An 87996-nucleotide genomic window follows, 5' to 3' on the forward strand; every position below is an offset into this window, starting at 1 on the left:
TGGATCTTGCCCCACCGCAACAAAATGGCTTTTAGAGCCTACATCAATTCCAGCGGCAAAAGGATTGACAACAGCCATACTTTCAAACTTTTTCTGCTTCATCTTATTTTTGGTTTTGATTAAAAGCAGCAAGAGAAATGTATATTTGATTTGATTATTCCATACGGGATCCATAACAAAACATGGTCACCAATTAACGTTTCAAAAACCCTGACCTTAAAGATTGGGGTTGAACATTTCTACCAGAATTCGGGAAGGGATAAAATCACCATTCGATGCATAGGCTTTCATGCTGCAACCAAAAGTTAGCGCATTAACGTTACTTTTCCAATGTCTTAGAATTCGGGTTTAATCGATACATCCTTATATTTGCCTTGGAATAAAAAATCAATATGATATACGACATCATCATCGTTGGGGGTGGAATAGTAGGACTGGCCACTGGTTTAAAAATCAAACAGCAAAAACCTGAATTGACGGTTGCTCTTTTGGAAAAGGAATCCGATGTAGCGATGCATCAGACCGGAAACAATAGTGGCGTGATCCATTCAGGATTGTATTACAAACCAGGTTCTCTCAAAGCGACCAATTGTATTGATGGATACCATGAACTGATCCGGTTTTGCCAGGAAGAGAACATTCCGTTTGAATTGACGGGGAAAGTTGTTGTGGCCACCAACCAAGAACAAGTACCCTTGTTAAATGGGCTTTTGGAAAGGGGATTGCAAAATGGACTGACAGGCATCCGCTCGATTTCCCTGGATGAGCTCAAGCACCTTGAGCCCTATTGCAGCGGTGTAGCGGCCATTCATGTTCCCCAAACTGGAATCGTGGATTATAAAAAAGTAGCGATTGGGTACAGTGAGAAATTCAAATCCCTTGGAGGAGAGGTATTTTTATCCCACCGCGTGTTGAAAATCAAAACATTGAATGCCATTTCCTATGTTGAAACGTCAAAAGAGGAGTTTGCCGGAAAACTGGTTATTAATTGCGCGGGGCTTTATTCCGACAAGGTGGCACAAATGAACCAAACGGAAGAATCGGATGTCAAAATCATCCCTTTCAGAGGTGAATATTTTAAGCTAAAAAAAGAAAGGGAATACCTGGTAAAAAACCTGATTTACCCTGTTCCAGATCCAAATTTTCCATTTTTGGGGGTACATTTTACCCGTATGATGAAAGGGGGCGTTGAGGCAGGTCCCAATGCGGTTTTGGCCTTTAAAAGAGAAGGATATAAACGCTCCGATGTCAATTTGAAGGAACTTGCCGAAACCTTGGCTTGGCCTGGATTCCAAAAAGTGGCCGCAAAATACTGGAAAACGGGAATGGGTGAAATTTACAGGTCCTTTTCAAAAGCAGCCTTCACCAAAGCACTACAAGAACTCATCCCGGATATTCAAGAATCGGATCTGGTAGAAGGAGGTGCGGGAGTCCGTGCGCAGGCCTGTGACCGAACCGGCGGACTTTTGGATGATTTCAGCATCAAAGAATCCGAGTTTGCCATCAATGTGCTGAATGCCCCCTCCCCTGCCGCAACGAGTTCTTTGGCTATCGGTGGCACAGTGAGTGCCTTGGCTTTGAAGCGGTTTTAAAAGAAAAGGAAGAATTGACCAACACCTTATAATAAAAAAAGAGAAAATAAACCTTAAAAATCACTAAATGCGCACTAGGAGTTCATTTGAAAATTAAATCCATTTTATTGTATCCTTCACACCATTTGTAAGTCTCCATATTGAATTAAAACTTATTTTGATATGGAAAAATGTATCTGCACAAACTGCGAATGCCAGCAATGCGAATGTAAAAATTGCAAAGAAAATGACTGCCCTTGTGAAAAATGTACGTGTACGAAATGTGAGTGTTGTTAAACCAGAAATATGAATTGGGTTTCCAAATGGAATCGAAACTGCAAGAAAATCAGATGATTGGGAGACTAATTCCTGAATCCAATAGGGTGAAGTCAAAAACAATCAACACCTAATTGATTACCCGTGAATTACAATCTTGAATTGAGTTCGTAATGCATAAAACTTGTTAACCACGCGGGTTGGCAACAATGCCAACCCGCGTATTTTCTGAAGAATTATGAAAACTGAGAGATTTTGGAAGGAATACCATCAATCCTTGTATTTTTTGGCCTGAAACGTGTTGGGGATTTAGAGGCCACAAGTGATATACTTCAAAATTCATTTCTCAAAGTGCACCTGCATCGCCATTCCCTCAAAAATACAAAACATGCTAAAGCTTGGGTTTATCAAATCGTGAGAAATGAAATTTCCGATTATTACAATAATATACAACAACAAAAACAAATTTCCGGATTGGAATTTCATCCAGCCAACCAAAACCTATTTCAGGACTATTGCTGTTTCGATAGATTTATGAATGATCTTCCTTTAATTTACAAAAGTCCAATCGAGATTGTCTATTTAATAGGTAAAAAGAAAAAAGAGGCCGCAGATATTTTGGGTATAGGTCTGTCAAATTTGAAAGCCAGAATAAGAAGAGGTAAAGCTCTTCTAAAAATGAATTTTTTAAATTGTTGTAAGTTTAAAATAGATAAGAATGGATATCTGACCGGCGAAGCAAATTGCGGTGTCTGTGGAAAATTATAAATAAAGTTGGAGAATAGTGATAAATTTCAGCAATGAACAAAAACTCAAAAACAACTTCCTGTCAACCCTTGCTCGACTATTTTGTAAATCTGATTCCATTGAACCAGAAAGAAAAAGACATGTTCATGACAAAATTCCATCCGCATTTGTTTTTAAAAAAACAATTCGTTTTGCAACATGGTGGGGTTTGTGAATATTTTGATTTTGTAGTGCAGGGATGCCTCAGGCTTTATAAACTGGATGATAAAGGAGTTTATCATATCCTTCAATTTGCCACTGAGAATTCCTGGATCCTGGATTTGACCAGTTTTCACAAAATAATTCCGGCGGTTTTGAATATTGATGCCTTGGAGGATACTGTAGTATTGCGGATCACCCACCATGATCTTTTGGACCTATATGACAAAGCCCCAAAATTTGACAAGATATTCAGGGTGCTCTTGGAAAACCATTTCATGCAACAACAAGAGCGGATCGGACAATTGTTCAGTTCTACTGCCGAAGAGCGGTATGAATTATTTCTAAAAACCTATCCCCATCTTCTCAACAGAATTCCCCAAGTGCAGATCGCTTCTTATCTTGGGATTACTCCCGAATTTTTGAGCAGGATTAGAAGCCGTATGGCAAAGGGTGAGCGTTAATCTTAATACAGATCAATATTTTTTCTTAAACTAGGTCATTGGACTGCAGCGGTTACTTGATGTAGCTTTGCATAAATTAAAAGTCCAACACCATGAATACCAAAAAAACACTCCTAAGCATTGCCCTTTTTATTGGGGCTGTGCTGTTTTCTTTTGCCCAAAAGTCAGTGGATGAATCAATCCAAGATTGGGAAAGAGCCAAAAACTATACCAAAGAATACTTGGACGCCATGCCTGAATCAGGCTATTCTCTAAAACCCACACCTGAAATCAGGTCATTCGCAGAAGTAATGCTGCATTTGACAGATGCGAATTATGGGTTTACAGCCGGAGCCTTGAGTATAGAAAGCCCGGTGGCATTTGGGAAATCAGATAAAACTGAGGACATCTCAAAAGAAAATGTCACCAAATTGGTTCTGGCAGGATATGACTTTGTTATCGCAAATCTAAAGAAAGTGACTGTTGACCAATTAAATGAAAAGACCACATTGTTTGGGAGCTTTGAAATGCCAAAAAGAACGGCTTTCGACAAACTATTTGAACACCAAACCCACCATAGGGGTCAGACCACTCTCTATTTGAGATTGGCTGGAGTTGTTCCTCCAAATGAAAAATTATTCTAAAAACCGCGATAAAACAATCCCTAAATTGGGGAATACTCAAAATTGACCTAACATGAAAAAGTTACTTGCAATACTTAGTTTGATTTTCTTTTCCCAATTCCCATCAATGGGACAAATTGAAAAAGGAAGCCTCTATATCAATCCTCAATCCGGGAGAGACGACAATTCCGGTGAAAAAGGAAGTCCACTTCAGTCTTTATATGAAGCTGGCCGTCGTATCAATGTTGCCAAAGGGAATGGAGCAATGACAATTTTCCTTTCTGAGGGAATTTATGCACTTGACACCACTGTTCGGTTTCAACCTGAAAACTGGAAATTCACCAAGGATGCCCGGTTGACCATTCGGGCTGAGATCCTACCGGATGATCCTAATTGGGATCATGGAAAAATGCCCGTTTTTATTTCAACCATGGCTTTTAACAATATTCCAGACGACAAATTGGGAGGCGCCTCCAATGGGATACAAATAGAGACCAGCCATGTAACGATACAGGGTTTGAGGATGTTGGGTTCACCGGTCCATGAGCGGCCCGAAGAAGGCATGGTGATCAGAAACTATCCCATTATCCGGGAAGGGAGAGATTTGGATGACCTTCGGGTGACGCAATGCTTGTTTTTGGGAGATATTCATGCGGCACCAAATCACCTTCCTGTTTTGGCGAGTGGACAAGGAGTGGTTGTTGATCATTGTGTCTTTTATGGAGTAAAGGATGCTGTGGTTTTTTGGCATTCCGATCGACCTTCTGAACGCTCCGAAATGCACCACAATCTGATCGTCAATATTTATGGCGCAGCAGTTTGGTCTTGGTCATTGGCGGAGGATTTCAAATATTATAACAATGTAGTGACCCAAGCAGAGGCGTTCTGGATATTGAATAAAGATGAGAAAAGCAGCTTCAACTTAGAAAACTCCCTTGTAGTGGGATATAATCATTTGGTCAACAATGGAGGAGGTCCCGCTAATTTGGGGGAAACTTCAGATCCTACCAAACTGAAATCAGGCAAGAACGTAATTTTTCAGAGAGAAGGGAGTCTGGAGATTGTCAAGGATCCAACAAGTAAATACTACCTTCATTTAAAGCCGGGATCGTTGGGCAGCGAACTTGGAGCGGGATTGTTTTATAAAAAATGATGAATTGCCCTCGGAAAATTATTGTTAGGTTCAAATCCCATGTATTCATTCAGGTCCAATTATTCATCTCCACTATTGGAAAACAGTATCTAAGGACGATTTTGGCTTTAGAATGAACCCTTATTATGCATTACGAACCCAATGCAATAGTATAATTCACTGATAATCATTAGGTGTTGACTGTTTTTAACTTCACCCTATTGGTGCCGGGAATTATTCTCCCAAGAGCCTGATTTTCATGCAGTTTCGACCCCATTTGGAAACCTTTTGCATATTTCGGCTTGAAATAGGGTTGGAATTGAAATTCAAGAAATTAATTATTTAGAATGAAACATCTTCTGTTTTCCCTTGGGCTCCTGATCAGCTTCAGCAGTTTTGGCCAAACGCCAATAGCAAAACCAATGCGGCATTTTATGCAGCAGAATCCATCTTCAGCAGGAGCCATATCATATGGTAACAACCCCTCAGCAGGAAGGTATGTCAATGTTGGGGATGCCCAGATTTACTATGAGGTTTATGGAACAGGAGATCCAATCCTGATCCTGCATGGGGGACTATTGGGTTCTACTTTCGAAATGCATCAGTTCATCGACAGCCTTTCCCAAAGTTTCCAGGTGATCGCTATTTCAACCCGAGGTCATGGAAAATCTGAGCTTGGAACCCAACCATTGAGCGTGGAACAAAAAGCAGGAGATATTATGGCTGTTGTAAATGCTGTGACCGATGAGTGCGTAAGCATCATTGGTTTCAGTGATGGCGGTTTTGGTGGATATATGTTTGCGAGCCTATATCCTGAGCGGGTGAAGAAACTGATTGTCATCGGAGCAGGTGAGCAAACCCCCAAATTAAGAAAAATGGAATTTAATGCTGTTGAATTGTTTCAAAATGATCCCGCCTACATGGAGCAACAATTGGCTTTGATGCCTGAACCAAACCGATTGATGGAATTGGGGAATCAAATTGCGGATTTTTACAATTCTACTTCGATAAGTAAAGACATGTTGGAGAAAATTCAGTGTCCGGTCTTGGTTATGGCAGGTGAAAAAGATCGGAATGCATCCATGGAAACTGTCATCAATGCCTATCGAATGATCCCAAACAGTCAGCTTAGTATCATTCCTAATGGATCGCATGGCGTGTTTTTAGAAAATTTCCCTGCGGTATGGTACAGTTTGGTTCCTTTTCTCAAAACAAAAGGTGAATGAAACACATGATTTAACCCGTTTTATGCATCACGAACTCAATTCAACAGTAAAATTAACTGATGTTCAATTAGCTGTTGATTGTTTTGACTTCACCCTTTTGGTGTCAGGAATTAGTCTCACATATAGTCTGATTTTCTTGCAGTTTGGATCCCATTTGGAAAATCATATGCAAATTTCCATATAACTTTCTTTAAGTCAACCCCTTTACATTACTTTTTCGGTCTCTTAGAATTCAGGTTAAATTCAATTTTGAAAAAAAAACTTGTTTGATTTTCGTAATTCATTATTTGCTTGCCGTTATTGGTTCTAATCGCATAACCTTAAATTTGGGATGCTAAAATAACTTACATCATGACAAAACTAAAAAACAACGAACCGGAATCGGGCAGACGCAGCTTTTTAAAAGTCGGTGCAACGTTAAGTGCTTCTTTGCTTGGCGCTCCTTCGATTGCACATGCATTTGATGGAGGTACAAAACAGAAAAACCCTGAAAATGCCAACATCACAAAATTCCGTACACTCGGTACAGGAAAACACAGTCTTGAAGTGACTGCCCTTGGTCTGGGTTGTATGGGTATGAGTTACCATAGAGGCCATATCCCCAATAAAAATGCAAGCATAGCCTTGATGCGCAAAGCGGTAGAAATGGGTGTAACCTTGTTTGATACAGCAGAAGTGTATGGAGCCTATACCAATGAAATATTGGTTGGTGAGGCGATTTCCCAATTTAAAAATGAAATCTCCATTACCACCAAGTTTGGGTTCAATATCGAAAATGGAACGATGGCTGGACTCAACAGCCGACCAGAGCAAATCCGAAAAGTAGCCGATGAGTCCCTGAAAAGGTTGAAAATCGATGTGATTGACCTTTTCTATCAACATAGACAAGATCCTGACGTTCCTGTCGAAGAGGTTGCCGGTACTGTCAAAGACTTGATACAGGAAGGCAAAGTAAAAAACTTTGGCTTGAGTGAGGTCAACGTGGAGACTATCCGAAAAGCACATTTGGTACAACCCCTTACAGCCATTCAAAGTGAATACCACTTGATGTGGAAAAAGCCTGAAGAGGGTGTTTTGGCTGCTTGCGAGGAGTTGGGAATCGGCTTTGTGCCCTACAGTCCAATGAATAGAGGCTACCTGACAGGAATGCTCAACGGGCAAACCAATTTCTATGCCGCCAACGACAACCGAGCAGGATTGCCTAGATTTCAAAAAGAGGCCATGATAGCCAACTGGCCCATTTTGGAATTTATATCCAATTTTGGTCATGAAAGAGGCCTCACGCCTACTCAGGTAGCCTTGGCATGGCTGATGCATCAAAAACCTTGGATAGTACCGATCCCGGGAACAACCAAAATCGCGCATTTGCAGGAAAATATGGCTGTTGCCGATATTCAGTTTTCTGCCGAAGAAGTGCGTGAAATTAATGATGGAGTATCCAAAATCATAATTTATGGAGATCGGTATACACCTGTTGAGCAAAAACGTGTTGAGAATTGATTTTTCGGCAAGGTATTCTTATGTGAAAATTTCTGTTGGCTTGTCAAATGTTTGATCATTTTGGGCCAAGAAGATTTTCTGAGGATATAGGCAAACCAAGGTATGAGCACTTGGTCATTTAACCCGTGTTTTGCATTACGAACCCAATTCAAGATTGTAATTGATTGATAATCAATTAGATGTTGATCATTTTAACTTCACATTATTGGTGTCAGAAATTAATCTCCTAATAGTCTGATTTTCTTGTAGTTGAACCCTTTTTTTTTTAAACTAAATGCATACTACGGGTTTAAAGGTTCGATCCATTCAGGATGGATTTTTCTGCAAAGTGTAGCTAGAGAAATGCGGCGGAAAATTGGATCAGGTCATGATTCGCAAACTGAAAATCTGGAATCAAGGAACTTGGTTTTCGATCAATAATTGCATATTAAAGCGCTCATTTATATTGATTGTATTGCTTATATTTATATAAGCAATACAATCAACTCCCAAAATGGCCTCATACGAAATCGAAATCATTCTCAATCGGCAATTGGCAGATTGCCTTTCCATCCCGGTTTTTATCACGGATATTTCCGGGAACCTTATTTTCTACAATGAGCCCGCTGAGGAAATCCTGGGTACACGGTTCGGCGAGACCGGCGAAATGAAAGTTGAAACCTGGTCAACAATTTTCAAACCCCTTGATGAAAAAAGAAAACCTTTGCCTCCGGAAGGTCTCCCTCTGGTGAAGACTTTGCAGGACCAACATCCGCACCACAAAGTATTCTGGATTGAGAATTTGAAAGGAAAACTTGAAAAAATTTCGGTAACCTCCTATCCTATTATCGGCCGCATGGGAAAATTTCTTGGTGGAGTGGCTATTTTCTGGGAAACAAAAGACACATGAAGGTTTCCATCAAAGGCGTTCGGGGATCTATTCCCACATCCAGTCCAGAAACCTCCTATTTTGGAGGGAATACTTCATGCGTAACCGTCGTGGAAGATAATTGCTTGCTTATTTTGGATGGTGGTTCTGGAATGCAGAAAATTATCCTTCCGGATGAGTCAACAAACCGTGTTGATATTTTATTGACTCATCTGCATTTTGATCACATTCAAGGGCTTGGATTTTTTAACCCATTGTTTGAGGCATCGAAAGAGGTGCATATTTGGGCGCCGGTCAGTACCACACAATCTTTACTGTCAAGACTTAGCAAGTTCCTCTCTCCACCTTTGTTTCCGGTATTGATGCGCGATCTCCCATGCCAACTCACTTTGCATGAAATTTCAAACAGTAGTTTTGAAATCGGTCCATTTCAAATTGACTCCCTGTATGTCATCCATCCAGGACCGACTGTTGGATTACGGATCAAGAGCAAAAATTCTGTGTTGGCTTACATTCCTGACCATGAACCTGCCTTGGGTCCCGCTGGGATGATCATGGACAAAAAATGGATTTCAGGATTTGACTTGGTGGACCAAGCGGATTTATTGATCCACGATGCCCAGTTCACCGCAGAGGAATATAAGGGCAAGATTGGATGGGGCCATTCCGGCATGGAAGACGTGATCAAACTTGCAACGTTTGCAGGCGTAAAAAAACTTCTATTTACCCACCATGACCCCTCACGTACCGATGCCCAACTTAAGGAAATCATGATCGGCTTGAAGGAAACCCATTCCGGAGATTTGAACTTTGAATTTGCGCGGGAAGGAATGGAAATAGAATTGGGTTGATTTTTACGGTTTTTTAGGGCCGATCTATCCCCTATGAAAATGCGTTCGATAACGTTCAGGGTCGAAGGGTATGTCGTTTGGTAGTGGTCATTGGCAGAGGTTTCAAATACTACAACAATGGGGTCACTAATGGTCTGGCATTTTAGATTTTGAACAAAGGGGAAAAGACCAGTTTCAACTTGTCAAATTCACTGGTAAAAACCATTTTTGTTTCAGACTATCACAAGTGGGAACTTATGAGAATACTTATCTTTCGTAAAGCGCAAATCTCTGTCTATTCTTGCTATATATTTTTTAAGATCTAAATTTGCCGATGAACTCAATAGATCCAATATTGCAAATTGATGTAAAAAATTTTCTCTGTTGAATGCGCCAATTTTGATTTTTTTACAATTGAAGACTACAACATAGGAGCACAAGTCCTATGAAAAATTATAACCTGAAAAGGCCTTCATTATTCCTCTGAAAGTACTGTACCTATTATTTTTTTATTATCTGAATTTAGAAGGATCTTATCCTTCATGTAAATGGCTACCGCTTTTTCTGAGCATTTGTTGTTCCACCAATCAACTGTTTTCAAATGGTAGTCCATCAACATCTCTGAATCATCTATTAATTTTTTTGCCCATAACAATCCCTCTTTCCAGTTTTCTACTTGAATAATCGGGGATCCATCATAAAATTCTGTTTTGGGCAATTTATCAGAAATTATAACGCATCCAGCCCTCATCCCCTCGAAATCCCTAAAGCATTCTGCATTACCAAAACCCATTGGGGACAGGATTATCTTACTGTCAGCTAATACTTTACCGAACTCTTGTGCGCTAAAACCTGTATTGAATCCTTTATTGAAAATTATTAAAGAATCCGGAAAATAATTACTGAAATCATTTTTGAATCCGATCGCCATATCTCGGAATATGGTCGTGGGCAGACCCCTTCTGGGAAAAAATTTTTTCTGACTAAAAAAACTTCTATACAAATCAAATCTATTTCTATTAAGATCCCCTCTAAAGAAAACATTGTAATTCCGATCATGGATTGGTTTTACAGGTAATTCCGGTACATCATTTACATATCCCAAAGAAATCGGCAAGACATTATCTGAAATAAAAGCCTCCTCCAGATGGGTCTTGAAAATCAATTCAAAATTAGAGGAAATGGGCCGAGGATCAATGGAACCACCAGCATCAGCCAGATAGTATAAAATTATTTTCTTTTGGGACAGATGGTTTAAACAATCTGGAAGAATTTTTTCGTCATCATTGGCAAAAATATAAAATTCATAGTTTTCCAATATTCCATCCGAAATTTTTTCAAAATTCTGGAACAGCTTGAGAAGGTATTGGGATTCATTCAGTTCACTAAATTGAAAAACTGAGTTTTTATCATAATACACATTCTTAAGATTCATTATATCCATACGTTTTCCACACATCAACAGAAATTAAAACACAAACAATTCTCTCCAAAAATCAGGAGAACATCCCCTCCTTCAGGTTAAACTCACATTTATTACGCCAAGAATTTTGTCGCGTAACAAAAGGTTGGCCCTAATCAAAAATTACCGGGTATTATTTGGGTGATTCAACTCTTTAATTTCTACAAAAGGTATCAAAATAATATTAGATCCCAAGATCATAATCCATGCAATTGCCGCCGCCCATGAAAAGCTTTCTGAAGCAATACGATTTGACTGGGAAAACCGTCATTCCTTTCAATACGCACGGTGGATATGGGATAGGAAGCAGTTTTGAATTGATTAAAAAAAGTTGTCCGAAGAGCATTGTCTTTGAAGGGTATTCCACCAAAGGCGGTGTAGAAAGAGACGGGGTAATTTTTGTAATGGATGGAGAAAAGAAAAACCAGACCATCGCGGAAGTAAGGCAATGGCTAAAAAAAATCGGCTTTTAAATCACTTTAAATCTTTGAAGGATTAGTTTGATGGGAAAGGAAATGGTCAGTGGGGAAACAAACCATGGAAAGAGAAAAAATATAAGTTTACCTGGACAAAAGTTTTAAATTAAAAAAACTGACACCTTCAAAAGTGGAATATTGGCAATAAAATTCAGGATTTTGAAATAATATCAAGTTGTAACAGATTGTAAATCTGTAAAGTATTAAATTGAAAAATCAACTACGGATTGATGACCTATCCTAATTCAAAACCGAAAGATTGAATTTCGTAAGAAATTTCATTTCAGAATACTACAACCCGAAGTATTTCTTGATTTCAAAATCGAAAATTGATTTCTTCATGGAAAAGAAAGATCGATGCGATTAAAAAAACAACGAGAAGGGATTACCTCTAAGACAATGTGTTTGATTTTCGTAACACATTGTTTGAAAGCAGTAATGAAATTACTTTAAAAAAACCGTCTTTTACCCATTCTTAAAAATAGACAATACCATGGCAAAATTCAATCTGAATATCAACGGTAAATCCAAAGAGGTAGAGGTAGATGCCGCTACTCCCCTTTTATGGGTGTTGCGGGACCATTTAAATTTAACTGGAACCAAATATGGCTGCGGGATAGCAGCTTGCGGTGCATGCACCGTTCATTTAGATGGGGTGGCCGTGCGCTCCTGCCAAATGCCGGTATCAAACATAGAAAATCAAAAAATCACAACGATCGAAGGACTCTCTGAAAATGGAGACCATCCGGTTCAGAAAGCCTGGTTGGAACATGACGTACCGCAATGCGGATATTGTCAATCTGGGCAGATCATGACTGCTGTCGCTTTTTTGAAAGAAAACCCAAATCCGAGTGATCCAGAAATCGAGAATGCGATGAACGGAAATATTTGCCGCTGCGGCACTTATCTCCGTATCAAAGCTGCTGTCAAAACAGCTGCAAATTCTTAAGCACATTTAACCCACAAAGACATGTCAATCGAAAAAACATCCATAAACAGACGCTCTTTCCTGAAGGTTTCTGCCCTTGCAGGTGGAGGAATGGTCCTTAGCTTTAGTTGGCTGGCGGGTTGTAAACCCACACCAAAAGAAGTGTTGAGCATGCCCAAGGAATGGTTTGAACTCAATAGCTATATCAAAATCGGAGAAAACGGAGCCGTCACACTTTTCTCTCCCAATCCGGAATTTGGCTCCAATGTCAAAACCTCCATGCCGATGATCTTGGCAGATGAATTGGACATTGACTGGAAAAATGTATTTGTCGAGCAGGCAGATTTCTATCCTGAGCGATACGATCGCCAGTTTACAGGAGGAAGCCAGGGCATTCGTCAAGGCTGGACGCCCTTGCGAACTGCCGGAGCAACAGCCCGAATGATGCTTGTCAACGCAGCAGCCCAAACCTGGAAAGTGTCCGCAAGTGAAATCACCACGGGAGCCGGAACAATCCACCATAAATCCAGCAACAAAAAAGCTGGCTATGGGGAAATGGCATCTTTGGCAGCCACCCTGCCAGTACCGGAAGAAGTGAAATTGAAAGAGATCAAGGATTTCAAAATCATCGGAACTTCCAAAAAGAACGTGGACGGGCTAAAGATTGTCACCGGTCAACCCCTTTTCTCGATTGACCATAAAGTGGATGGGATGCTGTACAGTTCGATCGTCCACCCACCGGCTTTTGGGATTAAGCTGAAATCCTTTGACGCTTCTTCGGTGAAGTCCATGCAGGGAATCAAGGATATTTTTTCTGTTAAAGTATTCAGTGAAGACTACGAACGCAACTTTTTCGATACTGCCACTTTCCCCGAGATGGTGGCGATCGTCGGCAATTCCACCTGGGAAGTGCTTCAGGCCAAAAAAGCATTGAAAGTCGAATGGGAAAATGCGCCACAGTCCAGCTTCGCCATGACCGATTTCGGAGGAAATAAATCCACAGGTACAATTCCGGCAGGCCTGGAAAACTCTGCCGACCACAAAGCCAAAATGGCTGAATATACGACCAAGCCCGGAAATATTCTCAGACGTGACGGAGATCCGGAAGCACAGTTTAAAAAAGCTGCAAAAGTGCTCGAGCGCACCTATTCGGCTCCTTTTTTGGCACACAATACCATGGAACCCATGAACTGCTTTGCTGATGTCAGCGGTGGCAAAGCTGTGGTTTATGGACCTACCCAAGCACCTGAATCGATCATGGGTACTTTGGTTCAGGCTTTGGGGATTCCCAAAGAAAACATTCAGATCAATTTGGCGAGAATGGGTGGAGGTTTTGGTAGACGGGCCTATAGCCACCACATGGTAGAAGCTGCCTTGATTTCCCAGAAAGTAAATGCTCCGGTAAAGATGGTTTACACGCGGGAAGATGACATGACTTCAGGGGTTTACCGTCCTACCTACTCTGCCACTTACCGTGCAGCCTTGGATGAAAACAACAAACTGATTGCTTTCCATGTAAAGGCAGGTGGAATTCCTGAAACGCCTATTGCCCCAAACAGATTTCCTGCCGGCGCGATCGACCATTATCTAGCAGAAGGATGGCAGATTGAGTCCAACATCACCATTGGAGCCTTTAGGGCACCGAGGTCCAATTTTATCGCAAGTGCAGAGCAATCCTTTCTGGATGAACTTGCAGAAGTAATGGAAAAAGATCCCATTGCATTCCGGCTTGAACTCTTGGATAGGGCTAAAACCAATCCGGTAGGAGAAAAAAATGATTATAATGCTGCTCGCTATGCAGGCGTATTGGAACTCGTGCGCGAAAAATCCAAATGGAACAGTCCTCTGGACAATGTACACCGCGGTGTATCGGCTTATTTTTGCCACAACTCCTACGTCGCCGAAGTATTGGATATCGTCATGAAAGACAACAAACCCATGGTGGAAAAAGTCTATGCAGCCGTGGACTGTGGCATCGTGGTCAACCCAGATGCTGCAACCAATATGGGTGAAGGAGCGATTGTGGATGGAATCGGCAATGCTTTCTTTGGCGAATTGGCTTTTGAAAACGGCGTGCCAAACAAGACTAATTTTGATAAATACCGGATGATTCGGCAGGCCGAAGCACCGAAAGCAATTGAAGTTCACTTTGTGGACAGCAAGGAAGATCCGACAGGACTGGGCGAACCTTTCTTCCCTCCCGTCTTTGCGGCTTTGGCCAATTCCCTCTACAAGGCAACGGGCAGGCGGTATTACGATCAGCCTTTTGCTCCACAGTTGGAGATGCAGAATCTGAAAATGTGATTTGAAAAGTAATGCTAGGCGTAGTGTCAGGCGCTAGGCGTAGTATTCCACTACGCCTTTTTATTCCTCGAATTTGAAATTCGATAAGAAGGAGCATTCGGATGAAGCTGGATTGATTTTTCCTTTTGCCATTAGAAATGGCTTATTGCGTGAGGCATTCCATTGGGGATTCAACAATATTTGGGTGTAGTAGAAACTACACCCAGCCATGTAGCAGACAACAAAAATTCATTGTTTGATTTTTGTAAGAATCGGTTTGAATTCTGTTCAAACGGTTAAGGGTCTAGCGGTAATTTTACATCGTTAAAATACTGCAAGATCCTTCATTATGAATATGCTACCCCCTCCATTCCTGGGCAATCCCAATAAGACAAAAGTTGATGGATTGTCCGTAGTTCTTTCAATGCTTTCAAAGAGGAATCAAAGAAAATCCATTCTGAAGTTGGGGTTGATCTTAACCATGATTTTCGGTTTGGCTTCTGTCGGTTTTTCCCAAACAGATGAAACCGAAAAACCAAGCTATACCTTCAGAGGCAATATCAGTGCAACCAACAATGGCATTTCATTGGTCCCCACCTTTTCTCTCGGAAGACCCGCTGTTGTTTTCGAATTGTCATTGGGAGGAGAAAGGTTGAGTTTTGACCCGGAAATCCGCTTTGCAATGGATGGAAAACCTTGGTCTTTTATCCTGTGGTGGAGGTACAAAGTGATCAAATCTGAAAAATTCAACCTCAATATGGGTGTACATCCGGCTTTTGTATTTAGGGAAGCCTTGTCAACAAACGGGTTTAAAAATGATTTGATGGTTGCCCAAAGATTTTTTGCCAGCGAGGTATCACCCAGTTACAATATTTCAAAAAAAGTGAAGATTGGACTGTATTACCTTCATTCATTGGGTTTGGACCAAGGCTTGACCAAGAACACCCAGTTTTTGGCTTTCAATATGAACTTCTCCGACATCCACTTGTCTGATCAGATTTATCTCAACATCAGACCCCAGGTATTTTATCTCAAAATGGATGAAAGAGACGGCTATTATGCAAACACTTCTGTACTCATTGCGAAAAGGAATTTCCCACTTGCAATTGGTTCAATCGTAAACAGAAGCCTAAGATCCGATATCATCGGAAACAAGGATTGGGTATGGAATGTGAGTTTAAATTATTCCTTCCATAAAACCTTCGCCAGAAATAATTAATATTGTCAGGAAAGGAATTCAAAATCTATCTTATCATTCGATTCCAATCAAAATGGAAAAAACCGAAAGTTTAGCCGAGTTTTACAAAAGGAAGTTCAACTGGATGCCTGAAAATTTCCGGAACGAAATCGGACACTTCAATATTTTCAGGATTGAGCCGCTTATAGGGGAAAATGGCAAACCAGTCATTCCTTACAAAAGACGGGATTTCTATAAAATTATGCTCGTGAAGGGAAACAGCAAAGTCCATTATGCAGACAAGATCTTCGAAGTAAAAAAACAAGCCCTCTCCTTTTCCAATCCCTATATCCCCTATAAATGGGAACACATCGATGATATCAGAAGCGGAGTATTTTGTATATTCAACCAACAATTTTTCCATCAATTTGGCAATTTAAACCAATATGAGGTTTTCCAGCCGAATGGAAACCATGTATTTGAATTGACCGATGAACAGGCAATTGAGGTTGAGTCGATTTTTGTAAAAATGGAACAAGAGATCCGTTCGGAATACAAATACAAATATGATATTCTGCGAAACCTGGTTTTTGAATTGTTGCATTATGGACTGAAAATGCAACCTTCCACCAACTTCGAAAAGCAACAGATCAATGCTTCTCAGAGGATTTCCGCACTGTTTATGGAGCTTCTTGAACGTCAATTTCCAATAGAAGAGCACCATCCAAAAATCAATTTGCGAACCGCTTCCGATTTTGCCAATCAACTCAACGTCCATGTCAATCATCTGAACAGGGCCCTCAAAGAAACAATGCAGAAAACCACTTCACAGCTGATCTCAGACCGTGTTTTACAAGAAGCCAAGATATTGTTGAAACACAGTACTTTGAACGTTGGGGAGGTCGCTTATGCATTGGGTTTTACCGAAGTTACCCATTTCAACAATTTCTTCAAAAAGCACTTGGGAACAAGCCCTCTGAAATTCAGGAATATAACTTAAAAATAGTTGAAGTCGGACTTCGTTTTTGCCTTGGCCATTAGAAATGGCTTATGGCGTGAGGCATTCCATTGGGAATTAATCAATATTTGGGTGGAGTAGAAACTACACCCAGTGCGGTTGATATCGGACTTCGTTTTGACTTATCCATTAGAAAAGGCTTATGGCGTGATGTTTTCCAGGATGAAAGCAACAATATTTGGGTGGAGTAGCAACTACAGCCATTGCGGATTTTTAAAAATCCCCTAATAATCTTTCCCTTCCAAAAATTCCAAAAACCGGATTTCAGCCCAGGTAAACTCTTGTCCTTTGACCAAAAATCCGGTGTGCCCTCCCCTTTTAGGCATTTCCAGAAAAATCTTCTCATGCTTTTCTGCCAATGAAACGGGATAACATGCATCTCCCAAAAGTGGATCATTGATGGCATTGATGATCAAGGTGGGGATTTGGATGCCCGCCATCCAATTGTCTGCACTTACGCTTTGGTAGAAATCCTTGGCGTCTTTGAACCCATGGACTTTTGCCGTGAAATGGGTGTCAAAGGTGTCGAAATCCTTCACCCTTTTCAGCAATTCCAAATCCACCATATTCGGATATTGCATCCCTTTCAGGAGCATTTTCTTCTTTAATTTCCCTAAAAACCGGTTCTTATAAAATGCATTCCCTTCCAATTTCAACATCGCCGCACTCGAAGGAAGGTTACATGGCGTGGAATAAACGGCTGCTTTCTTAATCTTTGAATTGAGGTCAACACCTCTTTCCCCGATGTATTTCAAAGTTTGGGCTCCTCCCATGCTGATGCCAACCAGATAGTATTCCTGATAGCTTCCTTTTTTCTCCACATGTTGCATCACCGTCTCAAGATCATAGGAAGCCCCATGATGGTATAGAATGGGCGCTTTGTTCATCTCACCCCCGCAGGAGCGGTTGTTCCAAGCCAAGACATCGTAGCCATTTTGATTGAAAAGTTTTGCCAATCCCTTGGCATAGTGGCGGTCAGAACTTCCCTCCAATCCATGGGAAATCACCAGGAGTTTTTTGCTTCCTACTTTTGACCAATCCAAATCCAAAAAGTCATCGTCAGGCGTCAAAATCCTTTCTCTAAGGTATTGAAGTCCTTCTATTTTCCTGAAAATACTGGGGACAATGGTTTCCAGGTGTCCATTGAACAAATGCTTCGGGGGGCCCGAATAGGTGGATTGGGAAATTATAGGCATAAAAAAAGACAATGTTTGAAGAACGAAAGTAATCACATATCCCTTAAGATTGAATATTTTGATTTAAATTGATGGATTGGAAGTGGGATGTCCGAAGTTGGAAGTCCGAAGACAGAAGACCGAAGTTGGAAGACCGAAGACGGAAGATTGAAGTCGGATGACCGAAGAATCGGATATTTCAGTCTCTTGCCAAGACTTTATTGAGTTACCAAAACACCATTGCATACACACATAAACTAAATATATTTAAATGAAATTATTCTGTTTTAAGATTGCCTTGCCTACCCTTTTTGGATTGTTCTTTTCTGTTTCCACGTGCTTACAAGCTCAATCCATAGATGAATCGATTGACAAAATTTACCCTCAACTCGATCAATTGTACAAGCATCTCCACCAAAATCCAGAATTGTCTCTTCAGGAAAAAGAAACATCCGCTTTGATGGCCAAGGAACTGCGGGATCTTGGCTATGAGGTGACTGAAAATATTGGGGGCTATGGAGTGGTCGGGATGTTCAAAAACGGCCCAGGACCAGTCTTGCTGATCAGATCGGACATGGATGCCTTGCCGATGGAGGAAAAGACGGGACTCCCCTATTCCAGCACCAAAAAAGGAATCACCAACGATGGAAAAGAAACCTTCATCACGCATTCCTGCGGACATGATATCCACATGAGTGTTTTCGTAGGCACTGCCAAAATGATGATGCAATTCAAGAACGATTGGAAAGGAACGCTCTTGATGGTAGGCCAACCTTCCGAGGAAAACGGAATGGGTGCCTGGAACATGATGAATGATGGACTGTACGAACGCTTTCCCCATCCTGATTATGCCATTGCACTTCACGATGATCCTTTCTTGCCGGCAGGAATGCTTGGTTATAAATCAGGTGCTTTGATGGCTGGCGTGGACATGATGAACGTAACGGTTTATGGGCAAGGCGGACACGGAGCGGCGCCCCACACGACAATTGACCCGATTGTCTTAAGTGCCCAAATGATTGAGGCCTATCAGACAATCGTGAGCAGGAGAATCGCCCCAACCGAACCCGCAGTGGTCACGGTGGGATCAATCCATGGAGGATCTGTCCATAACATCATCCCGGATGAAGTGACAATGCAGTTGACCCTTAGGTCTTATTCTCCTGAAGTGCGGGAAGAAATGATCTCGAGCATCAAGAGAATCAGCGAAAACCTAGCCAAGGCAGCCGGTTTGTCGGAGGATAAATTGCCGACGTATTGGATCCGAAATCCCTATACACCAGCCTTGCTCAATGATCCCGAATTGACACAAAAGATGGTTTCGGTATTCAAAAACAATATCGGAGAAGATAAGGTCCAGGAAGTACAGGCACAAATGATCGGAGAGGATTTTAGCCGTTTTGGACTCCAGGAAAGAAACATTCCCATTTCCATGTTTTATCTAGGTGCCACAGATCCCGAGACTTTCAAAAACGCGAAGGAAAAAGGACTGGATTTGCCTGGATTACACTCCCCATATTTCGCTCCCCTTCCGGAGCCCACCATCAAAACCGGGGTAAAAGCCATGAGTCTCTTTGCAATGGAAATCCTGAAAAGAGATGAGGTGATGATGGACAATAAAAAATAAAACCTTCCTGTTATATAACGGAAGTTCAAAGAAACATTTATTCAGTGGTTATCCGCTTTCTTGGCAGAAACCCAATATTCTAGCACATATAGGACGGAAGACCGAAGACGGAAGTCGGAAGTCGGAAGACCGAAGTCGGAAGACCGAAGAATCGGATATTTCAGTCTTCTGCCAAGACTTTATTGAATTACCATTTTACCGGCATCATTGCGTACACACATAATTTATTGTGTTAAAAAGGAAAGCGGAACGCATTGCACGTTCCGCTTTTTAGTTTTTCTTTCGGTTGAGGGAAAGCATTTTCAACATCCATTTTGGAAGCGGTTTTTCAGGCTTCCGGTTTTTCATATTCAAATACAATCCCAATTTTTCGATGATGGGGATTTTATGGGTTTCCACAAATTCGATCAGCGTTCCATCCGGATCTTCCACATAAGAAAAATGGCCCGCGGCTTTTCCCATATCAAAACTGTTGCTGCTATCGACGGTAAACGGAAAGCCCATTTTTGTACATTTTTCGGAAAGTGCCTTCATACCCCAAATATCAAAGCAAAGATGGATGAAACCCAAATCCCCCCAATTCCTATCCCTGAAGATTTTAATGGGTTCACGGGTTTTGACTTCCACCAATTCGATTTCTGTCTGGCAAAGCAATTTGCTGAATGCCCCTTTTCTTTCATTTTCACCCTGAAGCAAAATTCTTCTGAACTGGTCATTGCCTCCTGAGACTTGATTGAAATCCTCGAAAACAGCTGTTTTATCATAGCTGACAAATTTGTAGCGCAGTACATTTTGGTACAATGGCAACGCTTTTTCTATATCGGATACTCCTATCACACAACCGGCCACTCCTCCTGTGAGATCACCATTTTGGTTGAACCAAGAGCTGTTTTCCACCATTTCGAACATATTCCCATAAGGATCACGGAGGTAAAAATGCTGTCTTCCATCTGGGCACATGGTAGGCGTACCGATGACATCCAATCCTTCACTTTTAAAAAACCTATACGTCTCCGATATATCCCTGGTCCGGATTTTTACCGCAAAAACACCAAGATCTCCCAAAGTAATATGGAAATCTGCAGCTCGTGGTGTGATCGAAGTGTATTGCCAAATCTCAAAACCTCCTCCTCCCTGCAGGTTCAAGGCAAGGATGGCATACCGATCTTCCGCCTTTCCGGAAGTATATTTGGTCATCAAACTGGCAGTTGCGGCATCTTCAAAAATCGGAACATCCATTTTGAAGTATTTCCGATACCAATCCCAAGCTTCGTGGGCATCTTTTACGCCAATTCCAATTTGTTGTATGCCACTGATGAAAGGCAAAAGTTCTGGATGCTTCGTCATTTTCCGCTTTATTTTTTTGATTTTCGCTCTTGGTGATTTTGGGCAAAATCAAAGCTTTTTTTATGCCATGGAGGACGGAAAGCTTCTTGGACTATTGATCTTCAAACTATTTTTCGGCTAAAACCGCACTCCTCCGGCATCACAAAGGATAAACATAACGATTTATCTATAATCCAACATTCTCTGATAGGTCGATTTTATCTTTTGCGGATGGATTTTAAGAAAAAACATGAGAAAAGCCACCAAATTTGCCCACTGAACCCGAAGCCAGGAATTGGTTTCGTACTTGCGCGCGGAAACCAGGATGCTCTTGGGAAGCAACCGGAACGGATATTTTCTTTTTATTTTCCGTACCAGATCAAAATCCTCCATGATGGTATAATATTCATCAAAACCTTCAAGAGCATTGAAAGTTGATTTCCCGATAAAAAGTGTCTGATCACCACCACCCACCAAAAGTCCATTGAACCTCGTAAACCATGAATTGATACGCAACATCAGTTTGGGTGAATCAAATCGGTACCGAAAGCAACCTGCGGCATACCCATCCGAAATGGCATTCTGGATCTCTTTTACAAAACCCGGAACGAGCCTAACATCTGCATGGACGAAATAAAGGATTTCGCCTTGGGCATATTTTGCTCCAAGATTCATCTGCGCCGCCCTGCTCCTTACTTCGGAGTTGAGCACTTTGGCTCCGAGTGTGCGGGCAATTTCTTTGCTTTCGTCCCTACTACCGCCATCCACCACGATGATTTCGAGTAGATCCGATCCTCCAATTTTAAAAAGCGTCGGAATCGTGCTCTTCAGGTTTTCCGATTCATCCAATACGGGAATGATGATACTAAGCCGCATGTTTAAAAAAATCAGTTGCTTTTCCTTTTGATGACATAGTTTTTGATGGGGCTTTGCATGATTGCCTTTTCCAATTTGCCATTGAGATAGTAGAATTTGTTTTTGTTGCCGTTGACATCTACTTCATAGTAATCTCCTTTTTTCTTGATAGGGGAAGAAAGCCCATAGTTTTCGGCCATGAATACGGCATGCAGGATGGGTTCTTCAAAATACAGTTTGGAAGAACTGAAATAAAATGGGTTGGCCAGTGCGGTGTCCAATTCATACTTGTAGCTGGTCGCGGAGATTTCATACTGCTCATTGATCCAATCAATTTTGGAAAAAAAGTCTCCCCTGTTGGATTTTGTTGTTGTTCTCGACTTCACCAAGAGATTGTCTTTATAATGGCTGATAATTTCAAAATTGACGGATATATTTCCAAAAAACCAAAAGCTCACCAAACTGGTGAGCTCATAGACTGTATTTTTATCTTTTGTGTTTTTCTTGGCATTCAATTCTCCAATGGAAATTCCAGCCACGGAAATATCATATTTGATATTTTCTTGACCATAGGTCTTGTTTGATCACAGAAAAGTCAAAAGAGAAAGGAAAAGCAATTTTTTCATGTTTCGACACCCTTCGGTTTCTTTAAGGGTTTTCTAAGATGGGAAAAATTTACCTTAACAGCAACCCCCTCCATCATAGAAGAAGGTAGCCGGTGAAATATGAATATCCTGCCTGCCTAAATCCATGAGTGCATTGGCAGTTTTGTCACAGATGGACAAGGGCTGGTTTTGCAGCAGGACATGTCCTTTATCGTCATCAAAATATTCGGCAGTTCCATAATAGATCGCGGATTTTCCGGTGAAGATACAAGGCCCATCGGATGGCATTGGGTCTTTGATGGCACAAACTTCCACACTGTCCAAAAAGATCATTTCTTTGGTGTCATATTGTCCTGGCGCAAGGATGCGGTAAGGCCTCTTTGCGCGAACTTCCACCGTTCCGAATCCGGCATCGGTGATCATTTTGAGGTATTCCTCAAGGGAAAGTGAACCGCTTAGGCAAAGCGCCCTCAGGCGATCATCATTTCTTAGCGTCTCAGGCATTTCCTGGTCTGTAACTGGGTCACTCAAAACCAGTCTTCCATAGGGTTTCAAAACCCTGTACATTTCCTTCAATGCTTTTTGAAGATCCTGCTTGGTGAAGATATTGAACAAACAGTTTTGGGCTGCCACATCGATGGAATTGTCTTCAATTGGGAGTGCAAGTGCGGATCCTTTTCTCAGGGAGACAAAATCCCGCTTGAACCAATCGTTCTCCGATTCAGACTCGATAAGGTTTACATCACAGGCCGTCAGCATTTCATCCACAATATCGACCCCAATCACGCCATTTGTTTTCCGGGAAAAATAAGCAAATTGGAGGACTTCCATTCCTCCTCCGACACCGACATACAGGATATTGGGATCGTTGACAAGATCTCGCGGATGTACGGTGCTTCCACAACCATAATTCATCTCCTGCATTATTTTGGGTATGGTCAATCCCGGTAGTTGCCATACCGGTGTGGTGGTACAACAAAGACCTACATTTGGTTTTAATGCGGCATCTCTGTACACATTGATGGTCTCATCTAAATAATCACTCATTTTGTCTCTAGGGTTAAGCGAATGTAAGCATTCCAATCTTTCTCATTGTCGATGTCCGACAACATGGGAAGCAATTGGAATGGAATGTTTTTATCTTTTAATCTTGCTGCTGAAATTTTCAAAACCTCGGAAGTACTCCAAGGAATTTCCTCAAACAAGCTGTTCTCAAGCCGATTCATACCCAATAAATAATACCCTCCGTCTTTTGCGGGTCCAAATACTACCGGAAAAGAGGCCAGGTTGAGGAATGCATCCCGTATGATTTCAGCACTTATCTCAGGACAATCCGTACCGATGATGGCGATGTTTTCGAATCCGGCCTCAGACACTTCCCAAAAGGCATTTCTCATCCTATCGCCCAAATCCGATCCCTGTTGGACCCTGTGGTGGTTGCTATCCAAAGAAACCCTTGCCGGTGGTTCCTCCAAATAATCGGAATAATAAATGAAGACTGCGATTTCCTGGATTTGGGTGATTTGGGAATAGGTCAGTTTCAGCAGATGGTGATATATTTCCAAGGCTTTTTCATTTCCAACTGTGGCCGCCAGTCTGGTTTTGACTTTTCCCAAAACCGGATTTTTCTGGAAAACGATCAGCGCTTGTCCATTTGTTTTTTTCATGGCATTAAGACGTTGTGCCGCCACAGCTGGATCCTGCGCCAGCCGTACAGCCAAAACAATGTTGGTTTACGACAATGTTTCGGTTCAACAATTGGATTTGGTTCCATTCGGAAATGTGCTGACTTCCCGTGGTTTCCACTTTGAGTTCCAGCATCTGATTGAAATCACAATCATACAAAAACCCATCCCAGCCAACCGAAATGGTATTTCTACACATCACATTGGCCGCCGCGACGGGATTGTAGGCATCCAGCAATTTTTCCATGTAGGACTCATAGTTTTCGGAACGGATCAAATATTCCAAAAATCTACTGATCGGCAGATTGGTAATGGTGAATAGAGAATTGAACTCAATTCCGTATTGGCTGCTGAGTTTTTTCTTAAACTCCAATTCCAAGTCGCTTTGCGAAGCGGGAAGAAAAGCTCCCGAAGGGTTGTAGACCAAGTCCAAAACCAATCCGGATCCCGCGATTCCATACCCTACAGCATTCAACATGTTCAGCGCTTTGATCGATTTTTCGAAAACACCCTCTCCTCTCTGGGAATCCGTTTTGACGGCAGTAAAATAAGGCAAAGAGGATGCGATGTCAATTCGATTCGTCTTGAAAAATTCCGGAAGGTCATTGTATTTTGGATTCGCCACAATGATGGTCAGATTGCACCTGACGATGATGTTGATCTTGTCACTGATTTTCCTGATTTCTTCCACAAACCATCTGAAATCAGGATTCATCTCGGGTGCACCTCCTGTCAAATCCACATTTTTGATGTTTTCATTCCTGATGACATCCAGACAAAACCCCATTGTATCCCTGGTCATAATTTCCTTTCTGTCTGGACCTGCATCCACATGGCAATGTTTGCAAACTTGGTTGCACATTTTGCCCATGTTGATTTGGAGGACTTCGATCTGGGTAGGTTTCAGCGGAAACAATCCGGATTCCTTCAGTTTTTTGTAAAATGGAGTGATTTCCGATTGGGCTTCCAACACCTCCAATTCATGGGTGCTGCTGGATAAAGGATGGTTTTGTGCTTTGAGTGACTTCATTACATGGATATTTCTTTGACTTTATTCATCATTTGGGTGCTGTGAACCAAACTGGCTCCTCCCCTAATGGCAGCTGCAACGTGTACGGCTTCCATCATTTGTTCTTCATCACATCCCTTTTCCATCGTGTCCACAGTATAGGCTTCAATGCAATAGGGACATTGGATCGCATGGGAAACGGCCAAAGCGATCAATGATTTTTCTCTTGCCGTAAGGGCTCCCGCTTTGAATACTTCGCCATAATAATCAAAAAACTTGTCCGCCATTGGCTTTTGAAAATCAGCGATTTTACCAAATTTCTTTAAATCTTCAGAATTATAATATGTTTTCATGGTCTCTATTTACGAATGTTGGATGATAGTCAGATGAGGTAATCTTTTATTTTAATCAAAGGTTTCACAATTTGTTGTTTATTTTCTGATCTGCTATTTTTTCAAATCACAAACTATGGTTTCTTGGATGATTGTAAAAGAAGAATCAAAAAAACTTTCCATCCCTCTGAAAGTTTCATTTTTCATTGACTCCTACAAAAGGATTTTTTTTGTATATTTAATTCTAAATTTTGAAAACAATAAAATTAAATATTTTCAACTATGACACTAAGATTAGGTGATTTGGCTCCGAATTTTGTCGCGGAAACAACAGAAGGGACAATTGATTTTTATGAATACCTGGGTGATAGTTGGGGAATACTTTTTTCCCATCCTGCAGATTATACTCCGGTATGTACCACTGAATTGGGTGCGGTGGCAAAGCTGAAGAAAGAGTTTGAAAAAAGAAACGTGAAGGTAATGGCATTGAGCGTTGATGGAATTCCCGACCATATGAATTGGATCAAAGACATCAATGAAACGCAAAACACAACGGTCAATTTCCCCATCATTGCGGACCAAGATCGGAAAATATCCACTTTGTATGACATGATCCATCCCAATGCCAGCGAGAATTTTACCGTGAGATCGGTTTTCATCATTGGAAGAGATAAAAAAGTCAAACTCATCATCGTGTATCCAGCAAGTACCGGCAGGAATTTCGACGAATTGCTTAGGGTCATTGATTCTTTACAACTCACCGCAGATTATTCCGTGGCAACACCTGCCAACTGGAAAAACGGAGAAGACGTAGTGATTGCTCCCGCAATCAAAAACGAGGATATACCGGCAAAATTCCCGAAAGGACACAAAGAAATAAAACCTTACCTGAGAATGACTCCTCAGCCAAATCTTTAAACCTGTTGAACAAATATTTTTGAAGCCTTCAGTATTCACTGAAGGCTTTTTTTGAACATAAAATTTGGGGTCAATGCCCTTTTTAGGAATAAAAATCCTTAATTTCCATTTTTTCAAACCAAATAATCAAAAGACTAAAGTCACCTATGTCAGTTTACTCAATTATTATCGGTTCAGGCAAGTATATCCCCAATCTTGTCGTTAAAAATGAAGTTTTTTTATCAAATTCATTCTTCAATGATAAAGGAGAAAAAATCCTCAAAAAAAATGAAGACATCATCAACAAACTTCAAGAAATCACTGAAATAGAAGAAAGAAGATATCTAGACCCTGATTTGAATACGTCGGATATGGCGTTTTATGCCTCCGAAAAAGCCATTTCCGATGCAGGCATAGATTCAGAAACACTCGATTATATCATTGTCGCCCACAACTTTGGCGATATTCGACATGACAACCAGAAATCCGATTTGGTCCCAACACTCGCCTCAAGGGTAAAACACCTTCTAAAAATCGAGAATCCAGATTGCGTAGCCTACGATCTTCCCTTTGGTTGTCCGGGCTGGCTTCAAGGAGTGATTCAAGCGGATTATTACATTAAATCCGGTGACGCAAAAAGAATTCTTGTGATTGGAGCTGAAACCTTGTCCCGAATTTCCGATCCACATGATATCGATAGCATGATTTATTCTGATGGAGCAGGTGCTGTTATTTTGGAAGGGAAATCTTCGGATACACCAATCGGTATTCTCGCTCATAAAACGCGAACAGATACCCTTACACAAGCCCATTATCTAAAAATGGATATTTCCTATGACCCGGATTTTAAAGACAACACGCTCTTCCTGAAAATGAACGGCAGGAAATTGTATGAATATGCCCTTACCAATGTTCCACTAGTAGTCAAACAAACCATCGAAAAAGCAGGCTTGACCATCCAAGAAATCAAAAAGGTACTCATTCATCAGGCCAACGCAAAGATGGATGCCGCCATTCTCGCAAGGACTTTTAAATTGTTTGAAGTAGAGGTCATTCCCGAAAAAATCATGCCCATGAGCATTTCAAAACTAGGGAACAACTCCGTGGCGACAATCCCAATTCTTTATGATATGATAGTCAAAGAAGAGCTGGAAGACCAAGCAATCCATTCGGGAGATTATTTGGTCTTGGCCTCTGTGGGTGCTGGAATGAATGTAAATGCGCTGATCTATTTGGTGCCCTGAAGCCTCAAATAAATATTTCGCCTATCAAATAGGTCACCGCTTTCCCGGAAATCAAAACCCTCTTGCCGGCCAATTCACAAGTCAATTCCCCTTTTCTAGGAGACATTTGAATAGCAGTCAAGGCATTTTTACCGAGTTTTTCGGACCAGAAAGGAGTCAAGGTGGTATGTGCGGAACCGGTGACCGGGTCCTCGTCCACTCCTACCTGTGGACCAAAAAAACGGGAAACAAAATCAACTTCATTTCCAGGAGCAGTGACGATGATTCCTCTTGCTTTGACTTTGGCGATACTGGGGATATCGAATTTGAGATTTTGTATTTGACTTTCATTTTCAAAAAGCAGCAGGTAATCTGTTTTGCCTTTGAAAGCAGCAATCGGCTTGGGTTGGAATCCCATGTGTAAACTTTCTACCAATACCACTTCACTGAAATCATCGGCCGGAAAATCCAATTGCAAGACATCATTCTTCTTTCTGACATGAAGCGGTCCCGATCTTGGTGACATAAATTCGATTTCATCGCCTTGAAAGCCTTCATGCTGGAAAAGTACATGGGCAGCTGCCAAGGTCGCATGGCCACACAAATCCACTTCTACGGTTGGCGTAAACCACCTCAGCGTAAAATGTTTTCCTTCCCTGACATAAAATGCCGTCTCGGACAGATTATTCTCCATCGCAATTTGCTGAAGGCACTTATCCTCCAACCAGGATGACAATGGAACAACAGCTGCGGGATTACCGCCAAAAACCTTGCTTGCAAAAGCATCCACTTGGTAGATTTTCAAATTCATTATTTGGATTAGTTTATAGATACAAAAATCATTTCCTCATTTCCCTCACCAAATTCCAGCGTGAGGATATTATTCGAAATACCATAACTGTTCATCAGCACAATGGCCTGAAAATACTTGTTTTCGTAAGCCGTATTTATTGCTGACCCGCCCACTTTTGTAGTTGACAGATTTCCCACAGTCCCTATCGTTTGATTTTGGCCCAAACGGTAGCGTCCAACAATTGAGTTGGAAATGCCATTCCCGGTCAATTCAAAATCCCCATCACCGGTTTGGTTTTCTGTCAGGTTAAGCCGTATCAGCAAATTGTCCACATCATTTCCATAGGATGCATAGGCTTCGCAAGGTGGGAAATCAATGAACCCAGATCCCTTGGTTCGAAACCCAATCAATCTCCAGGAGGTTTGGATCCCGACATTTGTTTTTTTGACTTCATAGACCACAGGACAACCTGGCTGACCTTCAGGCGCACAAGCCAGTACCGTAAATGCAAAGCAGAAAGCAATCAGCAGTTTTTTCATGGCGTTCTTTTTATACTTTTGACCTGTGTTATACATTACCAATTCTATTCCGTCCTGGAATTGCTTCATATGCTTCAGTTGATTACAATTTTTGCCTTCATCCTATCGGCAATATCCGTTTATCCCCGAATAGACTGATTTTACAAACTCAACTCCAGAAAGAAATCCAGTTTAAAACGTTTTGAAAGAAATGATCGTATCCCGTGTTCCAATTTTCCATTGGGCAGGATTGTCAAATTTTACCAGCGCCTTGCTTTTTTCTCTCGCCCATACGTTGGGCAATTGCACTCCCCACGATCAATTGCAAGGCATGATACATCATCAATGGCAGTAAAATCACCCCAAAAACAACGGGGTCCGGAAACATCACCCTTCCCATAACCGCTCCTTGGACGAGGGATTTTTTACTTCCACAAAACAAAACCGTGATCCTGTCCGGATCCGAGAACCCAAAAGCTTTGGAAATAACATGCATCAAGCCCAGCATAAACAGAAAAAAGGACAACATCAAAAATCCCAATAGCAGCAATTCCGAAGCAGTCTGGCCTTCAAACATCTTTTCGGCAAAAGATTCAGCAAAAGCGGTAAACACAATCAGAAGGATAATCAATTGATCAAAATTCTTCAAGACAGTGGCATATTTACTTACAACACCGATCAAATACGAATGGAGCAACAATCCCAAAACCACTGGCAAAATCACCTGAAGGCTCAATTTGATAAAGGTATCCATCAACTCAAAAGCCACGGCAGTTTCAGGCAAAAGTAAATCCATCCACAAAGGGGTGATGAAAATGCCGACAATACTCGATATGCTTGCATTGAAGATTGCTGCGGGAAGGTTTCCTCCCGCGATGGATACCATGACCACCGAAGAGGACACGGTGGAAGGCAATGCAGCCAAATAAAACACCCCTAACCAGATGTAAGAGCCTTCATTGCCCCAAATCCAATAAAGAAGAAGGATAACCAAAGGAAAGATTAGAAATGTGGTCGATTGTACCACTGCATGTAGCTTCCAGTTGGAAAGTCCGGCTTTGAGCATTTGTGGACTCAATTTCACACCATAAAAAAAGAAAATGATGGAAATGCCTGCCCCTGTGATTGTTTTCCAAGGCAAAGCCCCATCGGATGTTCCCCATTCTGGAAAAAAACTGGCCAGAAAGATCACCCCTATCAATAAGAAGAAAAAAGTGTTGAGGCCAACACGCTTAAGCGTTTCTCGAATACTAGGCATTTACAAAATATTTAGCCGGTGATTTTTGGTGAATAAAAGGAGCATGCAACAATTTTTCCCTATTTCCTTCTGAAATTGTCACAGATCACTGCCGTTGCGATGGCCACATTGAGGGATTCTGCATTCCCAAATTTTGGAATGGTAAGTTTTTTGGTCACCAAGGGCGCCAATGCGTCCGAAATCCCATTGGATTCATTTCCCATCAGGATGATTCCAGATGGCGTAAGTTCCGCTTCGTGAATGGATTCCCCTTCCATAAATGCGCCATAAACAGGTAGTTTTGATTTCGGAAGAAAGATATTTAAGTCGGTATAATAAACATTCACCCTGGTAAAACTGCCCATGCTGGAATGCAAAACTTTTGGATTGTAAAAATCCGCGGACTCCGTGGACAAGGCAATGTTTTGAATTCCATACCAATCGGCGATCCGGATGATCGTTCCCAGATTTCCGGGGTCACGTACATCATCCAATGCCAACATCAAATCATTGGGTCTTATTTCTAAAGGAGCATTGGCTTTGGTCGTGGCAACGGCAAGTGCTACATCGTTGGTTTGAAAAAATCCAACAGACTCCAGCACCTTTTGTGTGACTTCAAACGCCTCCCCATCAAAATCAGAAAGCAAGGAAGAATGTTCATTTCCGAACTTTGAGGTGAATAAAAGATGGGTAACATCAAAATCAGATGCCAACAATTCCATCACATTTTTCTCACCTTCCACAAAAAAAGAGTTTTCTTGTTTCCTGAATTTTTTCTGGTGCAAGGATTTAATAAACTTAAGCGTATTTTTGCTTAACATCCGGTATATAACTTCTCGTGAATAAGGCCAAATATATAAACTTTATACTTCTTCTTTTTTTGATTTCTGCATGTTCTTTGACCAAGGGACTGAGAAATGATCAATTTTTAGTAAACAAAGTTGAAATCAAGGGGATTAAAAAAAGTGATAAAAACGCCCTTGCGAACCTGATCCAACAAAATCCAAATACTAGAATCCCATTGCTCAATACATCCGTGGGTGTTTCTATTTACCGATTTGGCGAGTGGACCTTTGACAGCACCAAGCATGAGAACAAAATGATCAAATTGGAAGCGGAAAAGAAAGTACTCAGTGACTTGGCTCTAAATGAGTCCCTGAGTAACCAGCAGATAAAACGCTTCAACAAGATCAATAGCCAGATTTCATCCATCGAAAAGAAATTGGAATACGGGAATTTTTTCATGCGGACCGGAAATCCAAGAGTCCTTTATGACAGTGTCATTACACGAGAGACAGCCAGGCAGATGGATTTTTACCTGTCCAACAATGGTTTTTTTGACAGCGAGGTGGATTTTGAGGTAAAAAAAGCAAAAAAATTAGCCAAAGTCACTTACCTCATTACCGAAAATGAGCCTTATATAATCGACTCCTTTTACACGCGTTCAGATGATCCGGAGATATATCGTCTGTTGGAATTGAATGCGTCAAAAGTCCTAATCAAATCAAAATCCAGATATGAACAAACCCAGCTTACACGAGAAAGACAAAGGGTCGAAGATCTCCTCAAAGAAAATGGTTATTATACTTTTTCAAAATCCTACATTGAATTCAATGTATACAAAGACACTGTCGAAAAATCAGTATCCATAGAACAGCTTATCCGAAAACCCAGTTATGAGGGCAATCACAGAGTATATTACTTTGATTCGATCCAGTTTTTCATTGAGTCGCCTACTGATGAATTTTTCGAAAAGGAAAGCAAATTTACCTTTCGGGACATCAAATTCAATATTTACAATGACAAGTACTCGGAAAAAATCATCTCCTCAAGGATTTTTATCAACAAGGGAGACCTTTATAGCAGGTCGGAGGTATTGGAAACCCAGAGACAACTTGCAAATCTAGACCTTTTTCGTTTTGTCAATATCGCCTTCGATACCGTTGGGAACATCCTGCAACCAAAAATATACACCCAACCCAACCAAAAATACCAAATCACCAATCAGCTTGGGGCAAGCATTACAGAACAGATACCAGGCCCTTTTTTCAGTCATTCTTTGAGGAATAGGAATCTTTTCCGGGGAGCTGAAATCTTTGAATTCAATTTCCGGGCAGGACTGGAAGGCGTGGTTTCTGCGACCGGAGAAGGCGGAGTTTTTAGAAGTCGGGAGTTGAACACCTCAGCATCCGTTATTTTCCCGAAATTCTTATTTCCCCTGAAAATTACTTCCTTGGAAAAATTTGGCCGATATAACCCCAGAACCAGAGCCTTGGTGGGGTACAATTACGTCAACCGGCAAGAATATACCCGAGAAAGTTTGAATGGAATTCTTGCCTATAATTGGAATACCCGGAATCTTAAAAATCAATTTACTTTCAATTTATTGGATGCGAATTTTATCCGATCCAGTCTCAACAATGATTTTCGAGTTTTACTGGAAAACCTTCAAAATCAAGGAAATAACCTCATCAACTCCTTTTTACCTTCTTATGTCAGCAGCATTTCAGGTCAGGCCATAATCAATTTCAATCAATACGGAATATTCAACAGGACGAATGCTTCTCTTTTGCGTCTGTTTTTTGAAAGCGGAGGGTCAACCTTGAATTTCGTGAAAAGAGATTTTGTGGACAGAAGGAGCCTGGCTTATTTCCAATTTCTTAAATTTCAGGCGGATTTCAGACGATACATTCCCCTGACCCCAAAACAAACTTTTGCTTACAGACTCAATCTCGGGCTTGCCAAACCTTATGGTGTAAGCGATGGCGTATTGCCTTATGAAAAATATTTCTTTGCGGGAGGAAGCACGGGAATCAGGGCTTGGCAGCCCAGACGCTTGGGCCCTGGTTCTTATACACCAGACCGAAATGAAGACGGCTCTTTCGATTATCGATTTGAGCAGCCGGGAGAAATCCTATTTGAGGGAATGTTCGAATTGAGAAGCAAAATTTATGGCTATTTTGATGGGGTTTTCTTCATTGATGTGGGAAATTCATGGACTTTTGCTCCCGATCCTACCCGACCTGGAGCAAATTTTGAAATAGACAAATTTTACAAAGATTTAGCCGTGGGCACTGGAATCGGATTGAGAATGGATTTCGATTTCTTGATTCTTCGATTGGACATGGGGGTCAAGGCGGTAGATCCAGCCAGGGTTACCGGAGAACGTTTCATTTTGGGTAATTTTTTCAATCGGTTTTTGGGAGAAAAAGGACAAACTGTCTTCAATGTCGGAATCGGCTATCCTTTTTAATCCTCATTTTTTGGGAATGAAAATTAAAAACAAGAAATTAGCCTTACCAGAGATCAAAACATTCCGAAAAATAAGGTTCTCAATGTTAAAGTAATGACAGTTTCAGTATTCAAACAATCCTTGGCTTCAGACTTCCCTCCTTCAGGAATCTCAAGCCAACTTACATCCTTGTGGTATGATGCCAAGAATGATTGGCAAAAGGCCCATGACTTGGCGGATGGACCTACGGATTTATTGTCTGCAAGGGTACATGCGTATCTCCATCGAAAAGAAGGGGATATTTGGAATGCGGATTATTGGTATCGGCGGGCGGGTGAAAAAAGACCAGATACTAGCCTTGAAGAGGAGTGGGAAATGTTGGTTTCCAGAATCTTAAACAAGGCCTAAAAAAATTTCACTCTAAAAGCCGATATTGGGGATCAATTGTCTGCCAAACTTTCATCGCTTTCTTCCACCTCTCTCAATTCCACTTTGACCGCCTGAGAAAGTGGAATAATGTCGCCACCTGTTTTTACAGCGATATAATATGTAATCTGGGCACCGAAAAGGAAAATCACCACTGAATAATATACCCAAACCAAAAGGACCACAAGAGATCCAGCAGTACCGTATGCACTTGCAAAATCAGTATTGCCCATGTAGAAGCCTATCAGATATTTGCCGGCGGCAAATAGGATCATCGTAACAAAAGCACCCATCCAGGTATCTCGCCACCTTACCTTGGCATCTGGCAAGATCTTATACATCAAAGCGAATATCACCACCAGCAATGCCTGTGCTAGGACCAAATGGATAATAGAAACCAAATACACGGTCACCGATTCCAGAAAATAATCGAAATAGGTAAACAACACAATAATCAGCGCATCCAAAACCAAGGAAACCAGTAAAATAAAACCAATAGAGGCGACCATGGAAAAGCTCAACAACCGATTGATGATAAATTTTAGAATCCCTTTTTCGGGTTTTGCTTTGATGTGCCAAATGTGATTGATGGCATTCTGTAAACTTACAAAGACAGTGGTGGCACTGAAACCCAAAACAAAGATGGCGATGATATTGGAAATCATTCCCCCAGAACTTTGGGTGATATTTTCCATGATGTTTTCCAAGGTGGCAACACTCTCCTCCCCTGCCAATTCGCCGACTTGGGACAATATTTCCTCTTTAATCCTGGATTCTTTGTAAAATGTGCTCCCAATATTAAGGATGATGATCAGGAAAGCCGGCAAGCTGAAAATGGTGTAAAAAGCGGTTCCAGCAGAAAAAATCATGGAATCACTTTTGCCGAAATTTTTTATGCTATCAAACAGTATTTGAAAAAAAGTCAGCTCTTTAAATCGTTTAATCATGGAATTCTTTCTAAAATAAAGTCAAAAGAATTATATTATTCTTTCTCTAAATTGGAATCTCACAAATTTAACCACATTTCACAAAAAATATAGACAATTTGAATAATTAACCTTTTGACTTTTGATTCAATCTTTTTTGGAATTATTATTTTTTCATTCCAATTCCCACAAATCCTCCATCTTGTATGGGCTTTGCCCCTTCGTGAAAAATGAGCCATCAATGAATCTATGCCTCGTTGAAATTGAATTCAATTTCTCAAGATCTCCTTCATCCAATTGGATTTTAGTGGCTTCCAAGTTCTGTTTGATCCGCTCCTGATTGACGGATTTGGGGATCACGACGATGTCCCGATGTATCGAATATGCGATCAGGATTTGAGCAGCGCTGCAGTGATGTTTCTCTGCCAATACCCGTATCATTTTATCTTCCAATAGTATCGGCTCATCAGGTTTTTTTGCCTGAGATGATCTATCCCCAGAACCCAATGGAGAATATGCAGTTAGGTGGATTCCATTTGATTTGCAAAAATTCACCAGTTTTTCCTGTGGAAGGTAAGGATGCATTTCCACTTGGTTCATCTCTGGTTTTTCGGTACAGTTTTTCAGGATTTCTCCCAATTTTGTAATATTAAAATTGGAGACTCCGATATTTCTGGCATAGCCGAATTTTTTGACCTCTTCCATGGCCGCCCACGTTTGAGAAAGCGGAACATCACTGTAAGTATAAAAATCCTTTCGAATTTCGGCAAACCCCACTCCCGCTTTGAAACTTATTGGCCAATGAATTAGATACAAATCGAGATAATCCAGCTGGAGATCCATTAAGGTTTGTTTCAAAGCCGGTTTCACATCTTCCCTTCTGTGGGCATTGTTCCAAAGTTTCGAGGTGATAAACATTTCCTCTCTTTTCACCAAACCGTCCTCAAATGCTTTTTGAAGGGCTTTTCCTACTTCTTTCTCGTTGTTATAAATGGCGGCACAATCTATATGTCTGTATCCTGCTTCAATCGCCCAAAGTACAGCTTGATAAACTTCCCCTGGTTTTGACTTCCAAGTTCCCAAACCCAAAATCGGGATTTGATCGCCATTGCTAAAAGTGATTGTTTTCATATTCAAAGTTATTTAGAATGTAAAGATATTGTTTGGGATTTCGATTGGAACCTGCACTTCATCCAAGCAAGCTCCGAATATCGTCAATACTCCCTAAGTTTGACCAAATATTTTTTGAAACTGTTCATCACAAAAAGATGCAACCTGGCCTGCGTGTTCAAATAGAGCAACCAAGGCAATCTGGGGACAAATTCATGAATAGCAGAAATGATGTATTTTCCTCCCAAAACCTCCCTGAATTCCAACCAGCCATAATCAAAACGTTTGACCAGCCAGCCTCCCGTGATATAAAACAATTGCCGCTCGACATCACTTCTGTCTGGGATCCATGTCAACTGCAACATGGGCTTGGAGCTGTTTAACAAATAGAATCCAAGGTCGCCATTCTCGTTTTCCTTGGCCTTGATCAAAAAGCGAAAGTAAATCGGCAACCAAAGTTTATACCTGTTGGCTACCCAAAGTGAACTTTTTCTTCTGGCATTTGGCAAGCGTTGGATACTCCTAACCGTATTTTTAACGGCAGTGTCTCTTTTAAAGGTTGGAGATTTCGAAACTTTGTTGCTCGGATCCAAAGCCACCGCCACACTTTCCTTATAACTGAGATAATCAATTTCCTTCTCCTCAAATTTCAGTTCCTCCGACACAGTCAGGGTATGCTTGAGACTTTCAACCAAGGGATAAACCAGTTTTGTAGGACTATTTCCAAAGTAACTCACCCAAAGTTTCGAAAAACCAATTGAAAGGAGAGGCACCGAGAAAATCCATCGCTTTTTGCCCATCACTTCTGCCGTTTGAATCAGCATTTCCTTGTAGGTCATCACCTGGGGACTTCCGATTTCAAAGGATTTCCCATAAACATTTTCATTTCCAAGACAGGCATCCATGATGGTAAGCGTATCTTTAAGTGAAATGGGTTGGGTTTTAGAATTGGTCCAGGCCGGACAGACCAAAATGGGGAGTTTTTTGACAAGATTCCTGATCATGTCGAAGGAAGAACCTCCTGGGCCAACAATAATTCCAGCCCGCAATGCGGTAAGTGCCGGTTTTCTATTGCCCAAAGTTTTTTCAACTTCCAATCGACTTCTCAAATGGACAGACATGTTTTCTTCCAAAACCTCTTTGGGAAGGATGCCTCCCATATACAGAATTTGTTTGATGCCATTGCTTTCGGCAGCCCGGGCAAAATTGTCCGCCAACAAAAGATCCGTATCTTCAAAATTCCCTTGGTTCAACCGAGTGGAAGCGCTCATGGAGTGAATGAGATAGATCGCAAAATCCACCCCCTCCAATGCTTTGGTGGTCGAAGTGATCGAATAGAGTTCGACTTGTCTCCATTCCACATCTGGGTCCGGGTTGACATCGATTTCTCTTCTGCTTAGGGCTACGATGTGGTACTTGTCCTTAAATTGGTCAATAAACCATTTTCCGATATATCCACCTGCACCTGCTATTGCGACTGACTTTTTCAATTAATGTGGGTTTTGTAAACTGTATAAACAAGCTTCTGCGGCCTTTCTTCCGGAGGTCATCGCCGCATTGATGGAGCCATTCAGCAAGTAATCTCCCGCCAAAAACACGCCGTCCATTATTTTGGTATTGCTGAAGGGAATACTATTCTGGAGGTCATCCAGATCCGGCAGCGCTTCTTGGATTTCATAGGTTTTTATCCATTTGAAATGTTCCGACTTGATTCCTGTTAAGGCTTCCATTTCAATTGCTATTTTTTTGGCTAGGGAATCATCGACACCCACATTTTTGATGACCGAGACGGAAAGCAACGCTTTTCCTTCCTTGGAATAGGCAGGGCTCACATCGGTCATAAAAACCAAATTATTGCTCAAAAAGCTTTCATACGGCACAAGGGCAATCATTGGAGAAATCATAAATGATTTTTCCAGTGAGAAATAAAGGTTGATAACTTTCCTGTCTGGCTTGAATTGCCCGGACAACTGTGGCAGCAACAAATCGGGTCTAGTGGCAATGATTATTTTATCGGCCAATATCCTTTCCCCTGATTTCAATATGATCTGATTTCCTTCTATTTTTTCGACAGGGGTATTCAGCTTGATCGTGGTTTTTTGCAGTTTTTGGGACAATTGGTTCGGAATGGCCTGCATTCCCAACTCAGGGACTGCTGCATTGCCGATACCGAACATCTTGAAAACAAACTTGAACATCCTAGATGATGTCTCTAGATTTTCTTCCAAAAAAATACCTTTGAAAAATGGCTTGAAGAAATTTTCTATGATTTTTTCTGAAAAACCATATTGTTGAAGAAACTTCAAGGTGCTCATAGAAGGCTCTGCAAAAATCTCTTCCTCGCTTTTCTTCTTGAGGGATTGGGTCAATAGGAAAATCTTGATTTTGTCTTTCAGGGTTCCCACGGGAGAAAATGCCATGTTGATAACCTTTGAAGGCTGCCGCAAGGGGTCATGAATGGTGAATAGATTTCCGGGTTTCATCACCACCGCTCCCGGAGCAAAGGTTTTGAGGTGTAATTCCTGATAATCCAAATAGCGAATGGCTTCAGGATAAGCCGTCAAAAGTACTTGAAAACCCCTGTCCAAAAGAAATCCATTCACGTCATCCGTTCTCACCCTACCCCCAACGCCATCAGAAGCCTCCAGTATTACAGGAGAAATTCCCGCTCTTTCCAATTCATATGCGGCGATCAGTCCCGAAATCCCTGCACCAACAATATAAACCTTTGTTTCACTCATGATGTAGTTTGTTTATTTAAAAGACCAATATCCAATGAAATTGTTTAAAGATTCAATTTAACTTTTTCTATGGTACCAATTAAGGATTTTATTGCCTAATCCTGTAATTTACTTTTTGATGACGCAAAGAAATTTGTAATTTAAACCCAATCAAACCCATTTCTCCATGAGATTCACCTTTCGGCTACTTCTTATTTCTTTCCTGATTTCGCTTTCTCCTGATTTGCAGGGACAACAAAATCTCTACTTTCCTCCAATGGGCTCTTGGGAAGAAAAAAGACCTGCAGAACTGAAAGTCAGTGCTTCCAAAATCAATGAAGCCGTCCAATTTGCCATCGACAACGAAAGTGATGCGGACAAAAACCTGAAATTGGCCCATTACCAAAGCGCATTTGGAAGAGAGCCCCTCGGATTTCCTGTGGGTCCCATGAAAGACAGGGGTTCAGCTGCCGGGCTGATCATTTACAAAGGGTATATCATTGGAAAATGGGGAGACACAGAGAGAGTGGATTTGACTTTCAGCGTGGCAAAAAGCATTTTGTCCACCACTGTTGGATTGGCTGTGGAAAAAGGATTGATCCATAGTGAAAAGGATTTGGTCCATCCCTACATTGGTCCAATCATTCCTTACGATCCAAACAAAGCCCTGATGAATAAATCCGATCATTTGATGGTAGAGGATGTGTTTGACCTTTTCGCCACTCCCCACAACAAAAAAATCACATGGGAGCATCTCTTGCGCCAAACTTCAGACTGGGAAGGAACACTTTGGGGGAAACCTGATTGGGCGGATAGACCTCAGGGTAACTCGGAAGAGTGGCTTACCCGGGAAAGGAATGAACCAGGAACGGTCTACAAATACAACGATACCAGAGTCAATGTTTAAAACTCACTTGGTGACAAACAACTTAGATTTTACTACAAATACAACGATACCAGAGTCAATGTCCTTGCATTGGCAATCATGAATGTCTGGAGAAAACCCTTGCCCGTGGTCTTGAGGGAAAATGTCATGGATAAAATCGGTGCAAGTCCCACATGGAGATGGACTGGTTATGAAAATTCATTTGTTATCCTGGATGGGCAGATCATGCAATCTGTCAGTGGTGGTTCCCACTGGGGTGGTGGGCTTTTTATCAGTGCCATGGATCAAGCCCGATTTGGGTACATGACTTTGCGCAAAGGCAATTGGAACGGCGTACAAGTCATTTCTCCACAATGGATCGAAAAATCAAGAGTACCCAGTCCAGTGCAACCCAACTATGGATTCATGAATTATTTCCTAAACACAGACAAGAAGGAAATCCCTGCTGCTCCTGAAAAAGCATTTTTCCACCTCGGTGCGGGAACGAATATGGTGTATGTGGATGAGGAAAACGATCTTGTGGTCGTCACCAGATGGATCAAAAATGATAAAAAAGCAGATTTGATCAAGTTGATATTAGAAAGCCTTCCCAAATAATCAATGAAGGCGAAAAAGTGAATTCTAACAGATACCTCTCATGACAAAAAGCTTTATCGTAATTGGATTACGAATTAAAGCTTCGTGTCATATAAGGCTTGCTGTCAGGTATTAAAATTACTATTCCTGATCTTTGATTACGTTCGTCCTTGTTCCAAATTTGGATTCGCTCTTTGGCTTTTCCTGTTGTTTTGGTTCTGGAAGGGTCTCTGAATTCGCCCTTGTTTTAAAGGTCCTTTCTTCTGATTTCACCTCTTTGGCTTTTTCAATGGCCGGAGTTTGCTGGGCAATTTCCACATTGGCTCTCGGCCTTTGGGTTCTTTCCTCTGTACCTTCTCTTTTTTCCTCTGACCTTGGGCTTCTTTCTTCTGTCCTTGGGCTTCTCGCTTCCTGTCTTTGGGGTCTTTCTCCTGAACTTGTTGTTCTTTCACCGGATTTTGAACCGCCGGATTTACTCGGGAATTTCTTTTTGGCACCTGATTTTGGCTTGTCAAAACCTCCTTTTGGTTTCCCCCCTCCTGCCGAATAAGTTGGCCCTTCTTCGAATCCCTTTGGCAAAGGCAGTTTTGTTACTTCCATGCCAATCAGGTTTTCAATGCTCGAAAACTTGAACTGGTCTTTTTCATTGATAAAGGTAATCGCTTCCCCTTTGCTATCCGCTCTGGCTGTACGACCGACTCTGTGCACATAATCCTCAGGGTCATTTGGAGTGTCAAAATTGATAACCAATTCAATTCCGACCACATCGATTCCTCTGGATATAATATCTGTTCCCACAAGAATTTTCAGGGTTCTGTTCTTAAACCTTGACATGATTTTTTCACGTTCAACTTGCTCTAAATCAGAGTGAAATGCTTCTACTTCAAAATCCTTTTTCAAGATTTTGAACAAGCTTTTCACCTTGTCTTTAGTGGAACAGAAAATAATGACCGCTTCATAATCTCTCTGTTTGAGGATATGCTTTACCAATTCTTCTTTTTGGGTATTGTAAACCACATAAGCAGACTGGGTAACTCCTGCCGCGGTCTTTCCAAGTGCTATGCTGATTTCTTCCGGATCTTGGAGGATTTGTTTTGCAAACTGCCTGATTTTGGAAGGCATGGTTGCTGAAAAAAGTATGGTCTGCCTGTTCTTGGGAAGATAATTCACAATCTTGAGAATATCTTCAGAAAATCCCATGTCCATCATCCTGTCGGCTTCGTCCAATATCAAATGTTCAAGACTGTCCAGCTTGATCTTTCCTCCTGCCAACAAAGCGATAAGCCTACCAGGAGTCGCTACGACTATTTCGGCCCCTTCTTCAAGTGCCTTTTTTTGCTGCTCCCAGACGATTCCGTCTCCACCACCATATATGGAAATGGCAGATATTCCGAGGAAATAGGCAAATCCCTGTATCTGTTGATCTATTTGTATGGCAAGTTCTCTGGTGGGTGCCAGAACAAGTGTATTGAGATTTGGTGCACCACTTTTGGCTATTTTGTTCAAAACAGGCAAAATAAAAGCGGCTGTTTTTCCCGTTCCTGTCTGTGCACATGCGATAAGGTCTTTGCCTCCCATGATGACTGGGATCGCCAATTCCTGGATTGGAGTGGGTTTTTCAAAACCCATTGCATCCAGACCTTCCTTCAGTGCGGATTCAAAATTAAAACTATTGAAATTCAATGTAATTGTTGTTTAAGTGTAAGAATAAGCCCAAACAATCAAAAGAAATTGCAGGGGTAATCGTAATAATAATGCCCACTTGGGAATTCCTTTGGCCCCCCTCTGGTACATGTAGAGATTTGCGGGAAAAACAGCCAAAAGAAGCAAGATGATTCCAAAGGCCGAGATTGACCGCGTATTCTCAAATAACAACCCAATCCCAAAAAGAATTTCAAAAGCACCGGAAAGTGCATTGAGCAATTTGGGATAAGGAAGATAAGGCGGGATAATTCTCAGATACATTCGTGGCCTAACAAAGTGCATTATTCCAGCAAAGATGTAAATCCCGCTCATTAAATAAAGAAAAATTAGGTACATCAGTAAATTATGGAGAAATTAAGCATCAATCATTATATTTATAAATGTATGACTTAGGGGCCATATTACAAAACATTCCCTTTCTTACCTTAAGTTTATCAATTGGTTTCAAGTTAAATTTGTATTCATCAACAACAAGAAAATGAAAATACGGTATGCATTTGCCTTCTTTTTTTTAATAAGCCAGGGATTGGTTGCACAACAATTCAGTATCAAAGGATCTTTGAAGAATGGCTTGACCAGCGAAATGATCCAAGGAGCTGCAATTACCCTGAAGGGAACAGCTTTCTCAGCAGTATCCAAATCCAACGGAGAATTTGCGATCGAAAAGGTAAAAATGGAGAAATTTGTCCTCAACATCAATGCGGAAGGATTCCAGTCTTATCAAGCCCAAATCAACGTAAAAGAAGATTTGTCCTTAGGGACCATCACATTGTTTCCAATGGGCTATGAAGCACCATCCGGAGCCCTCCAAAAAACCATTCGGGCCACCAATGTGGCAGAATTGTTTATCAATAGACCCAATTTTCTGGGCGGAAACGCCGTTTATGGCATTCCTTCAGAACCAAAAAAATTAATTGGTGATTTCTATTTGGATCCCAATTGGAGCAAAGCTTCCATTCTTTTGTATGACAAGATGGAGGTCATGGAGGGCTTTTTTGTACGGTACAACATCAACTCCAACATGTTTGAAATCAGGGCGGCAGATTCTGATCAGGTGAGGATTATCCCAGGTCTAAAGATCCGGAACATTGTATGGATCGATGCCCAGCATAAAATCCCCCGTTATTTTGTAAACGGAATGGACCTGAAAGAAGATGGAACTCCCATCTCCGGGTTTTTTGAGGTCTTGGTCGATGGAGAAATGCCTTTGGTAAGACGCACCAAGGCAATCATCAAAGAATCCAACTACAACACCGCATTGATGATCGGCGAAAAGGACGATCAAATTTTAAAAAGAGACACCTATTATTATATACAGGGAAAAAACCTTATCGAAATCCCCAAAAACAAAAAAAATCTCATGCCTGTTTTTGGAGAAAAGGCATCGGAAATGACAGCCTTCGCTTCGCAAAATAAAGTCAACCTTAAGGAAACATCAAGTCTTTTTGTGCTTTTCACGAAGTACAACAGCCTTTTTGAAGGCTTTGAACCCCTGATGCCCAAACCCACCGAAAACCAATAATATGAGAAAATTAATACTGCTCATCACCTTGACCCTAAGCGGAACCCTTGCTGTGGGCCAGACCACCCAGAAACCTCCCCTACATGGAAAACACTGGATGGCCATCACTGGAAAACCACTTGCTGCCACTGCCGGGTCCATGATCTTCAACAAAGGCGGGAATGCCGTTGATGCTGCCTGTGGCATCCTTGCCGCCAATTGCACCATGTGGGATGTCTTAAGTTGGGGTGGTGAAACCCAAGCCCTAATTTACAATCCAAAAACCAAAAAAGTCATCGCCATCAATGCCATGGGCGTGGCACCAACCGGTGCAACCCCTGAATTTTTCAAGGAAAAAGACATGGCCTATCCACCGGAATTTGGGCCATTGGCCGCTACCACACCGGGAACCCCGGGAGGATTGATGACCATGTTGGCGGAATATGGAACGCTCAGTTTGGCTGAAGTCTTGGCTCCAGCCATGGAAATGGCCAAAGGATATCCCATCGAGGCACAAACGGCCACTATCATTGAAAACCAAAAACACCTCATCAAAGAATGGCCTTACTCCAAAAAAGTGTTTTTGCCGCACCTGGGAGAAGAAAGAGAAGCTCCATACCCGGGTGAAGTATTCGTACAGGAAGACCTTTTTCAAACCTTGAAGAAACTGGTGGATGCCGAGAAAGAAGCATTGGCCCAGGGAAAAAACCGAAAGGAAGCCATTTATGCCGCCTACGCCCGTTTTTATACAGGAGATATCGCTGAAGAAATCGTGCGTGGAACCCGGGAACAAGGAGGACTATTTACGATGGAAGATCTCGCAAAATGGAAGGTGAAAATAGAAGAACCCCTTCAGGTCAATTACCGAGGAATTGATGTGTATAAGCTTCAAGAGTGGACACAGGGTCCCGCCATGCTTCAATCCCTAAATATATTGGAAAATTTTGACTTGAAGTCAATGGGTTACAATTCGGCCAATTATATCCATACTGTTTACCAAGCGATGAATTTGGCTTTTGCGGATAGGGATTTTTATTATGGAGATCCGGCTTTTGAACCCAAAAGTCCGATGAAAGGCCTATTATCCAAAGAATATGCAAGAGAAAGGGCAAAACTGATCAAACCCATCAATGATCCCGAAATAGGCCCAGGTGACCCCTACCCTTTTCAGGGAGAAAAAAACCCATTTCTGCACCTGCTTGAAAAGCAAAATGAAGTTATTGCCTATAACAATCACGGCACTGCGATCCTTGGTCCAGACGATCCCTTTTTGGAGAGTTTCTTGGCAGGCACCACTTCCATCCAAACTGCCGACGCAGAAGGATGGGTAGTTTCCGTGACCCCATCAGGTGGCTGGGTTCCCGCCACCATCGCCGGAAATACCGGTGTTGGATTGAGCCAAAGAATGCAAAGTTTCGTTTTGGATGAGAAATTGAATCCCTTCAATGTATTGGAGCCAGGAAAAAGACCTCGGGTCACCTTAACGCCGAGCATGGCTTTAAAGGATGGAAAACCTTATTTCTCCTTCGCAGTGCAGGCAGGAGACACCCAGGATCAAAATCTTTTGCAAATGTTTCTCAACGTGGTTGAATTCGACATGACCGTGCAAGAGGCGGCCGAAGCGGCGAATTTCAACAGTTACCAGATGCAATCCTCATTTGGAGCACACGAAAGCAAGCCTGGGGCGATTACGCTCAACACCCAAATCCCTTCCTGGATCAGAGGTGATTTGAAAAAAAGGGGCTACAAAATGGACTTTTTGGAGAGGACATCAGGTCCCTTGAATGCCATTTGGTTCGACTGGAAACATGGCACTTTCTGGGGTGGTTCGAGCAATCATGGGGAAGATTATGGTATCGCTTGGTGATTTGATTTCAAATCCAACCTTGATCAAAAGCATTTCCAGAAGATTTCTGGGAATGCTTTTTTTATGCCGCTTGAAAAAAACTTGGATTTCTTTCAATTTTAACCCGTTTTATGCATTGCGAACTCAATTCAATATTACAATTAACCGATAATCAATCAGTTAATTATTGTTTTTAACTTCCTCTTATTGGTATCGGGATTTATGCTCCCAATATTCTGATTTTCTTTCAGCTTCAATCCCATTTGAAAACCTATTGCATATTACGGGTTTAAGCCCTTGCCTTTCAGTTTTGAAGAAGGTTCAAGCTTTGTGACGTCCTTAATTTTTCTTCCAACTTCTAGTCAGAAAACCTATATTTGCAGCTTTGAAAATTAAAGCGACGCACATGAATAATTTTATCGAAGAATTGAGATGGAGGGGAATGCTCCAGGATATGTCACCGGATATCGAAGAACACTTGAATAAAGGCATGTCTTCGGCCTATCTTGGATTCGACCCAACCGCTGATTCTTTGCATATTGGTCATTTGGTGGGCGTGATGACCCTCCTGCATTTTCAGAGAGCTGGGCACAAACCCTTTGCCCTAGTCGGTGGGGCAACAGGAATGATAGGTGATCCAAGTTTCAAATCAGACGAAAGGAATCTACTGGATAAGGCTACCTTGGACCACAATGTAGCCTGCATTAAAGGTCAGTTGGGGAAATTCCTCGATTTCGAAACCGAGTCGAAAAACAAAGCCGCATTGGTCAACAACTATGACTGGATGTCGCAGTTTTCGTTCTTGGAATTCATCAGGGACGTGGGCAAACACATTACGGTCAATTACATGATGGCCAAAGATTCGGTCAAAAGAAGACTGGAAGATGGAAATGGTCTTTCCTTCACCGAATTCTCCTACCAGTTGATCCAAGGGTATGATTTTTTCCATCTTTGGAAAAACATGAACGTCAGCATACAATTGGGCGGATCTGACCAATGGGGAAATATCCTGACAGGAACCGAATTGATTCGGAAAATGGGACGGGGAAATGCGTATGCATTGACGGTACCTTTGATTACCAAAGCAGATGGAACCAAATTTGGGAAGACAGAAAGCGGTTCGGTTTGGTTGGATTCAGAAAAGACTTCTCCCTATGCATTCTACCAATTCTGGTTGAATGTGTCCGATGAGGATGCTTCCAAATATATTCGGATTTTCACCACGCTGGATCAGGAAACCGTAGAAAAACTGGAAAAAGAGCATCTTCAAGCGCCCCACTTGAGGATTTTGCAAAAAGAAATCGCCAAGGCCGTGACCACGATGGTCCACAGCGAAAAAGAATACCTCATGGCCATCAAAGCCTCTGAAATCCTTTTTGGGAAATCTTCCACGGAAGACTTGGCCGAACTGGATGAGCGAACATTCTTGCAGGTGTTTGAAGGCGTTCCTTTGGTGGAGATTGATATGGAAGAATTTGAGTCTATTGAAAATGTTCTGGATCTCTTGAGCGAAAAATCAAAAGGCTTGATTTTCCCTTCCAAGGGAGAAGGAAGGAAAATGATTTTAGGTGGTGGAGTCAGCATCAACAAGCAAAAAATCACTGATCCAAATGCTCCCTTGACTTTTGAATTACTTCAGCATCAATACCTTTTGGTTCAAAAAGGTAAAAAACATTACTTTATCATTCAAATAAAAAAATAGGTTGTAGAATTTCTATTCAAACCCATTTCACCTTGGCAAGCACGGAATTTTAAAAAAAATTCCGTGCTTGCCTTTTTTGCAAAAGGCAAATCAGAAAATTGACAAAATGAAAGCTTAATATTTTCAGTCTAGAAATCAGTAGTTTGGTCCAAATATAATCCTCACATTGAATTTTCTGACCAAGATTTAATATATTTGAATAACATTCGAATCCAATTGAACCATGGGAGCACAAGAAAGGCAACAAAAGGAAAAAGTCATTTTAGAATCGGCCATCAAACTGTTTATTTCAAAGGGGTTTCATCAAACCAAAATGGATGAGGTGGCGAAGGGCGCAAAGATATCCAAAGGACTGACCTATTTTTATTTCAAAAACAAAGAAGATCTTTACATGGCTGTCACCAAATTGGCTTTTGAAAACCTCAAAGGCATTTTTAAAGAGGTAAACAAAGTAAAGGGAAGATCGGGGATGGAAATGATCAATGAACTCGTTTTGAAGTACATTGATTTTACCCAAGAAAACAAAATGTACTATGCTTGTATTTTGAATTTTATGGGCATCATGAATCTCTATAATGACGAAAGTTTAAGGAGCAACATCGATCCCCTTATATTGGAAAGTGTCCATTTCCAAAAACTCTTGGAAATCCACCATGATTCAGGGAAAATCGGGATACAAATAGTTTCTCAAGGAATCAAAGATGGCAGCATCCGTCCAGAATTGCAGCCAGACATCACTTTTTACACGCTTTGGAGCATGATGATCGGATACGAAAGATTGATAGGCCCCGTGACTTATGAGGGAAAAGAAATCAAGATCAATATCGACAACTGGAAACCAGGCTTTATCAAATTGATGCAAGATATGCTCAAAGGGACCATTCAAGCCCAAAGGCCACAAATCGTACAAGGAAGTTTATTTTAACACTTGGATTTTTGAGATAGACTTTCGGAGTTCAGCTGTAGGGAATTTGAATTTGAAAATCCAACCAAATTTCTGGAATTCAAACCAGATGTGGTGAAGTCAAAAACGGTGACCAACTGGCTGATAATGAATCGTTTTTAGAATCGAATGGATTTGTCATGCACAACACCGATTTAAAAAATTTAATTTTTCAAAACAAAGAATGAACAGGTTTTTTTTACTGAATTTATGTTTCAATGCAAATTAATCCGTAAAATTTTGTAGATTAAAACTTAAAGTTGTGGAAAGAAAAATGAACAGTAACCTCCAAAATTAAAACTTAAGTTTAACACAATATGCGCTATTTCATGGAACGGGTCTCTAAATAGAAAAACCATTTGTTAACAAATAAATAGGTTGATTTATTGACAGACAATATCCTTGATTTTTTATTAGACAAGAAAAAAAGTATACAACTAGAAAGCAAAGTCAGCAACAAGAATATGGGGGTAAAGTCATCCAAAAATCATTCCTTAAACCTTTTGGAACACAAAACCTTCCCGATCGTGGGCATCGGTGCTTCGGCGGGGGGACTGGAAGCCTTGGAGCAGTTTTTCGGCAATATGCCTATCGACACGGGAATGGCATTCGTTGTTGTTACCCACTTGGATCCCAATCATGTGGGCATGATGCCGGAGTTGCTGCAACGCATCACGAAGATGCGGGTGATGCAGGCCACTGACAATTTGAAAGTTCAGCAAAACGTTGTCTATGTAATCCCTCCCAACAAAAGCCTTTCGGTCCTTTCAGGTACTTTGCACTTGTTTGACCCAGTCGAGTCCCGAGGCCTTCGTTTGCCCATCGATATTTTTCTAAGGTCCTTGGCTTTGGATCGACATGAGTTGGCCATAGGGGTAATCCTTTCCGGTATGGGTTCCGATGGTAGTCTTGGGGTAAAATCAATCAAGGAAAACAATGGGATCGTACTTGTACAAGAACCCTCCTCCGCAAAATTCGATGCAATGCCGCGAAGCGCTATAGAGGCAGTAATTGTGGATATCGTGGCCCCAGCCAATGAACTCCCAGAAAGGTTGATCTCTTATAATAAATTCATCCCCATCGAAAACCCCCTTTCAGAGACGGAATCCAAAATAAAAAGCAACCTTGAAAAAATAATCATTCTCCTAAGGATACAGTCGGGACATGATTTTTCTCTTTATAAAAAAAACACCTTGTTTCGAAGGATAGAAAGAAGAAAAGGGGTCCATCAGATTGACAACATCCATACCTACGTCAGGTTTTTACAAGAAAACCCAAAGGAGGTAGAAATTCTTTTCAAGGAATTGTTGATCGGTGTGACCAGTTTTTTCAGGGATACCCCTGTTTGGGAAAAACTCAAAAACGAGATTTTACCAGATTTGATCGAAGTTTTGCCTGACGACTATATCATGAGGGCCTGGATTCCTGCCTGTTCCACTGGCGAGGAAGCTTATTCATTGGCGATGATTTTTACGGAAGCGAAAGAAAAAATCAAAAAAAAGAAGAACCTGTTTTTGCAAATTTTTGCAACAGATCTCGACAATGATGCCATCGATAAAGCCAGGAAGGGATTTTTTCCCGCCAATATTGTTGCCGATGTCTCTCCGGATCGAATCAATAGGTTTTTTGTAAGCGAAGGTGATGGATATCGGGTGAACAACAGCATTCGGGAAATGGTGATTTTTGCACCCCAGAATGTGATCAAGGATCCCCCTTTTACAAAATTGGATATTCTCTCCTGCCGCAACATGCTGATCTACATGGAGCCAATATTACAGAAAAAACTGATCGCATTGTTCAATTACAGCCTGAACCCGGGAGGAATCCTGGTTTTGGGAAACGCAGAAACCCTCGGTAACCAAAACGAAGGTTTTGAAGCCATTGATAACAAACTTAAAATCTATAAAAGGACAATCACAAATTCGGAAACCGAACTCTTTGATTTTCCAAGTGCTTTTTATCCAAACAAAACTGTGACAGCCGAAAAGAAAAACCAACCAAAGGTAATAGAAAACATTCAAGCGCTCGCCGATCAAATCATCTTGCAAACCTATTCCCCCGCCAGTGTTTTGGTCAATAGCAAAGGCGACATTTTGTACATCACGGGTCGAACCGGTAAATACCTGGAACCGGTGGCTGGTAAAGCAAACTGGAACATCCATGCAATGGCAAGGGAAGGCTTACAGAACGAATTGCCCGGCGCTTTTCGAAAGGCAATGAATGGTTTTGAACCTGTCATTTTGGATGGGATCAAGGTCGGAACCAATGGAGGGAGACAACTCCTGAAGGTCACCATCCAACAAATAGAAAAACCGGATGCTTTGAGGGGGATGGTCATGATCGTATTTAATGATCTTCTTCCCAAGACAGAGGAGGGCGAGTCAAGCACAGACAAATCAGATCCCCATAAATCAAGCAAAAGAAAAAAGGAGGATGAACTGGAATTAAAGCGCTGCCACGATGAGATGAGGGTTCTCCGGGAGGAGATGCAGACCTCACAGGAAGAGCTTAAATCCACCAATGAGGAATTGCAATCCACCAATGAGGAACTGCAATCCACAAACGAAGAGCTCACCACTTCCAAAGAGGAAATGCAAAGCCTCAACGAAGAATTGCAGACGGTCAACATTGAATTGCAAAGCAAGGTCAGTGACTTTGTCCAAGCGGACAATGACATGAAAAACCTGCTTAACAGCACAGAGATCGCCACACTATTTCTGGATAAGAGTTTGAATATCAGAAGATACACAGATGCTGTCATCAATTTATTCAAGCTTCGCAAAACAGATATTGGAAGACCCTTCACCGATCTTGTTTCTGACTTGGAATATCCGGAAATTGGAAATCATGCGGTGGAAGTCCTCAAATCTCTAAAACCAATTGAGATGGCCTCCATCACAAAAGGTGGAAAATGGTACAATGTAAGAATAATGCCTTACAGGACCCTTGACGACCGGATCGATGGTTTGGTGATTACCTTCTCTGACATTACTATTGCAAAAAAGCTGGAAATAGAACTGAAACGTGCCAATGAAGCCTTGCATAAGGAAAAAAAAGACCAATAGAATTTTTTTATAAAATGAGCAAAGCAGTATCAAGACTTAAAGCAAAAGGCAGTTATGAAAGATACAGGTAAAAAAACAGAATCCGAATTCCTTCGAAAGAAGGCAGAGGAATTATTAAAAACCAGCCATCCCGATATGGAGGGTACAAACTTGGATGCAAAAACCTTAAAGTTGATCCATGAACTTGAGGTGCATCAGATTGAGCTCGAATTGCAAAATGATGAACTCATACGCGCGAAGATCGATGCACAAAATGCAGCGGATAAATATATTGAATTATACGATTTTGCACCCTCGGGTTATTTTACGCTTTCTCAGGAAGGTATTATTTTGGAAGTAAACCTTTTTGGTTCGCAAATGATTGGAAAAGAGCGTTCCCGGTTAAGAAAGACACCTTTTGGCATTTATGTCTCTGAAAGCTCGAAACCGATTTTTAGGCAATTTCTATCCAATGTTTTCAAATCTGAAGCAAAGGAGGTTTGCGAATTAACTTTTTCTTCCTTCGGTAAAGCACCAGTATTTGCGTATGTCACCGGTATTCTGACTGAAAGTGGAGAGGAATGCATCCTCACAGTAGTGGATATCACCGAACAAAAAAAAATGGAATCCAGTATTCAGGACCTTTCCCTGATTGCAACCCATACGGACAATTTGGTCTTGATCACTGATGTTTACGGTCAAATCGAGTACGTCAACAAAGCTTTTGAAAAATTAACCGAATTTAGCCTAGAAGAGATCAAAGGGAGAAAACCAGGTAGTTTCTTACAAGGTCCGGAAACTGATCCCGAGCATATTGCCGCCATGAGAAAAGGCATCCAAGAGTTGAAGCCTTTTACCCAAGAAATCCTCAATTATTCAAAATCCGGAAAAAAATATTGGCTGTCGGTCACCATAGATCCCATTTTCGACAGTCAGGGAGTACTTCTAAAATTTATCGGTGTCGAATGGGACATCACTCCCCAAAAATCGCTTGAAAAATCACTGAAGGAAGCATTGGAAAGTGAAAGGTATTTTTTGAGTCAGATCATGAAGACCAATGTCTCGGCGGTTTTGGAGGTGAATGCAAATGGACGGATTATTTTTGCCAACAAGGCTGTAGAAAATTTATTTGGATTGTCTGCCGATAAAGTCATTTCTCGAACCATCAATGACCCAAAATGGAAAATAACAGATCCTCAAGGCAAACCTGTTTCGGACGATCAGCTTCCTTTCTCATTGGTTATGAAAACCGGAAAACCCGTCAATAACATCTGCCAAAGTATCGAGGGTCCAGATGGTCAGAAAAAAACACTACTCATCAATGCTGCGCCTTTAAGTTTTGAAGATGGCAAACCAAACTCTGTAGTCCTTTCTTTTTCCGATGTAACCAAAGAAATTGAAACACGCCATGCGCTAGAAGGGATCAAAAGCAAACTTGAGAGTATTTTGAATGAAATGGCCGACGTAGTTTGGTCCCTAAGCCTGATTGATTATCAAATGCTTTTTGCCTCTCCATCCATTGAAAAACTTTATGGGATAACCCAGGACGAATTCCAGAAAGACAATTCTTATTGGAAAAAATCAATACACCCTGATGACAAATCCGTGGTGGATGAAATTTATCAGGAATTGGAAACTGTGGGTTCATTCGAAAAGGAATACCGGATTATCGCCAAAAACAAGGAAATAAAGTGGGTTTTGAACAGGGGAAAAGTAATCGCAGATACTGAAGGAAAACCAATAAGGCTTGACGGATATCTTACCGACATCACCGAAAAGAAAAAGAAAGAAGAAGAAATCAACAGTTATCTTCAAATTACCAAGGAACAAAATGAGCGACTTAAAAACTTTGCACACATCGTCTCCCATAACCTCAGGACCCATTCCGCCAATATCATAGGCCTGCTGGATGTCCTTAAATTCCAACATCCGGAATTTTCAGAGAACCAACTTTTTTCCATGCTTTTTCTGGCATCCGAAAATCTTGGTGAGACCTTACATAACCTTGCACAGGTAGTAGGAATGGGTTCATCGAAAGAGAATTTGATCACCATCAACCTTTCCAGAGTCATTGAAAGTGCGGTGACGAATGTTTATTCGATTGCCAAAGAGGCAAACGTAGCCATCGAAAATCAAGTAAAACCTGACACAGAAATCATGGGATTGCCAGCCTATATGGACAGTGTGATCCTCAACTTTCTCACCAATGGAATAAAATACAAAGCAGAAAATCGGCAAAGCTATGTCAAACTCTCCGCCAAAACACAAAATGGCTATTTGGTGCTCAGCATAGAAGACAATGGTTTGGGCATTAATTTGGAAAAATATGGATCAAAACTGTTTGGGATGTACAAGACTTTCCACAATCATCCGGATGCCCGAGGAATCGGCTTATTCATCACCAAAAATCAAGTAGAGACCATGGGCGGAAAAATTGAGGTGGAAAGCCAAGTGGGTGTCGGGACAACCTTCAAAATATTTTTCAAACAAAAAGTTAAATCCAATGGTGAAAACCAGCAGAATTAACTTTTTGAAACAATGCTTTTCATCCTCAATCTGGAGATTTAAAATTGGCCCCGCCAAAACAACAGGGTAAATTGTGGGAAAAGGCCAAAAGCCCATCCAAGGCACTAGGAAACTAAGATCACCTTGCCATTCCTCCCTCCTTTTTCATATTCCTTGATTGCCTCGAGAAACTCGTTAAGGGGATAAATTGCCTGAACATCCACCTTTACTTTTTCAGACAAAAGATGGGACAATACGGTCTTGAAGGCAATCTCTCTTTGCTCATGATTGATACTTTCCATGTAGGAGGTCAACCAAAAGCCTTCTATTTTTAGATTTTTGAAAATGAGGAGTCCGCTGTTCAAGGGAATATTTTCGAGACTCAGCAATCCAAAAACCATCATTTTCCCATTGTTTTTGAGGCATGCCAAGGCTTTCGCACCTAGAATTCCACCTACGGCATCAAAAACAACGGCGACCCCCTCCCCTGTTTTTTCCATAATCACTTTTTGAAGTTTTTCTTTTTCTGTATTGATCACAAGAGATGCGCCCAGCGATGTCAACACTTCTTTTTGTTCCTCTCTTCTGACCGTACAGGCCACTTTTATGCCTTTTTGGTTGGCCATCTGAATCACCAACTTCCCGAAAGCAGAAGCCCCTGCGGTGACCAAAAGCCAGTCGCCTTCTTCCAAACCACTGGTCTCCAGCATCGCATAAGCTGTAAGTGGATTGACAAAAGCCTGGCAGGCTACCGCATCCGGCAATTCCTCAGGAATTGAAATGACTGATTGTACGGGAACCGTTACATATTCCTTCCAAGTTCCCAAAGCCGTAAATATCACCTTGGTTCCCAAGGCCAAAGTTTCCTTTTCATCCATGGCATCGACTATTCCCACCGCCTCAAACCCCGCGCTACTTGGCAGTTTGGGAGTGATGCCATACATTCCCCTGATAAACATGATATCGGAGGGATTGATATTTCTTGCCGTCACCTTGATTCTTACTTCATGGGGTTTTGGCTGAGGGATATCTGCCTCTTCGTATTTTAGAACTTCCTGAGGAAGACCAACTTCATGAAAAACTACCTGCTTCATAATGCTCATTTTTTGATTATAAAATTTTGACTAATGTTCATTTTTTTTAAAAAAGACAAACCACAACGGCATGAAAATGAATTTTTGGATCATCCAATCCAGTCATTGACTGAAAATGATTTTGGGATACATATGAAATCCATATCAATACAATTCATCAAATTAAGGAAAAATACTCGGTATGCATAATATATTTTTGGAACGCCAATAGTCTTTAAAAAGGATATTCTTTATCTTGAGATTTGGAACAGATTTTTCTTCTTTTTTCCCATTGGAATCGAACTTTAATTTAAAACAAATAACGGAAACCTTTAAACTATGGATTTATCAACTGTATTTTCACTGATCGGTAAGGTCGCCTTGGTCACAGGTGCAAGTAAAGGCATAGGGTTAAGCATTGCTGAAGTTTTTGCCGCGGCAGGGGCCAAAGTGGTCATTAGCAGCAGAAACCAAGAAGCTTTGGATGAAATGGCCAAGTCATTAAAGCACAGAGGCTATGAAGTTTCAGGAATTACCTGTAATGTTGGGAATTTTGATGAATTGAAACTCCTGGTGGATAAGACGGTTGAAAGATATGGCCAAATTGACGTCCTTGTCAACAACGCAGCCACAAATCCTATTTTTGGCCCCATCCATGACACAAGTTTGGAAGCTTATGAAAAAATCATGGATGTCAACCTCAAAGCTCCCTTCCAATTGATGAAGCTTTGTTTCCCTTATTTAAGGGAGTCAGCGGAGGCATCCGTCATCAACATCAGTTCGATTGGCGGCATTTCACCAGAACCGGGCTTGGGAATGTACAGTGTCAGTAAGGCAGCACTTATCTCCATGACCAAGGTTTTTGCTAAAGAATGGGGCGACCATGGGATTAGAGTCAATGCATTGTGCCCGGGATTGATCAAAACCAAATTTTCAGAAGCCCTCTGGAGCAATGACAAAATCATGCAATCCATGATCAAGCAACTCGCAATCAAACGAATCGGCACCAGTGACGAGATCGCTTCAATGGCACTGTTCTTGGCAACTTCTGCTTCCTCATACACCACGGGTGCAGTCCTGACAGCAGATGGTGGTTTTACAATTTAGCCCAATATTTAATGCAATATTCAAGCAGCTCTTCCTCAAAAAAAGTGGAAGAATTAGTACCCAAATATGATCTGTTTATTCAAAAACACCTTTTTCCGATCGAAAAAGAAATTATTTATGGATCCTTCAAGTCCAATTTGCCTAGACTCCAAGCACTAAGGGAAATCGCCAAAAAAGAGGGCCTTTTTGCTCCGCACCTTAGTCTACATGAAGGTGGTCTTGGATTGGAATTGATGGAATTTGCAAGGATTTCGGAAGTTTTGGGAAAAAGCCCCTTGGGACATTATATCTTCAATTGTCAGGCACCTGATATTGGCAACATGGAATTGCTTCATCAATTTGCCAATGAAATGCTCAAGGAAAAGTACCTCGTGCCTCTGCAACGTGGTGATATCCGCAGTTGCTTTGCCATGACCGAGCCCAACAATGCCGGTAGCAACCCGGTACATCTATCCACACGTGCCACCCTTGAAGGAAATGAGTACGTGATCAATGGGCACAAATGGTTTACTTCCTCCGCTGATGGCGCAAATTTCACGATCGTCATGGCCATTACTGATCCCGATAACCCAAATCCCTACCAAAGAGCAAGCATGCTCCTGGTGCCCTTGGATAATCCAGGCTATCAACTGGTCCGGAATATACCCATCATGGGCGATATCGGGGACGATTACATGTCACATGGAGAAGTTACCTTCACGAATTGTAGGGTTCCTTCCAGTTATTTGATCGGAAAGGAAGGGCAAGGCTTTGCATTGGCACAAGAAAGGCTTGGTCCAGGAAGAATCCACCATTGTATGCGCTGGATCGGCATTTGTGAAAGAGCGCTGGATCTGATGTGCAGAAGGGCTCTGGACAGAGAGTTGGATCCCGGCAAACCCTTATCCTCTCAGCAGACGATCCAAAACTGGATAGCTGAAAGTGCAGCGGATATCAAGGCCTCACGCTTGCTGGTTTTGGAAACGGCTTACCAAATCCAACACTTCGGTGCAAAATCTGCAAAGGAAGATATATCCACCATCAAATTTTTTGTATCCGGAGTAATGATGAAAATAATCGACAGGGCGATACAAGTCCATGGAGCTTTGGGTATCACCGATGATACGGTGCTTTCATTTTGGTACCGACACGAACGTGGAGCCAAGATCTACGATGGTCCGGACGAAGTCCATAAATCAGTCTTGGCGCGTCGCATTCTAAAATCCTATTCAAAACCATGAGTACCTCCCTACCGCATGATTCTTCGAAATTGGATAATATCATTCCATTTTTAGCAGAAAAGCTGGACCTGAATCCCAGTCAAATGGCGATTGAAAGGTTTGAAGGGGGATTTTCCAATCTCACCTTTGAAATCAAAACCGATCAAGGAAACTATGTTATGCGGCGTCCGCCCTTTGGTCTTAAAATCAGCAAGGCACATGATATGGTGCGGGAGTATAGGATTTTGGAAGGATTGGAAAAAGCGGGCTATTCAAAAATTCCAAAGCCCATTCTTTGTTGCGAAGATGAATCCATCATCGGCGCTCCATTTTTCATCATGGAAAAAGTGGATGGTTTGATCCTCAGAAATAAATTGCCAGAAGGAAAACCGCTCAGCAAAGAATTTTTCAGCAAACTTTCCAGAAACAGCATCGATGTTTTGCTGGAACTCCATCAATTGGAGCTTTCAAAATCTGGACTGGATCAGCTTGGAAAACCGGAAGGCTATGTAGAAAGGCAAGTTTCCGGTTGGTCTGAGCGCTACTTCAACTCCCAGACTGAAGACATCCCGGAAATGAGCGCGATATCTGAATGGTTGAAAATGAATTTGCCTTCAGCGCAAAACATTGGATTTATCCACAATGATTTCAAATATGACAATCTTGTACTCGGAGGTCCTGAGGATCCCAGAATAAGGGCGGTTTTGGATTGGGAAATGGCTACGGTTGGTGATCCATTGATGGATTTGGGTACCACTTTGGCCTATTGGGCAGAAGAAGGTGATCCGGAAATCCTTAAAATGTTCAACCTCAGCTATCCTTCCGGGAATTTCACCAAGGCTGAGGTGATTGCCTATTATGCCTCAAAGAGCAACTTGGATCTTGAGCACATTCTTTTCTATTATATTTTTGGTGTTTTTAAAGTGGGGGTAATTGCCCAACAAATCTATAAGCGTTTTCAAATGGGATTTGCGAGGGACCCCAGATTTTCAGCTTTGATCCATGTGGTCAAGGCCTGTGGAAAAACCGCTTGGAACAGCATTCAAACCAATACAATCTAAACCATGGAAATACAAAAAGTATGCATTCTCGGTGCCGGTAACCTCGGAAGCAGGGTTGCCCTGCAATCCGCCATTTCTGGTTATCAAGTGACAGTATATGACATCGATCCCAATGCATTTGAAAATGCTAAAAAAACAATGTCCAAAATACTTTACCAACTTGAAAAGGAGGGCATAGTCACCAAGGAGGATTCAACCGACTCCATGAATAGAATTCACTTCACATTAGACGTACAAGAAGCGGTAAATGAAGCAGATATTATCAATGAAAGTGTGCTTGAGGATGTGGAAATCAAGCAAAAGGTATGGACTCAATTTGGAGAAATTGCCCCTGAAAAAACCATTTTCACCACCAATACTTCCTACCTGCTTCCTTCTATGTTTGCTTCATTTACAGGCAGGCCAGAGAAATTTTGTGCACTCCATTTTCATGATGTTTTTTATTCCCGGGTGGTGGACATCATGCCTCATTTGGGAACAGATCCTACCTTAATTCCCCTTTTGGAAGAATTCGGAAAATCCCTGAACCAAGTGCCGGTATTGGTCAAAAAAGAAAATCATGGCTATATATTCAATTCCATGCTGATGGCCTTTGTGGGTGCTGCCGGTAAACTCCTGACGAATGATGTGGCGAACATTTCCGATATCGATAAATCTTGGATGGTGAACTTCCACATGCCGATGGGTCCATTTGGGATATTGGATAGTGTTGGATTGGATACTGCCTGGCATGTGACCCGGAATATGCCAGACAAATCCTCACAAGCCTTTGCGGCATTGTTGAAAACCTATATCGATGCAGGAAAATTGGGCGAAAAATCCGGTGAGGGATTTTATTCTTATCCAAAACCGTCCTATAGAGATGCGGATTTTCTTAGATAAATCCTTTTTTTGGATTAGATTCGTGGCTATCTGAAATCTTAGCCCAAATTTCATTTGTCACCCAACTTCCGAACCCTAATCCTCTCCGTTTTCTTTGCGATAGGACTTTTCCTATTTGCAAACCAAAATGGATACAGTCAAATGTTACTTCAAGATGACGCTGGGTCCTCCCCGGTTTCCATCTTTGAATTTTCCAAAATCGCCAATGTTGGAAGTGAGGAATTGTCTCTCAGCGAATTGCTGGACAAGGAAAGTAGCTTAGAATTTCAACCCATTCAAGGTACCAACACCAATTTGGGATTTACGACCGATAAATATTGGCTTAAATTTTCCTTTCACAACGAAAGTGAAGAAGATCTTCACTTTTATTTGGAAACAGGCAGACCCATCACGGACAAGGTGGATTTGTACTTTATTTCCACCTCGGGAGATACGGTACAAATGAAAAACGGGGACCTCATTCCATTCAAAGAAAGGAGTTTCCCCCACCGGAAAATCATTTTTCCAATTTCCTTGGCGCCGGGAAATCAATATACCTACTACTTGCATTATCAGAGTGATGGTGAAGTCATCAACCTTCCTCTTCAACTCCATACCAAAACCAGCCTGATTTTAAGTGCCTATTTTGATCAACTCATATTTGGCGTTTTTTATGGCGTATTGGTTTTGGCAGGGGTCATCTATTTATTCTTTTATTTCGGCATAAAGGAAAAAAGTTTTCTTCTTTATGTGGCATATGTAATTTCTGTCGCATTGTTGCACTTGGCGCTGGATGGTTTTTTTTTCCAATACTTCGCTCCTGATGCGGGATGGTTTTCCAGGTATTCTGTGCTGATTTTCGCAACCTTATCAGCTTTGGCTTTTGGGAGATACACCCAAACCTACCTAAAGGCAAAAGAAATTAGCACTAAACTCAACACCGCTTTCAATGGACTATCCATTGCCTTGATTTTATTGTTGGCGTCCATTTTCTTCATAGAAAAGGGATTGGCACTGTATTACCCAATCGTCAATATTCTTGGATTCATCCTGTTGTTCCTGATTGTGTATTCCCTCCTTTTGGGATATTGGACTAAAAAGGCACCGGACATTTTCTTCAGCATCGGCATACTCTGTTTCTTCCTGGGATTTCTTGTGTTTCTACTCAATAATTTCAGTGCAATTCCGAATTCCTTTCTTACCGAAAACAGTTCGAAATTGGGCACTGGAATGGAAATTGTATTTCTTTCTCTTTCGATGGCCAACAGAATAAGACTTTTGAAAACCGAAAAGGAAAAAATTCAGGAAGTAGCCTTGTTTAGGGCGCAGGAATCAAATCAGATCAAAACTTTCTTCCTTTCCAACATCAGCCATGAACTCCGAACCCCTCTCAATGCAATAATTGGCTTGTCCAGATCGATCCAGGAGAGTACAATGAGCGAGAATGTAAAAGAAGACCTTCAAGTAATTCAATACTCTTCCCTTGGTCTTCTAGGGGCCATTGACGATATCCTAGACTTCTCCAAAATCGAAAAAAAGGAGCTGAAACTGGAAATTAAGTCTTTTGATTTCTATAAACTCCTGCGCGAGATAAAATCGAATTATGAGAAACAATGCAGGGACAAAGGATTGACCTTCATTTTTGAGGAATCCAATAATCTGCCTAAAACCCTGATTGGGGACCTGGCCAGAACCCGGCAAATCATTCAAAACATTCTCAACAACGCCATAAAGTTTACGGCCTCAGGGGAAGTTAAAATGAAGATTCTTTCAAATGTAACCTCCGAAAAATCGGTTAATCTCCAAGTGGAAATCTCAGACACTGGTATTGGGATAAAAAAAGAAAAGCTGGACAGTATTTTTGAATCTTTTATTCAGGGCCAATTAGATGACAAACGAGAGTTCGGTGGTTTTGGCTTGGGCCTTTGCATTGTCCATAATTTGGTGGAGCTGCATGGCGGTAAGGTATCCCTGGAAAGTGAGGAGGAAAAAGGAACAAGGGTAAGCCTGGAAATCCCTTATGATCTACCAGATCCATTGCTTGAAAAAACATTGGCAAAGACCCCTGAAAAAGAGATTTTTGAACTGGAAGAAAAATGGATCTTGGTGGTGGAAGACAATCCCGTCAACCAATTGGTGATGAAATCCACGCTTCGGAAATGGAAACATTTCCCCTTTGAAATCGTCGGCAATGGCTTGGAGTGTTTAGAGAAAATAAAAACCCATAAATTCGACCTGATTTTGATGGATCTTCAAATGCCTGTAATGGATGGATATGAGGCTACCCTGGCGATCCGAAAAGGGGAATGTGGGGAAAAGATGATCAATATCCCGATTATCGCGGTGACCGCTGATGCAACAGACCGGGCAAAGAGGAAAGTTATGGAGGTGGGAATGGATGAATACATCTCCAAACCCATGGATAAAGATGAGCTCTACACCAAGATCAATGCCTGCCTAAAAGCCAAGGAAGTCGCTTTGACAGAAACCGGAAATAGATAATCTAATCCTTAAACCTAAACTTGAGGTACTTGATCTTTTCTCCCTTGTCACTGAAGATCTTCTCGTATTTTGTTTTGATCCCAAAATGTTCGTCTCTCCATTCGGATTGGTCAAAATCCGAGGTTTCTGCTAAAATTTCACAGTCCTCTCTTTCCGACACGATGCCAAGGGTATAGTCAAAAAGTGGCGTATTGTCGGTTTTGAAATGAACAATCCCCTCTTTTTTCAAAATGGATTTATACATCTCCAAAAACTTTGGATAGGTTAGCCGTCGTTTTTCATCACCCTCTCTTACATAGGGATCGGGAAAAGTGATCCATATTTCACTCAACTCATCTTTTTCAAAATATTTGTCCAAAAGTTGGATTTGTGCCCTCAGAAATGCGACATTTTCCAATCCCTGCTCAATCGCGATTTTGCTCCCTTTCCATAAACGGGATCCTTTGATATCGACCCCGATAAAATTAAGGTCCGGATATACAGCTGCCAGGCCAACTGAAAATTCACCTCTTCCACAGGCCAATTCCACCACGATGGGATTGTTGTTTTCAAATTGATCGGACCCCCAATTGCCTTTGATATTATCAAAAATTTCCTTTCCGGGCTGGACTACATTTTTGTTGTCTAGGTTTTCCCGGTATCTCTGAAGCTTATTCCTACTCATTTTATAAATCGTTGACTTCGGCGACCACAAAGGTACTGCCTCCTATAAATATCAAATCATTTTTATTGGCCCTTGCTTTGGCGATTCCAATCGCCTCATTTACATCGTTTACGACCTTTCCGATCAATCCCTGCTTCGTTGCATGTTCATAAAGGACATCTGCTTGCATCGCCCGTGGAATCTTGGCTTGGCAAAAAAAGTATTCCGCCTTTTTGGGCAAGAGCGAAAGCACTTTGGAAACATCTTTGTCATTCACCATGCCTATCACCATAAACAAATGATCATAAGGGACTTCAGCGATTTGCTCAACAATGTACTTGATACCATCTTCGTTGTGTCCCGTGTCGCAAATCACCCTGGGATGCTCCTGAATCGTCTGCCATCTACCCTTCAGCCCCGTATTTTTAACGATATTCCTTAGGCCGTTTTTGACATGAATTTCTTCAATGGAAATCCCCATGTTCTGGAGGACATCAGTGGCTTTCAAAATACCTGCAAGATTCTTGGCCTGGTAATTCCCATGGAGATCCATTTCAAGGAAATCAGGTTTTCCATCCTTTAAAACCTTAAACAAACTATTGATGTGTATAGGGCTATCTTTTTGTTTTTCAACATAATAAAAATATTCAGAAAAATACAATGGGGCGTTCATGGCCTTTGCCTTTTCAATGAAAACGAGGCTGGTTTCCTCTTGTCTTTGGCTAATGACCACGGGCACATTTTCCTTGATGATACCGGCTTTTTCACCGGCAATTTCAGGAAGTGTGTTTCCTAAAAATTGCATATGGTCATACCCAATGTTGGTGATCAAACAGAGTATGGGATGGATGATGTTGGTGCTGTCAAACTTTCCACCCATGCCTACCTCCACAACAGCATAGTCAACTTTCTCTTTGGCAAAATGCCAAAAGGCCATACCGACGGTCATCTCAAAAAAACTTGGCTGTTTTTCCTCAAAAAACTGTTTGTTTTTTGCCACAAACTCCACCACTTCTTCTTCAGGAATTTCATTTCCATTGATCTTGATCCGTTCTGTGAATGATTTGAGGTGCGGAGAAGTATACAAACCAACCTTGAAGCCGGCTTCTTGGAGAATGGAAGCAATGGCATGGGATGAACTCCCCTTGCCATTGGTACCTGCGATATGGATGCTCTTGAATTGATTCTGAGGATTCCCCAAAAGGTCACACAGAGCAAGTGTATTGCTCAAGTCTTTTTTGAAAGCTGCTCCACCTATGCGTTGAAACATGGGCAAAGCATTGAACAAGTAGTCCAAGGTTTGGGGATAATCCATTCCGTTAATCTACTTTGATGACAAAAGTGATTTTACCCGATGAGTATTCTGCAGTTGGGTTACCGCTTTGACGTTTAAAAGTAACTTGGTTTACGACCGTTCTGTAATATGCCAAAACCTCATTGGAAACATTGTATTCCAAGGGAATGGCTTGAACAATCTTTCCATTGTCATCCACGGTGATTTTGAAAACGATTCTTCCTGTTCGGGTGGAAACATTGTCGTTGATACTGGGTCGGGAAGCAAAATCCCATCCTGCCAAATCTAGATTATAGCCTGCTCCAGGACCTGGTTTGCCTTCTCCTGTACCTCCTGGCCCCATCAAGCCACGGCCATCGATCGTACCTTGAGGCTTGCCTTCATCGCCTTTTTGGGTAGAAGAACCTTGGGCACTTCCTGCCGCAGGTTGGGTACTTTTGCCAGTAGTGCCGCCACCTCCAAAAATGGCTCTTTGATCTACTTTTGGTTTTTCCTCCGCTTTAGTAGCTGTTTTCGCAGCCTCACTGGTAGCTGGAGTGGTTACGGGTGTGGGTGTTTCTTTTTTTACGGGACTCGGCTCCTTTGTCGCTGTGTTTGCTTTTTCTGCTCCTTTTATCGGGCTTGCCGTTTTGGATTTTGCCTCATAGGTTGTCTTGGCCGGAGTGCTTTTGGGCTTGGCGGCTTCGGTTTTCGGTTGGGCTACGGGCACAGCGGTTTCAACGGGTGTGGGTGCTGGATCTCCAGGTGCTGGAGCCTCTGTATTGGTGGATTGCACAGCAGATGGAGGAGCGGTAGTGGGTGTACTGCCGCTTCCCAGGTCTGAAAAACCAAGATTAAGTTCCAATCCAAACTGAGGGAGTGGTGGAATGGGTTGCTTCCAAACCACCAAGAAATAGATCGCCACCAAGACCAACACGTTGATCACGGTAGTAATTATCCAGGCTTTCCTCCTGTTGTCGTTTTCTTCCTTATTTGATTCCCAAGCTTGCATCAATGTTATTTAAATGGTTTGGTTGCAATGGACACGTTCGCCTCTAAACCGGCTGCAATTCCTCCAATTTCAACAAGGTATTCCACCGGAACTTCCTTGTCAATATGCAAGACCACTTGCCCTTTCTTTCCTGCAAGTAAGACCGCCAATTCACTTTTGATGGCATCCCTGCCAACTACTTTGTCATTAACGGAAAAACGCAAGTCTTTGGTTACCGTCACGGTCACTTCTTGCATGATAATGTCCGAGGCCTCACTTGAAGGAAGGTTTATAGGCAAGCCAGATGGGGTAATGAATGAAGAAGTCAGCATGAAGAAAATCAACAACAGAAAGATGATGTCTGTCATTGATGACATGCTGAAGCTTGATTCTATTTTATTCTTGGATTGAAGTGCCATTTTATTTGTCTTGTAACATGTCCAAAAACTCTATGGTGGTATATTCCATGCTATGGATGAGTTTCGATACTTGGGAAACCAAGTAATTGTAACCCAAATAGGCAATAATACCTACGACCAATCCGGCCGCCGTCGTGATCATGGCCTCATAAATACCCGTAGAAAGGAGTTTGGGGGAAACCATCCCTTCTTCCTGTGCTACCCCGATAAATGCCCTGATCATCCCCGCAACTGTACCCAAGAAGCCGATCATAGGCGCTGCCCCGGATACGGTAGCCAAGAGATTCAGATTTTTCTCCAGTTTGTAAATCTCGATTTTACCAACGTTTTCTATGGCTACCTCAATGTTTTTCAATGGGCTACCAATCCTTTCAAGACCTTTTGAAATCATGTTTGCCACGGGCGTATTTTCTCCCTGGCACAGGAATTTTGCATTGTCTACTTTTCCGCTTTGGACCAGTATCTTGGTTTGATCCATGAGGTGTTTGGGTGATTTGGCGGCATTCCTTAGGGTGATCAAGCGCTCCACAAAAATGTAGACCGCCAACACGAACAGCGCATAGAGCGGAATCATCATGTATCCACCTTTGATCAATAAATCCAGGAGACCAATATCTCCTTTGGAGCCGTCCATCATGGACAGGCTATCCACGACCATTTCATTGTCAGTGGAAAGTGTTTGCAGTAGCATCATATTAATATTTCAAAATCCATATAGATTCATCAAATTCCATTTTGGCTTTTTCTAAGGCCTCGGTGGCAGATTGGAAGTAATCATACTTTCCAACGGATATTCTGTAATTTCTAGTATCACCGGTGGGTGAAATCAACCAAACGGTAGCGCCTTTGGCCAACAATTTCTGGGCTTCTTCCCTTGCAAGCCGCTCGTTTGGCAAACTTCCAGCGATAATGTGAAAACTAGGCCTTTGGCCTTTTTCAGTGATCAGAATGATTTCGCCTGCTTTGATCTCCTCTACCGGAGTATCTAAGACCTCAAGGGCTGGTGCCATATCAAATTCTTCATCCTTCACGTCCTCTTCTTCCAACAAAATGGAAGGCTCCTCCACAACAACTATCTCTTCTGTGATGAAGGGTGTTTCGCGTTCTTGCTGATCCGGGAGAAAGTACAAGAAATATGCCATTGCCATCATTAGGATGACCATGAACAAAATAAGAAACAACAATACCGGTGTCTGGCTTTTCTTCTTCTTCTTTTCAAAAGAGACCATCGGTCTGGAAATAACTTTTTCGGGTCTCTTGATTTCTATCGGATTGGCTTCCTCTGTAGAGATTTCTGCAATTGGCACCATTGCTTCCAATGTTGGTTCATCCAATATCGGGCGCACGGGAACTACCTCCACGAATGGAAAACCGTAGTCTTTTCCTTTTGCCCTCTCTTTGTTTTCTGAATCCATTTTTGCCTTAATTTTTTCCCTAATCAACCTGCAAACCTAAGACAATTGCACCAATTCCCCAATAATATGAGGGTGTATGATTTGGCCCTTTTTTAGAATTTAAAGGTAGCACCCAAAATCCCTTGAATTCCCCTCACAGGATAATTCATAAACCTCTGGTTATTCCGGTTAAGCAGGTTGTTCCCCACCACAAAGGCGGATATCCTATCGGTGATCTGGTAATCCGCTTTTAATTGAATGTCAATAATTGCCGGAAGATCCATTCCTGTATCTGTCTGAAAATTGTAGCCTTGAATTCCTCCCATGAGATTGGCATTTGCCTGAATCAACCATTTTTCGGTAGGATGAAAATTGTTGTTGATAGAAACTTCCCACTCAGGTCTCTGGTATGGAATGGAAAGACTACCCAAAGTATATTGGTAATAATCGATTCCAGCCAATAGTCTGTACCAACCTTGGTACTCCCATCCTACTTTTGCGCCATAGTTGATAACCCGAGTATCGGTGTCATACAATAAATTGAACCGTAGGCTATCTGCGGCACTGTTGGCGAAGAAATGCATGTTTTGGTATTTTCCTACCTTCACTCCTGCTTCATAGGTAAATTCGCCATTGAGAACACCCTTGACACCCGCCTTTACCTGAAAGTTTTGAATAGTGTTCAACAGCTGGGTGCTGGGGCCCAAAAATGGGTTTTCCATCACAAAATCATAATAGGTGTTCCTGAGCACATCTCCCTCAAAACCTGCATAAACGCCGAATTCATCCTTTAACATGTAGGACCCCAAAAGCGAGGGGAATACATGGAAATCTGCTTTTTTGTTTTCCGTTATGTCATTTTCAAAAACGATATTGGCACCTGCGTGTATCTTAAGCCCATCATATTTGTATTCTACAAAAGGGTTGATTTTAAAATAATTGCGGCTGATACTGCCATAAAAAACATCCTTTGGGCTGGTCAAGGACAATGCTGTATTGACCTTTGTCTTCAGTTTGTCATTGAACCAATATTCCGCATTTCCTTTGATCGCAAATTCGTTTTCAGAAGCCTGATAATTGTCATTGAAGATCCTGGCGCTCATCGAAACATTGTAATTCAAAGGCGCCATTTTTTCGATGTTCTGAATGCCGGCATTCAACTTGAACGTGTTGAGCGTGTTTTGATTTGGAATATAGTTTTCCAAATTCGGATTTTCCGGATTGTAACCGTAGAAATTGTATTTGTCCCTATTGTAATCCACCCCTCCGTAAAGTTGGAAATAATCCTTGAAGAGACTTCCGTCCACACCAAACTGCGTATGGGTTTCTGCAGAATTCTTCCCCCCTACTGGACCGGTGTAAAATCCTTCATGCTTCACCTTGACGCCATAATTGTAATCCCCTTCTTCCCAGTTGTTGTACCGGATTTCCGCAAGTGGAGAACTGTAGTTTCCGAACCCAAACCTCGCAAAACCTGGATAGAGCTCCTCATTGCTTTTCGGGAATTGTTTCTGGGCAGCCTCTGGTTTGATATCCGTGGGAGGTATATTCAGAAAAAAGGATTTGACGTCAAACTGAAAAGTTGAAGTGCTTTTTGCTGTCGGCAAAACCGGAATGCGTTCAAAGTTCCGCGCTTGCTTGGGCAGTGTCAGCACCCTGTCTTTTCGAATGATAAACTCCTGATCTTGCACTTCTCCCCTTTGCTGAGCCTGAGTCACTAGCGCCAATCCGGAAAATCCAATCAGCAGTATATATTTTAAAACGATCGTATTGTTCATCTTTTGTTTCATTAAATTCCAGGTAAATCCTACTTGAGTTTTGCCAATTTTTCCCTGGCCATTGTTTTGATTTCTTCATTGGTCGATCTTTCCACGATGGATTCCAATGTTGCTTTTGCCTGAAATTCCTCTCCCAGTTTGATGTAATTCTCGGCCAGTAAAAGAAAGCCTTTTCCATACCAGAAATCATGCGCTGAGAAGGGTTCCGAAAAGTCAAAGATCGCGTCGTTGGATTGCGCAAAGTTGCCTTTTAGGTGATAGCTCTCCGCCAAAAGAAATAATCCTTCAGCACCCTGAACGGTTTTGTATTCATTGACCAAAGCCATCAGTGCATCATCTGCCAAATCGTTCTTGCCTGCTTTTCTATAGGCTTTCCCCTTAAGTAACATCGCCTCGGGAATCGCATCAGGCGTCACGCTACCCAATTGGATCACCCGGTTGGAATAGAATACCGCGGAATCAAAACCGTTGGTGAAATAATGGGAATTCATCAAGCCTCTGTAGGCTTCGTGCTCCTCGATTTTGTTTCTCGCATTTTTGGCGGACGCCCTTAGATAAGGCAAAGCCTTTGCATAGTTTTTGTTTTCCAATTCTATTGAACCAATCCTTTGCATTGCCTTGGCACGCTCTGGAGAATTTTTCATTTTGTCTATTTCATAAAAACTTGCCAAAGCTTGATCCTTCCTTCCCAATCGATAGTGCGCATCTCCGATAAAGAAAGTGGCTTCATCTTTCAAACCAGACTGCGGGTAATTTCTGAGATAATCACTGAAGGCCTTGATAGACTGCTCCAAAGAATTGCTGAAGAAAAGGTTTTTGGCCGCCTCAAATTCCAAATTCTGAAGGCTTTTGTTGTCTGGATTGGCCCCTCTGTATCTGGAGAGGTATTGGGAAAATTCCCCTGATCTCCCCTGGAGTGCCAATGTCTCCTGGAGACCGACCAAAGCCGCTTCCGCATTTGAGGAATTGGGGTGATTTTCCAAGATGCGTTTGTAATCGTCGATCGTGTTGTCATAGCTCTGTAAAGAGAAATTGGCGATCGCCCTTCCTTCCAACGCAAATGGAATGAATTGACTGTTGGGTCTGCTTGAAATCAATCTGGTAAACCCATCCCTTGCTTGCGCATATTGGGTTTCTTCCATATTGATCTGCGATTTTTGGTAGATCGCATCTTCAATATAAAGAGAGGATGGATAATTATTGATCAATTGATCGAGTTGCGAAATGGCTTCGCTGTTCCTGCTCTGGAAATTGAGTAAAACCCCTGACCTAAAATAGGCATAATCGATACTGGCATTTCTTTCCTGAATGGCCCTTTGAAAAACCGCCAACGACTGAGGAAATTTTTTCTGGACATAATAGATATCCCCCAATCGCATCAGGGCATCATCATAATTCTCCTTTTCGGGATTTCCTTGCATTTTGTCCACGTAGGCCTTGAACTGGCCTTCCGCTTTGCCGTATTGCTGGGAATTGAAAAAGGCATATCCCAAACCATAATGGGATTTGATCAAATAAGTGTCATTTGCTCTGGGATTGAGTTTTTGGAGTGCTTCATAAGCGCTGATCGCTTGGGGAAGGTTTTCCCTTGCCGCAAAACTCTCCCCTTTCCAAAAATGTGCTTGAAGAACCAAATCTCTGTCCGAGGCTTGCTTCAGCGATTTGTCAAAATAGTTGTTGGCGAGGTCATAGCGCTTATCCCTGTAGTACACCAATCCTTGGTAAAAAGCAATCTTTTGGTATGCCGCATTGATCCTTGCCGATTTGCGGGGCATTTTTTCGATCTGTTCGATCGCCCTGAGGTAGTTGTTGGTGTTGACCAATGCATCGGTCAACAGATTCTCTGCTTCCTGTGCATAACTTCCCCTTGGGTAATTTTCGAGGTAGGTATCCAAAGCGGTTACGGCATCTTGAAAACTACCTCTTTCAAGGTTTACCTTTGCATAATTGATAAGTGCTTCTTCTTTGATCTTTGGATCTGCATCGCTTTTGTAGGCGGCATTGAAACTGTTGGAGGCAAACTGCGCATTGTTTAATTTCAAATAGGCATGACCCAAATAATAGCTGGAAACCTGGGCAAGGTTATCGTCCCCGGTAGCCACTACCTTGAAGTAATCTGTGGACCGCTGATAGTTTTGGGTTTCAAATTGGGCAACCCCAGCTTTATAAATCTGAGGTCTGGATAGATCTCCTTTTCTTGCGTTTACAAAAGCATCGTAATTGGCAGCAGCTTTGACAAAATTCCTTTTCTCAAAATAGCCTTCAGCCAAATACAAATGGATCTCCTCTTTTCTATCCAAGGTTTTCCTACTTGAGAGAACAGGCTCAGCATATGCGATCAACTCATCATAATATCCTTGTCTGTAATACAATCCAGAAAGCATGTAAGGTACTTTTCCGGCATAGAAAGGTGTTTTGTCGGCTTCCCTAAAATCCTTGATGGCCTGATCATAATTGCCGGATTCCATGGCGATAAAGCCTGCATAGTAAAAAGCATCCGGGCTGTACTCACTCCCCTGCCCTTTGACCTGGTTAAAATAAACCAGCGCATTTTTGTTGTCCTTAAGTTGGAAATAGGAATAGCCAGTCTTAAAAAGCACTTCAGCTCTTTGCTCTGGCCAGATTTTTTCGATGTTCACTTTTTTGAATGCCGGAATGGCTTCTTTGAAATTTTTCCTGTCAAAGAAAAAATTGCCCAAAACATGGGCCGCCTCGTTTATTTTGGGATGGTCAGGATTGTTTCGGATAAAAGCATAGACCAAGTCGGACGCGCCTGGGTTTTCTGTTTTCAGTGCAGAAATGGCATGATAAAAATCAGCGTATATTTTTTGGTCTGAATCAAGTTCCGATTCTTTGAAAGACTCGAACTCGAATCGCGCGGCACTGAACAATTTTTTCTGATAAAGCTCAAAATTGTCATCCAGTGTTTTGGAAGAGCTGTTTTGATGCAAGCTTGATTGCGCAATTGATAGATGACTTGCGCCAACCATCAAAAATAATACAAGAGTTTTTTTCATTATGGATGCTTGGAAATTAATGCATTAACTTAAAGATCAATTCTTTGAGGATTTTGGAGTTTTCGACTGCATTTACATCCACGCCCTTGGAACGCAAATCCGCCTCTTTGATGTACCCAAAACAATCAATAACCTTGCCCAATTGATAGTTTCTGGAGGCTGTTTTGTACTCTTTTACAAAGAAGGGATGCACGCCCAACAATCTCGCCAATTCTGCCTCTGCCAAATTCGCATTGCCATGTACCATAGCGATTTTGGAGAAAAAACTAAAGATCAGGGAAATCATCGGAATCAAGGGATGTGCCTTGGGGTTCTGCACAAAATAATGAATGATTTTATTGGCCTTCATCACATCCTTCACCCCTATTGCCTTGGTGAGCTCAAAATTGTTGTAGTCCTTATTGATCCCGATAAACTGGTGGATGTGCGCGGCAGTAATGGCGGTCGGTTCGGAAAAATTGATCAACATCTTGCCGATTTCATTGGTCAAAACTTCAAGGTTGTTGCCTATGCTCTCGGAAAGCAAAGTCGCCGTACGTGTATCGATCTTGTGTCCTTTGTCTTTGATATATTCCTCGATCCAAGGGGCAAGCTTCCATTCCTGGATTTTTTCCGTCTTGACTAAAATGGCCTTTTTATCCAGCTCTTTTGCTATTTTTCTTTTGCCATCAATGGATTTGTATTTGTGTGCAAAAACAAGAATGGTACTTGGGAGTGGGTTTTGAAGATAATTCATCAAAAGACTGTCGCCCAATTCCTTTCCCAAATCTGGAATGTTTTGGGCTTCCTTGACGATCACGACTTGTCTGTCGGCCATCATCGGGAATCTTCGTGCGTTTCCCAGGATCACATTCATGGGGTTGTCCTTGCCATACATGATGATTTGGTTGAATCCCTTCTCGTGTTCGGCGATGGCGTGCTTTTCGATATGGTCTGAAATCAAGTCAATAAAGTAGGGTTCATCTCCTTGCAAAAAATAAATCGGAGCATACTTCCCTGCTTTGATATCCTTTATAACGTCTTCTGGTTTGCTGGGCATAGGGGCTTTTTCAGGTCAAAGATAAAAATAATTCACTTTCTAAAAAGTTAAACCCGAAATAAGCATTCGGTTTCCTTTTAGGGGTTGAAACTGCAAAGAAATCAGTCTATTTGGAAAATAAGGAGCAGTACCAGTATGGTGAAGTCAATAATAGTAAAGAACCGGCTGATTATAAAGCATTATTAGGCCAGAATTGAATTGGTCATGCATAAAACGGGTTAAAGTCTCCACCTCTATTTATTATTTTAAACTTTCTCCGCCTTATTTTTGTCTATCTATAAACAAATAAAAGAAAACCGTGAGCAGATTCGATAAAGGTGTTGCTTTCTTCAGTGAAGGGAAATTTGAGAAGGCATTGGAAGTCATCAACAATTGCATAGCTGAGGAAAAAGGCAATACCGAATATTATTCTTTTAGAGCCAGGGTGTTGTCCAGGTTGGGCCGCTTTGATGCTTCTTTGTTGGATTTTGATTATTTGGTCGAAATGGAACCCTACAACACCAATTTTATCAGTGACCGGGCGGTGGTTTTGCACTTGCTGCAAAGACATCAGGAATCCTTGGAGGAATTTGATCGGGCCCTGAATCTTGATCCAAAGAATCCTTACCGATATTCCAGCCGGGCATTTTTGAAGGACCGAATCGGTGATTTTCAAGGAGCAATCGAAGATTATGAAAAAGCGATTGAACTGGATCCCGAAGATGCGGTGGCATACAACAACAAAGGAATGGTAGAGGAAAAACTCGGTTACGTGGATTTTTCCAAAAAGAGTTTTGAAAAAGCCGATGCATTGGTCGGAAAACAACCGAATCCAAACAGCGATATCAACCAGATTCCAGCCGATTCGGAAAACATTGAAAAAAAGAATGGGCTTGCCGATCATACTGCGCATGAACAACAAACCCAATCTAAATTATCTTTTCAGCATTTTCTTGGAACCTTCTTAAAAGTCCTCGGAGACAAAAATACAAGAGCCGAGTTTTTAAAATTTGTGAAATCAGGATTCAAGAAAAAAACCGATTAAGCTGTTTTGAGCACCAAGAATGGTTTATTGATGAAATAGGACATTTTTCGGGAAAGATTCTGGGCAAAGAGTTGGTCAAACCAGCTCTTTTTTGTGCTCAAGGTCACCAAAACATCTCCCTTTGAGGTAATTAGATAATTTTCAAGTCCCAAGCCAGGTTCATCTCTGTAAGATTTAAGAACATAATTGATCTTTTCATACCTGATGAAAGGCTTCAGTTCCTGAACCATGGTCAAGTGCAGCGATTTGTCAATCACTTTGATTTTGGTTCCAACATGCACAATATCTATTTCGCTTTCAAAAAAACCTGCCAATTCCACTATCTTTTGGACAGCGATTTTATCCTCTTCCAAGTAATCAGTGGCATAGACAAATTTTCTGGGCGCTTTGAAATACACTTTTCTTGGAATAAGGAAAACATCCACGGAAGACCGATCCACTACTTTGCTGGCTCTGGTTCCAATGAAATTCTTTTTGAAGTCATTGACGCCTTCAGTTCCCATCACGATCAAATCTGCATTTTTGGATTCGGCAAACTCCAAAATGGTGTCGACTGTTTTTCCTTCTACAAATTCGGCGGTGCAGGATTTGAGGCCTTTGGTCAGACTTTCCTCGTTTACGGTTTGTACCAAATTCTGGAGTTTTTTATTGATGAATCCGTATTGATCATCAATTCCAATCGTCCCTGAGGACAATTTTTGATAATCCTCCTTATTGGGAACATGAACCAAAAATAAATCGGCATTGTATTTTTCCCCTAATTTGGCAGCGTATTCTATTGCGTTTAAAGAACATTCGGAGAAGTCTGTTGGACAAATAATCGTAAAAGTTTTGTTCATGGGTTTTAAGTTAATAGCCTTTTTTTCTATCAATTTGGTTTTTAGGTGATTGATTAAGCTTCATTCGTTGATAATTCTCCACGATTTGAGGAGCTGCGGCATCCGGATTGGTGACGCTGGCAATATGCGGGGTGATGGTGATTTTTTCTGATTCCCAAAAAGGGTGATTTTTGGGAAGTGGTTCGTTTCTAAAGACATCCAGCAATGCACCTGAAATATAGCCATTTTCAATGGCTTCGATGAGATCTTCCTCCACCAAATGCTTTCCTCTGGCCACATTGATAAGGTAGGTTCCCTTGCTGCAATTTTTGAACAAGTCCAGATTCAGGTAATTTTCGGTATGAGGAGTCAAGGGCAGCAAGCAAACCAGTATGTTTACTTTCTTCAAAAACTCATTGATTTGGTTGCCATAATAGTAGGGGTAAGTTAAGCCTGATTTTTGGGAATAACCGTATCCAGACACATCAATGTTCAATGCCTGGAGTTTGTCGATCACGTCTCCACCCAATTCCCCAACTCCCAAAACCCCTACCCTGATGGAGATTTCCGGTCGACTCATGTCCCAAACCTTCTTTTTCTGGTTGATTTGATATCTTAGGGTTTGACGATGGTAATTGAGTATTCCCATGATCACGTAATTGGTCATGGAAAACGTCAGTTTTTTGTCCACGATTCGTGCGATGGGAAGTTCGGGCGATATTGATTCATCCGAAAGGATATGATCCACCCCTGCTCCCATCGAACAGATGAGTTTAAGGTTGGGAAAATCATTTAAAATTCCTTTTGGATGTTGCCAAAGCATTACTGCTTCAACCTCGCTTTTGTCGATGATCTCTGGATACACATAAACGGTGATGGATGGGTCTATTTTTTTGATGTTTTCAACCCACACCGCTACATTTCTACCTGGAGCTATAATTGCTAATGCCATTTTTTTTAAAATTCCTTAATTTCAATCTTTCGTATTTGACTAATTTTTCGACGTTGACATCTGCCAATTTAGTTAATCATTAGTCTAAATATAAACACCTTTTATCTAAACCCTGAAAAATTAATTATAATCGGAGCCAAAAATGAATTCTTAACCGTTATTTTTGAGTTTGCGTATTAAAAAGCAGTAGTAATCAAAACAAAACCAATTCAACAAAAATGAAAACCAAATACATCATTCTGTTTATGAGCTTGATTTTTTCCCTTAACATCGAAGGAATTGGTCAACAAATCCAAATGCCACAGGCCAGCCCATCTGCTCAAATCAGCCAGAAAGTTGGTCTTACCGATGTCACTGTCGAATACAGCCGACCGAGTACGAAAGGAAGAAAAATTTTCGGGGAACTGGTCCCTTTTGGAGAGGTTTGGAGAACGGGCGCAAATGCCGCGACCCTCATTACCTTTTCCACTGATGTCAACATCGAACGAAACCCTTTGCCAAAAGGTACCTATGCACTGTATTCCATCCCGGGTAAAAACGATTGGACAATCATTTTTTCTAAAAACACCAAACTTTGGGGATCTGTGGGATACAACCAAGAAGAGGACGTTTTCAGATTCAAAGTAAAACCGGGAAAAACTGGAAACAAATATGAGACGATGGAAATCACTTTCGTGGACATGACCGATACAGGAGCTTCGCTTTCCATCAAATGGGAAAATACAAGAGTTAAGTTCAGGATAGAAACCGAAGTGGATGAGATCGTCATGGCCGAAATCAAGGCAATGGTCATCGACAAAGAGCCAGAGAATCCAGGGTTGTACTATCAAGCTGCCAATTACTATTTCACCACCGGCAAAGACCTCAACACCGCTTTGGAATGGATTACCAAATCTGTTGAAAGTGATCCGAAATATTGGACCATGCACCTCAAAGCCAAAATCGAACTTGGTCTTGGCATGAAAAAAGAAGCTGCAGAAAGCGCCAAAAAATCAATGGAAATGGCCAGGGAGGCAAAAAACCCTGATTATGTCAGTCTCAATGAGCGTTTGATCAAATCCATCAAATAGAAGATAGGTTTTGTGGATTGAATATGGCAAGGACCTTTGGATACAATGATATTTTTCCAAGAGAAGTGAAAATGATTTGAATTCATTTAAAGTCCCTATAGAATGTACAAAGAATTAGAAATCGAAAAGTGGTCCAGAAAGGACCACTTTCGTTTTTTCAGCCAATTTGAAGAACCGTTTTTTGGGGTCACTGTTCAGTTAGATTGCCAAGGCCCACGCCTACAGCAAGAAGCATGGAGTTTCTTTTTTTCTTTATTATCTTCATTTTTCTCTTGTTGCAGCCAACCAGGCAAGGCTTTTCCGGTATCGTATCCAAGAGCATCGGGTTTTGGTGTATGAAAAAACCAATGCTTCACCGACGATCAACCGGCCGGATGGTACTTTTGGGTTTTCCTATATGGAATATGATGCCGATTTTGAAAGTTTTCACCTTTCAGCGAAGAAAGAAATTGAAAGGGTACAAAAAAGCACTGGACTCCAATCCGCCATGTCTGGAGAAAATGTGATCCATTATTCCTCCCTTCCCTGGATAAATTTTTCGTCCCTGTCCCATGCCAGAAGCTTTGCCATCAAGGACAGCTGTCCAAAATTTCCTATGGGAAAATGATGGATTTTGAGGGGAAAAAAGTCATGCCTTTGGCCATTCATGTCCACCATGCCTTAATGGATGGGACTCATGTAGGAGAATTCCTGGAAAAATTTCAAAACCTGATGAATCAAGAATAATCTAAAAGTACTAAAGTAAAAAAAGAAATAAAATTGCTCCAATTTGCGAAATCAACCTATACAATCGTTTGCGGAGCGATGGAGAGAAAAATAAAAAGTATTTTCTTCAACAAAAACGGATAGTTTTTAATAAAATCTTAATTTTGTGTCTGTATTCTTAAAAAAATCATTACAAAAATGCTCACAGGCAAAAAATTCATCATAGATTTTGACAGTACCTTTACTCAAGTGGAAGCCTTGGATATCTTGGGTGAAATCAGTTTGAAAAACGATGTAAACCGAGATCAAAAACTCAAATCCATAAAAGACATCACGGATGGCGGCATGGAAGGAACCGTAACCTTTCGGGAAAGCCTCGAAAAAAGGGTCGATTTGTTGAAGGCCACCAAGTCCCAAATCGGCGAATTGGTTGAGGTTTTGAAAAGTAAAGTGTCCACCTCTTTTCAACGAAACAAAGAATTTTTTGTCGAAAATGCAGAAAACATCTATATTATTTCGAACGGTTTCAAGGACTTCATCACGCCGATCGTCGGTGAATTTGGAATCAGCCCCGACAATGTGTTTGCCAATGATTTTGTTTACGATGAAAATGAAAATATCGTCGATTTCAATCGAGACAATGTCCTTTCCAAAAACGGAGGGAAATCAGAGACCATCAAAAGATTGAAGCTGGAAGGTGATATCTATGTCATCGGCGATGGCTACACCGACTATGAAATAAAAGCTGCCGGATTGGCCAACAAGTTCTACGCGTTTACCGAAAACGTGGAAAGGTTAAAGGTTACTTCATTGGCAGACCACATCGCCCCTAGTTTAGATGAAATCCTATATATCAATAAGATGAACAAAAAATATTCCTACCCAAAAAGCCGTATCAATGTCCTCTTGCTGGAAAATGTCCATCCCATAGCGGTGGAATTGCTACAAAAAGAAGGATACAATGTAGAAGTGGTCACTTCTGCCCTCAATGAAGAGGAACTTGCCGAAAAGATCAAGAACGTATCCGTCTTGGGTATCCGTTCCAAAACCAATGTCACCAAGAAAGTCTTGGAAAATGCCAATAGGCTCATCTCCATCGGCGCATTCTGCATCGGCACCAATCAGATTGATTTGGAAACCTGTCAGGAAAAAGGCATCGCTGTTTTCAATGCACCTTTCAGCAATACCCGTTCTGTGGTGGAATTGGCCATCGCCGAAATCATCTTTTTGATGCGTAACCTTGCCGACAAAAGTACAGCCATGCACCAAGGCAAGTGGGACAAATCAGCTACTGGCAGTTTTGAAATCAGAGGTAAAAAACTGGGTATTGTCGGTTATGGAAATATCGGTGCCCAACTGTCTGTCCTTGCGGAAAACATGGGCTTGAATGTTTTTTATTATGACGTGATCGAAAGACTTGCCTTGGGCAATGCGACCAAGGTGGATTCATTGGACGAACTGCTGTCCCTAAGTGACATCGTATCCCTTCATGTGGATGGCCGAAAGGAGAACAAAAACCTAATCAACCGTGAAAAGATCGCTTTGATGAAACAAGGTGCGATTCTGGTCAATCTGAGCAGAGGACATGTGGTCGAAATAGGCGCTTTGAAAGATGCCATCGTTTCAGGCCACTTAGCTGGAACCGCAGTAGATGTATTTCCGGAGGAACCAAAAAACAACAAGGAACCATTCGTATCCGAATTGATCGGTCTCCCCAATACGATCCTTACCCCCCATATCGGTGGATCCACATTGGAAGCCCAGGAAAATATCGCCCGCTTCGTGCCTGGAAAAATTATGGAATATATCAACACCGGGAATACATACAACTCGGTCAATTTCCCGAACATTCAGCTGCCATTCCTTCAGTCGGCGCACAGGTTGATCCATATCCATATGAATGAACCCGGCGTTTTGGCCAAAATCAATTTGAGCCTGGCAAATTTCAACATCAACATCGTCGGGCAATACCTCAAGACAAATGAAAAAATCGGCTACGTGATCACGGATATTGACAAAGCCTATTCACCTGAATTGATCGATGCGATGAAGCAGATTCCGGGAACCATCCGTTTCAGGGTCTTGTATTGATTCCTGTATTTTTCTGGACAAAGGGAGTTTACAAAAGGAAGGCGATGCTACAATTCTGAAATTTCCCACTTCAAATGAATAATCAAAAAAGGCTGAAATCTCTGGATTTCAGCCTTTTTTGATTATGGCATTGCTCTTTGTCTGGGATTATTTCTCTTTCTTTATCCGGGGAATCAATTTCACTTTTTGGCTTTCGGTTTTTTTCCTCATCCGCATGTTCAGCAGCTCGATGGTCAAGGAGAAGAATACGGCAAAATAAATATACCCTTTTGGCACTTCCACATGGAATCCTTCGACCAGCAGCATAAACCCGATTAGAATCAGAAACGACAAGGCCAGAATCTGTAAAGTCGGATTTTGGTTGATAAACCTGCTGATCTTTCCGGCAAAAGCCATCATCACCCCCAAGGCGATGACCACGGCAATAATCATGATAAGGACTTCCTTGACCAAACCAACTGCAGTAAGGATACTGTCAAAGGAAAAAATGATATCCAGAAGAATGATCTGAAGAATCACATTGGATATTTTCTTCGCCGAATTTGGCTTGACCTCTTCGGTGACTCCTTCCATTTTGTGATGGATTTCCACAGTGGATTTGAAGAGCAGGAAAAGACCGCCAAATGCAAGTATCAAATCCCTCCCACTCATCTCAAAATCAAAAACCATGATCAGGGGTTGGGTAAATTGGATGATGTAGGAAATCCCCAAAAGCAAAGCGATTCTAAAAACCAAGGCAAATGCCAAACCGATGTTCCGGGCTTTCGCTTGTTGGTGTTCTGGTAATTTGTTAGAGATAATGGAAATGAATATGATATTGTCTACACCCAACACAATTTCCAAAAATGTCAAGGTCAGCAATGCAATCCAAGCTTCTGTATGCAGGAATATTTCCATTTTTGAGTTTTGATTTAATCACAAATTAACAAATAGAAATCGTCGTTTTTTTATCCGGAATGGGTATTTAATTTTCTAGGAATCCTTGTTTGAAAAGGTAAGTGAAGTGTTCCTATGGGATTCATTTATTTTTTATTTTCTTTGTCCTATTCAAATCCCCCAAAACATGAAAATCATTGCCATCGGCAGAAATTATACCGAGCATATCGAAGAGTTAAAGAATGAAAGATCGGATGCTCCTGTTGTTTTTCTCAAACCAGACACTGCCCTTTTGAAGAACAATGCCCCTTTTTATCACCCTGACTTTTCCGAAAACATCCACCATGAGGTAGAAATCGTTTTGAAAGTATGCAAGGAGGGAAAACACATCAAGAAGGAATTTGCATCCCGCTACTTTGATGAGATTGGGATTGGTATCGATTTTACGGCAAGGGATCTTCAGGACAAGTGCAAAGCAAAAGGACTTCCGTGGGAAATCGCCAAAGCTTTCAACGGTTCGGCCCCTATCGGACAGTTTATTCCCATAAAGGAAATCCGGGATACTCAAAACATCAATTTTCACTTGCTGATCAATGGCGAATTGAAACAAAAAGGAAATACTTCCATGATGCTCTTTGATTTCGAAACCATCATTGCGTATGTGTCCAATTTCTTTACCCTTAAAAAAGGAGACCTCATCTTTACGGGAACTCCTGCCGGTGTCAGCAAAGTGAGCATCGGTGACCATTTAGAAGCATTTATTGAAGACCAGAAGCTGTTGGATTTTGAAATTAAATAAAGTTCTTTTCGTAGTGCTCCTGCTGTTGCCAAGTTGGCTGCAGGCACAGGATTATCTTTTTCCGGTCAAACCGGGTCAGCGCAATTTGCTTTCGGGAAATTTCAGTGAAATCAGACCCAATCATTTTCACAGTGGCATTGACGTGAAAATAGGAGGCGTTGACGGAGAACCCATCCTCGCCATTGCCGACGGCTATATCTACCGAATGAAAGTTTCCTCTTTCGGATATGGAAATGTCATTTACATGAAACACCACAACGGTCAATATTCCGTCTATGGGCATCTGCGAAATCTCTCTCCCAAAATCATGGATTTTATGAGGAAGGAGATGTATTTCGCGCAGAAAAATGAGTTGGAAATCTATCCGGATCCTGAATTTTTACCCATAAAAAGAGGCGAAATAATCGGCAATGGAGGAAATACAGGAGGATCAGCAGGACCGCACCTTCATTTTGAAATCCGGGACAGCTTGGACAGGGCGATAGATCCACTCATATTCGGTTTTTCCGAAGTGGTGGACAAGACCCCTCCTATTTTGTACCGAGTTGCCCTACGGCCACTTGACTTCAATTCAAGAGTGAATGGCAAATACCAGAGACAGGAGTTTACCCCCATTTTGGAAGGAGGACGCTATATTTTACCCCAGACGGTTAAAATTTCGGGACAGGTAGGTTTGGAAGTTTATGGTGTGGACAAGCAAGACGGGGTCAACAATATTTTTGGAATCCCCATTTATGAGCTTTTTGAAGACAAGAAGCCTCTTTTCCGGATAAATGTAGACCATATTGATTTCAGCATGGGCAGGTTTTTGCTTTTGCATACCCATCAGAACAGGTTCATCAGGCTATACAACAATCCCAATAATCCGATGAACATCTATGAGATGGAGAACCTCCAAACTGGTGCCATAAGCGCCAAAACGGGGCAGAAAAAGCAACTCCAAGTAAACCTGAAGGATGTCTACGGAAACAGCAGAATGGTCAACATTTCCGTAGAAGGCGAAGATTACCAACAATTCCAAAAAGGAGAAGCCGGTGCAGACAAGGTGACTCGGGTAACCTTTGACAGAGAGGTCATGATGATCACCACGGGATTGTCCGAAAGGGGAACTTTGGCAAAGGTGTATGCCAAAAGTCTTGCCATGGAAATACCACCTGCATACACCACCGAAGGGAGAAGAACTTATCTCTGGGACATGAATTTTGGGATTCCCGATTCCATAGACCTTTGCACCGAGATCCTTTTTCCAGAAGTATTGGCAAAAATCCCTTTTGGAGAGGAATTTTCTTTTGCCAATACGGTTCTACAGCTCAAATTCGAAAAAAACACGCTTTTGGATGACCTTTTTCTTCAGGCCAAAAAAAGCCTGAACAATGGAATGCCATCCCTTAAAATCAATGGGTCTGCTGATTACCTTCAAAACAGTATGGAGGTTCTTTTCAAAAGAACAGGATTTACTGGCAACAAAAGCAGAACCCATATCTATAATCTGGCTGAGAATGGCAGAAAAAGTTTCGTTGGAGGTGAATGGGAAGGGGATGATATTCGGTTTAAAACCAGAAATTTTGGTACTTTTGTTCTTGACCAAGATCAGGTGCCTCCAGTAATCAGCCCCGTACAAGTCACCGCAGGAGATTTGAAGTTTAAAATCACGGATGATAAGTCAGGTATAAGGGATTTTGAAGCCTACGTGGATGGCAATTGGGTGCTGATGCGGTACGAACACAAACAATCCCTCATTTGGTCCGAGAAATTGGAGAAAAAGCCTTTTAAGGGAGAAGTTTTATTGAAAGTAAGGGACATGGCAGGAAACGAATCCCAATACAAAACGACCATTAAATAGATTGTAACTTTTAAATATTCAAGAAATGTCATTAGAAGTAGGAAAACCAGCACCGGATTTTGAGGCCAAAGACCAAGATGGAAACCTCATCAAATTGTCTGATTTTAAAGGAAAAAAAGTGGTCCTTTATTTTTATCCAAAAGACAATACCCCTGGCTGCACCACGCAGGCCTGTAACCTTCGGGACAATTATGAAGCCCTCCAAAAAGCAGGTTATGTGATTTTGGGCATCTCCAGTGATTCCGAAAAATCCCACAAAAAATTCATAGAAAAGCAATCCCTTCCCTTTCCATTGATCGCTGATGAGGACCTTAAGGTCCACGAGGCCTACGGAACCTGGGTAGAGAAATCCATGTACGGTCGTCAATACATGGGCACCGCCCGGACCACTTTCATCATTGATGAAGCGGGCATGCTTTCCGAGATCATCCAAAAAGTAAATACTAAAGATCATACCAACCAAATTCTTAAATAATTCCAATACAATGGAAAAACAATCAATCGATCAACTTAAAGGAATATGTAATCAAGTCAGAAGGGACGCTTTGCGCATGGTGCATGCGGTTCAGTCTGGTCATCCAGGTGCAGCTTTGGGTTGTACCGAGTTCGTAGTCGCCCTTTATTTCCAGGAAATGGAACACAACAAGGACTTTAACATTGATGGCCCGGGTGAGGACCTTTTCTTCATGTCAAACGGCCATGTTTCCGCGCTTTGGTACAGTGTACTCGCAAGAAGTGGTTACTTCAATGTAGCCGAGCTGGCGACATTCAGGAAAATCAACAGCAGACTCCAAGGCCATCCAGCAACGGAAGAACACCTTCCAGGTATCCGGATTGCTTCAGGATCGCTTGGACAAGGCTTGTCCGTAGGAATTGGCGCAGCCCAAAGCAAAAAAATCAACAAGGACGATAAATTGGTCCATGTGATGATGGGTGATGGAGAGCAACAAGAAGGTCAAGTATGGGAAGCGGCCATGTATGCGGCGCACCACAAAATTGACAACCTGATCGCTACCATCGATTATAACGGACAGCAGATCGATGGCCCTACGGCCAAGATTATGGATCTCATGAATCTGAAGGCCAAATATGAGGCATTTGGTTGGGAAGTGGTTGAAACCAAGGCTGGCAACGACATGGAAGCCGTCTTGAAAGGATTACAAACAGCCAAAGGACTTACTGGAAAAGGCAAGCCAGTATTGAATCTGCTTTACACAGAAATGGGTTACGGCGTTGATTTTATGGTCGGCACGCACAAATGGCACGGAATAGCGCCAGATGATGCCCAGTTGGAAAATGCACTTGGACAATTGGAAGAAACCTTAGGAGACTATTAATCAAACCCAAGTAGGCGAATTCAAGCTTCGCCTGACTGGACCAAAAAACAACATTATACAATGGAAAAGACCCTTGACTTAAAATACACTTTTACCGAGAAAAAAGATACACGTTCCGGTTTTGGAGACGGCTTATTGGAAGCTGGTAGAAAAAACCCAAATGTAGTTGGCCTTTGTGCCGATCTTATCGGATCCCTTAAAATGGGCGCATTTCAAAAAGAATTCCCTGAGCGTTTCTTTCAGGTGGGTATCGCAGAAGCCAACATGATGGGCATTGCGGCGGGCATGACCATCGGCGGAAAAATCCCCTTTACTGGAACTTTCGCCAACTTCTCCACAGGAAGGGTTTATGACCAAATCAGACAATCCATCGCCTATTCCGACAAGAATGTCAAAATCTGTGCATCACATGCGGGATTGACTCTTGGAGAAGATGGGGCTACCCACCAGATATTGGAAGATCTCGGCATGATGAAAATGCTGCCCAACATGACCGTCATCAATCCATGCGATTACAACCAGACCAAAGCAGCAACTTTGGCCATCGCTGAGTATGTTGGTCCTGTTTATTTGAGATTTGGCCGTCCAAGTTGGCCGATCTTCACCCCTGCCAATCAGAAATTCGAAATCGGGAAAGCCTGGAAGATGATTGAAGGCACTGATGTGACTATTTTTGCTACCGGCCATTTGGTTTGGGAAGCGGTAGTTGCTGAAGCAATGTTGAGAGAAGAAGGGATTTCGGCTGAGGTGATCAATATCCATACAATCAAGCCTTTGGACGTGGAAGCTATCCTGGCATCGGTATCCAAAACAGGATGTTGTGTGTCGGCAGAGGAACACCAATACAATGGTGGATTGGGTGACAGCATTGCCCAGACTTTGTCTAGAAATCAACCTGCACCACAAGAGTTTGTAGGTGTGGATGATTCCTTTGGAGAATCCGGAACGCCAACCCAACTGTTGGAAAAATATGGCTTGAATGCAGAAAACATCGTAAAAGCTGCCAAGCGCGCCATCAAAAGAAAATAATACAAGCAGAAATACAATGAAGTTTGAGGATTTGGGTTTGGAAATGATTTTCCGATTCAATTGCCTCAAACTTCATTTTTTTTTAATCTCAATTACAATTTTCTCACCCAGATATTTCTGAAGCGCACCAAATCCCCATGGTCCTGAAGAACTATTGGCAATTCTGAAGGATGGGCCAGATAATTGGGAATACCGATATATTCCGTTGGTCCTTTCAATTCCACTGCATTTTGTACCAAAACCCCATTGTGAATCAAGGTGACTTTAGCCGGAACCAGAAGGATCCCATCTGCATTGAACCTTGGTCCTGTGAAGAAAATATCATACGTGTTCCATTCACCCGGAGCTTTGGTTGCATTGACCAAAGGCACATGTTGTTTGTAGATACTTCCTGCCTGACCGTTTGAATAAGTCCTGCTTTCGTAAGAATCCAACACTTGTACTTCATATTTACCCATCAGGAAAATCCCACTGTTGCCTCTCCCCTGTCCTTCACCTTTGATGACTGTTGGGGAGGCCCATTCAACGTGAAGTTGCATGTCCCCATAGGAATCCTTCGTACGGATGTCGCCAGTTTTGGGCACGACGGTCATGGCACCATTTTCGACTTTCCATTCGGCGGCATTCCCCGTTCTTAAACTTTGAAAATTATTGAGATTTTTTCCGTCGAAAATCACGATAGCATCAGAGGGTGCCAGGTGGTTTTCGGCTCCGGCAGTCACTTTTCTGGGAACAGGTTCCCAAAATTCAGTGGCCTCCGGTGGAAGTTTGATGTCTTTTTGTTGGGCGAAAAGGGGAAATGCTGCCATCATGGCCACGCAAGTAAACCCATGCTTTAAAATTTTCATAATTGGTTATTAAGGTTTTTGAATATTAAATGGTCAATTTAATTCAATAATCAGCGATTCAAAAACCGTTGATGGATTTTTGATTTTTGAAATTGTCCCTTTTGGTTACATTCATAAAAAAATATCAACCTATGCAAAAATATTACCTGTTGTCTGCATTGCTTTTGGTGGTTTTGTTTCCGTCAATGGCCCAAAAAGACTATTTCTTTCCTGATGAAACTTTTTCTCCCTCCATTCCTTCACCCGAAGATTATTTTGGTTACCCGATCGGAGATTGGCATACGCGGTATGATTTGATGATTTCCTACTTCGAAAAACTTGCGGAAAGTTCCGATAGAGCAAGCTTGGAAGTCATTGGTTACACCAATCAAAGAAGACCCATCGTGGTCTTCACCATCAGCAATCCTGCAAATATCCAAAACCTTGAAGGTATCCGGACACAGCATCTCCGATTGGTGGATCCATCGCTGGCCCTGCCGGATGTATCCAAAATGCCCGCCATCGTCAATTTGGCATACAGCGTCCATGGAAATGAGCCCTCTACCACAGAAGCCGCTATCCTGACGGCTTATTGGTTGGTCGCCTCAGAAAGCGACAAAGCCAAAAACATCCGGGAAAACGCGGTGGTATTGATCGATCCAGCCATCAACCCAGACGGAAGAGACCGACACAGCAATTGGGTAAACATGCACAAAAGTTTTCCGGCAGTCGCCGATCCACTGGACAGGGAGCACAATGAGATCTGGCCCAGTGGCAGGGTCAACCATTATTGGTTTGATCTCAACAGAGATTGGTTGCCTTTGGCCCAAGTGGAGCTCCAAACCAAGATAAAGTGGTACCACAGCTGGTATCCGAATGTCGTCGGTGATTTTCACGAAATGGGAACCAACAGTACCTACTTTTTTGAGCCCACCAAGCCCTTTGGAAGCGAAAACCCCATTATCCCCAGAAAAAACTACGAGGAGATCAACAATAAATTTGCAGGTTACTTTGCCAAGGCATTGGATGATTTGGGAAGCCTGTACTGGACAAAAGAAGTTTTTGACAACAGCTATCCGGGTTATGGATCCACCTATCCAGACATTCAGGGTGGACTTGGACTTGTCTTCGAACAGGGAAGTTCCAGGGGACATGTCCAAAACTCACAAAGAGGTGACATCACCTTTGCTTTTACCATCAGGAATCAATTGGCCACCTCAATGGCGACATTGGAAGCGGCCGTGAACGAAAGGGAATACATGCACCGCTATTTGCGGGAATATTTTGAGACCGCCATAACCGAGGCGGGAAAGGATAAATCAAAAGCTTATGTTTTTGGCGATGAATATGATGAATCCCGCAACCGGCTTTTCCTAAAACTGCTTCTGGATCATAAAATCAAGGTGTTTGAAAACCAAAAAGATTTGTCTTCCGAAGGCAAATCCTTCAAAAAAGGAAAATCATGGATTGTGCCTACCTCCCAGCCCCAATACAGAATGGTCAGGACGATGTTTGAGAAAGTGACTACCTTTTCCGATTCCGTGTTCTATGACGCTTCCTCCTGGACCATGGCCCTGGCCTATGGGATTCCCTATTCTTCTCAAAGTGCTGCTGCAGCTGGAAACGAAATCCTTGTACTCCCAGAACTTGACTTGAATTTCCCAGAGCTTGGAAAGTATGTGGCTTATTTGGCGGATTGGTCGGATTACTTTGCCCCAAAACTGCTCCATCAGCTTCAGGAGGCTGGAGTACATGTGGAAACCACTGCCGTTCCTTTCACCTCCAATACCAACCAAGGCGCAAAGGAATTTCCAGCAGGTTCACTGATCATTCCAACCGGTTTTCAAAAATTGAACCCCGAAGAACTCAGGGCTGCGGTCCAAAAAGCTGCCGATGGTTCTTCACAGCACATTTGGGCGACCACAACAGGTTTCAGTGCCAAAGGAATCGACTTGGGAAGCAATAATGTTTCCGCAGTCACTGTTCCAAAGGTGCTCATGCTCATCGGGCAAGGTACCTCCCAATACGAAGCTGGAGAAATTTGGCACTTAATGGATACGAAAGTTGGTATGCCGATGTCAAAAGTGGATGTGTCCCTTTTCGGAAGGATCAACCTTTTCGATTTCACCACGCTCATCCTGCCTTCGGGTAATTACAACGCTTTGACCTCAGGTCAAATCAATCATTTGAAGGATTGGCTCTCAAAAGGCGGAACATTGATTTCCCTAAGATCTGCCAGCCAATGGCTCCAAAGCCAGGAAATCGTCAAGGAAGAATACCTGACCGTGGATGCAGAAAAGGAACCTGATCTCCTTTCTTTCGCTAACCAAAGGAATTATCAAGGCGCCAAAAATATTGGTGGAAGTATCTATTTGGCCAATTTGGACACCAGCCATCCTTTGGGTTATGGCTATCGGAGCAACGAAATCCCGGTGTACCGAAACAGCACCATTTTCTTCAAGCCCTCCAAAATCAAATACCAAACCCCGGTAAGATACACTTCCAATCCCCTGCTGGGCGGATATATTTCGGATTCAAATCTCGAAAAAATCAAGTCCAGTGCCAGTGTTTTTGTCTCAGAAGTGGGTTCAGGTCGGGTCATCCATTTCATTGACAATCCAAACTTTAGAGGTACTTGGTTTGGAACCAACAAGTTGTTTTTCAATGCCATATTCTTTGGAAATAAAATGTAGGAAGTAAACAGGTTGCTCATGTGGGTTGCCTCTATTTTACCCTTTCCAAGTTCAAATGAATCTGGTTTCCTCAAACCATTTTCAAGAACAATTGAAACAAAGCCCCGCTTTCCAGCGGGGCTTTGTTTTGTTAGCCATTAATTGAAAAGTTGACTGAATTGGATAAACCTAAATGTAGATGCGGCTTTAAAGAAGTTGAAACTTATACTCGCAATCCCCAATATATCAGGCATTTATTTTTTTCTGGGATCTTATGGTGTTTTAGGAGTCCCTTTTTAGCGTTTGTTCTGATTTTCCTTATGGTTCCAAGTGGGCAAACATTTCGGTCGTGCCGATGGCACTTTGATTGGAAGATTGGTTGCTTCTTCCCCACAATAAATTATGGGGTTAAGATTTCGGTCGTGCCGATGGCAC

The 87996-nt window shown here is 41.8% G+C and carries 75 protein-coding genes; 43 read left to right on the forward strand and 32 right to left on the reverse strand.

The features are described 5' to 3' along the window. Nucleotides 1-392 precede the first annotated feature (392 nt). From lhgO to F824_RS0121540, 9 genes are all read left to right on the forward strand, one after another. Nucleotides 393-1592, forward strand: a complete 1200-nt coding sequence (gene lhgO / locus F824_RS0121500) for an L-2-hydroxyglutarate oxidase (RefSeq protein WP_019600007.1) — start codon at nt 393-395, stop codon at nt 1590-1592. A gap of 510 nt (nt 1593-2102) precedes the next feature. Beyond that, nucleotides 2103-2615, forward strand: coding sequence for a sigma factor (locus F824_RS26715; protein ID WP_019600008.1), 513 nt, complete (start codon nt 2103-2105; stop codon nt 2613-2615). A 32-nt stretch (nt 2616-2647) separates the two neighbouring features. Continuing rightward, on the forward strand, nt 2648-3256 hold the full coding sequence (locus F824_RS0121510) for a Crp/Fnr family transcriptional regulator (RefSeq protein WP_019600009.1): 609 nt from the start codon (nt 2648-2650) through the stop codon (nt 3254-3256). Between the two features lie 92 nt (nt 3257-3348). After that, complete coding sequence (locus F824_RS0121515) at nt 3349-3879, forward strand: DinB family protein (protein ID WP_019600010.1); 531 nt, start codon at nt 3349-3351, stop codon at nt 3877-3879. Between the two features lie 52 nt (nt 3880-3931). Then, on the forward strand, nt 3932-5011 hold the full coding sequence (locus tag F824_RS26370; protein WP_019600011.1) for a right-handed parallel beta-helix repeat-containing protein: 1080 nt from the start codon (nt 3932-3934) through the stop codon (nt 5009-5011). A gap of 326 nt (nt 5012-5337) precedes the next feature. Further along, the gene (locus F824_RS0121525; protein WP_019600012.1) at nt 5338-6216 is read left to right on the forward strand and encodes an alpha/beta fold hydrolase; all 879 of its coding nucleotides are present in this window, start codon (nt 5338-5340) and stop codon (nt 6214-6216) included. 351 nt (nt 6217-6567) lie between these two features. Beyond that, complete coding sequence (locus tag F824_RS0121530) at nt 6568-7716, forward strand: aldo/keto reductase (protein ID WP_019600013.1); 1149 nt, start codon at nt 6568-6570, stop codon at nt 7714-7716. Nucleotides 7717-8209: 493 nt separating this feature from the next. Beyond that, nucleotides 8210-8605: a PAS domain-containing protein gene (locus F824_RS0121535; RefSeq protein ID WP_019600014.1), complete on the forward strand. Its 396-nt coding sequence runs from the start codon at nt 8210-8212 to the stop codon at nt 8603-8605. Then, nucleotides 8602-9435: an MBL fold metallo-hydrolase gene (locus F824_RS0121540; protein ID WP_019600015.1), complete on the forward strand. Its 834-nt coding sequence runs from the start codon at nt 8602-8604 to the stop codon at nt 9433-9435. Before F824_RS0121535 ends, F824_RS0121540 begins: the two co-directional genes overlap by 4 nt. A gap of 454 nt (nt 9436-9889) precedes the next feature. Here the strand turns inward: F824_RS0121540 and F824_RS27580 are convergent, their stop codons facing one another. Beyond that, nucleotides 9890-10345, reverse strand: a complete 456-nt coding sequence (locus tag F824_RS27580; RefSeq protein WP_139189904.1) for a hypothetical protein — start codon at nt 10343-10345, stop codon at nt 9890-9892. Between the two features lie 755 nt (nt 10346-11100). On the opposite strand from F824_RS27580, the gene F824_RS0121550 reads away from it, so the two are divergent. From F824_RS0121550 to F824_RS0121575, 5 genes are all read left to right on the forward strand, one after another. Next, nucleotides 11101-11349 (forward strand): flavodoxin, encoded by a 249-nt coding sequence (locus F824_RS0121550; RefSeq protein WP_236613183.1) that lies wholly within the window; start codon nt 11101-11103, stop codon nt 11347-11349. Between the two features lie 496 nt (nt 11350-11845). Further along, nucleotides 11846-12301 carry a (2Fe-2S)-binding protein gene (locus tag F824_RS0121555; protein WP_019600018.1) on the forward strand — a complete coding sequence of 152 codons (456 nt, stop codon included), beginning with the start codon at nt 11846-11848 and terminating at the stop codon, nt 12299-12301. A gap of 21 nt (nt 12302-12322) precedes the next feature. Further along, nucleotides 12323-14584, forward strand: coding sequence for a xanthine dehydrogenase family protein molybdopterin-binding subunit (locus F824_RS0121560; RefSeq protein WP_019600019.1), 2262 nt, complete (start codon nt 12323-12325; stop codon nt 14582-14584). Between the two features lie 328 nt (nt 14585-14912). Then, complete coding sequence (locus F824_RS0121570; RefSeq protein WP_019600021.1) at nt 14913-15782, forward strand: hypothetical protein; 870 nt, start codon at nt 14913-14915, stop codon at nt 15780-15782. Nucleotides 15783-15834: 52 nt separating this feature from the next. Then, a complete protein-coding gene (locus F824_RS0121575) occupies nt 15835-16740 on the forward strand; it encodes a helix-turn-helix domain-containing protein (RefSeq protein ID WP_019600022.1) in 906 nt (301 codons plus the stop codon). 242 nt (nt 16741-16982) lie between these two features. Here the strand turns inward: F824_RS0121575 and F824_RS0121580 are convergent, their stop codons facing one another. Then, complete coding sequence (locus F824_RS0121580; protein WP_019600023.1) at nt 16983-17954, reverse strand: YheT family hydrolase; 972 nt, start codon at nt 17952-17954, stop codon at nt 16983-16985. 250 nt (nt 17955-18204) lie between these two features. Between F824_RS0121580 and F824_RS0121590 the strand changes: the two genes are divergently transcribed. After that, a complete protein-coding gene (locus tag F824_RS0121590; protein WP_019600025.1) occupies nt 18205-19560 on the forward strand; it encodes an amidohydrolase in 1356 nt (451 codons plus the stop codon). Between the two features lie 270 nt (nt 19561-19830). On the opposite strand, the gene F824_RS0121595 is transcribed toward F824_RS0121590, so the two are convergent. From F824_RS0121595 to F824_RS0121630, 7 genes are all read right to left on the reverse strand, one after another. Further along, the gene (locus F824_RS0121595) at nt 19831-20907 is read right to left on the reverse strand and encodes a VOC family protein (RefSeq protein WP_026333851.1); all 1077 of its coding nucleotides are present in this window, start codon (nt 20905-20907) and stop codon (nt 19831-19833) included. A gap of 162 nt (nt 20908-21069) precedes the next feature. After that, nucleotides 21070-21762: a TIGR04283 family arsenosugar biosynthesis glycosyltransferase gene (locus F824_RS0121605; protein ID WP_019600028.1), complete on the reverse strand. Its 693-nt coding sequence runs from the start codon at nt 21760-21762 to the stop codon at nt 21070-21072. Between the two features lie 11 nt (nt 21763-21773). Next, nucleotides 21774-22280, reverse strand: a complete 507-nt coding sequence (locus F824_RS26720) for a DUF6134 family protein (RefSeq protein WP_019600029.1) — start codon at nt 22278-22280, stop codon at nt 21774-21776. 141 nt (nt 22281-22421) lie between these two features. Further along, nucleotides 22422-23393 (reverse strand): arsenosugar biosynthesis arsenite methyltransferase ArsM, encoded by a 972-nt coding sequence (gene arsM / locus F824_RS0121615; protein ID WP_019600030.1) that lies wholly within the window; start codon nt 23391-23393, stop codon nt 22422-22424. Continuing rightward, the gene (locus tag F824_RS0121620) at nt 23390-24013 is read right to left on the reverse strand and encodes a TIGR04282 family arsenosugar biosynthesis glycosyltransferase (RefSeq protein WP_019600031.1); all 624 of its coding nucleotides are present in this window, start codon (nt 24011-24013) and stop codon (nt 23390-23392) included. Before F824_RS0121620 ends, arsM begins: the two co-directional genes overlap by 4 nt. Nucleotides 24014-24017: 4 nt before the next feature. Continuing rightward, complete coding sequence (gene arsS, locus F824_RS0121625) at nt 24018-25061, reverse strand: arsenosugar biosynthesis radical SAM (seleno)protein ArsS (protein WP_019600032.1); 1044 nt, start codon at nt 25059-25061, stop codon at nt 24018-24020. Beyond that, the gene (locus F824_RS0121630; protein ID WP_019600033.1) at nt 25061-25393 is read right to left on the reverse strand and encodes an arsenosugar biosynthesis-associated peroxidase-like protein; all 333 of its coding nucleotides are present in this window, start codon (nt 25391-25393) and stop codon (nt 25061-25063) included. The genes arsS and F824_RS0121630 overlap by 1 nt, the downstream gene beginning before the upstream one ends. 261 nt (nt 25394-25654) lie before the next feature. Here F824_RS0121630 and F824_RS0121640 point away from each other — a divergent pair, with 261 nt between their 5' ends. Both F824_RS0121640 and F824_RS0121645 read left to right on the forward strand, forming a co-directional pair. Beyond that, nucleotides 25655-26290 (forward strand): peroxiredoxin, encoded by a 636-nt coding sequence (locus F824_RS0121640; RefSeq protein WP_019600035.1) that lies wholly within the window; start codon nt 25655-25657, stop codon nt 26288-26290. Between the two features lie 146 nt (nt 26291-26436). After that, on the forward strand, nt 26437-27513 hold the full coding sequence (locus F824_RS0121645; RefSeq protein ID WP_019600036.1) for a 3-oxoacyl-ACP synthase III family protein: 1077 nt from the start codon (nt 26437-26439) through the stop codon (nt 27511-27513). Between the two features lie 4 nt (nt 27514-27517). On the opposite strand, the gene F824_RS0121650 is transcribed toward F824_RS0121645, so the two are convergent. The 4 genes from F824_RS0121650 to F824_RS0121665 all read right to left on the reverse strand — a co-directional run bounded on the left by F824_RS0121650 (nt 27518) and on the right by F824_RS0121665 (nt 30861). Then, the gene (locus F824_RS0121650; RefSeq protein WP_019600037.1) at nt 27518-28303 is read right to left on the reverse strand and encodes a PhzF family phenazine biosynthesis protein; all 786 of its coding nucleotides are present in this window, start codon (nt 28301-28303) and stop codon (nt 27518-27520) included. A gap of 8 nt (nt 28304-28311) precedes the next feature. Then, nucleotides 28312-28893 (reverse strand): META domain-containing protein, encoded by a 582-nt coding sequence (locus tag F824_RS0121655; protein WP_019600038.1) that lies wholly within the window; start codon nt 28891-28893, stop codon nt 28312-28314. 163 nt (nt 28894-29056) lie between these two features. Next, nucleotides 29057-30061, reverse strand: coding sequence for a bile acid:sodium symporter family protein (locus F824_RS0121660; protein WP_019600039.1), 1005 nt, complete (start codon nt 30059-30061; stop codon nt 29057-29059). Between the two features lie 59 nt (nt 30062-30120). Then, nucleotides 30121-30861 (reverse strand): TrmH family RNA methyltransferase, encoded by a 741-nt coding sequence (locus tag F824_RS0121665; protein WP_019600040.1) that lies wholly within the window; start codon nt 30859-30861, stop codon nt 30121-30123. Nucleotides 30862-30878: 17 nt separating this feature from the next. On the opposite strand from F824_RS0121665, the gene tamL reads away from it, so the two are divergent. Continuing rightward, nucleotides 30879-33293 (forward strand): translocation and assembly module lipoprotein TamL, encoded by a 2415-nt coding sequence (gene tamL / locus F824_RS0121670; protein WP_019600041.1) that lies wholly within the window; start codon nt 30879-30881, stop codon nt 33291-33293. Between the two features lie 93 nt (nt 33294-33386). Further along, entirely contained in the window at nt 33387-33680 is a 294-nt protein-coding gene (locus tag F824_RS0121675) for a hypothetical protein (protein WP_019600042.1), read from the forward strand. Between the two features lie 32 nt (nt 33681-33712). On the opposite strand, the gene F824_RS0121680 is transcribed toward F824_RS0121675, so the two are convergent. The 4 genes from F824_RS0121680 to F824_RS0121695 all read right to left on the reverse strand — a co-directional run bounded on the left by F824_RS0121680 (nt 33713) and on the right by F824_RS0121695 (nt 38475). Further along, complete coding sequence (locus F824_RS0121680; RefSeq protein WP_019600043.1) at nt 33713-34645, reverse strand: YihY/virulence factor BrkB family protein; 933 nt, start codon at nt 34643-34645, stop codon at nt 33713-33715. A 153-nt stretch (nt 34646-34798) separates the two neighbouring features. Next, nucleotides 34799-35755: an aldo/keto reductase gene (locus F824_RS0121685; RefSeq protein WP_019600044.1), complete on the reverse strand. Its 957-nt coding sequence runs from the start codon at nt 35753-35755 to the stop codon at nt 34799-34801. Nucleotides 35756-35838: 83 nt separating this feature from the next. Continuing rightward, a complete protein-coding gene (locus F824_RS0121690; RefSeq protein WP_019600045.1) occupies nt 35839-37224 on the reverse strand; it encodes an NAD(P)H-binding protein in 1386 nt (461 codons plus the stop codon). Further along, nucleotides 37225-38475, reverse strand: a complete 1251-nt coding sequence (locus F824_RS0121695) for a protoporphyrinogen/coproporphyrinogen oxidase (RefSeq protein ID WP_019600046.1) — start codon at nt 38473-38475, stop codon at nt 37225-37227. It lies immediately after the preceding gene. A gap of 166 nt (nt 38476-38641) precedes the next feature. On the opposite strand from F824_RS0121695, the gene F824_RS28150 reads away from it, so the two are divergent. Both F824_RS28150 and F824_RS28155 read left to right on the forward strand, forming a co-directional pair. After that, nucleotides 38642-39361 (forward strand): serine hydrolase, encoded by a 720-nt coding sequence (locus tag F824_RS28150; protein ID WP_019600047.1) that lies wholly within the window; start codon nt 38642-38644, stop codon nt 39359-39361. 78 nt (nt 39362-39439) lie between these two features. After that, entirely contained in the window at nt 39440-39937 is a 498-nt protein-coding gene (locus F824_RS28155) for a serine hydrolase domain-containing protein (protein ID WP_019600048.1), read from the forward strand. A gap of 120 nt (nt 39938-40057) precedes the next feature. Here F824_RS28155 and F824_RS0121705 read toward each other — a convergent pair whose 3' ends face one another. Beyond that, entirely contained in the window at nt 40058-41599 is a 1542-nt protein-coding gene (locus tag F824_RS0121705; protein WP_019600049.1) for a DEAD/DEAH box helicase, read from the reverse strand. 499 nt (nt 41600-42098) lie between these two features. Between F824_RS0121705 and F824_RS0121715 the strand changes: the two genes are divergently transcribed. From F824_RS0121715 to F824_RS0121750, 6 genes are all read left to right on the forward strand, one after another. After that, nucleotides 42099-43142: a carboxypeptidase-like regulatory domain-containing protein gene (locus F824_RS0121715; RefSeq protein ID WP_019600051.1), complete on the forward strand. Its 1044-nt coding sequence runs from the start codon at nt 42099-42101 to the stop codon at nt 43140-43142. A 1-nt stretch (nt 43143) separates the two neighbouring features. Next, nucleotides 43144-44988, forward strand: a complete 1845-nt coding sequence (locus F824_RS0121720) for a gamma-glutamyltransferase family protein (protein ID WP_019600052.1) — start codon at nt 43144-43146, stop codon at nt 44986-44988. Between the two features lie 385 nt (nt 44989-45373). Continuing rightward, nucleotides 45374-46669 (forward strand): tyrosine--tRNA ligase, encoded by a 1296-nt coding sequence (tyrS, locus tag F824_RS0121730; RefSeq protein ID WP_019600054.1) that lies wholly within the window; start codon nt 45374-45376, stop codon nt 46667-46669. 223 nt (nt 46670-46892) lie between these two features. Continuing rightward, nucleotides 46893-47594 (forward strand): TetR/AcrR family transcriptional regulator, encoded by a 702-nt coding sequence (locus tag F824_RS0121740; RefSeq protein ID WP_019600056.1) that lies wholly within the window; start codon nt 46893-46895, stop codon nt 47592-47594. 521 nt (nt 47595-48115) lie between these two features. After that, nucleotides 48116-50677 carry a chemotaxis protein CheB gene (locus F824_RS0121745; RefSeq protein WP_201769059.1) on the forward strand — a complete coding sequence of 854 codons (2562 nt, stop codon included), beginning with the start codon at nt 48116-48118 and terminating at the stop codon, nt 50675-50677. 54 nt (nt 50678-50731) lie between these two features. Continuing rightward, on the forward strand, nt 50732-53182 hold the full coding sequence (locus F824_RS0121750; RefSeq protein WP_019600058.1) for a PAS domain-containing sensor histidine kinase: 2451 nt from the start codon (nt 50732-50734) through the stop codon (nt 53180-53182). A 104-nt stretch (nt 53183-53286) separates the two neighbouring features. Here F824_RS0121750 and F824_RS0121755 read toward each other — a convergent pair whose 3' ends face one another. Continuing rightward, nucleotides 53287-54255 (reverse strand): zinc-dependent alcohol dehydrogenase family protein, encoded by a 969-nt coding sequence (locus F824_RS0121755; RefSeq protein WP_019600059.1) that lies wholly within the window; start codon nt 54253-54255, stop codon nt 53287-53289. A 318-nt stretch (nt 54256-54573) separates the two neighbouring features. Here F824_RS0121755 and F824_RS0121765 point away from each other — a divergent pair, with 318 nt between their 5' ends. The 5 genes from F824_RS0121765 to F824_RS26390 all read left to right on the forward strand — a co-directional run bounded on the left by F824_RS0121765 (nt 54574) and on the right by F824_RS26390 (nt 60964). Continuing rightward, nucleotides 54574-55341: an SDR family NAD(P)-dependent oxidoreductase gene (locus tag F824_RS0121765; protein ID WP_019600061.1), complete on the forward strand. Its 768-nt coding sequence runs from the start codon at nt 54574-54576 to the stop codon at nt 55339-55341. A gap of 11 nt (nt 55342-55352) precedes the next feature. Then, on the forward strand, nt 55353-56561 hold the full coding sequence (locus tag F824_RS0121770; protein WP_019600062.1) for an acyl-CoA dehydrogenase family protein: 1209 nt from the start codon (nt 55353-55355) through the stop codon (nt 56559-56561). Further along, entirely contained in the window at nt 56558-57601 is a 1044-nt protein-coding gene (locus F824_RS0121775; RefSeq protein WP_019600063.1) for a phosphotransferase family protein, read from the forward strand. Before F824_RS0121770 ends, F824_RS0121775 begins: the two co-directional genes overlap by 4 nt. A gap of 3 nt (nt 57602-57604) precedes the next feature. Further along, the gene (locus F824_RS0121780; RefSeq protein WP_019600064.1) at nt 57605-58483 is read left to right on the forward strand and encodes a 3-hydroxyacyl-CoA dehydrogenase; all 879 of its coding nucleotides are present in this window, start codon (nt 57605-57607) and stop codon (nt 58481-58483) included. Between the two features lie 141 nt (nt 58484-58624). Further along, the gene (locus tag F824_RS26390; RefSeq protein ID WP_019600065.1) at nt 58625-60964 is read left to right on the forward strand and encodes a hybrid sensor histidine kinase/response regulator; all 2340 of its coding nucleotides are present in this window, start codon (nt 58625-58627) and stop codon (nt 60962-60964) included. A gap of 1 nt (nt 60965) precedes the next feature. On the opposite strand, the gene trmB is transcribed toward F824_RS26390, so the two are convergent. From trmB to holA, 9 genes are all read right to left on the reverse strand, one after another. Next, a complete protein-coding gene (gene trmB / locus F824_RS0121790; protein ID WP_019600066.1) occupies nt 60966-61628 on the reverse strand; it encodes a tRNA (guanosine(46)-N7)-methyltransferase TrmB in 663 nt (220 codons plus the stop codon). A gap of 1 nt (nt 61629) precedes the next feature. Beyond that, nucleotides 61630-62922, reverse strand: coding sequence for a bifunctional folylpolyglutamate synthase/dihydrofolate synthase (locus F824_RS0121795; protein WP_019600067.1), 1293 nt, complete (start codon nt 62920-62922; stop codon nt 61630-61632). Between the two features lie 4 nt (nt 62923-62926). Next, on the reverse strand, nt 62927-63892 hold the full coding sequence (locus F824_RS0121800) for a hypothetical protein (RefSeq protein ID WP_019600068.1): 966 nt from the start codon (nt 63890-63892) through the stop codon (nt 62927-62929). 5 nt (nt 63893-63897) lie between these two features. Beyond that, the gene (locus tag F824_RS0121805) at nt 63898-64290 is read right to left on the reverse strand and encodes an ExbD/TolR family protein (RefSeq protein ID WP_026333853.1); all 393 of its coding nucleotides are present in this window, start codon (nt 64288-64290) and stop codon (nt 63898-63900) included. A 1-nt stretch (nt 64291) separates the two neighbouring features. Beyond that, nucleotides 64292-64984: a MotA/TolQ/ExbB proton channel family protein gene (locus F824_RS0121810; protein ID WP_019600071.1), complete on the reverse strand. Its 693-nt coding sequence runs from the start codon at nt 64982-64984 to the stop codon at nt 64292-64294. Between the two features lies 1 nt (nt 64985). Next, entirely contained in the window at nt 64986-65705 is a 720-nt protein-coding gene (locus F824_RS0121815) for an SPOR domain-containing protein (RefSeq protein ID WP_139189906.1), read from the reverse strand. A gap of 92 nt (nt 65706-65797) precedes the next feature. Further along, the gene (locus tag F824_RS0121820; RefSeq protein ID WP_236613182.1) at nt 65798-67462 is read right to left on the reverse strand and encodes a TonB-dependent receptor; all 1665 of its coding nucleotides are present in this window, start codon (nt 67460-67462) and stop codon (nt 65798-65800) included. A gap of 29 nt (nt 67463-67491) precedes the next feature. Further along, complete coding sequence (locus tag F824_RS0121825) at nt 67492-70479, reverse strand: tetratricopeptide repeat protein (protein ID WP_019600074.1); 2988 nt, start codon at nt 70477-70479, stop codon at nt 67492-67494. Nucleotides 70480-70495: 16 nt separating this feature from the next. Then, on the reverse strand, nt 70496-71518 hold the full coding sequence (holA, locus tag F824_RS0121830; protein ID WP_019600075.1) for a DNA polymerase III subunit delta: 1023 nt from the start codon (nt 71516-71518) through the stop codon (nt 70496-70498). A gap of 298 nt (nt 71519-71816) precedes the next feature. On the opposite strand from holA, the gene F824_RS0121835 reads away from it, so the two are divergent. After that, a complete protein-coding gene (locus F824_RS0121835) occupies nt 71817-72542 on the forward strand; it encodes a tetratricopeptide repeat protein (RefSeq protein ID WP_019600076.1) in 726 nt (241 codons plus the stop codon). Here the strand turns inward: F824_RS0121835 and F824_RS0121840 are convergent. Continuing rightward, the gene (locus tag F824_RS0121840) at nt 72539-73381 is read right to left on the reverse strand and encodes a universal stress protein (protein ID WP_019600077.1); all 843 of its coding nucleotides are present in this window, start codon (nt 73379-73381) and stop codon (nt 72539-72541) included. The two genes, F824_RS0121835 and F824_RS0121840, sit on opposite strands and share 4 nt — an antisense overlap. A 10-nt stretch (nt 73382-73391) precedes the next feature. Continuing rightward, the gene (locus tag F824_RS0121845) at nt 73392-74312 is read right to left on the reverse strand and encodes a 2-hydroxyacid dehydrogenase (protein ID WP_019600078.1); all 921 of its coding nucleotides are present in this window, start codon (nt 74310-74312) and stop codon (nt 73392-73394) included. Nucleotides 74313-74530: 218 nt separating this feature from the next. Between F824_RS0121845 and F824_RS0121850 the strand changes: the two genes are divergently transcribed. The 4 genes from F824_RS0121850 (at nt 74531) to serA (ending at nt 78178) form a co-directional block, all read left to right on the forward strand. Continuing rightward, entirely contained in the window at nt 74531-75382 is an 852-nt protein-coding gene (locus tag F824_RS0121850; protein WP_019600079.1) for a DUF2911 domain-containing protein, read from the forward strand. Nucleotides 75383-75584: 202 nt separating this feature from the next. Further along, nucleotides 75585-75989 (forward strand): CatA-like O-acetyltransferase, encoded by a 405-nt coding sequence (locus tag F824_RS27870; protein ID WP_169368241.1) that lies wholly within the window; start codon nt 75585-75587, stop codon nt 75987-75989. Beyond that, entirely contained in the window at nt 75986-76108 is a 123-nt protein-coding gene (locus F824_RS28095) for a CatA-like O-acetyltransferase (RefSeq protein WP_022582203.1), read from the forward strand. The genes F824_RS27870 and F824_RS28095 overlap by 4 nt, the downstream gene beginning before the upstream one ends. A gap of 177 nt (nt 76109-76285) precedes the next feature. Beyond that, on the forward strand, nt 76286-78178 hold the full coding sequence (gene serA, locus F824_RS0121860) for a phosphoglycerate dehydrogenase (RefSeq protein ID WP_019600081.1): 1893 nt from the start codon (nt 76286-76288) through the stop codon (nt 78176-78178). Nucleotides 78179-78325: 147 nt separating this feature from the next. Here serA and F824_RS0121865 read toward each other — a convergent pair whose 3' ends face one another. Beyond that, nucleotides 78326-79075, reverse strand: a complete 750-nt coding sequence (locus tag F824_RS0121865; RefSeq protein ID WP_019600082.1) for a TerC family protein — start codon at nt 79073-79075, stop codon at nt 78326-78328. A gap of 166 nt (nt 79076-79241) precedes the next feature. Between F824_RS0121865 and F824_RS0121870 the strand changes: the two genes are divergently transcribed. From F824_RS0121870 to F824_RS0121890, 5 genes are read left to right on the forward strand one after another with little or no spacing between them, the layout of a single operon-like run. Further along, nucleotides 79242-79853: a fumarylacetoacetate hydrolase family protein gene (locus tag F824_RS0121870; RefSeq protein WP_026333854.1), complete on the forward strand. Its 612-nt coding sequence runs from the start codon at nt 79242-79244 to the stop codon at nt 79851-79853. Further along, nucleotides 79840-81696 (forward strand): M23 family metallopeptidase, encoded by a 1857-nt coding sequence (locus F824_RS0121875; RefSeq protein WP_019600084.1) that lies wholly within the window; start codon nt 79840-79842, stop codon nt 81694-81696. Before F824_RS0121870 ends, F824_RS0121875 begins: the two co-directional genes overlap by 14 nt. A gap of 25 nt (nt 81697-81721) precedes the next feature. Continuing rightward, entirely contained in the window at nt 81722-82171 is a 450-nt protein-coding gene (bcp, locus tag F824_RS0121880; protein WP_019600085.1) for a thioredoxin-dependent thiol peroxidase, read from the forward strand. Nucleotides 82172-82181: 10 nt separating this feature from the next. After that, entirely contained in the window at nt 82182-83033 is an 852-nt protein-coding gene (locus F824_RS0121885; protein WP_019600086.1) for a transketolase, read from the forward strand. Nucleotides 83034-83093: 60 nt separating this feature from the next. Beyond that, nucleotides 83094-84062, forward strand: a complete 969-nt coding sequence (locus tag F824_RS0121890) for a transketolase family protein (RefSeq protein WP_019600087.1) — start codon at nt 83094-83096, stop codon at nt 84060-84062. Nucleotides 84063-84154: 92 nt separating this feature from the next. On the opposite strand, the gene F824_RS0121895 is transcribed toward F824_RS0121890, so the two are convergent. Continuing rightward, nucleotides 84155-84910 carry a 3-keto-disaccharide hydrolase gene (locus F824_RS0121895; protein ID WP_019600088.1) on the reverse strand — a complete coding sequence of 252 codons (756 nt, stop codon included), beginning with the start codon at nt 84908-84910 and terminating at the stop codon, nt 84155-84157. Between the two features lie 131 nt (nt 84911-85041). Here F824_RS0121895 and F824_RS0121900 point away from each other — a divergent pair, with 131 nt between their 5' ends. After that, the gene (locus F824_RS0121900; RefSeq protein WP_019600089.1) at nt 85042-87582 is read left to right on the forward strand and encodes a M14 metallopeptidase family protein; all 2541 of its coding nucleotides are present in this window, start codon (nt 85042-85044) and stop codon (nt 87580-87582) included. Nucleotides 87583-87996 lie beyond the last annotated feature (414 nt).

The organism is Rhodonellum psychrophilum GCM71 = DSM 17998, from assembly GCF_000381545.1.
GTDB classification, from domain to species: domain Bacteria; phylum Bacteroidota; class Bacteroidia; order Cytophagales; family Cyclobacteriaceae; genus Rhodonellum; species Rhodonellum psychrophilum.

Coding starts and splice junctions, on each gene's coding strand:
- lhgO (WP_019600007.1), top strand. CDS start 393: ATGATATACGACATCATCATCGTTGGGGGTGGAATAGTAGGACTGGCC.
- F824_RS0121510 (WP_019600009.1), top strand. CDS start 2,648: ATGAACAAAAACTCAAAAACAACTTCCTGTCAACCCTTGCTCGACTAT.
- F824_RS0121515 (WP_019600010.1), top strand. CDS start 3,349: ATGAATACCAAAAAAACACTCCTAAGCATTGCCCTTTTTATTGGGGCT.
- F824_RS26370 (WP_019600011.1), top strand. CDS start 3,932: ATGAAAAAGTTACTTGCAATACTTAGTTTGATTTTCTTTTCCCAATTC.
- F824_RS0121525 (WP_019600012.1), top strand. CDS start 5,338: ATGAAACATCTTCTGTTTTCCCTTGGGCTCCTGATCAGCTTCAGCAGT.
- F824_RS0121530 (WP_019600013.1), top strand. CDS start 6,568: ATGACAAAACTAAAAAACAACGAACCGGAATCGGGCAGACGCAGCTTT.
- F824_RS0121535 (WP_019600014.1), top strand. CDS start 8,210: ATGGCCTCATACGAAATCGAAATCATTCTCAATCGGCAATTGGCAGAT.
- F824_RS0121540 (WP_019600015.1), top strand. CDS start 8,602: ATGAAGGTTTCCATCAAAGGCGTTCGGGGATCTATTCCCACATCCAGT.
- F824_RS27580 (WP_139189904.1), bottom strand. CDS start 10,345: ATGGCGATCGGATTCAAAAATGATTTCAGTAATTATTTTCCGGATTCT.
- F824_RS0121550 (WP_236613183.1), top strand. CDS start 11,101: ATGAAAAGCTTTCTGAAGCAATACGATTTGACTGGGAAAACCGTCATT.
- F824_RS0121555 (WP_019600018.1), top strand. CDS start 11,846: ATGGCAAAATTCAATCTGAATATCAACGGTAAATCCAAAGAGGTAGAG.
- F824_RS0121560 (WP_019600019.1), top strand. CDS start 12,323: ATGTCAATCGAAAAAACATCCATAAACAGACGCTCTTTCCTGAAGGTT.
- F824_RS0121570 (WP_019600021.1), top strand. CDS start 14,913: ATGAATATGCTACCCCCTCCATTCCTGGGCAATCCCAATAAGACAAAA.
- F824_RS0121575 (WP_019600022.1), top strand. CDS start 15,835: ATGGAAAAAACCGAAAGTTTAGCCGAGTTTTACAAAAGGAAGTTCAAC.
- F824_RS0121580 (WP_019600023.1), bottom strand. CDS start 17,954: ATGCCTATAATTTCCCAATCCACCTATTCGGGCCCCCCGAAGCATTTG.
- F824_RS0121590 (WP_019600025.1), top strand. CDS start 18,205: ATGAAATTATTCTGTTTTAAGATTGCCTTGCCTACCCTTTTTGGATTG.
- F824_RS0121595 (WP_026333851.1), bottom strand. CDS start 20,907: ATGACGAAGCATCCAGAACTTTTGCCTTTCATCAGTGGCATACAACAA.
- F824_RS0121605 (WP_019600028.1), bottom strand. CDS start 21,762: ATGCGGCTTAGTATCATCATTCCCGTATTGGATGAATCGGAAAACCTG.
- arsM (WP_019600030.1), bottom strand. CDS start 23,393: ATGAGTGATTATTTAGATGAGACCATCAATGTGTACAGAGATGCCGCA.
- F824_RS0121620 (WP_019600031.1), bottom strand. CDS start 24,013: ATGAAAAAAACAAATGGACAAGCGCTGATCGTTTTCCAGAAAAATCCG.
- arsS (WP_019600032.1), bottom strand. CDS start 25,061: ATGAAGTCACTCAAAGCACAAAACCATCCTTTATCCAGCAGCACCCAT.
- F824_RS0121630 (WP_019600033.1), bottom strand. CDS start 25,393: ATGAAAACATATTATAATTCTGAAGATTTAAAGAAATTTGGTAAAATC.
- F824_RS0121640 (WP_019600035.1), top strand. CDS start 25,655: ATGACACTAAGATTAGGTGATTTGGCTCCGAATTTTGTCGCGGAAACA.
- F824_RS0121645 (WP_019600036.1), top strand. CDS start 26,437: ATGTCAGTTTACTCAATTATTATCGGTTCAGGCAAGTATATCCCCAAT.
- F824_RS0121650 (WP_019600037.1), bottom strand. CDS start 28,303: ATGAATTTGAAAATCTACCAAGTGGATGCTTTTGCAAGCAAGGTTTTT.
- F824_RS0121655 (WP_019600038.1), bottom strand. CDS start 28,893: ATGAAGCAATTCCAGGACGGAATAGAATTGGTAATGTATAACACAGGT.
- F824_RS0121660 (WP_019600039.1), bottom strand. CDS start 30,061: ATGCCTAGTATTCGAGAAACGCTTAAGCGTGTTGGCCTCAACACTTTT.
- F824_RS0121665 (WP_019600040.1), bottom strand. CDS start 30,861: ATGTTAAGCAAAAATACGCTTAAGTTTATTAAATCCTTGCACCAGAAA.
- F824_RS0121675 (WP_019600042.1), top strand. CDS start 33,387: ATGACAGTTTCAGTATTCAAACAATCCTTGGCTTCAGACTTCCCTCCT.
- F824_RS0121680 (WP_019600043.1), bottom strand. CDS start 34,645: ATGATTAAACGATTTAAAGAGCTGACTTTTTTTCAAATACTGTTTGAT.
- F824_RS0121685 (WP_019600044.1), bottom strand. CDS start 35,755: ATGAAAACAATCACTTTTAGCAATGGCGATCAAATCCCGATTTTGGGT.
- F824_RS0121695 (WP_019600046.1), bottom strand. CDS start 38,475: ATGAGTGAAACAAAGGTTTATATTGTTGGTGCAGGGATTTCGGGACTG.
- F824_RS28150 (WP_019600047.1), top strand. CDS start 38,642: ATGAGATTCACCTTTCGGCTACTTCTTATTTCTTTCCTGATTTCGCTT.
- F824_RS28155 (WP_019600048.1), top strand. CDS start 39,440: ATGAATGTCTGGAGAAAACCCTTGCCCGTGGTCTTGAGGGAAAATGTC.
- F824_RS0121715 (WP_019600051.1), top strand. CDS start 42,099: ATGAAAATACGGTATGCATTTGCCTTCTTTTTTTTAATAAGCCAGGGA.
- F824_RS0121720 (WP_019600052.1), top strand. CDS start 43,144: ATGAGAAAATTAATACTGCTCATCACCTTGACCCTAAGCGGAACCCTT.
- tyrS (WP_019600054.1), top strand. CDS start 45,374: ATGAATAATTTTATCGAAGAATTGAGATGGAGGGGAATGCTCCAGGAT.
- F824_RS0121740 (WP_019600056.1), top strand. CDS start 46,893: ATGGGAGCACAAGAAAGGCAACAAAAGGAAAAAGTCATTTTAGAATCG.
- F824_RS0121750 (WP_019600058.1), top strand. CDS start 50,732: ATGAAAGATACAGGTAAAAAAACAGAATCCGAATTCCTTCGAAAGAAG.
- F824_RS0121755 (WP_019600059.1), bottom strand. CDS start 54,255: ATGAAGCAGGTAGTTTTTCATGAAGTTGGTCTTCCTCAGGAAGTTCTA.
- F824_RS0121765 (WP_019600061.1), top strand. CDS start 54,574: ATGGATTTATCAACTGTATTTTCACTGATCGGTAAGGTCGCCTTGGTC.
- F824_RS0121770 (WP_019600062.1), top strand. CDS start 55,353: ATGCAATATTCAAGCAGCTCTTCCTCAAAAAAAGTGGAAGAATTAGTA.
- F824_RS0121775 (WP_019600063.1), top strand. CDS start 56,558: ATGAGTACCTCCCTACCGCATGATTCTTCGAAATTGGATAATATCATT.
- F824_RS0121780 (WP_019600064.1), top strand. CDS start 57,605: ATGGAAATACAAAAAGTATGCATTCTCGGTGCCGGTAACCTCGGAAGC.
- F824_RS26390 (WP_019600065.1), top strand. CDS start 58,625: ATGTTACTTCAAGATGACGCTGGGTCCTCCCCGGTTTCCATCTTTGAA.
- trmB (WP_019600066.1), bottom strand. CDS start 61,628: ATGAGTAGGAATAAGCTTCAGAGATACCGGGAAAACCTAGACAACAAA.
- F824_RS0121795 (WP_019600067.1), bottom strand. CDS start 62,922: ATGGATTATCCCCAAACCTTGGACTACTTGTTCAATGCTTTGCCCATG.
- F824_RS0121800 (WP_019600068.1), bottom strand. CDS start 63,892: ATGCAAGCTTGGGAATCAAATAAGGAAGAAAACGACAACAGGAGGAAA.
- F824_RS0121805 (WP_026333853.1), bottom strand. CDS start 64,290: ATGGCACTTCAATCCAAGAATAAAATAGAATCAAGCTTCAGCATGTCA.
- F824_RS0121810 (WP_019600071.1), bottom strand. CDS start 64,984: ATGATGCTACTGCAAACACTTTCCACTGACAATGAAATGGTCGTGGAT.
- F824_RS0121815 (WP_139189906.1), bottom strand. CDS start 65,705: ATGGATTCAGAAAACAAAGAGAGGGCAAAAGGAAAAGACTACGGTTTT.
- F824_RS0121820 (WP_236613182.1), bottom strand. CDS start 67,462: ATGAACAATACGATCGTTTTAAAATATATACTGCTGATTGGATTTTCC.
- F824_RS0121825 (WP_019600074.1), bottom strand. CDS start 70,479: ATGAAAAAAACTCTTGTATTATTTTTGATGGTTGGCGCAAGTCATCTA.
- holA (WP_019600075.1), bottom strand. CDS start 71,518: ATGCCCAGCAAACCAGAAGACGTTATAAAGGATATCAAAGCAGGGAAG.
- F824_RS0121840 (WP_019600077.1), bottom strand. CDS start 73,381: ATGAACAAAACTTTTACGATTATTTGTCCAACAGACTTCTCCGAATGT.
- F824_RS0121845 (WP_019600078.1), bottom strand. CDS start 74,312: ATGGCATTAGCAATTATAGCTCCAGGTAGAAATGTAGCGGTGTGGGTT.
- F824_RS0121850 (WP_019600079.1), top strand. CDS start 74,531: ATGAAAACCAAATACATCATTCTGTTTATGAGCTTGATTTTTTCCCTT.
- F824_RS28095 (WP_022582203.1), top strand. CDS start 75,986: ATGATGGATTTTGAGGGGAAAAAAGTCATGCCTTTGGCCATTCATGTC.
- serA (WP_019600081.1), top strand. CDS start 76,286: ATGCTCACAGGCAAAAAATTCATCATAGATTTTGACAGTACCTTTACT.
- F824_RS0121865 (WP_019600082.1), bottom strand. CDS start 79,075: ATGGAAATATTCCTGCATACAGAAGCTTGGATTGCATTGCTGACCTTG.
- F824_RS0121870 (WP_026333854.1), top strand. CDS start 79,242: ATGAAAATCATTGCCATCGGCAGAAATTATACCGAGCATATCGAAGAG.
- bcp (WP_019600085.1), top strand. CDS start 81,722: ATGTCATTAGAAGTAGGAAAACCAGCACCGGATTTTGAGGCCAAAGAC.
- F824_RS0121885 (WP_019600086.1), top strand. CDS start 82,182: ATGGAAAAACAATCAATCGATCAACTTAAAGGAATATGTAATCAAGTC.
- F824_RS0121890 (WP_019600087.1), top strand. CDS start 83,094: ATGGAAAAGACCCTTGACTTAAAATACACTTTTACCGAGAAAAAAGAT.
- F824_RS0121895 (WP_019600088.1), bottom strand. CDS start 84,910: ATGAAAATTTTAAAGCATGGGTTTACTTGCGTGGCCATGATGGCAGCA.
- F824_RS0121900 (WP_019600089.1), top strand. CDS start 85,042: ATGCAAAAATATTACCTGTTGTCTGCATTGCTTTTGGTGGTTTTGTTT.